Below are 96,323 nucleotides of genomic sequence, written 5' to 3' on the forward strand. Positions count from 1 at the left end.
GCCTGATTGCGGTGGGGGGGTTCGCTGCTGCGGTGGTGGTGTTTGCAGCCCTGAGCTGGTTGGCCGTCAAGGCACTGCGCTGGAGTGTGAACGAGGCTACCGCACCACGCTGGCTGGTGTTGGCCACGCGGCAGATGTCGGCACGGCCCGCCTACACCGTGGTGCAGGTCAGTGCGCTGGCCGTAGGCCTGCTGGCTCTGGTGCTGCTGGTGCTGCTGCGCACCGACCTGATCAGCAGTTGGCGTCGCGCTACGCCGCCCGATGCGCCAAATCGCTTTGTCATCAATGTCATGCCAGAGCAGTCAGACGCGTTTCAAAAAATGCTCAAAGGTGCCGGGGTGGAGCGCTTTGACTGGTATCCCATGATCCGCGGCCGACTGGTGGCGGTGAATGGTCGTACCGTTACTCCGGACGATTTTGTGGATGATCGCGCCAAGCGGCTGGTGGATCGCGAGTTCAACGTCTCTTTCAACGCTACGCTGCCGCAGAAGAATGAAGTGGTTGGCGGGCAATGGAAATCCGAAGAATTAGGTGCCATCAGCATGGAGGAGGGTATTGCCAAAACCCTGAACCTGCACGTGGGTGATACGCTGCGTTTTGACATGGGTGGTATGCAGACTGAATCCAAAATTACCTCGCTGCGCAAGGTGGATTGGGGCTCGATGCGGGCCAACTTCTTTGTCATGTACCCGGTGAGCCGCCTGGACAACGTACCCACCACCTACATGGGCGCCTTCAAGGCCCCGGCCAGCAAAGGGTTTGACAACGCCCTGGTGCATCAGTTTCCCAACGTGACCAATGTGGATATGACCACCACTATTGCCCAGGTGCAGCGTGTGCTGGAGCAAGTCATCAGCGCGGTGGAATTCCTGTTTGGCTTCACCCTGGCCGCCGGGCTGGTGGTGTTGTTCGCCGCCGTAACCGCCACGCGGGAGGAGCGCGCCCGCGAGTACGCCATCATGCGGGCGGTGGGTGCGCGCGGCAGCCTGTTGCGCCAAGTGCAGCGCGCCGAGCTGGCTGGCGTGGGTGTGTTGGCGGGCTTTCTGGCGTCTATTGTGGCGGCTGCCGTCGGTTGGGCGCTGGCGCGCTATGTGTTCGAGTTTGAGTGGACGGTATCCCTGTGGGTGCCGCTGCTGGGTGCTCTTGCTGGGGCGCTGCTGGCGCTGGCAGCCGGGTGGTGGGGCCTGCGCGAGGTGCTGCAGCGCCCGGTCATGGAAACGCTGCGCCAGGCGGCAAGCTGAATGCTGTAGCCGAATGTAAGAATATTTGCATTGCGTAGGCGCTCGTATTAAAAAGCCACTTTCCTTGTTTGGAACTTGGCAACGTGGAACCTTTCGACAAAGCACACACACTGGAACAGGATCTGGCGCACCTGGCAAGAGACGTTGAGCGCCTGCGGGATGCGCTGGTCCTTTTTTCGCTGGCCGTATCCGATCTGCAGTTTGAATCCGACTTTGCTTCCCGCGAACGCATCAGCCAGGTTACCGACACATTGCTGGAACGCATCAAGTCGGGTTGAGAGGCCGTGTTCGTCGCTGCGCGTATTGACGTAGCGCAAAGCAATAACATACCCATTGGGGTATATTGGAGGAACTTGAAGGCCTAACACGGACCTTCGCGCTTTAAAACGGAAAAGGACCCCTATGAGCACCTTTGACCATGTCGGTCTGATCAAGGACATCAATACCAATCTGGCCCCCTTGCGCAAGACCCAACCCGAGGCCCTGCAGGCCTTTGGCCAGCTGGCCACTGCCGCCATGAAGGAAGGTACGATCAGTGCCAAGAACAAGGAACTCATTGCATTGGCCATTGGCATCACCCAGCATTGCTCGGGATGCATTGGCTTTCATGTCAAAGCGCTGCACAAGCTGCAATGCTCCCGCACCGAACTGGATGAAATGCTGGCTGTGTGCGTTTACATGGGCGGTGGCCCGGCCCTGATGTACACCGCCGAGGCCATCAAGGCCTGGGACGAAATGGCACCACAATGAACAGCCCCCACCAATCGCCCACGCGCCGCTTGGTGTTGTTGGCCGCTTCCCTGTCACTGTGCGCTAGGGGGATGGCGCAAACTGCACCGGACGCCGACTCGGTGACTCTGGATGAAGCCCGTAAAGAAGTTGATAGCGGCAAAGCCACGCTCTTTGACGTGCGCGAACCCCAGGAAACAGCCGACGGCGTCGCTCCCGGTGCGAAGCTGTTGCCGCTACGCCAATTGGCGGCGCGCTTCTCGGAAATTCCGAACGACCCCAAGCGTCCAATACTGTTGATTTGCCGCACCCAGAACCGATCCTCTGCCACGTTCAAGTTTCTGCGCGAGAAGGGTTACACCAACGTGCGTTTCGTGCAGGGGGGCATGAGTGAATGGGTACGCCAAGGGTTGCAGCTGGTTAAGCCCTGACCATGCGCAGAGACGCTACTCAGTTGCAGTAGGCTAAGTGGGGCTGTACACACAGGTGGATGCCCTTACACTGGCGCGCACCGTGCCGACCGTGCACGCCCGCCGACAAGGAGCCATTCATGCATGCAACCGCCGCCCCTACTGCCGCCCTGGCTCCCGCGTGGGCCGTGTGGTTGCGCAAGGTCACCAGCTGGTTGTCGCAAGACTGTGGTGGTGGCCCTCGGCCCTGGAAGCTGGCCTGGGTCGTCAACTTCCAGAAGTGTGGCACCTTTGTATTTTTGGGTGCGCTCATGGCCTGGTACGGCAATACCTCGGTGGGGGCCTGGGTCTACCTGGCCCTGCATGGCACATACGGGTTGGTGTGGTTGCTCAAGGACATGGCATTTCCTGATCCTAACTGGCAGAAGCGTGTCACCGTGTTGGGGGGCATCAACGCCTTTGTGTTTGTGCTGGGACCGTACTGGGCGTTTGGTTGGCTGCTGATTTCTGGCACTGTGCATCCGGTGTACCCCTTGCCGGATGCGGCCTGGTACTGCCTGTGCATTTCGCTGTGCATGTTCGGCTCGGTACTGATGATTGCGGCCGATGCACAAAAATTCTTCACCCTGCGCATTCAGCGTGGCCTGATCACCGACGGTGTGCATGCCTATGTGCGCCACCCCAACTACGCCGGAGAAATGCTGATTTACGCCAGCCTGGCCCTGCTGGTGTGGCATTGGTTTCCAGTGCTGGTGCTGGCTTGGGTGTGGCTGTGCGTCTTTGCGCCCAACATGGCGCTAAAAGAAGCCAGTATGTCGCGTTACCCGCAGTGGGCGTCTTACCGCAAACGCAGTTGGTGGTTGATTCCGTTGGTGTTCTAGGATGAAGTCTCCGGTGATAAAGAGGGGATCCGCGGAACCTGCACCCGATTGAAATGCTTTAGAAAATCCAAAATTTTGCGGGTAACTTCCGGCAAATCATCAAACGACTCGTGTGACCCGTTGCACTCCAGCAAAGTGACATCAGCCTGCGCACGGTTTTGCCACAACCAGCGCGCGTCCTCAATCGGCACGGTGTGGTCTTGCAGCCCATGCACCATCAAAGAGGGACATTGGCAATGGGCCATAGTGTGGATGGGCGCAATGACGTTGAATCGGGCAGCAATTACACTTTCCACGTACCTGTTGACCAGCCACCCCAGCGGCCAGTAGGGCACGCGGCGGGCAGCCAACCAGCGGCGCATCACTTGATCGGGGTTGGCAAATGCGGACACACTGACAACCGTGTGTAGGTCGTGCCTGCCCGCCGCAGGAATGCGTACCGACTGCGCGGTCAAACCCAAATCGGCGGGCTGCAACCCTTCCAGGGTGGCTTGCGGAGCCAGGCCGTGGTGCAATATCGCGCATGCGACCAAGAGCAGCGCAAACAACACTCCGCCCAGGCCTAGCCAGAACCACGGGGTTGTAGAGTTCACTGGTCATGCGCAGTAGACAAGCTTTCTAAACAGTTATCGGTACTTGCGCAAATACACACCTTCAAAATAGCGCTTGGCCCAGTGAAATAGGCGCGACGATGGCAGGATGATCTGGCGTGTGGGACTGCGAAACACCAGCGTACCGTGGTCGATCGCGTCAATGATACAAATGAGCTCGACCTTGAAGGTGGCCGTAGGCGTCTGGCCGCGCAAGCCGGCCAACACGTTCTGCGCCGCAGCAGCGGCTTGCAGGTCGGCCATGTGGGCTTGCTTGGGCATCCAGTCGGGGCCGGGGAAGCTGCCCGAATCGCCCACCACATACACCTGCTGCGCGCCCTCAACACGGCACTGCGCATCGGCCTTGAGTAGCCCGCCGGGCGAGCGTGCCAGTTCGGTTTGGTCAAACCACAGGTTGCCAGTCATGCCGGGCATAAAAAGAATGAGGTTGGCGGTAAAAGCACCGCCTTCGGTTACCACTTGATCTGCTTCCAAGCGCACCATCTTGTGGCCCAGATGCGTGCGAATATTGCGCCGCGCCATGTCGGCCAGCAAATGCTTCACGGCTTTTGGCCCTAGTCGGTTACCTGGCTGGGTGGATGGGTTAAAAAACACCAGCTCGAATTTGTCGCGCCGCCCTTCCCGTTTAAGTTGTTCATCAATACCGAACAGAAACTCAAACATCGGTCCACCGCGCACCGCGCTGGGCTCGTTTGGGTTGCCGCCAAAACCCACGGCAATGGTCCCGCCTTGCATGTCGCGCAGCCGATCACGGATTTTTTCCGCCGCCGCAATGCCTTCGCAGGGCGTAATGGCATGCTCAATGCCCGGCAGCTTTTTGATGAATCGCCCGCCGCTGGCAATTACCAGGGCGTCGTTGCGCACATCACCTTCGGTGGTATTGACTACCCGGCCGCCATCGGCAAGACCAGTGACTTCGGCTGCCATGTGCTGCACGTTCATGCGGGTAAAAAAGTTGGTCAGTGGCACCACCAGTTGCTCACGCGTGCGCAGGCCGCTGGGTATCCAGATGATGCCAGGCAGGTAGTGCAACTCAGCGCGCGGCGAAATCAAAGTGATGCGGACGTGTGGATCGCGTTGACGGATTTCCCGCACGCTGGATAGCGCGCCAAAGCCGGCGCCAATGATGATGATGTGTGATGGATTGTTCATATGGATTAACGCAGTGCTAGGTGACGGCAACACAAAACCAAATTGCCCGGCGTGAGCGGGGCATTGCGCACCAAGGCGGTTGGTTCAAGAAAACGTCGGTTAATCATCATGGTCAACCGACTCGCTTACCTTAATTAAAAGACGGTAAAGGAGCCAATTGTCAGGGCTAGACGATAGCCTTGTCCTGGCGATGTCCGTCGGGCCGCGCTAAAGCTTAGCCCCGCGCGTCAGCATCGATCCAGACGCCACCGCAACCATTGCCCTTGGCCTGGTACATGGCGGCATCCGCTTGATTCAGACAGGCATCAGCGCTGGCCAGTGGGTCGCGCAAGATCACCACCCCAAGGCTGACGCCGCACGCGTATCGCTGCGCTGCGGCATCGCCACCGAGATCAAAGTCAATTGCCAGCGCCTGCATGACCTTGTCGGCCGCCGTGCGGGCGTGGCGCATGGCCAACTGGTCATCGGCGTCCACATCTTCCATGAGTATGGTGAACTCGTCACCACCCAAGCGCGCTACCGTGTCGACGCCGCGTACACATGCAGTCAAGCGCTGTGCGACCTGCTGCAACAGCAAGTCGCCCGCTGAGTGCCCTCGTTGGTCATTGAGCGCCTTAAAGCGGTCCAGATCCAGAAACATCAGTACGGCACACTGGCCGGTACGTGCCATGCCGAATAGGGCTTGTTGAAGGCGATCCATGAACAGACGGCGATTGGCCAGGCCGGTGAGTACATCCTGAAACGCCATTTGCCGGATCAACTCTTCGGACTCACGGCGTCGGGTCACGTCCCTGCCAACACCACGGTAGCCTGCAAAGCCACCCTCTGTGTTGAACACCGGTTCGCCACTGATCGCATGCCACAACAGGCGCTTGCTATCGAGTTGAATCGGCATCTCAAACTCATAAAACGCCTCATGCGCGTCCAATAATGCCTGGTAGGTGACCCACTGCGACGCGTTCAGCGCGATTTGCGGTAGTTGCTGGCGCGTTTTGCCAAGCACTTCTTGGCTAAGACCAAGGTTTACGCTCCGACTCCCGATGTCCAAGCGCACAAAGCGACCCACCACATCCAGCTCCCAATACCAGTCAGATGACAGATCTGTCATAGCCCGAAAGCGGTCTTCACTGGCGTGAAGATCCAGTTGGCGCTGGTATTCGTCAGTGATTTCCTGCACCGTGCCCTCAAAGTAGCGCAGCACACCCTGCGCATCACACACCTGATGGGCGTGCTCACGCACCCAAATGCGTTCGCGCGTCTTGTGACGGTAAACCTCGGAGACAAAATCTACTACCTGCCCCTGGTCACTGAGCAACTGGGTGAACTGCTTGCGGCGTTGTGGATCGCAGTACCACTCTGTGGCAATGTCACCAATGTTGGCCAGCATCTCAGCTTCAGCGCGGTAGCCGTTGAGTGCGACCAGTGCCGCATTGGCGCGCAACTGGTGCCCCGCGTAACTGGAACGGTAAGCACCAATGGGAAGCCGCTCAAACAGTGTCTGAAAAGTGTCTGTATCCAAAATGGCGGCTCCTGAGCTCCTTGCGCAGCATTTGGTTTTTCATCGCCAGCCGGGTCAAACCGCCCGCTCGTCCAAGCCTAGAGGGATCCAGCGTAGAAACTCAAGTATCTCACCAAAAAACAGACGGTTTGATGAATATCTTGGCGGTCAGGACGTGCTGGTCGCCAATCCTGTTGATGACCTCAAATGCGTGAACCATGGGAGCCCAAGTTCCCACGTCGCCATCGGTACAGCGTGTTGCGGCTGATACCCAACAGGCGGGCCGCTTCGGACAGGTTGCCATCGCATTGCTCCACGGTGCGTTCAATGGTCTGATGTGACAGGGTGCGCAGGTCGGGTGTGGTGCCTTCATCGACAGTACCCATTGGGACACCTGCCGTGTCCGCGCAGGGTTTGATAGTTTGCAAAAGGTCGTCGGGAAGGTGCGCCCAGCCAATGGTGTCGTCATCGTCGTCGAGCAAGGCACAGGCGGTGCGCAAAGCGTTGGACAATTGGCGCATATTTCCGGGCCAGCGGTAGTGGTGCAGGGCTTGTCGCACGTCGGGCGCAATGGCAATGCCGCGCCCTGGCGCCAGGGCCATCAGTTCCTGCTCCATCAAGGCACCAAGGTCGCTGCGCTCACGCAGGGGCGGCAGGCGCAGGGTCAGGCCGTTGAGCCGGTAGTACAGGTCTTCTCGGAAGCGCCCGGCCTGCATCTCGGTGGGTAGGTCGCGGTGGGTGGCGCATACCAGGCAGAAGTCCACCGGCACCGGCTTGCCACCACCCAGCGGCACCACTACGCGTTCTTGCAATACGCGCAGTAAGCGCGCCTGCAAGGGCAGGGGCATGTCGCCAATTTCGTCCAAAAACAAAGTGCCGCCATGGGCCTCGCGGATGCGTCCGGGGGCGCCTTCGCGCCGTGCGCCGGTGAAGGCGCCGCCCTGATAGCCAAAAAGTTCGGCTTCGATCAGGTTCTCGGGCAGGGCCGCACAGTTGACGGCCACAAAGGCTTGTTCACCTCGCGGGCCACTGCGGTGCGCCGCGCGCGCAAAAACTTCCTTCCCCACGCCGGACTCGCCTTGCAAGAGGATGGCAATGGGCTTGCCCATGAGCTTGCGCGCGCGGGTGATGGCTGAGCAGAAAACGCTGTCGCCCGTATCCAGTGCAGCCAGGGCGTCCTGCGGCTTCACGGTGGTTACGGTTTGTGTAGCCGGCTGCGCCTGCAGGGTCTGGGTCTGAAGCATCAGGCGGGCCGCCTCCACCCGCACCCACACAGCGTGACCCAGGCGGGTGTGCACGACGTGTGGAGAGTTGGAGGCACGCCGGCCCCAATCCAGTAACTGGGTCATTGTCTCGGCCAGTACTGCGCTTACCGACGTGTGGCTCAGGCTTTGCCAATCCAGGCCCAGCAGTTCCAGGGCGGTGGCGTTGGCACCGGCCAATTGACCAACTTCCGTAACGGCCAGCAGGCCTTCAGCCACGGTGCCGATGCCCTCGGGTTGTATGTGAAAGCGCAGGCGCAGTCCACACCACTGCCGTGGATCGTGGCGGGTGTCAAACAAGCGGTGTTCGATCATGCGGGCTGCCGAGCGCACCAGAGCCAGGGTGTGGCGGTGGTAGCCGCGGTGGTCGCCCGATACATCCAGCGCACCCAATATGTGACCCTTGGGGTCGTAGATGGGTACTGCCGCGCAGGTCAAAAAGCTGTTGCGTTCCAGGTAGTGCTCCTCGGCATGAACCACCACGGCCCGCGCATCAACCAGTGCTGTGCCGATGGCGTTGGTTCCACGAAATTGCTCCTGCCAGGTGGCACCTACGCGCAGTGCCACGCGCTCGGCGCGGCCCATGAATTGGGGGTCGCCCATTGTGTGCAGCAGCATGCCGTCGGCCCCGGCTAGGATGCTCATGCTGTCGCTGCCCAGGGTCTGTTCGTGCAAAAACTCCATCACCGGGCGGGCATGGGCCACAAGCTCGCGCTGGCGATCCAACTCGCGTGCCAACTGGGCACCCGAGGCGTTGGGCGCTCCCGGCATACGGCCCATGGGTTGCAGGCCGTGTTGCCAGCAGCGCAGCCAGGAGCGGGCCAGTTCGCTCTGAATCACGTTGACCGGAACGCGCCCATTGTTGACCAGTAGGCGGCGGGCTTCTCGCAGGCGGGTCGCGGGCGCACGCTCCTGCAGGGCTAGGGTGTACATCATGGCCTTTGTCTCCTGTTGAGGCTAGCGGGATGGGTGCGCCATCTCCAGTTCAGCGGCCCAGGCCGGGTCCGCATGAGACGCATTGTGCGGCAGTACAAAAGGCTGTTTGACCCGTAATGGTTGATCAGTTGTACCGTTTTGGCACATTCTGTGCCCCACGCTGTAGCAGTTGTGACAGTTTAGGGGTACCCCGAACCCTCTTTGAGGGGCGCCATGCGCCGTTTGAGGCTTTTTTTGGTTGAAGTGCCACTGTGGCACACACGGTGCAATCAGGACCGTCTGAAACCGTTGCGCCATGGGGTGGGCGGATTCGCATTTCACCATCAACTATCTGGAGACAACACCATGCTGTACACAGCCCCCGGCGCCGCTGGCGCCAAGATCGCCTACAAGGCGCAATATAACAACTTCATCGGCGGCAAGTTTGTCGCCCCGGTCAAAGGCCAGTACTTTGACGTGGTCAGCCCGATCAATGGCAAGGTCTACACCCAAGCTGCCCGCTCAACTGCCGAAGACATCGACCTGGCACTGGATGCTGCCCACGCCGCTGCCGACGCCTGGGGCAAGACCGATGCCGCCACGCGCAGCAACATCCTATTGAAAATTGCCGATCGCATTGAGCAAAACCTGGAGCTGCTGGCTTATGCTGAAACCGTGGACAACGGCAAGGCCATCCGCGAAACGCTCAACGCCGACATACCGCTTACCGTGGACCACTTTCGCTACTTTGCCGGTTGTGTACGGGCGCAAGAAGGCGCACTGTCCAACATCGACGAGAACACCGTCGCGTACCACATCCAGGAACCACTGGGCGTGGTCGGGCAGATCATTCCGTGGAACTTTCCTATTCTGATGGCAGCCTGGAAACTAGCCCCGGCCATTGGGGCAGGCAACTGTGTGGTGCTCAAGCCCGCTGAATCCACCCCCATCAGCATTTTGATTTTGGCCGAGCTGATTGCCGACATCCTGCCACCGGGCGTGCTGAACATCGTCAATGGTTTTGGCCGTGAAGCTGGCATGCCATTGGCTAGTAGCAAGCGCATCGCCAAGATTGCTTTCACGGGCTCTACATCGACAGGCCGCGTGATTGCACAGGCCGCTGCCAACAACCTGATTCCCGCCACGCTGGAACTCGGTGGCAAGAGCCCCAACGTGTTCTTTGCCGACATCATGGACAGGGACGATGCGTTCCTTGACAAAGCCATTGAAGGCTTGGTGTTGTTTGCCTTCAATCAAGGTGAGGTCTGCACCTGCCCATCGCGCGCGCTGATTCAGGAAAGCATCTACGACAAGTTCATGGAACGTGTGTTGAAGCGTGTTGCTGCCATTAAGCACCAGAACCCGCTGGACACCGACAGCATGATGGGTGCGCAGGCCAGTAAAGAGCAGTTGACCAAGATTTTGTCGTACCTGGACCTGGGTAAGCAAGAAGGTGCCGAAGTGCTCATCGGCGGTGGCCAGGCCCACCTGGGCGGCGATCTGGAAGGCGGCTACTACGTGCAGCCCACGCTGTTTAAGGGCCATAACAAGATGCGCATCTTCCAGGAAGAAATTTTCGGCCCCGTGTTGGCTGTGACCACTTTCAAGGACGAAGCGGAAGCACTGGCCATTGCCAATGACACGCTCTACGGCCTGGGCGCCGGTGTGTGGAGTCGCAACGGCAACGTGGCCTACCGCATGGGCCGCGCCATCAAAGCTGGCCGGGTGTGGACCAACTGCTACCACGCCTACCCCGCGCACGCCGCGTTTGGTGGCTACAAAGAGTCGGGCATTGGCCGTGAAACCCACAAGATGATGTTGGACCACTACCAGCAGACCAAGAACCTCTTGGTAAGCTACAGCGAAAACAAGCTGGGCTTCTTCTAACCCGCGCAATAGCCGGCTGGGCCTCCCCCCTCATACTGGGGTACCAGAAATCGGGGGGATGCCCAACCGACTACCGCGCTACGGTAACGTCACACCAACGCAGTAACCCAACGGGGCGGCCACCGATTTCTGGTACTCCAGCATGAGGTGGGCGCCCCGTTGGGTTGCTGCGTTGCGACCACCAACAGCGCAACACTAGACGGTCTGACAAACGAGGAGACAAGCATGGTTGAAAAAGTCATCGCCACCGACGCAGCGCTGTCCCTGGTCCGCGAACTGCAGGCCCAGCACGGCCCGGAGCTGATGTTCCACCAATCCGGTGGCTGCTGTGATAACAGCGCCGCCAACTGCTACCTGCCCGGCGAAATCACCATGGGGGCGGGCGATGTCTACCTGGGTCACATTGGCGGCTGCCCGTTCTATATCGGCAAAGCACAGTACCAATACTGGAAACACACCCAGCTAATCATTGACGTGATTGAAGGCCACGGCGGCACCTTCTCTCTGGAAGGTTCAACCGGCAAGGCTTTCCATACCCGTTCACGGGTCTTCACTCCACAGGAGCTGGCTGAACTTGAGCAGGAAGGCGTAGGCTAGCCCAACGGAAATCGTTAGGCTCCCCGCGCAGGCTGCAGCAGCACCACTAGCGCACCCGCACCACCCTGGGCTGGTGGCGCCTGCACAAAGGCCACCACCTCCGTGCGCTGCACCAGCCAGCGGTGCACCTTGTCCTTGAGTACCGGCGTCTTGCCGGGCGAGCCCAGGCCCTTTCCGGTGACTACACGCACACAGCGAATGCCCTGACGATGGGCCTCGCGCATAAAGGTGCCCAGTGCCTCACGCGCGTCGTCGGTGCGCAGGCCGTGCAGATCGATCTGGCGCTGAATGCTCCATTGACCACGGCGCAGTTTGTTGGCCACATCCGGCCCCACACCAGGGCGGCGAAAGCTCAGACGCTCGTCGGTGTCGAGCAGCGTAGTGATGTCCACCTCGTCGCTGATGGACTCTATAAAAGCAGCGGCTTCGTCCAGTTGGCGCTGTTTGGGGGTGGGTGAGGGCGGCGACGGTTGGAGGTTGGCGGTGCCATGTGCCGGTAGGCGCTGCACGGCGCCCACCGCCGCCTGGAACAGGCTGCGCTGCTCGCGGGTGCGTTTGGCTTCCAGTGCCCGTTGCGCGGCTGCCTGTGCTTCGTGCTCGGCCTGGGCCGCGATTTCCCTCTTGACCTGTTTGAGGTCGGCCAACGAGCCCACCTTGAAGGGCTGTGGCTTCACAGCAGTCCTTGTTCGGCCATGGATAGCGCCTGGCCCGGCCCGACAATGATGTGGTCCAGCACCCGCACATCCAGCAGGGCCAAGGCGGCCTTGAGCGTTTGGGTCAACGCCTCGTCGGCACGGCTGGGTTGTACCGTACCGCTGGGGTGATTGTGCGCCAGCACCATGGCGCTGGCCTGGTGGTGCAGCGCACGCAGCGCCACTTCACGCGGGTACACCGATGTTTGCGTCAACGTTCCCCTGAACATTTCCTCCATCGCCAGCAAACGGTTCTGGGCATCCAGAAAAATCACCGCAAACACTTCGTAGCTGCGCGCCGCCAGGTGCAGTTGCAGGTAGTGTTTGATGGTGCCGGGGTCGGCAAACACCGTGCGCTCTTTGAGTTGCTGGGCCATGGCGCGCCGGGCCAGCTCCAATACGGCAACAATCTCGGCCCGTTTGGCGGGGCCCAGGCCCTTGACCCGATTGAGATCGTCGGTACTGGCATGGAGCAGGCCTGAAATACCGTCAAAGCCCTCGTCGGTGTTGCCTGAGTCGCTATCTTTTTTGATGTGCAACAGCTCATCCGCCATTTGCAAAACGCCCTTGCCCTTGATGCCGGTGCGCAGCAAGATGGCTAGCAACTCGGTGTCGGACAGGGCTTGTGGGCCACGTGCCAGCAGCTTTTCACGTGGGCGTGCATCGGGTGGCAGGTGGTGCAGTGGCATGACTTGGTCGGACGCAGCCCAAGGGATTGGCTGGCTTTCTATATTGGAGGGCAGTGTATCGAGAGTTTTTTTGGCCCCGGGAATCCCGTGGGACATTGGTTCAATGGGGGGCATTGTCGAGCAAGCGGCGTACCAGTCATACCGGATTTTTGATTAAATTGACAACTGGTAGTCAATTTGACATAATTCGACAACACATTGTCAAACTATGTCAAACACCTTCCCTGATCTCGACTCCCTATCCCGCCTGAGCCTGCTCGTTTTTCGGGCGCAGCGCGCGCTGAACCTGGAGGGCGACCAGATTACCGCAACGTGGGGCCTGACCAGCGCCAAGTGGAAGGTGCTAGGCGCAGTGGATTTGGCCAGCAAGCCTTTGTCGGCGGCGGCTATCGGTCGTGCCATGGGCCTGACCCGGCAAGCAGCTTTGAAGCAAACAGACCAACTACTCGCCATGGGCTTGCTCAGTCAGCAGGTCAACCCCAACGACACGCGGGCACCGGTCTACAGCCTGAGTCCGACCGGGCAGCGTGCCTATGACGGCATCAGCGCCGCGTGGCGTGCGCGGAGCGCCATCTTGGCCAGCGTCATTGCGCCATCCGCGCTGGAAGTCACGAGCCAGGTCCTTTCCACTCTGCTGGCCCAAATGGAGTCTGGTACCCCGCAGCCAGTGTAAGAAAGCACCCATGAGAAAGCACCTATGAAAAAAATAGTCCACCCCATTGCCGCAACCGTTGCCATGTTGTGTATAGGCAGTTTTTGGCTGTCCAGTCTGGTCTCTGAGCTTTTTTTGTCGCGAGAAGCCATCGTGCTGGTCAAACACACCATTTTGCAAGCCATGTGGGTCATGATTCCGGCCATGGCAGCTACCGGTGGTAGCGGCTTTGCGCTATCGGGCTTGCGCAAAGGCAACTTGTTGGCAGGTAAGGGGAAGCGCATGCAGGTCATTGCAGCCAATGGCATCTTGATCCTTTTGCCCTGCGCCTTTTACCTCTATGGCAAGGCCGCTGCGGGTGAAATCGATGCGATTTTTTATACGCTGCAAATGGTGGAGTTGGTTGCAGGTGCCGCCAACTTCAGCTTGATGGCGCTGAATTTTCGTGACGGGCTGAAGCTCACAGGGCGCCTGCGGCGCAAGGGCTAGGCTGGCTTTCTACAATAGAGGGCAGTTTATAGGGACATTTATGACCGCCACGCCCACCCGGGTTCAACCCGGCTCCTTTCTCACCCTGCATTACCGCATGAGCGGCCCTGCCGGTGAGGTTATCAGCACATTCGACGGCAAGCCGTCCACCCTGACCCTGGGCAATGGCGAATTGGCGCCCGCCGTGGAGGCTTGCCTGGTGGGTCTGGAAGAAGGCACCCGCACCACCTTTGATCTGCCCGCCGGTGCGGCCTTTGGTGAGCGTAATCCGGCCATGCAGCAGTGGCTGGCCCGTAAAGAACTCACCGACATGGGTGACCCCAATGAGCAATACAACGTGGGCGACGTGGTGCAATTCCCCACTCCCGATGGCCAGGGCCAATTTGCCGGCGTGGTGGTGCAGGTGGCCGAGGGGCGCGGCGTGCTGTTCGACTTCAACCACCCGCTGGCTGGCCAGCCGGTGAGCTTTGAAGTGCAGGTGATTGGCATCTTATGACCAGCGAAATCCTTCTTGCGGAGCCACGCGGATTTTGTGCCGGTGTGGACCGCGCTATCGAGATTGTTGAAAAAGCCCTGGAAAAGTTTGGCCGCCCCATCTATGTGCGCCACGAAATCGTGCACAACACCTACGTGGTCGAGAACCTCAAAAGCCGTGGCGCCATCTTCATTGAAGAGCTCGACGACGTGCCACCCGGTGCCACGCTGGTGTTCTCGGCCCACGGCGTGAGCCAGGCCATTCAAAAAGAAGCGGCACGGCGGGGCTTTCGGATTTTTGATGCCACTTGCCCGCTGGTGAGCAAGGTCCATGTGGAAGTGGCCAAGCTCAATAAGGAAGGGTATGAGTTCATCATGATTGGCCACAAGGGCCACCCCGAGGTGGAGGGCACCATGGGCCAGCTCGACAGCGGTATCCATTTGGTGGAAGACGTGGCCGACGTGGCGCGCATCCAGCCCGGACAAACCGAGAAGCTGGCGCTGGTCACACAGACCACGCTCAGTGTGGACGACGCCGCCGAGATTACCGCCGCCGTGCGCGCACGCTTTCCCCATGTGCAGACACCCAAGCAACAGGACATTTGCTACGCCACGCAGAACCGCCAGGACGCGGTCAAGCTCATGAGCCCGCAGGTGGACATCATGATTGTGGTGGGCAGCCCCACCAGCTCCAACAGCAACCGCCTGGCCGAACTGGCCCGGAAGCTGGGCGTGAGCGCCTACATGGTGGACTCGGCCAGCGAATTGCAGACGCAGTGGTTTGAAGGCAAGAGCCGCGTTGGCCTGACCGCGGGTGCGTCTGCTCCCGAGGTGCTGGTCACTGCCGTGATCGACCGCATCAAGGCGCTGGGTGCGGTGTCGGTGCGCAAGATGGACGGCATTGAAGAAACCGTGAAGTTCCCGCTGCCCAAGGGCCTACGGCTGGACGCCTGACCGCGTACCACGGTACTATTACTTTGATAGCTGCTTACGTAATAAGCTAGAGGGCTAGAGGCCTATTTGTTACTGAAACTCGCGGGACAGACCGCAGCCGTGTAGCGGCAAGCTCTGTCCTCAACTGAATAGAGAAAACACCATGCTAGACATTACCCTGTTGCGCAAAGACCTGGCCCACGTCGTCGCCCGCCTGGAAACCCGCAAGAGCCCGCAGGCTTTCCTGAACGTGGAGACTTTCACCGCGCTGGAGTCCGAACGCAAAACCTTGCAAATGCGCACCGAAGAGCTGCAAAGCAAGCGCAACAGCGTGTCCAAGCAGATTGGTATGCTCAAGGGCAAAGGCCAGCACGCTGAGGCCGATGCGGCCATGGCCGAAGTGGCAGGTCTAAAGGCCGAGTTGGACGCCTCTGCCACCCGCCTAGACGCCATCCAGGCGGACATGCAAACCCTGTTGTTGGCGCTACCCAACCTGCCGCACGAGAGCGTGCCGGTGGGTGCGGACGAGCACGGCAATGTTGAAGTGCGCCGCTGGGGTACGCCCGCAGCCATGGCCTTTGAAATCAAAGACCATGTGGACGTTGGTATGCCACTGGGGCTGGACTTTGAGATGGGCGTAAAGCTCTCGGGCTCGCGCTTCACGGTCATGAAAGGCCCGGTGGCGCGTCTGCACCGTGCCTTGAGCCAATTCATGCTGGACGTGCAGACGCAAGAGCACGGCTACACGGAGTGCTATGTGCCCTACGCGGTCAACGGGGATTCGCTCAAAGGCACCGGTCAGTTGCCCAAGTTTGAAGGAGACCTGTTTGCGGCCAAGAAGGGCGGGCAAGAGGGCGAGGCCCAGCCGGACCACACGGCGTTGTACCTCATTCCCACCAGTGAAGTGCCGCTAACCAACTTTGTGCGCGACGTCGTGATGCCCGAAAGTGATTTGCCGATCAAGCTGACCGCGCATACGCCGTGCTTTCGCTCGGAAGCCGGCAGCGCGGGGCGCGACACCCGTGGCCTCATCCGACAGCACCAATTTGACAAGGTGGAGATGGTGCAAATCGTGCATCCCGACCACAGCTACGAAGCACTGGAGCAAATGACCGGCCATGCCGAAGCCATCCTGCAAAAGCTGGGCCTGCCGTACCGGGTGATGAGCCTGTGCACCGGCGATATGGGCTTTGGCGCCAGCAAGACCTACGACCTGGAGGTGTGGCTGCCCGCGCAAAACACGTTCCGCGAGATCAGCTCGGTCTCAAACTGCGAAGCCTTCCAGTCCCGTCGGCTGCAGGCACGTTACAAAAATACCCAGGGCAAGAACGAGTTGGTGCACACCCTGAACGGCTCCGGACTGGCCGTGGGCCGCACCCTGGTGGCCGTGCTGGAGAATTACCAGAATGCTGATGGTTCGGTGACGATCCCCGAAGCCCTGCGTCCGTACCTGGGCGGTTTGGAGACCCTGCGAGCCTGATAGAATTCAGGCCTTCGCCCAGCGATGCAACCAATTAGGAGCGGTGGCAGAGTGGTCGAATGTACTTGACTCGAAATCAAGCGTACCGCAAGGTACCGTGGGTTCGAATCCCACCCGCTCCGCCAGAACAAAGAAACCACCAAAGGGTGGTTTTTTTGTTTCAATCTGTGGTGTTAATCATACCGAGTCTTCCACTCTGAGTTCTACAACTGATCTGGTAGGATTGAAAAATGGCTCTTCATGAAATTGAGGTTGATTTGAGTCGAAATGAATCTTGTGTAACGCCCATAGCAGTAGTGGGTATGGCATTTCGATTCCCAGGTGATCTGGGGGACGAATTGAGTTTCTGGCAAGCCCTCACAGATAAGCGTGATCTCGTTACGCAAATTGACTCGCAGCGTTGGGATACAGAACGCCTTCAGCATCCGAAACGGTCAGAACCTGGAAGATCCAATACTTTTGCGGCGGGAGTTTTGTCGCACGTTGATCAGTTCGATGCCGGTTTTTTCGGCATTTCCCCGCGTGAAGCTGCTTCTCTTGACCCCCAGCAAAGACTTTTACTTGAGCTCGCCTGGGAGTCCATTGAGAACGCAGGAATACGCTCTTCCTCGATCGCGGGTTCGGATTGTGCTGTTTATGTAGGTATTTCAGGGGTCGACTATGGCATGCGTGCCATGGATGACCTCGCGGTCATGTCCTCGCATTCGATGACCGGCAACACGCTGAGCATTACCGCCAACCGAATTTCCTACTTTTTTGATCTGCGCGGACCTTCTGTTGCTGTCGATACCGCCTGCTCATCTTCACTGGTCGCCTTGCACCATGCGTGCAACAGCCTTCGTTCTGGTGAATCATCGATGGCCTTGGTTGGTGGGGTTAATTTACTCCTGCACCCTTCCGCGTTTGTTGGATTTACCAAAGCATCCATGTTGTCGGTCGATGGGCAATGCCGCGCGTTTGATGCATCGGGCAATGGCTATGTGCGTAGCGAGGGTGGGGCAGTCTTTGTACTGAAACCGCTTGAAAAGGCAGTCGCCGATGGTGACACCATTCAGGCCGTCATTCTGGCTTCTGGCGCAAACTCGGATGGCGGACGAAAGACCAGTCTCACGATTCCCAGTCGTGATGGCCAGACAGAACTTATGCGTGATGTTTTATCCCGTTCGGGCCTCAGCGCGAACGATGTTGACTATATCGAGGCGCATGGCACTGGAACCGTGGTAGGTGACCCCATCGAGGCGGCCGCAATTGGCGCTGTGTACGGCGGCTCACGTGCAAACGGTGCGCCATTACCGATTGGATCAGTGAAGACCAATTTGGGGCATTTGGAGCCGGCTTCGGGAATGGCAGGGCTTGCCAAAGCAATTCTGATGCTAAAGAACCGAACCATACCGCCCTCGCTGCACATGGTGACACTCAATCCGCACATCGATTTTGCGGGTCTGAACCTCAATGTAGTTACCCAATGTCAACCGTTGTCCACAGATCCAAAAAAGGCGACTGTCGTGGGAGTCAACTCCTTTGGTTTCGGTGGTACCAATGCCCATGTTTTGATTCAGGAGTACCGGCCCGCCAACAGCCAGCAAGAGTTACAACGGACTGTTAGTCCGCCTTTGTTTCTATCCGCCCGCACTGCGCAAGCCCTTCGAGACGTTGCAGGTCGTTATGCAATGCTTCTGCAAGAGCAGCCCCAAGCTCTGTACGACATTGCCTGTAGTGCCGCCCTGCGCCGCGACCCGATGCAAAAGCGGCTCGCAATTCAAGTGGAAAACCCGCTTGACATGGCGGCCGAGCTTGCTGCGTTTTCGCGTGGAGAGCCCGCGCCGCATGTGGTGCGGGAAGATGCCCCTATTCAGCCGGGCGGCATAGCATTCATTTATTCTGGAAACGGCTCGCAGTGGTTGGGTATGGGTCAACGGCTCATGGTGGATTCGCCCCGATTTTCCGAAATTCTGATCGAACTCGACGCTTCCATCCGTGAAGCCGCTGGCTTTTCCATCCTGGATGAACTGCTATGCGACGCAACAACTTCGCGGCTATCTGATACGGCCATTGCACAGCCGCTCCTATTCGCTTTGCAAGTCGCTTTGACCCGGATGTTGAGCGAACTGGGCATCAACCCGGTGGCGGTGGCTGGACACAGTGTTGGTGAAATAGCGGCAGCATGGGCGGCTGGCGCTTTGAGCCTGGATCAAGCGATTTTGGTCATTTGTGCGCGCAGCGCAGCACAAGCCCTGACGCGCGGCACGGGTCGGATGGCCGCTGTTTCCTTATCTGAGGTTGCGGCGCGTGAACTGATTGCTGTTGGTGAATTCAACAGCATCGAAATTGCTGGCATCAATAGCCCAAATTACTTAACTCTCTCGGGGCCCTTAGTAGTGTTGGAGCGGTTCGGACACATGTTGGAATCGCGCCGGATTTTCTTCCGTCTACTCGATCTCGACTACGCGTTCCATAGTCGGACGATGGACCCCATCAAGGTTGATCTCCTGGAACGCCTTGTTGCGTTGACTCCCAATCCATGCTCGGATGTTGCGTTCGTTTCAACCGTCACCGGTGATGTTTTGGCTGGGTTGGAGCTGGATGCTGAATATTGGTGGCGTAATATACGCCAGCCAGTTCGTTTCACGCAGGCCATTTCGACGCTTGCACAGCGTGGCTGCCGCGTATTTATTGAAATTGGCCCCCATGCCATATTGCAGCGCTATATCAAAGATTCTCTTACAGCGGACGACGTACCCGCAGCCGTAGTGCCTACGCTGCGAAGAGATGACGACGGTTTGGAGCGCCTTGAAGAGGCGGCCTTGCGCGCCCATATGTTGCTTGTTCCGCATCAGTTGGGTTCCTTCTTTCCGACGCGCAGGCAAAATGTGAGTTTGCCCAATTACCCTTGGCAGCGCGAACGACACTGGCACGCTGGTACCAATGAAGCCTACGGCGTACTCGAACAGCGCCGGGTACATCCTTTGCTAGGATGGCGACTGAAGGATGTGACGGCTGCGTGGGAAAACGTCATTGACCCCGATATTTGTGATTGGCTGGGCGACCATAAGGTGGCCAACGCAATTGTGCTGCCAGGTTCTGCGTACATAGAAATCGCCCTTGCCGCGGCCCGTGAATATTTTGGAGGCTACCAACAGGAGATGGAGGAGCTTGAAATCCTATCTCCCATGGTCTTTGATGGCGAACACGCACGCTGCCTGCGTTTCGAATTGTCAGTGCGTGATGGCGGATTCCAAATTCTGAGTCGCCAGCGTTTGAGCACGGATGATTGGAACTTGAACGCCGTTGGGCAACTTCTGGGTGCCCCCGTCGTAGGCGAGGGAACTGGTAGTGTTTCTTTCCTGGGTCAAAAGCCGGAGGATGCCATCTCCGTAGACCATGACACTCACTACCGCCTAACAAGTGCATTGGGTCTCGACTATGGACCTAGCTTCCAGGGGCTCGATTGCTGTTGGATACAGGGGCACACTTTGCAGGTCAAATTAGGCGTCCCTGCGGCAGTGCAAGAAGCGGTCGAACAGTATTTGATACATCCTGCGCTACTTGATGTGTGCTTTCAATCGCTGGTTGATTTTTTTCAGGAGGACATTGAGGCGGGGCAGGGCGTTCCATTCCTGCCCGTCAAAGTCGGGCGTCTGCGCTTGTACGGCAATACCCCCATTGCGCACTTCCGTGTCTATCTACGCCGCCGGGGATCCCGCTCCTTAGTGGCCGATTTTGAACTCTTGGATGCTGCCGGACGCATCATTGCTACGCTTGCCGCCTGTCGCTTTCGTGCCGCTCCTTTGCAGCGACGCAAACAAGCGCCACCAGCCTGCTGGACTACTGTTGCGCATTTGAAGCCGACTGTGGAAGACCAACTGTACAGCCCCATCCCATCCAGCCGCGATCTGACCAAACATTTGCAGGTCTGCTTTTCAGGAATGCGTTCAGCAACAGTGCGCACGGACTATTTTCAAGGGGCGTTGCCGCTCTTCGAAGCCTTGACAGTGTCCTTCGTTGGGGAGGTATTTCAGGAGTTGTCCACGCAGATTCATGCTTCACTGCAACACGCCTTGGCCCGACCCGAGACAGTGGATCCCGTAGTGCGTCCGTTCTTTCTTTGGATCATCAATGTATTGCAGCAAAACGATTTGCTTGTCATGGACTCTGGCGGGGAATGGACCCTGCGGCCAACTGACCTTCCGCCGGCTCAGAGCATTTGGCGAACGCTTCTACGGGACTACCCGGAGAATTTGCCTGAACTCGTTCTTTCTTCCCGAACCGGTAGGGAGTTGGCAGGGCTGATTCGATCCAGTCTGACGGGTGAGTCGCTAGCGCGCAAATTGCGCCACAACCACCAATATGAGTTGTTATTTAACGACTCGCCATCCTACGTTGGTACCCGGTTCGCCATACAAAACATATTGCAAACGCTTGCGGCGGACTGGCCGGTCCACCGCAGGTTGCGTGTGTTGGAAATCATAGCTGGATCCAATGCGTCAGTGGAGCACGTGGTAACGGAAGTCCCTGGCGTTCAGCTTGACTACGTTGTTGCTTCAGCCAATGCCGAGGTCCATTCCCATCTACAAGCGGAGTATGACGGGCATCCTTTTGTTGTAGTGGTCAAGGCAGAAGGTGATGCACTTGACTTGGTTGCAGTAGACGCGATTCCAGAACACTTTGATGTCATTATCCTTGAACATGTTCTGCACCGGTCAAATCACGCTCCAAGCGCCTTGACTGCATTGCGTCGCAGACTCGCCAAATCTGGCTTACTGATCCTCGCCGAACGACATCCTGACATGGTTGCGGACTTTATTTTTGGTCTTGATGCTGCTTGGTGGCGTACCAGTCAAAGTGGTGCAGTCATAGCACGGCTTGCCACCCCCAAATCGTGGGAACGCACTTTGAGTGATCAAGGCTTTGTCGATATAGAGATCTTTCAAGAACCCGCCAGCGAGGATTTGGCTGCAGGTGCTTACCTCGTGTTGTCCAAACGATCCGTTGAAGATGCCATTCTGATTGCACCTCCTGTTGTTCAGAGCTGGTTGTTGGTCGGCGATGTCACTGGTCCGGTGCGCCTGGTGGTGGACAGCCTGCGTAGCCATCTTGAATCCCGTGGGCAGAATGTTCGCCAAGCCGTACTTGGGAAGGTTGGCGATCTAGCCACTGATCTGCATTTCATTCCACAAAGTCCAGAATCGGCGGAAGAACTGCTGACTACAGGGCGTTCGATATTGTCTCGAATCGACAATATCGTTTACATGGCGGGGGTTGTTACCTCCGTGGATGCAGACGTTGCAGATCTGACCGATCGAAACGTAGTTGCTGCACTTCACCTGGTTCGGGCATTGGCGCGCACCACAGATCAGACACGCCTGTGGTTAGTCACAGCCGGTGGAGCATTGTTTGAAGGTGCTGTCCACAATCCCATCGAGGACGTACAGCAGGCCGCGTTGTGGGGTTTCGGACGCGTGGTCATGAACGAATACCCCGCACTGGCATGCACTCTGATTGACTTCGATATTCACCAAACATCCGTCTCCGACCTTTCCAGCCGCCTGGAGTATGAGTTGTTGTTTCCTGACGGCGAGCGGGAGATCGTTCTTACTTCTGCGGGTCGCTATGGTCTTCGCATGCAACGTGCTTCTCCTCTGTCCGCACACAAAGCAGCAGATCGCTATCGGTTGGATTTTGCAGTTCCGGGCCAACTACGCAACTTGGCATGGTTGCCCCAAGTCGAGCGGGCGTTGGCCGCCAACGAAATGGAAGTACGTGTCGCTGCAACCGGTCTCAATTTTCGGGACGTAATGTATGTCATGGGATTGTTGCCTGACGAGGCAGTTGAGAGCGGCTTTGCCGGTGCCAGTCTGGGTCTTGAATTCTCCGGTGTCGTCTCCCGTGTGGGTGGGGACTGTGACGGGTTCGTGGTTGGTGACGCGGTCATGGGCTTTGGCGCTGCTTGTTTTTCCAGCCATGTTGTCACCCAGACAAGTGCTGTTACCCACAAACCAACGGAGTGGTCTTTCGAGGCCGCCGCCACGGTGCCCACCGTGTTCTTCACTGTTTACTACGCACTCAAGCAACTTGCAGATTTGCAAAGCGGCGAACGGGTTCTCATTCATGGGGCCGCGGGCGGTGTCGGAATTGCAGCGATTCAACTGGCGCTCCATTTAGGGGCAGAGATTTTTGCCACTGTTGGCAGTGACGACAAGCGTGACTTTGTTGCCTTACTGGGTGCAGACCATGTGTATGACTCCAGAAGTCTCGACTTTGCTGACAACATATTGTCTCGCACCGGTGGCGAAGGGGTCGATGTTGTACTCAACTCACTTGCAGGGGAAGCCATTCGTCGCAATTTGAAGGTTCTTAAACCGTTCGGTCGGTTCCTGGAATTGGGCAAGCGCGATTTCTTTGAAAACACCCCAATTGGGTTGCGACCATTTAAAAACAATATCAGCTACTTTGGAATCGATGCGGACCAGTTACTTCTGGCGCGTCCGACTCTGGCCACACGGTTGTTCCGAGAGGTAATGGCTCTTTTCCGCCAAGGGGTTTTGTTTCCATTGCCCTATCGCACTTTTCCAGCCAGCCAAGTGGTTGATGCTTTTCGCGCCATGCAGCAATCGAGACATATTGGCAAGGTCGTTGTCAATATGAGTAACGTGCCTGCCGTGGAGAATCCAACGGAAATTGCGGCGCCTAGAATCCGGTTCTCCAGTGAATCGGTTTGGCTGGTGACCGGCGGTCTTTCCGGATTTGGGTTGGAATCGGCACGCTGGCTAGCGCAGCGTGGTGCAGGGCAACTAGTGCTCGTCGGTCGCCGGGGTCTGGACACCCCGGGTGCTGCGATAGCGGTAGCTGAATTCATCCAATTGGGCTCGCAGGTTCAAGTCGTTGCATGCGACGTCACCAACCGAGGCGATGTGCAAGCCTTGTTGGACGATTTGCAACACAATGGAACAACGTTGACCGGTATCTTGCATGCCGCCATGGTTCTGGATGACACCATGATCGGCAATATGGATGCTGATTGCATGCGTAAAGTGTTGGCTCCCAAAATGCGCGGCGCCTGGAACCTGCATTGCCTGACTTTGGACATGCGAATCGACCACTTTGTACTGTACTCGTCCATTACAAGTAGTATGGGCAATCCCGGCCAAGCAAACTACGTTGCAGCCAATGCAGCACTGGAAGGCCTTGCCACCATGCGGCGGGCCATGGGCCTGCCGGCAACCTGCATCGGATGGGGGCCCATTGGTGATGCGGGTTACCTCACGCGTAATCAGGCAGTCAAAGACAGTTTGGCCTCGCGCCTGGGCGCTGAGCCGCTCCATGCAAGTGCAGCGTTGGCCATGCTGGACGGTCTGCTGTCAGGCCCAGCCGTCACCACCACCGTGGCCGATTTTGATTGGCACACACTCGCGCGTCTTCTGCCATCGTCGCAGTCGGCTCGATTTGATATCCTGCGTAAACAGGCTGGTACCGCCAACGATGCAAACTCAGACAACGATGATCTTCAGACCCTGATTGCGGGCAAATCGGCTGACGAAGTGCGGGTCATTATTCAGACCCTGGTCACGCGAGAAATTTCGCAGGTTTTGTGTGTAAGGCCTGAACACATCGAACTCAACCAATCACTCCACGATCTGGGCATGGACTCACTGATGGGGGTGGAGTTGGCGCTGGGGCTTGAAAAGCGCTTTGGGATACAGTTGCCCCCCATGATGCTCAGCGAAGGGCCCTCGGTTGAGCGTGTCACAAGGCGCATTGTGGATCGCATCCTTGGGTCTTCCGACAAGCCTGAAACTGCTCAACCTGATTCGATGGATTCGGTGGTTTCAATGATGGCCACCCAGCATGGGGAAGAATTTACCCTGGAAGAAGTGAGCATTACCGTTGCGCATGTTCGAACCCGCACGCAGGCGCAAGGATGATGTCATGACCAAAGCCACCTTCGGTCTTATGGAAAAAGCGCGTGATGAATTGGCCAAGCGCTTCCTGAACCTCAAAGAGCGACGTGAACTGACGGACGATCATGCCAAACCCATGCACCACGATGCGCAATGGGCCCATATTCCAGAAAAGTTCTGTCGCTTTGATCGACACCCTGGCTACGAAAAGATGCTGGTTCCGCAGTCGGCTGCCGACCGGTTGGGCTTGGTCAACCCGTTCTTCAAATCGCACGATGGTGTGGCAGGCGCGACAACTCTGATTGATGGCCGCACCTATATCAACTTCTCCAGTTACAACTACCTGGGTTTTTCTGGCCACCCCAAGATCAACAAGGCAGCTAAAGATGCCATCGACCGCTATGGGACGTCGGCATCAGCCAGCCGTTTGGTGGCTGGCGAACGCCCGGTACAACGCGAATTGGAAGAGGCGCTTGCCGAGTTGCACGATGTTGAGGATTGCGTGGTTTTCGTTAGTGGGCATGCAACCAATGTCAGTACCATCGGGTACATCTTCGGCCCCAAAGACCTCGTCATCCACGATACCCTGATCCACAACAGTAGTCTGGAAGGCATCAAGCTCTCTGGCGCTGCACGACGATCGTTTCCCCATAACGACTGTGCGGCGCTGGATTCCATTTTGGGCGATATCCGTGGCCAATTCGAGCGAGTGCTAATTATTGTTGAAGGCCTCTACAGCATGGATGGAGACATCCCCGACTTGCCCAGGCTGATTGAAATCAAAACACGACACAAAGCCTTTTTGATGGTGGACGAGGCACATGCGCTTGGCGTGCTCGGCAAGACCGGCAAAGGAATCCGTGAACACTTTGGCGTGAGCGGCAAATCGGTCGATATCTGGATGGGTACGCTCAGCAAGACTCTGGCCAGCTGTGGTGGCTATATTGCTGGCGAGCGTGCACTTGTTCAAAACCTGAAGTACTTTGCGCCTGGCTTTGTCTACAGCGTTGGCATTGCTCCTCCATTGGCTGCGTGCGCGCTGGAGGCGATCAAAATCATGCTTGATGAGCCCGAACGCGTGGCACGCCTTCAAGAGCGGGGAGCCCAATTCTTGGTGCTTGCAAAGGAGCATGGCATTGACACCGGTCTATCGCAAGGCTTTGCGGTGACGCCCGCCATCCTCAAAAGCTCCCTGAGGGCCGTGAAGGTGTCCAGCCGCATGTTTGAAAGCGGGATCAATGTGCAACCCATCATTTACCCAGCTGTTGAAGAGCGGGCAGCGCGTTTGCGATTCTTTATTTGCCACGCACATACCGAGGCGCAGTTACGGATTGCGGTGCAAACATTGGCCAGCGCCCATTAGCAACCAGCTTGAACTTACCACCCGATGCTTACACCCACCATTCTCCGCGGCGGCTCTGGTTCACGACGTTGCCCCGTAACGCGCGAACTGCATCCCAAACCCTCCATTCGCCGGGCTGATGGGCAATGCCTGCTCGGGAAAGTATTTTTGCGTGGTGCACCGCCGCCAAGTGTGGCCGAAATCCTCACGATTACCAACCGTGAATTGTTTTTTGAAACTGATGACGATTTCCGTGAGCTCAACACCACCCGCCTTGCAACCACTTTTGTCCTAGAACCCTTTGGCCGCAACACTGCCGCCAACATTGCCACTGCGGCGTTCAGCGTTGCAAAGGCGCATGGTGAAGAAACCATTTTGCTCGTACTCGTAGCCGATCACCTCATTGCTGACGAAGCTGTGTTTTCTGCTCCGGCAGTCCATGTAACGGTACTGCCCCAACAGGGCAAACTTGTCGCATGTGGTATTCAGCCTACTAGCACTAAAGCGGGCTATGGTTATATCGAATTCAATGGCAACCAGGTACTGCGCTTTGTTGAGAAGCTCACGTTGGCCAAAGCACAAGAGTATTTCAATTCTGGCCACTTTTTTTGGAGCTCCGGCACGTTCTGCCCCAGTGCAGATCGCATCCGCAAGGCCATGGCACTGGACTGTCCTGATGTGCTTCAGGCCGTCCATGCTTTCCTGGAAAAATCCCGCAAAGCCAATGGCAAGGGCTTCAGCCAGATAGAACTGGACGCAGTAGCCTTCACCACCGTGCCGGACAACTCCATCGACTACGCCGCTATGGGAAAGACCCCGGGCGTTGCTGTAGTGCCCTGCAATATTGTTTGGAGCGACATTGATTCCGGGAATACACGGGGTGATCTGGTGGACCCAGATGCCATTTTGGTGGTCGACAAAGCCAGTGCCCAAGATGTCAAGCACATCTATGCCAAGCTCAAAGCGCTGGGGCATGCCGAGCACAATCTTCACCGCACCGTGCACCTACCGCTGGGTCATGTACACCTTGAAGGAGGAAGGCACGGGATTCTCAAAATCAAGCGTATCGAAGTCAAGCCAGGTACCCGTATGGGTCTGCAAATGCGCCACCACCGCCGCGAACACTGTATCGTTGTTTATGGCATGGCAAAGGTAACTTATGGCGAGGGTGAGTTCTATGTCAGCACCAATGAATCCACCTATATACAAGCAGATCACAAGGCACAGACTGGAGAATCCGAGCCTGTTGAGCCTTGCCATGATCGAAGTACAAAGTGGCCAGTATTTGGGTGTGGACGACATCGTCCATTTGCAAAATTACTACGGACGCGTCGTGTAGACCGCTAACTTCCGGTGAAATAATCGAAATATTGCATGCAATCAACAACACTCCCATCGCCTAGCACCAACGCGCTAAAGCGACTCAAGACTCGTGTATCCCGGATAGACCGTCTGTTCTGGCTCACGGTGGTCATACCCACCGCTATTTCCATTATGTACTTTGGTTTCGTGGCGACAGACGTCTACACCTCTGAGAGTAGCTTTGTGGTGCGCAGCCCAGAGCGTCCCATGACTTCGCCCCTGGGTGCGCTGCTCAAGGGCTCTGGATTTTCGCGTGCGCAAGACGACAGCTATACCGTGCATGAATATGTTCTGTCGCGCGATGCGTTGCGCGTGTTGGTGCAATCCATTGCGTTGGACAAAGCCTTTGCCAACCCGGATGTAGACCGATTCAGCCGCTTTGCCGGGCTGGACCCGGACAAAAGCTTTGAGGCTTTACACCGTTACTACCAAAAGAAAGTATCGGTGTTGACCGATTCGACGTCCTCCATCACATCCTTGTCGGTCAAGGCCTTTACTGCGCGAGATGCACTCAACGTCAACACTGAGCTGCTCAAACAAAGCGAGACCCTGGTCAACCGCATGAACGAACGCGGCCGCAGAGACCTGATCCATTACTCGCAGGCAGAGGTAGACCTAGCACAACAAAAAGCCAAGGTCACAGGTTTGGCTTTGGCCGATTACCGTAACCGCCAGGGTGTTGTAGACCCCGAGCGTCAGGCCACTGCGAAGCTGTTGCAAGTGGCCAAGGTGCAAGACGATTTGATTGCCACCACCACCCAATTAGTACTATTGAAGGCGTCCACGCCAAAGAACCCCCAAATTCCGATATTGCAGTTGCGCGCCACCACTCTTGAGCAAGAAATAAAAAGAGAAACCGCAAATGTGACCGGCGGTCAAACATCGTTGGCCAACAAAGCATCGGACTATCAGCGTCTGGCCATTGATGCCGAATTTGCCAACAAGCAGTTGGTCAGTGCGCTGACCAGCCTGGAAATGGCCCGCAGCGAGGCACTGCGTCAACAGGTCTACCTGGAGCGTGTCACGCAGCCCAGTTTGCCAGATGTGGCCCAAGACCCTAAGCGCGTGCGCAGCATTCTGGCAACTTTTCTGATGGGCTTGGTGGTCTGGGGCGTGCTGAGCATGCTGATTGCGGGCGTTAAAGAACATCAAAGTTGATATGCAAAAGTCAACCGTGCCAGAGCCACAAACCACAGTACCGATGATGGGTCAAAACAGCCTGTGGCAGTCTTTTCGCATTCAGCAGCGCGTGATCGGTGCCTTGCTGATGCGCGAAGTGCTCACGCGATTTGGCCGCCATAACATTGGTTTTTTGTGGGTCTTTGTGGAACCCATGATTTTCACCATCGGTGTTGTTACGCTTTGGACAGTGGTGGACGTGGGCCACGGTTCCTCCATTCCCATTGTTGCGTTTGGCATTACCGGCTATTCGTCGGTATTGCTGTGGCGCAATATGCCGGGGCATTGCATAGGGGCCATTGAACCAAACCGTACCCTGATGTTTCATCGTCATGTCAAGGTAATTGATGTGTATATGGCCAGGCTGCTGCTGGAGGCCGTTGGTGCCACTATTTCATTTATGGTGCTGGCGTCTGTGGCAACGGTTTTTAACTGGATGCAACCGCCGCAGGACATTCTTCTGGTCATGGGGGGGTGGCTTATGACGGCTTGGTTTGGTATTTCCGTGTCTTTGTTGATTGCACCGTTGTCTGAAAAATCCGAAGTGGTGCACAAGTTGTGGGGGCCTTTTACCTACATTTTGTTCCCTTTGTCTGGCGCTGGTTTCTTGGTGGATATCTTGCCGCAGAGTTTCCAAGACTTCGTTCTCTGGCTTCCCATGGTGCATGGGATCGAGATGTTGCGTGATGGCTACTTTGGTGCATCTTTTCACGCGCATTACAGCATTGCTTACATGGCTACCTTTTGCGCCCTACTGACTTTGCTAGGGCTGGCTCAGGTGCGCGACATCAGCCGCAAAGGGGTGCTGGATTGATCGCGCTGCACAACGTAAGCCGCCACTTCGCCACCCGGCACGGCCCCGTAACGGTGCTTGATCAAGTGGACCTGAAACTGCATCCCGGCGAGAAGTTGGGAATTTTGGGACGCAATGGCGCTGGCAAATCCACTTTGATCCGCATCATCTCGGGTGCGGACCAACCCAGCAGTGGCCATATTGCTCGCAGTATGAGTGTATCTTGGCCATTGGCTTTCTCAGTAGGGTACGCAGGGTCGCTCACGGGATACGACTATCTGCGCTTTGTTTGCCGGGTTTATGGTGTGTCCATCGAAGACCGTATCGATTTCGTTAAAGATTTTGCCGAACTGGGGCGTTACTTTATTGAGCCGGTCAAGAACTATTCATCCGGGATGGCTGCGCGCCTAGCGTTTGCGGTGTCGATGGCCATTGATTTTGATTGTTTCTTGATCGACGAAATTGTCGCCGTGGGCGATAGTCGATTTAACGACAAATGCAATGAGGAGTTGTTTGTAAAACGCAAGCACAAAGCCATGGTTATTGTGTCGCACATGCCCACCTATATTGAAATGCATTGTGACCGAGCTGCCGTGCTAGACGCCGGCAAGCTCCATGCCTTTGACAGTACTGACGAAGCATTTGATTTCTACAATCAACCAGCCTCCGCAGTATGAAGATCCTGGTTGACCTAAAACCTGCGTTGGACGGTTACGCCGGCATTCCGCAAGAGTCGCGCCTGCTGTTAAAAGGTTTGAACCAGATTGATGCGTTTGATGTGGAAGGTCTTATCCAGCATGGGGAGCGTCGTCTTCGTCCGGCATTGCTTGTCAATACAGTTTTGTCTCCTGACAAACGCATAGACCGTTTGTCCAAATTTGTAGTTTCGTTGTACGAAAAGCCTTACGACAACCTGTACCAGGCTGCTATGGGGCGAATTCAAACAAGCTTTGCCCGCCAGATTTTGCGGCTCCGCGCAAACCTGGGCCTGAGCCTACCCTTGAGCCGCTTTGAGTCTGACTTATTTGAAGACTTTATATGGCGAACTTTTTTCAGCAAAACACTCAATGCTGCCGCCAAGCCTGCGCTTCAGGGTAGCCGTCATAGGGTGCTTACCGTGCCCAGGATACAAATGCACGAAGCTGGGCTGGATGGCCTGACGTATTCCAGTTCCCCCAGCTATGCCCGAATAGACACCACCGGGTTTGACTGCTTTGTAACGCAGACGCCGTTCCCCGGGGACGTGAGCAGTGCCACGCAAATGGTAGGGCGGTATCATGATGCGGTGCCGGTGCCGATGCCGATGCCGCACACCATTTCAGACAAGGCCTTTCACCAAGCGTCACATTTCCATGCGATCAAAGACAATGTACGCAGCGAGGCTTGGTTTTCTTGTATATCACACGCTACGCGGGCAGACTTTCTGCAGCTGTTCCCGCAAGCGGCACTGCGCAGTGCGGTCATTCACAATATTGTGTCGGACGAGTATTTTGTGGAAGACACCCCCGCCCATTTGGTGCACCAAATCATCCGCAACCGAATGGCCGTGTCAGACATTGTCAAAGCACCAAAAGCAGGAATGATTAGCACTGATATTGCAGGTGAAGCTGCCCCCGTGGTCTACCTGCTAATTGTCAGCACGATAGAGCCGCGCAATAACCACCAGATGTTCGTGCAAATATGGGAATCGTTGAAATACCAAAGCCACCCCAGCCTGAAACTTGTAGCGGTGGGCAATGTTGGATGGGACTATTCCACGGTATTTGATAGCTTTAGACCATGGGCTGCGCGCGGAGAAGTGTTTTGGCTGAACAATGTACCATCTGCTGAGCTGCACACCCTCTACCATCATGCCGCTGTCACTGTGTGCCCGGGGTTGGCAGAGGGGTTTGATTATTCTGGTGTGGAGGCCATCAAGTGTGGCTGTGTGGTGGCTGCTTCGGAAATACCGGTGCACCGGAAAATCTATGGCGATGCGGCGGTGTATTTTGATCCTTATGACGCAGCAAACGCCACCGCGCAACTCGCGAAACTAGTCAACCCGGACGCAGCCCCGTTGCGTGAGGACTTGAAATCACGAGGCCAGTCAATTAGCCAACGTTATACCGAAGCAGCCATCATTCCCCAATGGATTGATTTTTTTGGCCATGTGCGTGGCAATGTGTACTTCAAATGATTCGACATTGCGCAACCATGAATATTTTTCTTGTAGCCGGTCCAGACCCGCATGCCGTGCAATCTGTTTGGCAGACTTTGCAAGGGTTGGGGGTGTACGAGGTTAGCCCATCCCACAGAGACGGGCTGCTACCACAGGATATCCATCAAATGATGGGGGAATCTCTAGTTGAAATTACAACTGCAGTTGACGTTGAAATCACCTCCGATACTCCGAAGCCAATGCGTGCGGCTTGGCGCGAATTGGCCGCCGATTTGTGGTTGGCCAATCTTCAGCACCCCATGTGGGGTTGGCACATGTCAAATACTACCCATCTGCTTGACTACTGGCTGGATTTCGACCCTCATATCTTGTTGGTACTAGCGTACAACACGCCTGCCGAGTACTTGCAGCAGCAACTTCTGGGCATTTCGGAAATTTCCCCTCAATTGGTTGAAAAGCACCTTGAGCAGTGGTCTTTCACAACAGAAACTCTGTTGGCTCAGTATTACGCAGCCAGCCCCCGCTGCGTGTTGGTGCACTCTGGTACGGTTGTGTACCAACCTGGTCTATTGTCGGAATCCATGAGTCAACAGTGGGGAATTCAACTGACCCCTGCTGCTACTGACCAAAGTCTCTTAGCAGCAACGCCACCGTGCGGCGTTGATCAATATTTAATGACGCAGATCATCAGCAGTTTCCCTGCAACTGGCGAGCTGCTGCAAGAGCTGGAAGCGACTGCGCACGTACCATCATATTCTGGCAGCCACCCAGAGGCCTCGGTATTCCAGCTATGGACACAGCATATTGCCGCCCAACAGCAAGCCCAATTGCAGGCCACACAAGCATCTGAGAAAATCACCCAATTTCGGACTCAGCTGAACCAGGCACGGACCGAAGGCGACCAAAAGCTTGTAGCGCTGACCGACGCATACGAGTCTTTGCTCTTGCAGCTGGATGAAGCGCAGCAAGAGACAGAACATTACTTTTTGCTTAATCAGAACGCCACAGAGCAACTCCAGGTGGCGCAACAGGTTTCCAATTTTTGGCAACGCAATGCACCGGGTGTCATCACAGTCAACCTTTGTAACGATATTGACGGCAGTAACTGGTACCACGCGGAAGATGACGGCCGCTGGGCAGGGCCAGGGGTGGTATCAACGCTGCAAATGCCGCCCGTGCTGGCTGGGTACTACGTCGTTGAATTGATGATTCAGGATGCTATGCAGCCCGAGATCGTCGTAGGTATGCAGTTGGGTGTTGTGTCTGGTGTTGGAAGTGTGCAATCGATAGATTTGGTTCATGATTTTTCACAAGATAGTAGCCTGTACCCAATGGTCAGTTCAGGCGCATTTGATCTTGCGACACAACATCATTCCTGGGTGCTGCAGATGAGTTTGCCCGGCAATCACTGCCCTGCTGAGGCCGGTGGCAACGACACCCGTCGCTTGGGCCTCAAATTAAAGACATTACGATTGAGTCGCCAATGATACCTAAGCTAAGTGCGGTAATCACGCTCGATCCGTGGCTGACGTTTTTAGCGCAATGGTTGTCACCTAGGCAAGTTACGCATGTTGGAGCCAACCTACTGTCCATCGATCAATCGATCCTGAATGGTGTGGAGTTGTTGGTTATTGATGCAGACCCAGCAAAAAAAGACCAGGTTCAACGGCAGTTGCCAGGGAGGCACTTTCAATTTTTTCCCCATATTGTTGCCGAACGAACTGGCCCAATTGTTTGGTATCAGGCTAGCAACTCGGCGGAAAGCGGATTACTGGCCATCGACCAACTGCAACGTTATTGGCAAAATATTAAGACTGTTGAGGTGCAGCCCAAACACGCATTTGCACTGGACGATGTGTATGCCACACTGGCGACGCAGCCCTGTTGGCTGTGGGTGGACTGTTTCCCGGCACTGTTCATTTTGCAAGGTGCTCGCAACGCACTGGCGCAAGCCAATGTTGTGTTGGCCCGCGTGGACATTGCTCAGGCAGGCGCACCTGCGGAGTGTTCCCTGGCAGCTGTACAGGCATTCATGCAAACTCAGGGTTATGTTCTGGCTGGCGTGCAACCTGAGCGCCATCCATCCATTGGCACTGCGCTATTTTTTCGAAACTTTGCGCAATTAGTCGAGGAAGCGCAAACTGCACTCACTGCGGCTAATCTGGCCAAAGACGCAATGGAAAAACACGCTGAAGCCCTCGCAAAGCAAGCGCATGACGCTCTTGGAAAGATAGCAAAACTGGAGGAGGAACATACCCGACTCTTGGCAGAGCACGATGCGGAGGCCCACGCCAAGGCCACGGTATTGGCTGCAAAAAACGTGGAAATCGAGTCTCAGCAACAATTGCTCCAGCAAGAGTTATACCGTGCAGAAGTTCAAATTGAGCTGATTAAAGATTTGTTGTTGCGAGAGCCCGGGTTATGAGTCGACGAAAAAAATTTCGTGCGTTGGCTCCACAGAAAAAGCAATCGCCCTATCCCAGTACTGCCGTTGTGTATGACGAGTCCCATCATGCTCAAATTGAGTCGTCGTCAACCGCCAGCTTTAGCATGGTGCCGTATGACGAAAGCTTATTGGAGCGTAGCCGCGACCAATGGCAATCGGGTGATTGGCCAAGCCTGACAAAGCTGAACCGCGAAACCTTGCAGCAACACCCTGATCGCGCCAAACTGGCGTTATTAGCAGCGGCTGGTCACCTAGAATTAGACAATCCTCAATCGGGTGAGCAGTTCGTACGCTTGGCGCAGGACTGGGGTTGCAGTAGAAAGCTAATTAGCCAAATACTGGTCTCTAGCGTGTATCACAGGCTGGGTCGCGCTGCTTTGAATCTCGGCCAAATTCAAAGGGCATTGGACCACTTCAAGACTGCTATTGCCATGACGAATCAGCGTGTTGATGGGGCTATTTGGGGTGAGGCGATTGCGCTGCGCGAAAATCTGCGCTTGGGACGGCAGCCCCAGGGCGTGTTTTTTTTGGAAGGCTTGGCCCCCTCAATTGGAGAAGACGCGCCTCCAGAATCACCCGATGTTGGCATCACTTCGTACGCGCAAAACTTTGAAGACGTCATGCTCTGGCGGGCATTGGGGCGGGTGAAAAGCGGAATTTATGTCGATGTCGGAGCGCAAGACCCTATCGTCGATTCAGTCAGTAAAGCATTTTACGAACGTGGTTGGCGCGGTGTGCATGTCGAGCCGATTTCGGCCTATGCCGAGGCGTTACGTCACGACAGACCGGATGAACGCGTTATTGAAGCTGTTTTGGCAGCGGAGTCTGGAACGCAGATTTTTTTTATGATACCTCAAACCGGTCTATCCACCGGCTCAAGAGTATTTGCAGAACGACACATGCAGCGAGGATTCGAGGTACAAGAGCTTACCGTGCGGACAAGCACCTTATCCGCAGTGTTCGATGAAGTCGGTAAACTCGAAATCCAATGGCTGAAGATCGATGTGGAAGGGATGGAAGAAGTCGTGTTGTCCGGATGGGGCTGTCACACCGCTAGACCTTGGGTCGTGATTGTTGAAGCAACTGAACCCAATTCCCAAGTCCCCACCCACCATAAATGGGAACAGCAACTTCAAATACGTGGTTATATTTTCGCCTATTTTGATGGATTGAATCGTTTCTATATACATTCTACTCACGGTGAATTAATGCATTTTTTTAAAACACCACCAAACGTGTTTGATAGTTACAAAATAAACGGAATGTAGCAAAAAGGCAGGGATTTTTTTTGTGGATATTGAATCAATTAGAAAAATACATAAATGTCGTTTGGTAGACAGTGTATTTAGGTGTAAGCATTTTAGGAAACCCAATGAAGTGGAGTTAAATGCCTGGATTAATTTTCTATTGCTGGATCATTCCTTAATAGAGATGTTGAAGCTATTCAACAGCGCGACTTATAAGTATGTTAATGTGCTTCCAACGAGGGAAGGTATATGTTTTATTCCAGAACATGAAGAGAAAAACAAACTCGCACCCCACGAAAATTACATTTATTTTCAACTTAAGAATGCTGTGCGTATTCATACTGAAAATACGACTTTATGCGTATAGTAATTGATTTGCAGGGTGCTCAAACAGTATATTTTTTACGCGATATCAGCCGAACTGCGCTGGAGCTGTCGCAAGCAATTGTTCGCAATCAGGGTGATCATGAAGTTCACATCGCGTTGAACGGTTCATTTCAGGACACGATCGAGCCAATAAGAGCGGCCTTCTCAGGCTTGATTGAGCAAAAAAATATTCATATATGGACTGCTCCGGGACCGGTTCGTGAATGTGACCCACGGAATACGCTCAGAAGAGAAGTCGCGGAGCTCATCCGGGAGGCATATTTGGCTTCCCTGAAGCCTGATATTATTTATCTTTCAAGTCTTTTTGATGGCTTCGTTGACGAAGCTGTCACGAGTATTGGCGAGCACACGATTGGAATTCCTACGATAGTGATGCTCGACGACCTGATTCCTTTACTGAATCGAGAAGCCTATTTGCTACCGAACCCTTCCTTTGAGCAGCACTATTTGAGAAAAGTAAGTCATCTCCAGAGAGTTGATGCTTATCTTATTAGCTTAGCGCCTACCGAAGTTCAAGGCACTGTAGCATTGGACTTGGAGCATTCTGTGGTAACAAACCCCTCAGAGGCCTGTTCGCAAATTTTTCAAAAAATCAAGGTGGAGAGAGTCAACGAGTTAACTGTTCGACAGCAGTTTGGGTTGACTAAGCCTTTTGCGATGTACTTCGGAGGTTATGAAATCCTGAAGAACCTTTCTAGTCTTATTCATGCATATGCTCGTCTACCGATAGTAATTCGATCAGATCACCAGCTCGCCATAGTCGGACAGCTGTCAGCTGATCATCGCGATAAGTTGCGGACATTGGCAGGTGAATGCGATTTACATAAAGCTGACGTTATTTTCACAGGTTATGTCACCGACCACGACTTAGTCACGCTATACAACTTAGCTAAGCTAGTTATTCTCCCGTCACTACATGAAATTTTTGACCTTCCCGTGCTGGAGATCACGCAGTCAGGGAAACCAGTAATCGTCACTAGTACATCAAGCTTGCCAGAGGCAGTTGCTGTAAGCGAAGCAATATTCGATCCGGTAGATATAACTGCGTTAGAAAATAAAATCAGGCGAGCGATTGAGGAACAGGCCGCCGAAATTTGTTTTGTGCAACACGATCAGGAAGAAGCGAAAGAATTGGTCTGGAATAAAAACGCAACCGTTGCAATCTCTTTGTTTGAAAATATTCAAAAGAATAGAAGAGTGCACGAAAGAGGCTGCGTCAGGCGTTTGAAACTTGCAGTCGTCTCTCCGTTGCCGCCGGAGCGAACAGGTATCGCTCGATACACCGCCGAACTACTTCCCGCACTTGCTCACTATTACGATATTACTGTAGTTGTTGAACAAAAGGAGGTTGTCGATCCTTGGATCCAAGCAAACTGTGACATTCGTGACGTTAATTGGTTCTGTTGCAATCATAATGCCGTAGATCGAATTCTGTATCATTTTGGTAACTCGCATTTTCACGCATATATGGTCGATTTGTTAAAAATTGCACCTGGCGTAGTTGTATTGCATGATTTTTTCCTAAGTGGATTGCAATTTCATCGCGAAATTCATGGAATGACGCCGCACGCGTGGATTCGTGAACTGTATTTCGCTCACGGATATAAGGCAGTGAGGGAGCGACTTAATTGTAGCAAGAGTGGCCCACTCATAAGCAATGTCATTATGGAGTACCCAGCTAACTTCAGTGTGCTTCAGCAGGCATCAGGGGTAATTGTTCATTCTGAATTTTCACGTGCTCTTGCTTGTCACTGGTACAACAAAGAACTATCGAAGTATTGGAAAGTTATTCCCCATCTTCGTGATGTTGCGTCAGAACGTATGAGGGAGCAGACACGGGAAAAACTGGGCCTAGTTGCAGAAAGATTCGTAGTTTGTAGTTTTGGTTTACTTGGTCCGACAAAGCAGAATCATCGACTATTGAAAGCATGGTTGAAATCAAACCTGGCTAAAGATGAGCAATGCATGTTAATTTTCGTTGGTGAAAACCAAAGTGATAACTATGGTCGGGATCTCATGGATATGATTCGTGAGAGTAATATGCAAGATCGCATACAAATTACGGGCTGGGCCGATGACGATATGTTTCAAGAGTATTTGGCGGCAGCGGACGTGGGCGTTCAATTGCGTACGCTTTCGAGGGGTGAAACGTCAGGCACGGTGCTAGACTGCCTGAATAATGGATTGCCAACTATCGTCAATGCCAATGGGTCCATCGCTGAAATATCGTCAGATGCGGTTTGGATGCTATCCGATGAATTCGGAGAATCCGAACTTGTTGAAGCCATGGAGAGATTGTATAGAGATGAGAATTTGCGCGCGGAGCTTAGCGCGCGCGCGCGCCAGTATGTTCGGCAGCACCATTCACCGCGTGCATGCGCTATTCAGTACCGCAATGCAATAGAGGATATTCATTTAGATGCAGCGAATGGTCTGCAGGGGCTCCTAACCAGCATATCGAAGCGCTCTCAGCAACAGTTTTGCGATTCTGAATACATCGAGATCGCTGCTGCTATAGCCCAGAATATGCCCGCTGTTGTACCGAAACGTCGCCTTTTCCTTGATATGTCTGCAACGTGCCGGACGGATCTGAAGAGTGGAATTGAACGTGTCGCTCGTTCGGTCGCTGGTTGTTTACTGAACTCGGTGCTGGAGGACTATCGAGTTGAGCCAGTATACCTTTGTGATATGGGCGGGACGTGGCACTATCGATACGCACGTCGATACACTACTTTGAACCTATTGGGATTTCCCGCGAACGAGGTAACTGAAGGGTTAATAAACAACTTTGACCATGTCGTAGAGCCCCAAAGTGGCGATGTGTTACTTGGCTTAGACCTATATGGCCTGTCTGTAGTCCAGGCAGAAAGGTCGGGTCTGTATAGACGGTGGCGTGACGCAGGGGTTAGTGTTTATTTCGTTGTGTTTGATCTGTTACCCGTGACAATTCCAGAGGCGTTTCCTCTTGGAGCAGATGTTGAGCATGACGCATGGCTAAGGGCGGTAACCAAAACAGACGGAGCGATATGTATCTCACGTACCGTTGCCGAAGAATTGGAAGCATGGCTAATAGTGAACGGCGCTTCGCGACTTCGTCCGTACCATATTGGATGGTTTCACTTAGGGGCTGACGTCGAAAGTTCGCTTCCAAGTATGGGTATGCGGGACGACGCCCCGAATGTATTTAAGCAACTTGGTTCGCGGCTCACGTTTCTTATGGTCGGAACCGTAGAGCCCCGAAAGAGGTATATGCAGGCCTTGAAAGCCTTCACCCTGCTGTGGGAAAAGGGTGTTGATGTCAATCTTGTGATCGTGGGTAACGAAGGTTGGAAAGGAGTTCCTGAACACATGAGGCGGACAATTCCTGAGACTGTTGCATGTATACAAGAACATGCGGAACTGGGGAATCGATTGCATTGGCTGAAAGACATAAGTGATGAATACCTGAAACAGGTATATGAAAATTCGACCTGCTTAATCGCGGCATCGGAGGACGAGGGTTTTTGTCTGCCGCTGATCGAAGCTGCGCTGCATAATATTTGTATACTTGCTCGTGACATTCCAATATTTCGAGAAGTTGCAGGTGTGCACGCCCATTATTTTTCCGGAATGACACCAGAATCATTGGCAGATGGTGTGGAGGAATGGCAGAAGCTGAAGAAGGCGGGGCTAACACCACAGTCGGATATGTTCCATTGGTTTACCTGGAAACAAAGTACCGAAAAATTGCTCCAAGTGGTGCTTGCTGGTAATTGGCATAGCCAGTGGATGCCACGGGCATAAACTTCAATGAGAAAGCCTTATGCCGTATTTTCGAATTCAGGTGCGCAAATCGTCCATAGTAGGACTTCATAAGTACTTTTTGCAAAATGGTACTTGACCGCCGTAAGAAGCTCACACTCGAAAACCCCGCAGCGCTATAAGGCGCACAGCATGAAACAAGCGACCCTCGATCCTGACCACAGTGCAATTTTCACGCAGCTTGAACTGTTCGATCTTTGAGTAGTGCGGGGTAAACAGTTGGAACTCTGGTATTGAAGTGCGTCAAAGCACAGGGCAAGTTCCTTTCAAATCCGGGGACCCCTAGTCAGCCCTGAAAACTATACGTATTCAGGATGTACCCGAATGAAATCTCAGATTATGCGGCCGCGCTACTCGACTTAACGGTGAATTATTCAAACCACCCGAAAAAACGAATAAATGGAGAATTTATATGATTTACACAAAATCACTTGCTGACTATTGCGAATTGGGGTTTAACCAAGTAGATGGATGGTGCTCAAATGAGGTATTCAAAACAATCGATCTACTTAATAATCTGGAGATAAATAAAACCGGTGGATGTTTGGAGATTGGTGTTCACCATGGCAAACTATATATTCTTCTAAATAGTGTGATCGATTCGAAATTCTCTAGTTACGCCGTTGACATTTTTAACAATCAAGATCTGAACATCGACGGATCTGGCAATGGTTCATTAGAAATTTTCAAGAAAAATCTTATGTTATTTGATATACATAAAGGTGCAAATACTGTAATTATAGCAGGAGATTCGACTGATGATGGACTTATGCTGAGGAAGAGGATCGGCGTAGGTTCGATGAGATTTATATCAATTGATGGTGGTCATACAGCTGAACATACCATAAATGATCTCAAGATTTCTAGTGAGCTCATTTCAAATGAAGGTGTAGTTATATTAGATGACATACTCAATCATCATTGGCTTGGAGTAATAGAGGGAGTGGTTAAATTTCTAGATTCTAAGCCAACGCTTATCCCGTTTGCGATAGGTCACAATAAGTTGTATCTTTCAAAACTTAGTTTTAACCATCGCTATCAAAGTTTGTTTGAAAATTCTAAACTGGCAACGAAAGTTGTAAATTTTTTCGGCCATCAACTAGTGGCTCTTTAAATAGGGGTAGCATAAATTTGAACAATTTTTTTGCATAGAAGCCCTGGCCATAAACTCGGATCGGGTTCGGCTGGGTATGAAGGGTTCGTCGATATTCAAGAAGTCAGCACACAGCATCCGATGAGCTCATGCGACCGAATCCGTAGTTGGGTCGCCACCGGTTTCCTAGACTGACCTGAGCCTCAGCAGATATTGCTTCTCGTACTCTACAGGAGGCAGGTTATTTGCATGGGCGTCCCTGCAAATGGGGTTGTAAAGTATTTCGATGTAATCAAACGTCCTGGTGTGCCTCCTCTCGGGTTGGATGAATCTTTCGTCTAATGTGCTCACACCTGAGTTACTGGAGGAAGCTCTCTGACAGAGCGTTGTCATGGCAGTTCCGCCGGCGGCTCGTGTTGCCTAGCAGGTTGTTGGCCTTCAGGAAGTCCTGCCAGTCATAGCTAGTGAATTGGCTGCCCTGTTCTGAATGCACCATAACTTTTGTTTTGTGTTTGCGCCGCCATACCGCCATCAACAAAGCGTTGAGCGCCAAGTCGCTTGTCATGCTTTCACATATTGGCCAGCCAATGACCTGGTGGGAGAACAAGGCGATGACTACGGACAGGAACAACCGGGAACAAACAGCCCTCGTCGGTGCGCAGGGAGGTGGTATCGGTAACCCATAACTTGTTGGGTTCCAGAACATCGAACTGGCGTTGCAGATGGTTGGACGAAACATCTTGAGGCTTGCCAGCGCGTACTCCTCAGCGGGGGCCATAACCTGTTTTGGAGCATAGCCCCTCGGGCTTCATCAAGCGCGCCACACGGTGCTTGCCGCAGGACTCACCTAGGTCACAGTTGATCGTGCGGTAGCCCCACACGGCGCCACTCTTCCGCCAAGATTGCTTGTTCACGCCTAGAATGTGCTGGTCGTCCCTTGCGCGCTCTGATATCGGCGCCTGCTGCCAGGCTAAAAGCCACTGGGATGGAACTGCAAAACTTTGCACTTGCGCCGCACCGGTCACATCGCGCTTCACAGTTACATGCTTGAACTCGGCCTTGAGCCGGCGCAGTTCATCTGACTGGGTATCTTGTGCGGCCCGAGCCTCGGGGGCCTTGCTGTAGCGCTTGATTTACGAATACAGGCTGTGTTGACTGACACCAAGTCTGGCGGCAACTTCTGCTATCCGGTGGCCATGGTCAGTTACCAGTTTTTCAGCTTTAATCTTGAATTCTTCGGGGAATTTTGTCTACTTATTCATGTAAACCTCCTCTATCTCTTGAAATTGAGGTCATCAGGTTTCTACAAAATCCCGGGTGATTGACCGGGGCGATTCAGGAAATGGCAAATGCTTGCAGAATTCAGGGAGAAAGAGTACTCTTGCGATTTGCAAAAATGGCGTAAGGATCTTAAAAATGATTTCGAAAAGAAAAAATTCGATCGAGACCCGCTGCGGGTGGGGGCGGGAGTTCGCAGGCGGTGTTGCTCGTATTGCCTCATACACAGCCGGTTTGGCATGTTTTTTTGCCACTTCTATAGCGCAAGCTGGACCTGCCAGTCCGTATCCGGTTCAAATTCAACAACCGAATGGAGTAACCTTCCAAGCGTACGCACGTGGTGACGAGTTCCAGAATTGGACGGAGACCGCAGCAGGCTATACAGTGGTCAAAAATCCGACCACTGGCGCTTACGAATATGCGGTTGGTGATGCTCTGGGTAATCCGGTTCCTTCAGGCGTGGAAGTGGTTTCAGACGGCGCCGCGGTCAACGTACCGCAATCGCAATGGCCACCAAAGCACTTACGCCCGCCAAGGAATGATGCGCTGGAACAATACCAAGCTGATTTCTTAAACAGTATCCGAGCAACAAGAGCAAGTGGCGGAGCTACATTTTCGTCACCCGTGACCGGTACATGGGCCCCAACTCCAGTGACGGGATCTAAAAAGATACTGATGGTTTTGGTCAATTTCCAGAACGTCAGTTTACAACCGGGAGCACTCACATACTGGGGAAATATAGTACATAGCACGTCAGCCCCTTCAGTAGCCAAATATTATCAAGATAATTCGTTTAGCGCTATTTCAGTTGTGCCGGTCGCTTCTACTCAACCTGGTAGCCCGAATGGTGTTGTATCCGTTTCATTGCCGCAGAATCACCCCAATTGTGGTAGTAGCTGCTCATATTCAACTGAGTCTGCCTGGATCAATAGTGCTCTTGCTTTAGCAGCACCCTATGTTAATTTTGCCGGTTTGGATACGAATGCGAATGGAACCATCGAGGTTGACGAAGCACTAATCTATTTTGTTTTGGCCGGCGGTGAAGCGTCTTCGTCAGGCCCAACCCCGTCCATATGGGCACATGCTTGGGGTGGAGGTGGCGTCACTGTTGCTGGAAAATCTGTTAACCACTGGGCGCTCAATGGTGAGATGTATAGCAGCTCGAATCGTATGACGATGGGTGTGGTAACCCATGAGATGGGTCACGCAATGGGTGGCCTTCCGGATTTGTATGACATTGCTGGAAAAAACGGCGGTTTGGGAATTTTCAGCCTGATGGCAAGTGGATCTTGGGGGGGGAAGAGTGGCGAAATCGGTGGGTCCACACCCGTGGGGTTGGATGGTTGGAGTCGTCAATACTTGGGTTGGTCTACCCCCCAGACGCCGGGCAATGGCGCTGTCGTTTCCTTTTCGAGTCCCTTGTCTAGCCCAAGCGCATCGGTAATGCTTATGAACAGCGGTGTTAGTACGAGTGAGTATTGGCTAGTTGAAAATCGTCCGCCCGTTGGCTGGGATGCTGGAATGGCTGCCGTTTTTGGCACGTGGTCCGGTGGGTTGTTGGTTCAGCATATTGATACAAATATTGGCTCAAAATCTGCCAACAGTTTTAATAAATATGTAGCGGGTAGTCACCAAGGGAATATGGCGGTAGAAGCCTCAAACGCGAATTGCACTTTAGTGACGCCCCCGGGCTCATGGGGTGGTTGTCTATCGCTCATGTACTATGCAGGAAACAATACGACTTTTAATGCTGCATCAGTGCCGAGTTCCAAATATTACAATGGAGCTCTGAGTAGTTTGGGTATGACCAATGTGTCTGCCGCATCCAGCACGATGACTGCTACGATGCAGACAACGCTACCCTCGACGTTTACTCTTTCTGTTAGTCGTAGTGGTGCGGGAACTGTTACTTCCAGTCCTGGTGGAATCAATTGTGGGGCTGCATGCAGCGCAAGTTTCACTTCGGGCGCATCGGTTACGCTGACCGCGACACCAGATTCCACGACAATATTTACAGGCTGGGGCGGCGCTTGCAGTGGCACGGCGACTACTTGTAACCTGACGATGAGTGCCGCCCGCAGTGTGGTGGCCAATTTTACAGCTACCTGTACTTCCACGGTTGATACGGATGGTGATGGTATTCCCGATTGTGTCGAGATCAGTTTGGGTACAAACCCAAATGTTAAAGATAACGATGTTTTTACCAATTCGTTGCTTTTTGTAATGCAGCAATACCGTGACTTCTTGATGCGCGAAGGCGATTCTGCTGGAATAACAGGTTGGAATAATGCCCTCAGTAGTGGAGCAGTAACACGCGCGCAAGTTGTTGATAGCTTTTTCAATTCGACTGAATTTCAATCGAACTTGGCACCAATTGTCCGATTGTATTTTGCATATTTTTTGCGTATTCCAGATTATGGCGGATTGAAATATTGGTTAATGAGTGCAAGGGCTGGTTACGGCTTACAATCAATCTCTCAAGACTTTGCAGGATCAGCTGAGTTTACAACCCGATATGGCGGCCTTACGAATGACCAATTTATAACATTAATCTATAACAATATATTGTCTAGAGCACCTGAACCAATTGGAAAGGCATATTGGCTAGGCAAATTAAATGATGGAAGTTTGACTCGAGGTCAAGTCATGATTGGATTCTCTGAGTCCACCGAGTACATAACAAAGATGACTAACTCTGTCAAAGTAACAATGGGGTACGTGGCTATGTTACAACGCAGTCCCGACCAGACACATTTTGATGCAGATGTGGCCGCGTTGGATGGAGGTGGCTCATTTCTCAGCTTTGTCGGCAACATTTTGGGATCAACTGAATACAGTCAGCGGTTTCTGCCGTGATTTTGACAGGGCTAGGTTCAACTCGAGTTGAACTAGCCCTTTCCTTCAATTGCTCATAGCGGTTATCCGAAAATTGGCTGCATGGTTTGAGGACTTCTTCTGTCGTTAAATTGCGCTACGGTCAATTCGCCTTATTCAGGAAGTTCTGTAAATCATCGTCAATTTGGCGCTTTGAACTTGTTTCCGTTTGAAACATTGCAGGCCATGAAACAAGCAGGATTGAGACACTACTACACTGTCAAAAAAATATGTATCGACTAACCCTTTGAGTAAGAAGAACAAGCGGTGTTGTGGGGCACCTTGCTAGACAATGAGTCACTTTGGGTATCGAGGAGTTACCTTGGGTCAAGTTTTATCGGGATCGCCGTCTGGCTGGTTAATTGCCGATAGTAATTTCCGTCAGCTTCGGCAAAGGGAATGTATCCGATAGGCTCAAGTAGCCGGTGATGGTTAAACCATGGTAACTATTGCAACGTTGGAATCTGTAGTTATCCAATGGGCGTCTACGGCGCATCGCGGTGAATCAATTCAGCCCTGTAAGGGGATTGATTGTTTCTGCCAATGCGTTGTTGTAACAGTCGCACTTTCTGCGATCTAGGGGTTCAATGCCTTCCTCGGCCAGCAGCTCGTTGTATCAAATGAATGGACATCGCAACCCACGATCGCAGTGGTTGATGAGTTCGTCACGTTACCGCTGCCGGCCAACCAAGGCGTGCTTCAAGGCGTCCAGAACACAGTCTGTTCACATGGGACTGGTTTAATACTAACCCACAATGCGGTGCGTAGACAACAATGATAGCGGCCACAAAATGATAGCTCTGCCAGGTCAATACGTATGTTAATTCTGACACCCACGACGGGGCAATCTACTTAATCGTGCAGATTGGCACGACCCCGTAGGTGTTGCGATGCTAGTTGATGAAGTCCTTCAGGACTTGAGTTCGCGGTCGAGTTTCGCATGGGCGAAAAAAACTCTGACCAGTTTAAAGATTTCATGGGAGCGGCGCCACTACTTGTTCTCTGCTTCCAGGGCTTTCACCTGTCTACATTGGTCCGTGGTGATTCCGCCGAGGGTACCGGTGTCAACCTCATGCTTGTGAACCCATGTTTTTAGGATCTTCTATACATAGCTGATCTTGGCTGAGATCGATTCAATGTTCGCCTACAGGAATGGATATCGTCCACGGCGTTCTTGCGCCATGTGAGCGTCGCGTTCACGGACTTTGGGTGAAAATTTGTTTGAGCTTTTGCTTGTACCCCATCTTCTCAAAGGTTGGAGCCTCCTCAATACCAAGGGCGATTCACACGGCCTGAAGTGAGTATGGCGTCGGTGCTTCTGGCTCTGGTGTAAGGCATGGCCGTTGTCAGATAATATGCGGTCGATATTTGATGGCGTGGCGTAAGAAAATATTTCTGTTTCATTAAGAGTGATACGATTGTATGGGGGCGAGTTTTGAAATTTTCTGACCCGGATGTGGCGCTGCAACACCAATTGCGGGGGCTGGACAATTCTGCCTACGTGCAACAACTCTATTTGCGTGTATTGGGGCGCGTGGCAGACCCCGATGGCTGGAAGTCTTACGTGGAAAAATTGGAGGCCAGTCTGCCCAGAGAGGAGGTTTACCTCGCCTTGGCCAATAGTGAAGAGGGTGTGCGATACGCCAACCGCCGTGCTGCCCTGCGGCAACAGCAGTGTGTGGTACTGACCCCAATGCCTACCGCAGTGTCGATTGCATCGACATTAGTGGTCGAGCATGTGAGTGAATTGGTGGCCTTGAATGGTGCTGCATTCGTTGCCACGGTGTACAGGGTGTTGTTGAACCGCGAAGTTGACCCCGATGGTGCACGCACCTACCTTGGTTTGTTGCGGGCTGGTTGGTCTAAGACGCATGTTCTTACAGTATTGGCCAAGTCAGCAGAGGCGCGCAGTGTAGGGTGTGTGCTGCCAGGTTTGAAGCAAGTTACACACAACTATGCCAAGGCAGAGCGCCGGTCATGGGGTGGCTGGTATTGCCGCAATATTCTGGGCATGGAGTCTGACTTGCCCGCAGACCGCGAGCGCCGCGCACTGTTTTTTCACATAGTCCTGAGTGACGGGGTGTGATGGCCTTGCACACACTGGCGGACGACCCTCAACCGGCGCCCAACCCACCCGTGCAGATTAATGTTGAGGATCTTATGGGACAGCTCAGCGATGTCGATTTGCTGCAAGCTGCCGACGCCTATTTTGCACGGCTGAATGTGGGTTCTGAGCAGTGCCGCAATCCTTTGTCTAACGTGGCGGATGCCATTCACATTACGCGCAACGTGAGTCTGTTGCTTCAAGCAGTCGATGTGTTCCCCGGTGCGGATGTACTGGACTTTGGCTGCGCAACCGGTTGGCTTAACCTTGCCCAGGCCAGTTTGGGCTGCAATGCCATGGGGTGGATATTTCCTCATCCGCACCTCGTTTGGCGCAAGCGTGGTGTGACCAACGTGGTGTGCGTCCAAGCGGCACGGTACAGCTTAAGGTTTACGATGGGCACCGCCTGCCGCTGCAAGACAGGAGTGTGGACCGAGTGGCGTGCCTTGCTGTGTTTCACCATGTCAAAGTTCAGCTTGCCACTTTGCGTGATCTTGCCAGAGTGCTTCGCCCGTGGGGCCGTATTGCAATGGTGGAGCCTGGCCCCCATCACTCGCAAACGGCCCAATCGCTGGCCGAGATGGCGCAGTTCAAGGTGATAGAGAACGACATCGTGATGGCAGATATCGCCGCTGCTGCGCAGCAAGGGGGGTTGATAGTGCCGCAGATATTGGTACAACTGCAAATACCTTGGGTGGTGCCATTTAACCGATACCAGCAGTGGGCGGACTCCCCCGCTTTGCCCGAGAGTGATGCTGCACGCTTGGTGGCGAAACTGCATCGCCAATTGACCGACCAACAGTGTTTCTATTTGCAGAAACCGGGTCATGCAAGCAGCGTGGATAGCCGCCGCTCCCATGCATTGGCGGCCAAGCTGCAATTGCAGTCAGCGTCACCTGCAGCGGGTGCCACGGGTTTGGCAGACTTTCGTTTTCGAATTTGCAATACAGGAGAGGCCACCTGGCTCTGCCGTGCCGGCATTCCGGGTCAGGTCAACTTGGGCTGTCAGTTGCTTGGGCCTGACGATAGCGTGGTTCAATTAGACTTTGCACGTTTCCCGCTTGAAAGTCCTTACGTGGCGCCAGGGTCTGCCGTGAAAATAGCGGTGCGCGTGAAACGCCCAGAAGTTGCAGGTGAATACTACTGGTTCGACTTAGTCGCAGAGCAAATTGCCACGTTCCAGCAGAGTGGGCATTGCCAGCCAGTGGATTGGCATCCGGGTGCATAAAGCCGCTTTGAATTTGTTGTCTCCATTTCGAACAGTAAGTATGAACATCGCATTACCAATCATTACCTTTTATCCTCGCGTAGCCGTTGTGGGGTTGACCATTTTTTTTGCTGTGACCTTGGTGGGGTGTGCATCACCGCCCAACTGGATACCAACATCTGGGCCCAGTCGCACCCAGTTGGAGGACTCGATGGCATCCCCGCCCACAAATGATATTCAAATCGTGGAGGTAAACGAAGCCGTAGCGCGCCGACTGTTGGCGGCAAAAAAGCAGCTGCAGTTCTCTGAAACGTTGGGTAATGCCGGGCAGGCACCCTATTTGGTGGGTCTGGGTGACGTTATTGAAGTTACCCTTTGGGAGGCACCGCCTGCAGCCCTGTTTGGTGGAGCAGTATTGGACCCTAGGGTAGGCCCGGCTACTACCCGCGCTACCACACTCCCTGAACAGATGGTGAGCGCGAACGGGACTATTAACGTACCGTTTGCCGGCCAAATTCAGGCGGCTGGACTCAGTTTGCAGCAGATTGAGGCGGACGTTACAAAACGACTGAAGGACAAGGCCAATCAGCCGCAAGTATTGGTGCGGACCATCCGCAACAATTCAGCCAACGTTACGGTAGTTGGCGAGGTTGCCAACAGCACTCGCATGCCGCTCACCGCCAAAGGTGAGAGGCTGCTGGACGCATTGGCCGCGGCTGGAGGGGTGCGGCAACCGGTTAATAAAATGACATTGCAGGTGTCGCGTTCGGGGCAGGTTCAAGCCATGGCACTGGATGCGATTATTCGTGACCCCAAACAAAACATCGTGCTGCAGCCGGGCGATGTAATTACTTCGTTTTTTCAGCCGCTGAGTTTTACGGTCCTGGGCGCCACTGGCAAAAACGAAGAAATCAATTTTGAAGCGCAAGGCATTTCAATTGCGCAGGCTCTGGCCCGTGCGGGTGGATTGCAGGATGTTCGTGCAGATGCCAGAGGCGTATTTTTGTTTCGGTTTGAGTCCCCTGACGTACTGGACCTTCCCGTCAAACCAGTTTTGACTCCCGAGGGCAAGGTACCGGTTGTCTATCGACTCAATTTGAAGGATCCAGCTAGCTTTTTTGTAGCGCAAAGTTTTCCAGTGCAAAACCGTGATGTGCTGTATGTGTCGAATGCGTCGGGTGCGGAGTTGCAAAAGTTTCTGAACATTCTGACATCGTCCATCTACACCATCAGCACAGTTGTGAACAGCACGCGCTGACACACCCGCATTCGCGTATGGATGAGATGGCGATAGACATCACGAGGTTGCTGGTTCGCGGCCTGAAAGGGCGGCTGCCGACCGGAGTAGATCGGGTGAGTCTTGAACACGTCCGCTATTTCCGAAGCCGGGCCAGTGCCATGGTGCGATTTGCAGGCCGCTGGTTAATGTTGCCAGAAGGCGAATCCCGCCGGCTGTTCGATGAATTGCTCGATCCTGGGCAAAATTTCAAATGGACTGTGCGGTGGCTCCTCGTCAAAGTGTATGTGCTGGGTTCGCAACCCAAGCGGGGCATGGTATTACTGAACACGGGGCACAGTGGTTTGGAACACCCCAGCTATGCCGAAAATGTTCGACGTTTTGGTTTGCGTCCAGTGTATTTTTTGCACGATTTAATCCCGCTGACACACCCGGAATATTGCCGCGATGGCGAGGCCATGAAGCATCGCCAACGGATGGCAGGCATGCTCTCGGGTGGGTGCGGAATCATTGCCAACTCCAATGCGACACGCTTGTCTTTGGAGCATTACGCGCAAAGTACCGGTGACACGGTGCCGCTCTGTGTAGTGGCACCGTTAGCCCCTGCTTGTTTACCAGTACCAGCCAGGAACCGGCCCATGATTGAGCATTATTTCGTGGTACTTGGAACGATAGAACCACGCAAAAACCACCTGCTATTGCTGCAAGTGTGGCGCCAGTTGATTGAAGAGTTGGGTCTGGCTGCGCCGCGCCTTGTCATTATTGGACAGAGGGGGTGGGAGTGCGAGCAGGTGGTTGATCTACTGGACCGTTGCGAAGTCCTGCGGGGCGTGGTGCTGGAAAAAAACCGATGTAGTGATGCTGAAATGGCGACGTGGTTGTTCCATGCACAGGCGTTGCTATTTCCATCCTTCATTGAAGGCTATGGCATGCCTTTGGTGGAAGCGCTACAAATGGGTGTGCCCGTATTGGCAAGTGACTTGCCGGTTTTTCGGGAAATTGCGGGGGATATTCCCGAATACCTGCACCCGATTGATGGCGTTGGTTGGAGGCGACTGATTCTAGAGTATGCAAAGTGTGGCGGTGCTGCGCGACGGGCCCAATGTGTGCGTCTGTGTGGTTTTCTGTCTCCAACCTGGGAACAGCATTTTGTTGTGGTGGAGACACTGTTGGCGCAAGTTAGTGAGCGCCATCTCCTGTGATGCAGCATCCGATGGTTCGCTTTCCTGACATGGTGATGGACGTCGTTGTTTATGCCTTCCCTCGCTGGAAATGGTCAGTGGTTCGTCAGTGTTTTCCGAAAGCGAATGTTACTTTCGTAAAACCTGGGGCGGTCATTCCAGATGGTGTTTGGTTGCTGTTATGGGGAAAGTCAAATCTACCTCAAGGGCTTGCCTCTGATATTCGGGTGCTCCGAATGGAGGACGGATTTCTGCGTTCGGTGGGGCTCGGAGCGGAATTGGTCAGGCCGCTGTCTTGGGTAATTGATGGGCGGGGAATGTATTACGACGCAACAACACCGTCGGACTTGGAATGCATCCTTGCGACCCACCCGTTTGATGAAGCCCTTTGCGCCAGAGCTGCCGAGTTGCGGGAGTGCATTGTTGCCTCGCGCCTGACAAAATACAACGTGGGGGGCGGCTTTTGGACCAGGCCCTCGCATGCCACGCGGGTCATACTGGTTCCGGGTCAGGTGGAGAGTGATGCTTCACTGGCGTATGGTGCACCGGGCGAACGTAGCAATATGGGCTTGCTTCGCACGGTGCGTGCAATGCATCCGCGGGCGTATATCGTTTATAAGCCACATCCGGATGTTGTGGCGCGCTTGCGCAAACAAGGTGTCTGCGAGCAAGATGCTATTGCGTGGTGTGATGAAGTGTTGACGGATGTTTCCATGGGAGACTTATTGTTGTTGGTCGACGAGGTTCATGTCCTGACATCACTTACCGGGTTTGAGGCCTTGCTGCAGGGCAAGCGCGTTGTATGCCATGGCCAGCCGTTCTATTCGGGATGGGGCCTCACACACGACTGCGTGCCCAACCCGCGGCGCCAGCGTCGGTTGTCGCTCGATGCTTTGGTGGCTGGTGTGCTGATTGAGTATCCGCTGTACATGAGTCGGGATGGAAAAGTGCTGATCAGCGCCGAACAGGCGTTGGACACACTTGTGCAGTGGCGTCAGAGGCGTGGAATGAAGGTGCACTGGTGGCAACGAATTACCCGGACTATCCTGCGCATATTTATAGGTGTCAGGTAACGACGCTGCCCCCGTGTTCTTGCACGACAGCAGCCATGATTTGTCTTGCTCCAGAATGCTATTATTTCTCGTTGCATTTAGTGATCTGCGTGGTGACTGGCTTGAATACTTGGCGATTTCTGGGCAAGTTGGGGTGGTTGAGCACTGCATATCCAAGAGACAGAAATGGACTAATGATTTTTAACGGGGACCGGATCGCAATCTTGATGGGTGTGACCTGTGCACCAAGATCCTGCTTGATTGAGTAAGTGGTCAAGCCCATTTCAACTACTTTGGCTTCCAATTGAATGGCGGTATCAATGACGGCTTGGGCTACATAAAAGTAGAGGCTGTCGTTCACGGCTTCATTCCGACCGAAATAGAGCCAACGCAGAATGGGGCCATCGTGTAGCAGCAGGGCATGGCCGATCAAAGCGTTGTCTTTAAAGAATAGCAACGCCTTCGAATGCGCGCCCATGTTGCGGGAGTAATCTCGATAAAAAGTAGGGGTCAGCACTTCGCGCTGAAATTCATCCGCTTGATCGTGGACCACCATCCATTGTGCGCAGAGTACGTCCGCCAAATGGTCAAAATCATTCACCAATTCGTGACGTACGTGTTGATCACGGTTGCGGCGTAACTGCTTTAGCAACTTGCTGCGGTAATAGCTTTTCATGGATGCGTGATAGGCTGCAGCGCTTCTCCATTGGATGTCTAGGTAAGTGTTGGGAAGGCTGTCGACCAATTTGTAGCCAAGTTGGTTGAACTTTTTCTGCAGAATGTCTGAGCCACTTTCAAAATCACGCACGATGATGAGAAACTGTCTTTCGGTTTTTGCAGTTGCCATTAACAACTGGTGCATGTGTTCAATGACGGCTTGTTGTGAAACGCCTGGTGCAGTAATGAAGGGGGGGCTACTGACGGTAATAGGTGTCCCCCACTCAATCATCCGAAACTTTAAAAAGTTCGGAAAAAATCGCCTGACTTTGGCTAAAAAATTGCGCAAAGGCCGTGGCGCAAAAATGGCAATGTCGGTTGTGATGGAGTAAAAACTGGTCAGAGCAACAGGAGTGTCGTTATCATCCGTCAAGATCACGTGGCGATAGCTAAAGTCGTTCATTCCGGAGCGCTCTATCACTTCCCAGAATTCATGTGAAAAGGCCTTGGAGTTCTCTGAAAGTAGGCTATTCCAAACCGTTTTCGGGATGTGGTCAATGCGGCTGAATATTTGGGATTTCACGTTGAAAGGCGGCCTGTTGTTTCTTCAAAGACCATGGTTGGGTGACCCTCAATGACTAATGGGGCGTCTGATCGCCACGCGCTGGTAACTGGCGCTACAGGTTTTGTTGGAGGGCACTTGGTCCGGCGTCTTTTGCGGGATGGTTGGACGGTTCGCTTACTGGTTCGATCACCAAGTGCACTACCGGAAGAAATATACCAGCAGTGTGAGGTAGTGCACGGTGATCTCGCATGTATGGATGCGCTGGTAGCGGCGGTTTCGGGGGTCGCTGTGATTTTTCATTGCGCCGCCAATGTGAATACATGGGATCGCTGGGATGCGTACTGTGAAGCGAATATTGCTGGGGTTCGTAATTTGCTTTATGCCATCGTTCAAAGTAACCCCCGCTTATTCCGCTTGGTCCATGTGTCCACCGTAGACGTCTATGGTTTTCATGAATCGCCTTGCAATGAATTGTCGGACGCGTCTGGCGGTGAATTCGGATACGGCCGAAGCAAACTCATTGGTGAGGACTTGGTCAGACAATGGGGGAAGGAACACAGCATGCCCTTCACCATTGTCCGTCCGTGCAATGTGATCGGGCCAGGAAGCCAGTTCATCCAGCGAATCGGACAGAGCCTCCAATCGGGTGTAATGCTCAAAATCAATCATGGTAGTGCCAATGCAGGCTTACTCTACGTCGACAACCTGATCGACTATATGATTTGGGCAGCCAGCGCCAACAATGCCCTGGGACAGTGTTACAACGTGCGAGACCTTGGCGATACAACTTGGGCTGAGTTCCTGCTTGCCTTTCGCCGTGCAATCAATGGCAGGGTGTTGTCATCAATCTGCCATTTGAAATGGCCATGCTGGTAGCCCGCTGTGTTGAATGGGGTTGTCGTATGGCCCGTTTTCGCGGGGAACCTTTTCTGCACCCATTATTCGTTTGTATTTTTGGCAGAACGTGCGGTCACGATGCAAGCAAAATCAGAGTCGATAGCGGATTTTCGAGTGCAGTGGGGTTTGACGCCGCGCTAAGGCGTTCTGCGCAATGGTTCATTGAGCGTCCAGCAGAGGAATGATGGCGAATTTGCATTTTGTTTTTATCCAGGGAATGCCGTCACCTTTTTTTTGTCAAATAGGCGCTTTGCTTCGTGATCGCGGCTGCAGGGTTACGCGGATTAACCTGTGCGTTGGTGACTGGTTGTACTGGTCCGGAGAATGCTCACTAAGCTACCGGGGGCGTTATGCGGACTGGTCAACCTTCATCAGTGAATATTTTGATCAGAATGCAGTGACTGATTTGGTTTTGCTGGGGGAGCAGCGTCGCTATCACAAGGAAGCGGTGGCAGTTGCGCAGACGCGTGGAATCCGCGTCACGGTCAACGATTTCGGATACCTTCGGCCCGACTGGATCACACTCGAAGAAGATGGAATGGGCGGCAACTCACATTTTCCTCGTGATCCTGCAGACATTTTGAAGCAGAGTGCCAATATCGGGTCCGTTAATTTGGCGCAACGCTACCGAGACAGTGCTTTCAACATGATGCGGGCGGACCTTTTGTATAACTTCAGTAATCTGCTCTTCGGGTGGCTGTATCCCCACTATCGACGGACCGACTACCGCCCTCATACGCTGATCTATACGGTTTCCAGTGCGAAGCAGCATGCGCTGACACGGCTAAGGCGTGACAAAAATCGACGAAGAGTTGAGAGACTTATCAAGTCTGGGCAACGATATTTCATATTGCCCCTGCAGTTAGATCACGATTTCCAAATTGTTACTTACTCGCCGTTCAGTGGAATGAAAGAAGTCATTCGTCTGACCATTGATTCGTTCGCGCGGCTTTCAGAAATTGATCAGCGCTTGATTGTGAAGGTTCATCCTTGGGACACGGGTTTAGTCAATTGGTCAAAAGTCGTTCGATTGACGGCTGATGAGTTTGGCGTGCGTGATCGAGTGGAATATATTGATGGCGGCAATCTGGACGATTTGGCGCGCCATGCGACGGGCATGGTCACGGTCAATAGTACCTCTGGGCTGCATGCGTTACAGGTGGGTTGTCCTGTCAAAGTATTGGGACAGGCTGTCTATGATGTGCCTGGTTTGACTTTTCAGGGCGCTTTGGATGCATTTTGGCAATTGAACGAGGCACCTGATGTTGATCTGTTAATGGCGTTTATCAATCTTATGGCTGAGACAATTCAAATTAGGGGTGTATTCTTTAATGAACCCGGTTGTGCCGATGCAGCTAATGCAGCAGCCAATAAATTGGCTCGTGGTCTGGCGTTTACATAATCGTTTGTAGCATTTGCTTGCAAAAAAAACGGTGCGTAGCTAATATTCAACTTAGCAGTTTTCCAATTTAAATCAGTGTGAACTGTTCGCAGCCAGCGAGGCGGCTTTTAGGAGCAAATCTGGCAGGGGCAAACTTGACGAAAGTCAAGGACGCAAAGCTTCCGGGCTACATGACGCGAGTCATTTGCCAGCGGGGTTGCCGTCGAAGGAATCCATTCGGTACTTCGATGTTGCGTCGCCCTTTATTTGTTGACTCAATTTAAAGGCGACTGTATGACCAAACAATCCAACCGCAACATTCCAGTCGAGCAGTGGCCCGAATCACTGGAGATTTTGCGTCACCTGGCTGCACAGAGCGTGCCGCGTCCCATCAAGGAGGTCGCGCGTGATGTTAGTGCCCCAGAGATTTCAACCCGCAACCGGCTGGCCAAGCTGGAGGCCCAAGGCACAGTCCGTGCACTGCGCGCGATTGCCACACTGGGACCAGGCAAAGAAGTAACCTGCACCCACTACGAGATCACGCAGTATGGCAAGGATTGCGCTGGCTTGCGCACACAGGGCCAAGGTCTCAAGGTGCGAGTCAACAGCGTTTTCTCATGGGCTGCTGCTTTGGAAGCAAGCCAATAGCGAGATGGTTGATGTGATGACGTGAGTAGGGCGAACAGAGGTGTTCGCCGTGGCTGGCTTACTTTTCTATCGCCAGCAGCTCTACTTCAAACGTTAGCGTGGCATTAGGGGGCACGGCGCCACCGGCGCCACGCTCACCGTAGGCGGTGGCTGGCGGGCAGGTCAGGGTGGCCTTACCGCCCACCTTCATTTTCTGCAATGCTTGGGTCCAGCAGGGCACCACGCGGTTCAGTGGAAACACAGCGGGTTCATTGCGTTTGTACGAGCTGTCAAATTCCTTACCATCAGCCAGCGTGCCACGGTAGTGCACCTTGACGCGGTCCACTGCGTTGGGGCTACCGCCAGTGCCAACCACGGTGTGCACGATTTGCACGCCTGAAGGCAAGGTTTCGGTATCGGCCGCGAAGGCAGTGCTGCACAGGCCGGTGCTTGCGAGGGCGAGGGAGAGCAAAAGTGTGCGTTGGTTCATGGAGCAAATAGGTGTTGGTTGGTATGAAGTTGCAATGAAAAATTGCGGGTGTACGACTCGGTAGTGGTTGATTAGTTCCCGGCTGCCAGCAGCGCCAGTGCGGCAACTACCTGGCGGGCGTCGCCCACCGTTGGCTGCAGATGGCTCGCGTGGACCGTCAGCGCGGATTCTCCTTCGCGTTGCAATTGGGCAATGGTTTGTGCCGCTTCTTTGGGCGAAGCAAACCCCAGGCTTTGCAATAGCAGGTTGCCCTGCGCATCCACCAGCTTGAAGTAGAACCGTCCATCGGCTTCGCGGTACTGCTTGAAGTTGGGTAGGGCGGTCTTGACCGTTTTTTTCTTGTCTGCTTTGGTCTGTTCGCCCAATCGGCGCAGGCCCACCGCGTGGCGAAGTTCTGCCATAAATGGTGTGGCGCGCTGGCGCGCCTTGGCGGCACCGGCCAACAAAATGGTTTCGATTTTGGCGGGGTTATTGATCAAGTCTTCATAGGCTGCGCGCATGGGGGCAATTTCGCGGTCGATGCGTTCAAACAAAACCTGTTTGGCCTCACCCCAGGCAATGCCGTCGGCATAGGCCTTGCGTATCGCCTGGGCTTCTTCTTCGCTGGCAAAAGCCTGGTAAATCTGGAACAGTGCCGAGCCTTCTGGTTCCTTTGGTTCGCCCGGTGCGCGTGAGTCAGTGACGATCCCGGCAATCAGTTTTTTGAGCTGTTCACGCGGCGCAAACAGCGGGATGGTGTTGTCGTAGCTCTTGCTCATCTTGCGCCCATCTAGCCCGGGCAGGGTGGCGACAGACTCTTCAATCTCAGCCTGGGGCGGCACAAAGTGCTCGCCATAGCGGTGGTTGAAGCTGTTGGCCATGTCGCGCGCCATTTCGATGTGCTGGATCTGGTCCCGCCCCACTGGTACCTTGTGGGCGTTGAACATCAGAATGTCGGCCCCCATCAACACCGGGTACATGAACAGGCCGGCTGTCACGTCCATGTCGGGGTCCAGATTGGAGGCGGTGTTCTTGTCCACGGCCGCCTTGTAGGCATGCGCCCGGTTGAGTACGCCCTTGCCGGTGACGCAGGTCAGCAGCCAGGTGAGCTCGGGGATTTCGGGCACGTCGGATTGGCGATAAAAGGTGACGCGTTCAGGGTCCAGGCCCGCTGCCAGCCAGCTGGCGGCAATCTCCAGAGTAGAGCGCTGGATGCGGGCCGGTTCGTCGATTTTGATCAGGGCGTGGTAGTCGGCCAGAAAGTAGTAGCTCTCGACATTGGCCGCCAAGCTGGCGCGCACGGAGGGGCGAATGGAGCCTACGTAATTGCCCAGATGCGGCGTACCGGACGTTGTGATGCCGGTGAGAAAACGGACAGTGGTCATGAACGGATCAAGATAGGGAGTGGTTTAGCGGATCAAAGCAGCCAAGGGGGAGAGCAGGAAGTTGAGTACGGTGTAAGTGAGTGCCATCAGGGGCTGCATCCACAGGGTGTTGACGAAGCCGGTGAAGACCAGGGCGATCACGATGAAAAAACCAAACGGCTCCACGCGCGAGACCAGCATTGCCTGTTTGATGGGCAACAGGCCCACTAAAATTCTCCCCCCGTCAAGGGGCGGCAGCGGAAACAGGTTGAAGGCAAACAGCACCACGTTGACCAGCACACCACCCTGGCACATCTTCAGAAAAAACGGCTCAGTAACGCCGAGGCCCTCTAGCAAGTAGAGACCCACCCCCCAGGCCAATGCCATGACGATGTTGGCCGCCGGGCCGGCCAGGGCCACCCAAATCATGTCGCGCTTGGGGTTGCGCAAATTTCCAAAGCGCACCGGCACCGGTTTGGCCGCGCCCAGAATGATGGGGCTACCGATGAGGACCAGTATCAAAGGCAGCAAGATGGTGCCGAACGGATCGATATGCTTAAGCGGGTTGAGTGTGACGCGGCCCATCATCCAGGCCGTGTTGTCGCCAAAGTGCCGCGCGGCATAACCGTGGGCGGCTTCGTGGAGGGTGATAGCAAAGATCACGGGTAGCGCGTAGAGCGCGACCGTCTGTATCATGTTGTCAAAGTTCACGGGTCAGTGGTTTCGTTGGTGGATTACAGCCCCAGGCGGGCCAGTTCGCCACGTCCCTGGCGAATCAGTTGGGGTTCCGGCCCAGTCAGGTCAATGACCGTGGTGGGCTCAAGCGGGCAGGCACCGGCGTCAATAACGCCGGCAATCACTTTTTCAAAGCGGTTGCGGATTTCACTGGCGTCATTCATGGGGTCAGTCTCCCCCGGCGCTATCAAAGTCGTAGCTAACAATGCAGATCCGTGGAGGGCTAGAAGCTCCTGAAGCGTAGTGTGTTCGGGAACCCGCAGGCCAATGGTCTTGCGCGAGGGGTGGCTCACGCGCCGAGGCACTTCCTTGCTGGCTTCCAGGATGAAGGTGTAAGGGCCGGGCGTGGCGGACTTGAGCAAACGGTACTGGGCGTTATCCACCCGCGCGTAGCTGGCCAGTTCACTCAGGTCCCGGCACAGCAGGGTCAGGTGGTGTTTGTCATCCACACCCCGGATGCGGCGCATGGCGTCCACGGCAGTCTTGTCGTCCAGGTGGCAGACCAGTGCGTAGCTGGAATCGGTGGGCACGGCCAGCACGCCGCCCTGTTGTAGCAAGGCCACCGCTTGCTTGAGCAGGCGGGGTTGAGGGTTATGCGGGTGAACTTCGAAATATTGGGCCATGTGCCGTCTACTGGATGCGGGATGCCAGCAACTCCCAGACGGGCGTCAGATTGGCAGGAAGAAAGGGCAAGGTGCCCAGCTCGGTGTGGCTTTCAGTGGGGCTGTGGAAGTCGCTGCCGCGTGAGGCGGCCAGCCCGAATTCGCGGGCCATTTCGGCATAAATGCCATATTCGGCGGTCGTGTGGCTACCTGTTACCACTTCGACACCTTTGCCGCCGTGGGCCTTGAATTCACTGAACAGGGCGAACTCTTGTGTGGGTGTGAACTTGTAGCGCGCCGGGTGCGCAATCACGGCCATGCCGCCGGCGCCGTTGACCCAGCCCACCGCATCCTTGAGCGAGGCCCAACGGTGTGGCACAAAGCCGGGTTTACCGTCGGTGAGGTATTTGCGAAATACCTCATTGGTTTCCTTGCAGACGCCACTTTCCACCAGAAAGCGCGCAAAGTGGGTGCGCGAGATCAGTTCGGGGTTGCTGACAAAGGTCAGGGCACCTTCAAACGCGCCCTTGATGCCTACCTTGGCTAACCCGGCCGCCATTTCCTTGGCGCGCTCTTCACGGCCTCCCCGTGTTTTGCGCAGGCCTTCGATCAGGTTGCTGTCATCCGGATCAAAGCCCAGACCCACAATGTGCACGGTCTGGTTCACAAAAGTGACCGAAATTTCCGTACCCGTCAGGTAGCGCATACCGCAGGCTTTGGCTGCCACTGCAGCCCGATGCTGCCCACTGATCTCGTCATGGTCGGTCAGCGCCCACAGCTCCACGCCATTGGCGCTGGCGCGCGCGGCCAAATCCTCGGGAGCGAGCGTGCCGTCGGAAACGGTGGAGTGGCAATGCAGGTCAGCGTTTTGTATAGGGTTCACCCACGCATTTTAGGCGCTGGCAACTGAATTGCAGGGTCTGCCCGGTCACCGGGTGGGCAAAGCACAGCTTGCTGGCGTGCAGTAGCAGACGCGGTGATAGTGCCAGTACCTCGGGCGGTCCGTACAAGGCGTCCCCCAGAATAGGGTGACCAATGGCCTGCAGATGAACCCGCAACTGGTGGGTGCGCCCGGTCAATGGCTCCAGCAGCACATGGGTCACGTCGTGCTGTGCATCGTAGTGCACCACCTGCAGTCGGGTTACGCTGGACTTGCCGTTCTCTGGGTTGATCACACGGCGGGGGCGGTTGGGCCAGTCCACTGCGATGGGCAGGTCAATGGTTCGCCAGTCGTCGGTGCCGGCGTCCACTGCACCGCTAACTACGGCCTCGTAGCATTTGGCCACCATGCGGTTGGCAAACGCCTCGGCGAGCGTGCGTTGCACCTGCGCCCCGCGCGCCATGACAATGAGGCCGGACGTGGCCATGTCCAGCCGGTGCACCACAAGGGCATCGGAAAATTGGGCTTGCACCCGGGCGCTCAGGCAGTCCTGCTTGTCGGGGCCGCGCCCGGGCACCGACAGCAGGGCGGATGGTTTGTCCAGCACCACGATAGCGTCGTCGGCAAACACCACCTGAATGCCAGCGTCGTCTATCGGGCGCTGCACGGTTTCACAGAACTCGTTCACGTCATTCGCAGTGCCTCTCCTTGCAGGTCAAGCCTTTGGGCGGCGCATAGTTGGCAGCTTGCAAAGGGCTGTGGGCAACGATGTAGGCACGCAGCACTTCCGCATCCACAAAGCCGGTGTCCACATAGCTGGCGTGGGCAGTCATCTTTGGGTAGCCATCTCCGCCAACCGCCATGAACTTGTTGATCACCATCTGGTAGGTTTGATCCGGGTTCACGAAAGCGCCTTTGATGCGGGCCTGCAACACCTGGCCGCTGGCCACAAGGGCTCCACGCCCACAATATGAGCAAAGCCGCCGGCGCCTGGGCTCATGGCCACTGCACTCTGCAGGTATTCCAGCACTTCGCGTCCTGTGAGCTTGAGTGTGACCAGTGTGACGCCAAATGGTTGGACTTTGAGCACGTCCTTGTAGGTGATAGGGCCGGCTGGGAGGGATTCACGAATGCCACCAGAGTTGATTACGGCAAAGTCGGAGCGTGTGCGTTCCACCATGGCCTGGCAAATCAGCACACCCAGGTTGGTGATCTGCTTGCGCACCAAGAAGCGGTCACCCTCCAGTCGGGCATCACTGCTGCCCACAGCCACCAACAGCTTCTTTTGACCAAAGTCTTGGTAGGGCTGGAGCAGGGCCAGCATCTCGGGATTTTCTGCAATGGGCGTGGTGTAGGTGGTGCGGGCTGCGCCGTTGGCAACGGCGGGCTTTTTGAGGTTGATGGGAATCAGGGCGTACTTCACCAACGTGAAACTGCCATTGCGGTACTGAAAATCGGCTCGGCCTACGTATTTGCCCCATTCATGGGCCTGCACAATCCATGTGCCGTTCTGGCGGTCGGGCTGGCAGGGACTGCCGGGAACGTAGGCGGTGTCAAGCACGTTCTCGGCCTGCATGCAGGCGGGGTTTTGTGTGTGGCCGCCCACCACAAGGTCCAGCCCTTTGACGGCGCGCGCCATCTCCACATCGCCCGGTGCCAGAGTGCCGTGCTGGCCGTTGGCGTAGTGGCCCATGTGGGTGGCGGCAATCACCACGTCGGCCTGCTGGCGTAACTCGGGTACGAGCTTGGCAGCTTCAGCGATGGGGCTGCGGAATTCCAGGCCCTGCATGTTGTCGGGGTTGCCCAACTTGGGCGTGTCGTTGGTGGTCAGGCCCAGCACGGCCACGCGCACGCCGCCCAGGTTGAATAGCTTGTAGGCGTCAAAAGCGCGCTCACCCTGGCGGTAGATGTTGGCCGACAGCATAGGGAATACTGCCAGCTTGCGTTGCATGGCCAGCATGGTCGGGCTCCTATCAAACTCGTGGTTGCCCACGGTCATGGCGTCGTAACCCAGCAGGTTCATGCCCTTGAAGTCTGGCACGGCATCTTGCAGGTCGGATTCCGGTACGCCGGTGTTGACGTCACCGCCGTCCAACAGCAGGCTGTAGCCACCTGCGGCGGCTACTTCGGCGCGGATGGCGTCCACCACGGTCTTGCGCGCGGCCATGCCGTATTCGCCGTCGCTGTTCTGCCAGAAACGGCCATGGTGGTCGTTGGTGTGGAGGATGGTGATGGCGTAGGTTGTGTCCGCAGCCGGCTGCGTGGGCGCCAGGCTGCTACAAGCCGCCAGCGTGGCGGCTATCAGGCTGCAGACGAATAGGGTGTGGAAGATGCGCATCGGCTCACATTATCCGACCAGTGCCAGTAGACCATGGTTGCGCCAACATTACATAAAAAATATGGCGCTAGCCCTCGTGAAATATACGTAATCCACTATCGAATTAATAGTATGTGCTAAACCGCGCTCCACACCACTGGTTGGCGCTGGGCCAGCCACGCCTCGTACTGGCCGCCATAGGCCTCTTCGATGCGTGCGCGCTTGACCTTGAGCGTGGGTGTCACAAAGCCGTTCTCTGGCGTCCAGGTGGTGGAAATGACGGCCAGGCAATCCAGGCGTTCGTGCGGCTCCAGTTGGGCGTTGACGTTGGTCAGATGCTCCGCCAGCGATTGGGTCAGCGCCGCCTTCTCGTGTGCCGAGCCGCTGCGGGCAATGCCGTCGGGCGACAGCATCACCAAGCCGATGGGCTGGGTCAGGTGCGCGCTGCCGGCCACAGCGCAGGCTTCAATGTCAGGATGCTGCACCAGCCGGTCCTCAATGGGGGCGGGCGCCACGTACTTGCCCTTGCTGGTTTTGAAAATGTCTTTGACCCGGCCAGTGATGCGCAGAAAACCCTGTTCGTCGATTTGACCTTTGTCGCCGGTGCGCAGCCAGCCGTCGGCTGTCATGCTTTGGGCGGTTGCCTCGGCCTCGCGGTAGTAGCCCTGCATCAGTGCGGGGCTGCGCATCTGGATCTCGCCGTTGTCCGGGTCAATGCGGCTCTGCACCTGGTCGTATGGCAGACCAACCGAGCCAACCTGGGTTGAGCCGGGCAGAGTGGAATGCGACACGCCGCAGTTTTCGGTCATGCCATAGACCTCAATCAGGTCCAGTCCCAGCTTGCGGTACCACTGCAGCACATCGGCAGGCATGGGCGCAGCGCCACCGGCGGCGACGCGACACTGGTCCAGTCCCAGGCCCTTGAGGATTTTGCGGCGCACCAAGCCCCCGACCAGTGGCAGGCTGAGCAGCCGAGCCAGCTTTTTGGCTGGCATTTTGCTGTGCACCCCGTGCTGGAACTTGACCCACAAGCGCGGTACCGAGAAAAAGATGGTGGGCCGCGCCCGCTGCAAGTCTTGCACAAAGGTATCCAGCGCTTCGGCAAAAAAGATGTGGCCGCCATAGCGCAGCGAGGCCTGTTCGATCAGCATGCGCTCGGCCACGTGCGCCAGTGGCAGGTAGGAGATGTATCGTTCATTGGTGCCCATTTGCACGCGCCGCGTGGCGCTGGTTACGCCCCAGGCCATGGAACCGTAGGTGTGGACTACGCCCTTGGGTTTGCCGGTGGTGCCTGAGGTGTAGATGATGGTGCAGACTGCGTCCAATTCGGCTGCTGGATCACCCTGCAACGGCGCACTGGTGGACAGCACGTCATTCCACGTTAGTGTCTTGAGCTTGGGCGCCAGGGGCAATGCAATAACCGGCAAGCCTTTGGGCAGGCCAGTCTGCAGGTTGGTGGTGTCGTCCATCTTGCCGATGAAACAGGCGCGTGCCTCGCTGTGGGCCAGGATGTAGGCCAACGCCTCGCCATTGAAGGTGGGGTAGATGGGGATGGAGACGTGGCCGGCCAGCTGAATGGCCAGGTCTGCCAATATCCAGTGCGCGCTGTTCTTGCCAATGATGGCCACCCGACTGCCTGCCGGCCAGCCCTGCACGGTGAGCCAGGTGGCCATGCGGCGCACCTGGTCGGCGGCTTCTTTCCAGCTGATGTCCTGCACATCGCCACCACCCATTGGCTGGGTGAGATAAATAGCGTCACCGCGCTCAAGTGCCCAGCGCATCAGACCCTGCAGGGGCAGGTCGCTGGCAGAAACTGTGATGGGTGCGGACGAGTGCGTTGCAGTGGCGGTCATGCGCAATTCTGGGTTGTAAGGGGTGCCTGGGGCAATGGTGCTGACCCTAGGTGACGTGAAAACTGAACTCCCGCTGGGTGGGGCATTTGCAGCGACAATCGAGCCCTTACTTATTCTTGCTTCGAGATTGCGTTCAGACATGTCTACCACGACTACTTTTACGGTACGCCCCGCTACCCTGCGCGATGCCAAGAGCATTGCCGAACTCCACAACGCCACCGTGTGCGAAGCATTCAAGTCCGCCGTGCCCAATGCCCCGGTCCCCGTGGCGGCCCTGGAAAAAACTCCGGCCTACTGGCGCGAAGCCATTGAATACGCAGAGCCCCAGGTGCACGTGGCCGTGGACGGCGAAAAAATCGTCGGATTTGTGGGCTTTGACCGCTCTCGCGACAAAGGAACGCCCCAGACCATGGGTGAGCTCTGGGCCATCTACGTGGCGCCCGACCACTGGGGTCAGGGCGTGGGTCTGGCGCTTTGGGACGCAGCCCGCGAAGGCCTGCAAGAAGAAGGTTGCACCCACGTCACCATTTGGATTGCCCTGTCTAACGACCGTGCTTTGCGCTTCCATGAACTGGCCGGCTTCAAACGTGAACCTAACAGCGCCAAGACGGTGCCCGTGGGCACCGTGCGGGTCGAAGAGATTCGTTTGAAGCGAATCCTGAGCTAAGCAGCCAGTTTTTGCACGATGGCGCTGCCAATCGAATAGCCCGCGCCAAACGAGCAAATCACACCGACCTCGCCCGACTGAAAGTCGGCCTTGTGGCGGTGGAAGGCAATGATCGAGCCGGCCGATGCGGTGTTGGCAAACTCATCCAGAATCACGGGCGCTTCTTCGGTGGTGGCGTCGCGGCCCAGCAGCTTGCGGGCGATGAGCTGGTTCATGGACAGATTGGCCTGGTGCAGCCAGAAGCGGCGCACCTGCGTGGGCTGCAAGTCGTGCGCGGCCAGGTGGCCGGATATGTGCTCGGCGGCCATGGGGCAAACCTCTTTGAACACTTTGCGGCCTTCCTGGCGAAACAGCAGGTCGCGATCGTCGGGGTTGCGGTCTTCGGCGCGTGACATGAAGCCTGCGTTGTTGCGAATGGCGTTTGAAAACGAGGTCAGCAGCTTGGTGCCCAGAATTTCGAAGGCGCCGGCTGGCGCCAGATCGAGGCGCTCCACCAAAATGGCGGTGCATACATCGCCAAAGATGAAGTGGCAGTCGCGGTCTTGCCAGGCCAGGTGGCAGGAGGTGATTTCGGGGTTGACCACCAAAATGGCGCGGGCTGATCCAGTGCGTACCGCGTTCACCGCCATCTCCAGGCCAAAGGTGGCCGAGGAACACGCCACGTTCATGTCGAATGCCCAACCCTTGATGCCCAGCGCGGTCTGAATTTCCACGCCCATGGCGGGGTAGGCGCGCTGCATGTTGGCCGCCGCGCAAATGACGCCGTCCACATCGGCGGCGGTCTTGCCGGCTGCAGCCAGTGCGTCTTGCCCGGCCTTGACTGCAATTTCGGCCATCAACGAGAGTTCGGTATCGGGACGGGTGGCGAACTTGGGGTGCATGCGCCGCGGATCGAGCACACCGCTCTTGTTCATCACATAGCGGCGTTTGATACCCGAGGCTTTTTCGATGAACTCCACACTGGAGTTTGTGATAGGTGTGTGGGTGCCGGCGGCGATCTCGGCGGCGTACTTTTCGTTCTCGATGGCGGCGTAGGCGTTGAATGCGGCAACCAGCTCTTCGTTGGTAATGACTTCGGGCGGAGTGAACAGGCCTGTGCTGCTGATGGCGACGCGGTGCATAGTAAAAAGCTCTTGTTGTTGGAAAAAAACGGGCAAATACAGTGCCGCGCCGATTATGCGCCGCCTTTCGCCCGCCATCGGTCAGTCGCAGGTGTTACAGACTCCTGCAACGTGGTGGCATGAAAACCGCTACGCTGTGCCAATTTTAAGGAGATACGCGATGGCAATGTTTCGTGCCTGGGCTGCCACACAGGCTGGCGGCCCGCTGCAACGGATGGATTTTGACCCCGGAACGCTGCACCCCGAGGATGTGGAAATTGCAGTGGAACATTGCGGTGTCTGCCACTCTGATCTGGCCATGGTTGATAGCGAATGGTTTCCCGCCAGCTACCCGCTGGTGCCGGGGCATGAGGTTGTTGGCACCATCGTCGCAGTGGGTGATCAGGCCAAGGGCCGCAGCGTGGGCCAGCGCGTGGGCCTGGGCTGGCACAGCCACAGCTGCTGCCATTGCAACTTCTGCCTGGGGGGCGATCAAAACCTGTGCGCCAAACGCCAGCCGACCATTGTTGGGCGCCATGGCGGCTTTGCCGACCGGGTACGCGCGCACTGGAGCTGGAGCCTGCCCATTCCGGCTGGCCTGGACCCGTCCAGTGCTGGCCCGCTGATGTGCGGTGGCGGGACGGCCTTTTTGCCCTTTGTGATTAACGACATCAAGCCAACCGACAAAGTCGGCGTGGTCGGCATTGGTGGTCTGGGCCACCTGGCCGTCAAGTTTGCACATGCCTGGGGCTGCGAGGTAACGGCGTTCACGTCCACACCATCCAAACGCGACGAGGCACTGTTGCTGGGCGCGCACCATACGGTCAGCAGCGTGGACGTGAAGGAACTCAAGGCGATTGCCGGCACGTTGGACTTTTTGCTGGTTACGGTGGGCGCCTCGCTGGAATGGGATGCGCTGATTGGCACCCTGGCCCCCAAGGGCCGTCTGCACATGGTCGGCGTGGTGACCGAGGCGATGAAGATCAAAACCGGCGGCCTGCTGTCATGGCAGCGCAGCATCTCGGCTTCGCCCACGCCATCCCCCACCACGTTGACCAAAATGATGGAGTTCTCGGCCCGCCACGGCATTGCGCCGCAGGTAGAGCACTTTCCCATGAGCCGCATGAACGAGGCGCTGGACCATCTGCGCTCGGGCAAAGCGCGTTACCGGGTGGTGCTGGACGCAGACTTTTAACTCTGAAGGATAGTTGCAAATGAAACTGGGTGGCCAGCGAAAAATTGGGTGGTGAACTAAAGGGTTGAACGTGGGGATGTCTGTGGCCGCTTGTGGCAGTCAGTGGGTGTTCCCAGTTAGGCTGGCTATGCCCGCTGCCCGGACTCGCGAGTGTCGGCTGTCGGGGCGCCCGGGGCGAGAAGCGCGATTCAGCGCAGCTGACATCCTCTAATTGGCGGCGTGCGGACGGCTGCAAAGTTTCTCCACAGCCGTCGTACGGTCTGTGAAAGTAAATCCAATGGCGACGTCGTTCCACCGGCTAAAACCTTGAGAACGTGGGTGTAGATCATGGTTGTGCTGACATCGCTGTGGCCTAACGATTAACGTTTATCTGCCGAAAAGGGTAGTCGTGATTTCTTCAGCTTTGCCTCTCCGGCAGATAAAGCGCTAATCGTTAAGCATTAAGTGCGTGGCTGAAGAAACTCAATCGAAAGAAGTTGACTCTCCCGCAGGACCAGCGTTCAGCGCAATCGCGTTTGGCGCATATTTATTGGGTGGCTCGTATTACGGCTTTGCTCACGCAAAGTGGCCCTTTTTCATGCCACCACAGCTTGATATATTTGGGTTCCTGTTCGGCCTTCTTGGGTTGGCTTTGGTGATACTGGGCGTCACTATGCTGGTGAAGAGTAATGTTTAACAGGTTCGTGGAGTGGACCCACAACGGCGGCGAAAACGTGGTCGCCATTCTTCAATGCTGGGTGCCGTTGCGGTCCACTCACAGCCGACGTTAGATGCTCAAGTCGGCTAGCGGTTTGATGCCAATTGAGGTATAGTTTCTATACTATGAATTTCTTCGAATTTGACGCATCCAAGAGCGAATCCAATCGAACGAAACACGGCATAGATTTTGTTGAGGCGCAGGTACTCTGGAACGACCCGATGCTTTTGGAGATCCCTGCAAAAACGGACGATGAGCCGCGTTACCTTGTTATTGGCCTTATTGATGACAAGCATTGGTCTGCGGTGATTACCTATCGCGGGGTAAATATTCGATTGATATCCGTGCGTCGCGCACGCATAGAAGAGGTGGCACTTTATGAAAGCTAAAAAGTTCGAGCAACAGTTTGACGAGGATGTCGACATCACGGCTTCTTTGGACTTGTCCAAGGCCAAGCGCGTGCTGCAAGAGCAGAAGCGGGTGAATGTCGATTTTCCAACCTGGATGATTGACTCGCTTGATCGCGAAGCCAGCAAGCTGGGAGTTACACGGCAGTCTGTCATTAAAGTGTGGCTTGCCGAGCGACTTGAAGCGAGCACTTCTAACTTGCCGTTCCAACGGAAGCGCACAAGTGCAGCGCACCGCTGAAATCAGCGTTGAACCATATCCTCAAGCTGCGAACTCAGCGGCTGCGTTCTGAGTTGAGCTAAGACAGCTTTCGCAGCACTGTTGTCGCTCGCAGTCTAATCATGTGCAGGGGGCTTTGGTCTGTCGCGCTACTCGGTGCCGAAATACCTTTCACTGCAACGCTGCAAAGACAGGAAATGCCACAAACCTATCGCGCATTGGCTCAGCGCGCTATCCTTACATGGCCCAACGACTCTTAGCCCTCGTCAAAACTACGTGAACAGCTATCAAATAAATAGCATCTAATCAACTTCACCGCCAAAGCGCTCGATCAAGTTGGCAATGTACTGTTCGGTCAGGCGCTCAAATTCGGCCCCCACCACCGGCGCCACCACCAACTTCATCAGGGCCGGCAGGGCGATGGTCAGTTCACCTTGCACGGCCAGCACGATCAGGGTGGAGGTACGGCGGTCGGTCATGTGCCAGCTACCCGACACGCGGGCGTTGCCTTCACCCTCTACCGGCGTCCATACCACTGTGCCCTTGGCCTTGTTGGACACGTATTTGGAGGCGTACACCGTCTGCAGGTTAACCTGAGGCAGGCCAATTTTGGCCATCTCCCAGCGGTAGGCGCCACCGCCCAGGTCCACCAACTGGTCCACATGCGGGTAGAAGCCGGCCGAGGTGGGCACGTCAGCCAGCACCTCAAAAACCTCCTTGAACGGCGCCTTGACTTCAAACTCGTAGCCCAGTTCGACGGGAATGGTGATGGACATGATCTTTCCTTGCGGGTAGGTGAGGGAGTTTGGCACATTATTACTGCACGAAGTCGGTTTTCGCACGGGCACAATATGCGCTTTCGCCTGCCAACTTCCCACCACCATGTCCAGCAGCCTGCTCGCCCTGATCGACGATATTGCCACCATCCTTGACGACGTGGCCGTCTTGTCCAAGGTGGCTGCGCAAAAGGCGGCGGGTGTGTTGGGTGACGATCTGGCGCTCAACGCCCAGCAGGTGGTGGGTGTCACCGCTGATCGCGAACTGCCTGTGGTGTGGGCCGTGTGCAAAGGCTCGCTGGTCAACAAACTAATTTTGGTGCCAGCTGCGTTTCTCATTAGTCTGTTCATTCCCTGGGCGGTCACGCCGCTGCTGATGGTAGGCGGCGCCTACCTGTGCCTGGAAGGGTTCGAGAAGCTGGCACACAAGTTGGCGCACAGCACACGGGACGACCAAACCCATCAGCAAGTTTTGCTGGCCGCATTGGAAAACCCGGCGGTGGACCTGGTGAAGCTGGAGCGTGACAAGGTGAAAGGCGCCATCCGCACGGACTTTGTGCTGTCGGCTGAAATCATTGCCATCACGTTGGGCACGGTGCAAAACAGCCCCTGGTTGACCCAGCTGACCGTGCTGGGTGGTATTGCTGTGTTGATGACTTTTGGTGTTTACGGCATTGTTGCCGGTATCGTGAAGCTTGACGATGCCGGTCTGTACCTCAGCCGCGGCAGTGGTACCGGTACGGTGATGCGGGTGCAGCAGTCGGTGGGGCGCGGCCTGCTGTGGGCGGCGCCGGCCTTGATGAAGACCCTGACTGTGGTGGGAACAGCGGCTATGTTCCTCGTGGGTGGCAGTATCCTGGAGCATGGGCTGGGGCCACTGCACCTTGCGGTGCAGACTTTGCTGATTGCGTTCGGAGGAACTGGGCTGGCAGCCAGTGTGGCCCATGCGGTAATGCCGCTGCTGCTGGACGCCGCCATCGGTGTGGTGGCGGGTGGACTGGTTCTGTTGGGTGTTAAGGCCTGGCAGGCTGCGGGCCGCACGCTGCAAGGCTAAAGTCCGCACTGCGGCTTAGGCTATAGCGGGTGGCTCCATGCGGCGGCGCTTGATTCTGGGCGGAGCCTGCGGTTCGATGACAACGGCCCCGCCACCGGGCAGTGCAACTGCCAGCACCTCCCGGCCTGAAACATTGAGGCGGTACACCGTGGTGCGGCCTACGGCCCGGGATTCATCCAGCACCGCTTCTTTGAGCAGTTGAGCCAGTTCTCCCTGGCCAATGGAGTGCCAAGCCAGCTTTGTCATGTTTGCCCGCTCTGCTGTTCGTGCAGCTGTGTGGTGAAGGCGCGCTCTGGCATGGGCCGCGCAAAGTAGTTGCCCTGTACCTGATTGCAGCCCATGGCAACCAGCAGATCGGCTTGTTCCTTCGTCTCGACCCCTTCGGCCACCACCGACAGGCCCAGGCTGCGCGCCATGGCAACGATGGCGCCAGCAATGGCAGCGTCATCCGGACTGGTGTGGATGTCGGTAATGAAAGAGCGGTCAATCTTGAGTTCATCAATTGGGAAGCGGCGCAGATAGGACAGGCTGGAATAGCCCGTGCCAAAGTCATCCAGCGACAGGGACACGCCCAGTTGCTTGAGCGCGCGCAGAGCCACCAGGTTGCTGTCTACATCGTGCATCACCATGCTTTCGGTCAACTCCAGAATGAATTGCGTTGGGTCGGCCTGTGTGCTGGCAAACACAGCAGCAATGCGCTCGGCCAGATCCTCCTGGCGGAACTGGCGTGCTGACATATTGATGCCAATTTTCATGGGCGCCAGGCCCTGCTCGCGCCAGCGCACCTGCTGTAGGCATACCTCTTTCACCACCCACTCGCCCAGGGGAATAATCAGGCCAGTCTCTTCGGCCAGGTGGATGAACTCGATGGGGTGTACCAAGCCGATCTGGGGGTGCTGCCAACGGATCAATGCCTCTGCGCCGATGATGCGGTGGCTGGAGAGATCGATCTTGGGCTGGTAGTGCAGCAAAAACTCGCCCCGCTCCAGGCCGCGCCGCATGGCGGCTTCCATGTCCAGTCGGCTGATGGCGGCGGAGCCCATCTCCGGCACGAACTGGCGTACGCTGTTGCGCCCGTGTTCCTTGACGCGGTACATGGCCATGTCGGCATAACGCAGCAGAATTTCACCGTGGTCGCCGTCGCGCGGGTAGAACGAAGCGCCAATGCTGGCCGTGACGAACACGTCGCGACCGGCCACTTCAATCGGCCGCGCCAGTGCGGTCAGCAGCTTCTGGGCAATCTGGTCTATGTCGTCGGGCTGGGGCAGATCGGTGAGGATGATGACGAACTCATCGCCCCCCAAGCGGGCCACGGTATCGGTCTCGCGGACGCAGTCGCGCAGCCGGTTAGCTACCTCTTTAAGCAGGGCGTCACCAGCGAGGTGGCCCGAGGCGTCATTGATGAGCTTGAAATGGTCCAGGTCCAGCAGCATGACGCCCAAAATGCTTTTGTGCCGTTTGGCCAAGGCAATGCCTTGCTCGATGCGGTCGGTCAGCAGGTTGCGATTGGCCAGGCCGGTCAGGCTGTCATGGTTGGCCTGGTACTCCAGGGCCTGCTGGTAGCTCACACGTTCGCTGATGTCGTTGATGACGCTGACAAAGTGCGTGGTGGCCGCGCCGGTGAGGTCGCGCACCGGGGCAATGTGCAGTTCGTTCCAGAACAGTGAGCCGTCTTTGCGGTAGTTGCGCAGGGTAGCCTGGCCTTCGTGTTTGTCGCGCAGTGCGGTCCGGATGTTTTCCAGGTCGGGCTGGGCCAGATCGTCGCGCACCAGAAAACGCCCTTCCAGGCCAATCACTTCTTCCGCGCGGTAGCCAGTGATGCGTTCGAACGCCGGGTTCACATAGACGATGGAGTGGTCATCCGCATCACTGCGCGTGATCATGATGCCGTTGCTGCTGGACGCCAGCGCCTGCTCCTGCAGGTGCCTGGTTTGTTCGTAATTTTTGCTTCTGAGCTTGCGCTCGCTGATGTCTTCTTTCACCGCGATCAGGTGAGTGGGTTTGCCGTCGGTATTGCGCAGGGTGGACACCATCTGGCGCTCCCAGTAGGTGCTGCCATCCTTGCGGCGGGCCTCCACGTCACCACGCCATGGTTCACCAATGGACTGGGATGTCAGCAGACTGTCATAGATGCTGTCGCTGGTTCCTTCTGGGTTCCACGGATGGGCAGTGTGGCCCGCGATCTCGTTGAGGGCGTACCCGGTCATGCTGGTGAAGGCGGGGTTGCAATACTCCACTTCGCCTTTCAGGTTCATCACCACAACACCAAAGGGACTTTGTTCTACCGCCAGCGCCAGCAAATCCAGCCGCCGACTGAGTCGTTGCAGTTCGCTGTCCAGGCAGGTTCCGGTGTCGGGGTTCATGGCGGTTGTCGGGTGTCTGCGGTGCACGCAAGCGTTTGTGTTGCGAATTTTAGGCCCTGTAGCGACACAGCGGGAGCCCGTCCTGTACAGTGGTCGTGACCCGCAGTCAGATCGATTTCGATTGCCCTGCACCACAAATTGTTTCAGCAAATCCGGCGCTAGCCCTCGTGAAATATACGCAACGCGCTTCCAAATAAATAGCAATCGGTTTGATGCTGGTGAATGCTGGCATCTTTGTCTGCAGCCAAAAGGCAGCGGTGGGTTTTTCTGATACGCCAGCCGCCGGCTCAGAACAGCTGGGTGATGTGGACGGAGTCGCTGTCTTTTTCCATCTGCACCGTGGCAGGACCGTTGCGTGCCAGGCTCAGCATGCGCGTATTGCCGGGCAGGACATCGGCCACAAAACCGCGTAGTCCGCGCTTCTTGGCGTGTTGCACCATGCAGTCTTGCAGCGCCGTGCCCAGGCCGCTGCCCTGCCAGTCGGGGTGCACCATAAAGGCCGTGTCGGCCAGGTTGGTGGTGGGGTTGATGAAGTAGCACGACTGGGCCACGATCTGCGAATCCTCGCGTGGGCCTGCGGTGGCCACAAAGGCCACTTCGTTTTCGTAGTTCAGGTTGCACAGGCGCTGCACTTCGGCGTTGGACAAGCCGCGCACGTGGCGAAAAAACCGGGTGTAGACGTCGGCCTCGCTCAGGTGGTGGAACAGGTCGCGAATGCCCTGGGCGTCGCTGGAGAGGGCCGGACGCAGCAGCACCGTGCGCTGGTCCTTGAGCGTAATGGTGAGTTCGTCTTCCACCGGATACGCCCGCAGGTTTTGCAGCGTTTGGTCTGCACTCAAATACCCCAGCGCCTGGGCTTGGGCAAACAGCTCGGGGCGAAATTGCGGGTGTGCTAGTTCGATCAGGGCGGTCGCGCGCTGGCGGATGGATTTGCCAAACAGGTAAGCAATGCCGTATTCGGTCACTACATAGTGCACGTCGGTGCGGGCAATGGTGGCCGCCTCGCCTGCCAACAGCGAGGGGCGTATGCGCGACTGCAAGCCATCTTCGGTGGTGGAGGTCATGCACACAATGGGCTTGCCGCCCGGTGAACGCGAGGCGCCACGCAGAAACTCCCCCTGGCTGCCAATGCCGCTGTAGAACTCTCCACCAAACTGGTCAATGCAGACTTGGCCCGTCAGGTCAATGGAATAGGCCTGCGCAATGGCCACCATCTTGTGCTGTGCGGCGATGGTCGTGGGGTTGCACACCGCGTCCATGGGTTCCATCGAAAACAAGGGGTTGCCGTCCATCAGGTCGTACAGTTCGCGCGAACCCATGGCAAGACTTGCGACGATCTTGAACGGCTTGCTGGTCTTGCGGGCACCGGTCAAGTTGCCGTTGGCCAACAAGGGCAGGATGGCGTCAGATATCAGGTCCGAGTGCACGCCCAGGTCTTTGCGGTCGGTTAGATACTGCAGGGCCTCGTGGGCTACCTGGCCCAGGCCGATTTGTAGCGTAGAGCCATCGTCGATGATGCCGGCGATGTAGCGCGCAATGCGCTGCACGTTGTCCTCTTGCACCGGGGTGCGCTCAAACTCGGTCACGGGTGTGTTCACCAGCACCAGGTGGTCGATGCGGCTGATGTGGACGGTGGAGTCGCCCATGGAGCGCGGCATGGCGGGGTTGACCTCGGCAATCACCAGCCGCGCCCGCGCAATGGCTGCGGGAATGATGTCCACCGATACCCCCAGGCTCACATAACCAAAGGCATCAGGCAGCGAGACCTGGATCAACGCCACGTTCACCGGAATGCGGCCCAGCGCCATCATCTCTGGCACGCGTGCCACCGAAATGGGCACGTAGTCCACCAGCCCCTGTTTGACTGCGGCACGCATGTCGTTGCTCACGAAAAAACTGCGGTGGCGAAAGCGCGTGGTGCTGCGGCCTGCGTCGTCATGGGCGAAGGCCTTGACGGTAAAAAAGTGCACCAACTCCACGTCGGCTGGTGGACTGGGCATGGACTCCAGTGCCTGGATCAATGCGCTGGGAGCAGCGCAGCCGGTGCCCACAAACACATGCTCACCATTGCGGATCTGGGCCACGGCGTGCGCGGCATCGCAGACCTTGCTGGCGTAGGGTTTGAGGTGGGGGTTCTTGGATGTGGAGCGAAATTTCATAGCCTGCGTAATATAGCCCCCACGGTCGCCCATTGCATGTGGTTCCCTGCCCCCCCGAGGGGGCCGCGTTTTACCTTGGGGCGGGCCGGCGGTAAAACCGGTAGGCTATGGGGCACTTTATTGTTGGAGAATTGGCATGGATCTGGGAATTGCAGGCAAGTGGGCCTTGGTATGTGGGGCCAGCAAAGGCCTGGGTTGGGGCTGTGCGCAAGCTCTGGTGCAAGAGGGCGTGAACGTGCTCATGGTGGCGCGCGGTGCCGAGCAGCTGGAGGCCTCTGCTTCCAAATTAATAGCTGAGTACGTAGATTCTACGAGGGCTAGCGTGTTATTTTGTGCACAAGATATCACCACACAGGCCGGTCGTGCTGCGGTCTTTGCTATGCGCCGTGACTTCGACATTGTGGTCACCAACGCGGGCGGTCCACCAACCGGCGATTTTCGCGACTGGGACCGTGGGGCCTGGATCAAAGCGGTGGACGCCAACATGCTCACGCCCATCGAACTTATCAAGGCCACGGTGGACGGCATGGCCAGTCGCGGGTTTGGGCGCATCGTCAACATCACGTCCAGCTCGGTTAAGGCCCCGATCGACGTGCTGGGTCTCTCAATGGTGCGCGCAGCGGTTTGACTGGTTTTGTGGCCGGCGTGGCGCGCAGCCCGCTCGCAGCCCAGGGCGTCACCATCAACAACCTGCTGCCCGGCGTGTTTGATACGGATCGCATCAAGACCATGCTGGAAGCCAACTCCCAAAAGACCGGCCAAAGCGTAGAGGCGCTGGCCAATGCCCGCCGTCAGGGTATCCCGGCCAAGCGCTTTGGCACCCCACAAGAGTTTGGCGCCATTTGCGCCTTCTTGTGCAGCGTCCATGCGGGCTACATCACCGGGCAGAACGTGCTGGCCGATGGCGGGGCGTATCCAGGTACTTTTTAGACCGCCGGTACCTGGTCTGTCGGGTACTTCCAGAAGTCCCGTAACAGGTAGTTCATTGGCAGGTTCAGCGACGTGTTGCGTGGCGCAATGGGTTGCATAAACCATTGGTCGTAGATGGCATTGGCCTCGCGTGTGACGATCAGACGCTTCATCTCGTGGTCCAGGATCGACTTGAACTCGGGGTCGTTCTTGGGCAGCATGATGGCCAATGGCTCGACTGTGAGGAACTTGCCCACCACCTTGAGCTTTTCCGGGTGTGGGTTGCTGGCGATCAATCCATAGAGCAGCACATCGTCCATGACAAAGCCATCGGACTCATTTTTCTCGACCATTTCCATGGCGCGTGCGTGGTCGGGTGCCTCTTGCAGGACCATGTTCAGGCCGCGCTCCCTGTTGGCGCGCGCCACGGCTTTCAGCGGGGTAGTGCCTTTTGTGGAGACCATGCGTTTGTTCTCAAAACCCACGATGTCGGTGATGCGGCTATCCGAGCGCACCATGTAGCGTGCTCCGGTGATGTAGTGCGGTACGGTGAATGCCACTGTTTCGCGTCGCTCGGCATTGTTGGTGGTGGAGCCGCACTCCAGGTCGATCTTGCCTTCCGCGACCATGGTGATGCGGTTGCTTGGCGTTACCATGACGTACTCTGGCGTCAGGGATTTAAGGTCCAGTTGCTTGCGCACAGCTTCGGCCAGCTTCAGGCACAGGTCCAGGGCGTAGCCCACGGGGCGCTTGTTGCCATCCATATACGAAAATGGCACCGATGATTCCCGATGCCCCAGCACGATCTTGCCACTTTGCCGGATCTTGTCCAGCGTGGGACCGGCGTTGGCCAGTGGTGTCAGCCCTACCAGCAACGTGCCAACGCAGATCAGAGGCAATAGCCGCCATTTGGCACGGGCTCTCGGTTTTTTCAACATGGTTTGTTCTTTGTGAATTGGTTTATGGTTGACGTATTGCAACACGCAGGCGCAGCGGGTGAGAGTATGTGGACGCCAATGTCCGCGCGTCCAATTCATTCCCGACATGGATCGATGCCAAAAGTGTATGTTCACGATATTTCTTCCAAAAATGGGATAAGGCCCCGGTAATGCTGAAAAGAACAGAATTCCTGATGCACCGATTGTTCCGACTCGCCGCCCTGTGCTGCAGTTTGTGGGTCGTTGCCGCCAGCGCGCAGACTCCGCTGGCGCCTGCGCCTTACAAGCTGCGTGTGGTGGGCGGGTTGGCCGGGGTGAGCCAGTTCACGCGTTGGGAAGAGCCGTTCTGGAGCCGAGAGCTATTGCGACTCAGTGGCGGTCGCTTCAGCGCAGACATTGTTCCCTTTGACCGTGCCGGTGTGCCGGGCGTGGAAATGCTGAGCCTGCTGCAACTGGGTGTGGTGCCATTTGGTACCACGTTGATGAGTGCTTTGTCGGCCCAGTACCCGCAATACACAGCGCCTGATCTTGCTGGCCTCAATCCGGATATTGCCAGCCTGCGCCAAAGCCTTTCGGTTTTTCGCCCTTATCTGGAGAAGGCTCTGCGGGATCAGCACGGGGTGGAAATGCTGGCCGTTTACACCTACCCAGCGCAGGTGCTGTTTTGCAAGAAGCCTCTGGCCGGGCTGGCGGATCTGGCCGGGCGGCGCATCCGTGTGTCCTCCGTTGGGCAGGCTGACTTCATCGGGGCGCTGGGCGCAGTGCCGGTGAATACGGCATTTGGCGAGCTGGTGTCGAATCTGCAAAGCGGCAATGTCGAATGCGCCATCACTGGCACCATGTCTGGGAATTCCCTGGGCCTGCCGGCCATGACCAACTACGTGTATGCCATGCCGCTGACCTGGGGCCTGGCCGTTTTTGGTGCCAACCGCGCGGCCTGGGAGGCGCTGCCGCCGGAACTACGTGCCTTGCTGCGCAAAGAGTTGCCCAAGTTGGAGGCATCCATTTGGGAAGAAGCCGCACGCGACACTGCTGAAGGCTTTGCTTGCAACAGTGGCGCATCGGACTGCAAGGTGGGGCAAAAAGGACGCATGGTCGTGGTGCCGGTGTCGGCACAGGACGAACGCCGCCGCCAGGAAGTCTTCAAAACCACGGTTTTGCCCCGTTGGCTCAAACGCTGCGGTGGTCGCTGTGACGACATCTGGAACCAGACAATCGGGCTGGCGCGCCACATCGCCACCCCGGGCAAGCCATGATGTTCGATTCGCTGCCGCGTATCAAACTGGCGGTATGGGGTCTGGTGGGGGCGTTTCTGCTGATTCTGGCCACAGCAGCCAGCTACCAGATATGGAATGCCCGCAAGAACGTGCTGGCCGAAAGCCACGAGCAGGCGGCGCGCTTCATGGCGGGCGCTGAGGCGTCCCTGAACCGTTCGCTACTGGGCGTTGACGTGTTGCTGGCCGGTACCGATGAACTGCTCAAGCTATCGGATATGGTGCCTGAATGGGTCAACACCAAAACTGCCAGCCAGTTGCTGCGCAGTACTGCGCGCCAGAACCTGATGGTGCGCTTTGTCGCACTGCTGGACAGTTCGGGGCGGGTATTTGCGTCGTCCGAATTTGTGGGTGATGGCCTACAACTTGAACTGCCAAAAGGCTTTGTTGAGGACGTGCTGGCCCAACCGATGTCGACCCTGGTGATCAGTGCACCAACCGTAAGCTTTTCCACGTCGGAGCAAGTGCTGTACTTCGGGCGCTATATCCGCATGGCTGATGGTTCGCGCGTGCTGGCCGTGGCCGAGGTGCCTACTGCCATGCTGGCTTCGGTGTTGATGCAGGGCACTGACATTGCAAATCTGGAAGTAACTCTGGAACGCGGCAACGGACTATTGCTGTTCGGATTTCCGTCGCAAGAAGTCCGCACCGAGCAGATGCTGACGCCGGCTTTGGGTGACGCTGCGCCAGCCGCTGAAACCAAGGAGTTATCCGCACGCCTGAGCCAGGTTCCGGCATTGGTAGTGACGCGTCCCATCATTTACCAAAATCTCTGGATCAGTGCCAGCATTCCCATCGAATCGGCTCTGGTTGATTGGCGCGTTGAGCGCAATGCAGTGGCTGGTGCGGCGATGGTATTGGGTGTGCTGCTCCTGTTGGCGAGTGGTTTTTTCATGGTGTACCTGGATCGCATTACAACGGCGCGGCAGGCTATAGGGCAGGCCAAGGCTACGCTGGACCAAGCCCTGGAGTCCATGGAGAGTGGATTTTTGGTGCTGGATGCGAAAAGGCGCGTGGTGAAGTGGAACAGGCGCCTGGAAGAAATCCACCCCTGTCTGCAGGGTGCAATCACGCCCCTGATGCCGTTTCGTTTGATGCTGGAGCGCTCAGCCAGCCATCAATTGGAAGGCCGCAGTGCTGCCGAACAGGCGCGGTGGGTGGAACAGCGTATGGAATTGGATGTGGCGGAACCGCATGAGCAAATACTGCCGACCGGTGACCATATCCAGATCACAGAACGTTCTACTCCCGATGGCGGCGTGGTGATCATCTACCACGACGTGACTGAACTGCGCCGTGCCAGTGCCGAGATTGAGACCCTGGCTTTTTACGACACCCTCACCGGGCTGCCCAATCGGCGCCTGCTGCTGGACCGCCTGACCCAGGCAACGGTTGTGTCCGCACGCACCAACCTCATTGGAGCTTTGCTGTTTCTGGACCTGGACCATTTCAAGGTGGTGAATGACACCCTGGGACACGAGGTGGGGGACCGGCTATTGCGGCAAGTGGCACAGCGCTTGAAGGCTTGCGTGCGAGACGCTGACACTGTTGCCCGCCTGGGGGGCGATGAATTCGTGGTCATGCTGTTGGACCTGTCCGAACACAAGGAGCACGCTGCCCAACTGGCACAGCATATTGGTGACAAGATTTTGCAAGCCCTGAACCAGCCCTACGCGCTGGATGAAAAGCCCTACCGCGCCACCTGCAGTCTGGGCGCCACCCTTTTTGGCCAGCAAACCCAGAGTGCAGCCGAATTGCTCAAACAGGCCGACATCGCCATGTACCAGGTTAAGGCCCGCCATGGCAATGCTTTGTGCTTCTTTGACCCCCAGATGCAGACCGCCATCAATGAGCGGGCACAGCTCGAAGTGGATTTGCGTGCGGCACTGGAACGCAGCGAATTCCAACTGCACTACCAGCCCCAATTCACGCTGGATGGGCGCATGGTAGGCGCCGAGGCCCTGTTGCGCTGGAACCAGCCCCAGCGCGGCATGGTGTCGCCCGCCGTTTTCATCGCCGTGGCTGAAGAAAGTGAACTCATTGTGCCGCTGGGGCAGTGGGTGCTGCAGACGGCCTGCCGACAACTGGCCGCCTGGCGCAGCGACCCACGCCTGGCGGAGCTGGATCTGGCCGTCAACGTTAGCGCACGCCAGTTTCGTCAGAACGATTTTGTGCAGCAGGTGCACAACGCGTTGTTGGAGTCCGGCGCACCGTCGCATCGTCTCAAGCTGGAGTTGACCGAAACCCTGATGCTGGATAACGTGGACGAATGCATTACCAAGATGAGCCTGCTCAAGACCAGTGGGGTGCGTTTCTCGGTGGACGATTTTGGTACCGGGTATTCATCCCTGGCCTACCTCACACGCCTGCCCCTGGATCAGCTCAAGATTGACCAGTCCTTTGTGCGCAATCTGGGTGTGCGCCATAGCGATGGTCTGATCGTGCAAACCATAGTGGGCATGGCACGCAACCTGGGTTTGGAGGTGATCGCCGAGGGCGTGGAAACTATCGAGCAGAGAGACCTGCTGGCCCAGCACGGTTGCACACTGTACCAGGGCTATTTGTTGGCTCGCCCGGCACCAGTGGCGGCGCTGGGGCATGCTGGAGGCCGGCGGCGAGAGTGGCCGCCGCGGGCCGCCGGGGGCGCCCTGGGGCAGCGACCCACGCCTAGCGGGGGAGCGTGGGGGCCACATCTAGCGGCGCGACGAGAGCAAGATGCCCGAAACGATGAGCACAAAAGCCAGCGCGTGGAACAGGTGCGGCGGCTCACCCAGAAAGGCTAACGACAGCAGTGCCGTAAACAGGGGCGTGAGGTTGTAGAAGAAACCAGCCACGGCCGCACCGGCACGGGTTACGCCCGCACCCCAGGAGCGGTAGGCAATCACGGCGGGCCCAACGGCGATGAACGCCAGGGCAGCGGCCAGCGACCAGCTCCATTGCAGCCGGGCATCGGTCAGCGTCCATTCCATGCCGGCAAATAGCAGCGACCATGCCACGCCAAACACCACCTGGCCCATCAAAAATGCAGCCCAATCGGCGCGCAGGGTTGCTGACTCTGGCGTCGGGTGGGCCAACATCCAGCTGTAGTAGGCCCAACCCATGCTGGCCAGCAGTACATACAGGTCTCCCGCCACCAGGTGCAGCCCCAGCAGCAATTCCCATTGGCCCCGGCACAGCACCAACACCACCCCGACAATGGACAGGGCCGCACCCACGACCTGCCGGCCGGTGATGGACTGACGAAAGAAGAAGCGCCCGAATAGCAACATCCAAACTGGCGTGCTGGCGCCTACCAGCGTGACATTAATAGGCGTGGAGGTGGTCAGTGCCAGGTACAGCAAGGCGTTGTATCCGCTGGTACTGAGCAGGGCCATAAATCCAAAGTACCGCCATTGTTGCCAGATGGGACTGCCGCGGCGTAGCACCCCGCCGGCCATCGGCAGCAGCACCACAAAGGCCAAAACCCAGCGCAGCAAATTCAGCGTCATGGGTGAAATCACGGGACTGACGACGCGACCCAGCACTGCATTACCTGCCCATAGCATGGGCGGAATGATGAGCAGCGTGGCGGCGGTGGACGTCAGTTTTTGGGTCATGCTGCAACTGTACAAGGCCAATAGCCACTGGGGCGCGTCTGGGGGCATTTCGTGGCAACATGGCACACGTCATCCACTACAACCAACCCAACGGAGAGCACCGTGCATTCCATTCAGTCCCGCGCCATTCGCATCGATCAACATGGCGGCCCCGAGCAGCTCAAGCTGGTAACGGTCAGCGTGGGCGACCCCGGTCCCGGAGAAATCCGTATTCGCCACAAGGCAGTGGGCCTGAATTTCATTGATGTGTACCAGCGCAGCGGCCTTTACCCCAGCCCGATGCCGCTGCAACTGGGTATGGAGGCGTCGGGCGTCGTCGAAGCGGTGGGAGAGGGCGTTAGCCACCTGCAACCTGGCGATCGCGCCGCCTACGCCAGCCAGCCGCCTGGCAGCTATTGCGACGTGCGGGTTATGCCGGCCAAAACTGTCTGCAAGCTGCCCGAGGCAATCGATTTCGACACCGGCGCGGCCATGATGCTCAAAGGCCTCACGGCCCAGTACCTGCTGAAGAAAACCCTGCCCCAGGGCGGCCTGCAACCGGGCGACTTTGTGCTGTTTCACGCCGCTGCCGGGGGTGTTGGCCTGATTGCCTGCCAGTGGGCCAAGGCCATGGGTTTGCGCTTGATTGGCACCGCCGGTTCACAAGAAAAATGTGCTCTAGCCCTCGCCAATGGTGCGTATGCTGCTATCAATTACGCAGTGGAAGATTTTGCTGCGCGGGTCAGGGAACTAACAAACGGCCAGGGCGTGAAGGTGGTGTACGACTCGGTGGGCAAGGACACCTGGGATCAGTCACTGGACTGCCTGGCCCCATTCGGGCTGATGGCCAGCTTTGGTAATGCATCCGGGCCGGTGGCGCCGTTTTCGCCGGGCATATTGGGCACCAAGGGTTCGATTTATGTGACCCGCCAAACGTTGTTCACCCACATTGCCACGCGTGAGAGTACGCAGGCCATGGCCGACGATCTGTTTGCGGTGGTGGCCAGTGGCCAGGTCAAGATTCACATTGCGCAGCGTTTTGCGCTCGAAGACGTACAAAAGGCGCACATCGCACTTGAGGCACGTCAAACAACTGGCTGTACGATCCTCACGCTGTGAGGTTGCGTTTCGGGGTGGCAGGTAAAATTGCCCACTTATGATCACCATTGCCGTTTCCACCCTGCGTTCTGTAGCGCTGTGCGCCGCCAGCCTGTTTTTGATACCCAACGGCTTTGCCCAGTCTGCCGGAGGCGCGCCGGCGACTGCTTCCGCCAGTGAAAAGGTGGATCGCGCCCTGCGTGAAGATGGCAACTGGTATGCATCGTGGGGCTACAGCCGCCAAGCCTACGCGCCGTCCGATATTCATGTGTCGCAGCCCGGTCTGGGCAACGACTTTACGGTGAAGCAGGTCACCGCTAGTGATTTTCCCTCCAGCGTATCCGATTCGTTGCGCTCGGTGTTCCAGCTGGATTTCACCAACCCCCAGGAAAACGTGCGAGTGGGCAAGTACCTGAACCCGCAGAAGACTTTTGCGGTTGAATTCTCTCTGGACCACAGCAAGTACAACACCAACATCAACCAAACTGCTGCGGTGAGCGGAACCATCAACAACCAGCCCTCCAACGGCAACATGGTGCTGGACCCGCAGAATTTCAATTACGCGCTGCACAACGGCTTGAACCACATCATGGTCAATGCCGTGTGGCTGCACCACCTGGCAGGCCCCGAGCAGCAGGCGGGTGATCTGCAGTTGATCAGCCGCGCCGGCGCCGGAATTTTGCTGCCGCATGCCGAAAACACCATTCTGGGGCGGACCGTGGAGGTAGGCCCCAAGAACGACAACGTGTGCTGCTTTGCCAGCAACGACTGGTGGCAAGTCAACGGCTGGACGGCTGGTGTCGAGGTCGGCGTGCGCTATCGGTTCTACAAAACCCTTTACCTTGAACTGACGCAAAAAGTGGCCTACGGCGCGCTGCGCGGTGTGCCGGTATACCAGGGTTCAGCAGACCAGTCGATCTGGATGTCCGAGCAAGTGCTGTCCATGGGCTTTCATTTCTAAGCCCACGGACGGTTGCGCCTCAGTGGCGTGATTGCTGTATCAGCGCCAGCAGGCGTGCAATCTTCATCCAGACCACGGTCGCGACGGCCAGTTCAGCCAGTGCCAAACCGATCAATGTCCAGCCGACACCGAGCTGTGGCAAGGCCACACGCAAGGCGGTGATTGCCAGCGCCAGACCCAGGCCCACTGCGCTCAGCAAGACATAGCTGCCCAGCATGCGCCAGAAGTGTTGGCGCAGCGTCTTGAGGCCGTTCCACCAGGCCTTGATAGCCGAGGTGCGGTTGCGGAACAGTGCAAATTGGGCCCGGCCCGCATCCACCGTCAGGTGCGCCAGCAGCAGCAGCACGATCATGACGGCCAGTGCAATACGCCCGACCATCTGCACGTCCGATTCCAGAATCGACTTTTCGCCGAAATCCTTCGCCCAGTGCATGCCCAAGGCGCCCAGACCCGCGGCCACACCGAGGGGCAGGGCAGACCAGAGCAGCATACGCAGCAGGCGACCGTACTCCCGTACGCCACCCTGTATCAGTTCGGCAAAACCGGGTCGGGTGCTGGCACGGGCGGCTGTGATCACGGTGCCGCTCAGAAACGGCGACAGCAGCAGGGTCAGCAGCAGAGCCGTGACGCCGGCCTGTCCAATTGCAAACCCGCTGTCGCCCAGGCTATTGAGTACATCGGCTATGACGATGGCGTCGAGTTGGTGTGCCCATTGCGATGCATAGAGGCTGTGGTCCAGCGCGGCAGCCAGACCGCGCCACAGTGGAATGATCAGCATCAAAGTAGGCAGCAGCAGGGCGACCATCCAAAGAACCATCAGGCGCCACTGCAGGGCCTGGCGCGTTACAGGCAGGCGTGCGGCGTGGGTGTTTGCAGTCATAGTCATAGTGTCACCACCAGGGAGAGAATCAGTTGGGCCAAAGCGGCAATCTGGGTACTCCAGCGCGTGGAGGCACTGCGGTCTGCCTCGATGGTGCTGCTGTCATCAATCTTGCTGAAATCCAGAAAATTCTGGCGCTTGCCGTCGAGTTCGGCCGAGATGGCCTTGACTGGCTTGACCCAGCTGAATCGTTCCCAGCGGCTGGTGTTGTCCCATGGCACGGCTTCAGTAGAGCCGTCGGCAAATTTCACCACCAGTTCTTGCGGCATGGGTGCGCCACGGCGGCGCAGGTTAACCGTGGTGCGGTAGGCGAAGGGACCACTGTCCTTGGCGGCATCCGGGTGGGCCTTTTTGAATTCCTTGCGCAAGGCGCTGATGCGTTTTTTGACCTGCTTTTCGGTCTCTTCGACCCAACTGCCGTTCACATTGGCGGTACCGGCTTGGGGCAATTCTTCGATGCTGGTGAATTTTTCGATACGGTCGTCCACGCGTGTGGCGTTGTAAACCTGTTGTGCAAACACGGTCTCCACCACATCACGCTTGCCGGAAACCTCAATCAACACGTCGCGCAAATCGGCAATGCTGGGGTGGCGGAACTTCCAGCGCTTGTAGTAGGCCTTGAATGCTTTTTCGGTCACGTCCTTGCCCAGGCGCTCTTCGAGGTCGTGCATGGTCGTGGCGGTGCGCGAATACACCGAGCTGTAGCCGCGGGATGAGTAACGGTCCCACGAGTTGTTGCCCACAGCGTCGGACGGTTCGCGGATATCGGCACCGGCACGTTCAATGGAAAACACATCCAGCTTGAGATCCATGCCCAGCTTGCGCAAGGCCAACGGGATGGGGTGGATCGCCTGGCCCCGTTCGCGCAGCATGCGCAGATCCCAGTACTGGTTCAGGCCTTCGTCCAGCATGGGCTCTTCAAACTCGTTGGATGCAAGAATGCCGTAAAAATAGCCATGACCGAATTCATGGATGGTCACGAAATCCAGGAGGTAGCTGCCTGTGGTATCGGGCTTCAAATCCTTAACGCTGTCCGCCGTGATGAAGGTTGGGTACTCCATGCCACCGGCCTCACCCGCATTGAAGGGCGGAATGACCACGGTCAGGGTTTTGTAGGGGTAGGGGCCGAGCGTTTGCGAGAAGTAGGCCAGGCTGTCGATGGCGGCCTTGAGAGCGGGTTGGGCGTTATCAGCATATTCGGGTGGGAACAACACCTTGACGGTGACGACTGGGCTGCCCGCGCCGTTGTAGGTGCCTTCGACAACGGGCGCAGTGCGGTTGTCGGCGGTCCAGGCGAAGTCGTGCACATCGTTCTGCACAAAACGGTGGGTGATTTGGCCATCCTTCTCGGTGGCCGGGCTGGTTTCTTCGCCAGTGGCTCCCACGGTGTAACCCTTGGGTACCGTGATTTTGACGTCGTAGCTACCAAAGTCGGCATAAAACTCGCTGTGCAGGTGCATTTCGTGCGCGTTCCAGCGTGGCTGTGTCGCGCCACGCTCGCCCGGCAGTTCCAAAACCGCAATCTTGGGGAACCATTGACCGACAAGGTGGAATGTGCCGAAATAGCCAGTGCGCGCGACGACACGGGGCAACTGGTTAAAAAAACCAATGTCCAGTGTGGTGCTTTTGCCAGGTGCCACGGCGGTGGGCAGGTCCATGCGCACTACGGTGTGGTCGGTGTCGGGGCCTTCGTCCGGGTGCACAAAGTACCAGGGCACTGCAGCGCCACCCTGGCTCACGGAATTCAGCTCAATGTGGCCCCAGTCACCGTCTTCGGTTTCCACATCCGAACGAAAGGTAAAGCCACGCGTCTTGCGCTCGGTGTAGAACGTGCTGCCCGAGCCCTCAAAGGCATTGAGGTACAGGTGCACATAGATTGATCGGACGGGCACGTTGCTGCGATTGCGCCAGGTCAGCTTTTCATTGCCAGCGATGGTGTGCTTGATTGGGTCCAGCGTGGCTGCAATGTCGTACTGCACCACGCGGTCAGACAAAGTGGCCTGCGCGTCGGTTCGTTCACCGCCCCAGGCCGTTGGGGCACTGGAAACAGCCACAGCACGCGCGTTGGGCGGGGCCAGGGCAATGCCATCCAGGCTGGGAGGGGCGGGGGTGTTGACGCTGGCAGCCAGCGGTGATGGGGCGACTGCGTCGGTGATTTTTTTGTCGCTGCTACAGCCCGTCAGCAAGGCGCTGACACACGCGACCGCAAGCACAGCCCGCTGCAGGCCGCGCGGAAATAGGAAATGCATGGTGATTTGTCTCCACTTTTTAGTGGCGACATACTAACCGGATCGGCGCACCCGTATCAGTTCATCAATTATCAGCAAGGTTGCGCCGACGGTAATGGCGCTGTCGGCGACGTTGAACGCAGGAAAGTGGCCACCCGCAAACACCGGCGCCAGCCAGCTCCAGTGGAAGTCCAGAAAATCCACTACGTAGCCATACAGCACCCGGTCCAGCACGTTGCCAATGGCACCACCCAAAATGCTGGCCATGGCAAATCCAAACAGCTTCTGCCCCGGGTGGGCGCGCAGCATCCAGATGATGATGCCCGCCGCAATCACGCCAACCGCAGTGAAGAACCAGCGCTGCCAGCCCGATGCACTGGCCAGAAACGAGAAGGCTGCACCGCTGTTGTGAATCCGCACTACATTGAAAAAGCTGGTTACAGAGGTGCTGTCACCCAGGTGGTAGTAGCCGATGATCAGCACCTTGGTGAACTGGTCCACCAGCAAAATGATGAACGCCAGGCCCAGCCACTGCAACAGGCCGGTGTTGGTGCCGCCCTTCGTGCCGAATGTACCCTTGCCGCCACGCGCGGCCATTATGCAAACGCCCTGGTTTCACCGACACCGTACAGGTTGCTGGTGCAACGTCCACACAGGGTGGGGTGGGCGGCATCGTGGCCGACATCGTCGCGGTAGTGCCAACAACGTTCACATTTCACGGCATTTGAGGCGCTAACCCTTGCAGAAAATACGTCACCAGCTATCAACTCAATAGCGGATGTAATGAACACATACTTCAGGTCATCGCCCAGGCTGGACAGGTTGGCGTAGTCTTCGGGCGCGACCGTGAGTTGCACCGTGGCTTGCAGGCTTGATCCCACCTTGCCTTCAGCGCGCACGGTTTCGATGTCCTTGTTGACCGCTTCTCGGATCTCGCGGATGCGGCTCCATTTGGCCAACAGATCCACGTCCGGCTCGGCCAGGTTCAGGTAGCTATCCAGGAAGATGGACTCGCGGGTGGCGGTGGGTGTTTTACCCGCAGCGCCCAGCACGACCCACGCTTCTTCGGCGGTAAAGCTCAAAAACGGCGCCATCCAGCGCAGCATGGCCTGGGTGATTTGCCAAAGCGCCGTTTGGGCCGAGCGCCGCGCCAAACTGCTGGCGGCCGTGGTGTAGAGGCGGTCTTTGAGGATGTCCAGGTAGAACGCGCCCAGGTCTTCGCTGCAATACACCTGCAGCTTGGAGACCACCGGGTGAAACTCGTACACCTTGTAGTGCGCCAGGATATCGGTCTGTAACTGCGCCAGGCGTGACAGGGCGTAGCGGTCGATCTCCAGCATCTGATCCATCGGCACTGCATCTTTGGCCGGGTCAAAGTCGCTGACATTGGCCAGCAAGAATTTGAGCGTGTTGCGCACGCGGCGGTAGGTATCCACCACGCGGGCCAGGATTTTTTCGTCGATATTGAGGTCACCCGAATAGTCGGTGGAGGCCACCCACAGCCGCACGATTTCTGCGCCCATTTTGCTGGTCACGGTTTGTGGGTCAACCGTGTTGCCCAGGCTCTTGCTCATCTTGCGGCCCTGGCCGTCGGTAGCAAAACCGTGCGTCAACAGGCCCTTGTAGGGCGCGCGGTCATACAGGGCGCAGCCCAGCAAGAGTGAGCTGTGGAACCAGCCCCGGTGCTGGTCGTGGCCTTCGAGGTAAAGGTCAGCTTCGGGCCCTTCGGTATGGAACGGTGGGCGGTTATAGGCATCTTTGTGGCTGCCGCGCAGCACGTGCTGGAAGGTAGAGCCGGAGTCAAACCACACCTCCAGAATGTCGGTGCTCTTGGTGTAGTGCTCTGCGTCTGCTGCACCGAGGATGTCTTGCGTTGTTACACGACTCCAGGCCTCGATGCCGCCCTTCTCCACAATGTCAGCCGCCTGATCCAGGATGGCCATGGTGTTGGGGTGCAACACGCCACTGTCTTTGTGCAGAAAGAAGGGCACAGGAACGCCCCAGCTGCGCTGGCGGCTGATGCACCAGTCGGGCCGGTTGGCGATCATGTCGCGCAGGCGGGTTTTGCCGTTTTCTGGGTAGAAATTGGTTTCCTCAATCGCGTCCAGTGCCAGCGCGCGCAGAGTCTTGGGCGCCTTGTCCTTGGTGAAAACACCCTCACCGGCATCCATGCGGATGAACCACTGGGCGGCGGCGCGGTAGATTACCGGCGTCTTGTGGCGCCAGCAGTGTGGGTAGCTGTGCTGGATGGGTTGCGTGGCCATCAGGCGGCCAGCCTCGCGCAGGGCCTCGATCACCACAGGGCAGGCTTTCCAGATGTTCAGGCCGCCAAACAGGGGCAGCTCTTCGGTATAGCTGCCGTTGCCTTGGACGGGGTTCAGGATGTCGGTATAGGCCAAGCCGTGGGCTACGCAAGAGTTAAAGTCATCCACGCCGTAAGCCGGTGATGAGTGCACGATGCCGGTACCGTCGCTGTCGCTCACATAGTCGGCCAGGTACAGGGGCGCGAGGCGCTTGTAGCCGAATTCGTTCTGCGTTGCATCCACGTCATAGAGCGGGTGGCGAAACACCAGGCCACGCAAGGCCTCACCCTTGGCGGTGGCAATGACCGTGCCTTCGAGCTGAAAGCGCTCCAGGCATTTGTCGACAAGACTCGCACCCAGCAGCAGCACGCCGCGCGGGGTATCCACCAGAGCGTAGTCCAGTTCGGGGTGGGCGTTCAAAGCCTGGTTGGCGGGGATGGTCCAGGCAGTGGTGGTCCAGATCACCACAAAGGCCTTTTTGGCGGACGCTGCGCCACCGGGTAGTTCTTTCAGGCCAAAAGCTGTGGCCAGCGCGGCGGGGTCGTTGGCCTCAAACGCCACGTCCAGCGTGTCGCTCTTCTTGTCGGCGTATTCGATCTCGAATTCGGCCAGGGAAGAGCCGCAATCAAAGCACCAATACACCGGCTTCAAGCCGCGGTAGACAAACCCCCGTTCGATCACGCGTTTGAAGGCTCGCAGTTGGCCGGCCTCGTTGGCCGGGTCCATGGTGCGGTAGGGGCGTTCCCAGTCACCCAAAACGCCCAGGCGCTTGAAGTCTTCGCGCTGCTGGTCAATTTGCTCGGTGGCATAAGCGCGGCTCTTGGCCTGCATGTCGTCACGGGAGAGGTTGCGGCCATGCAATTTTTCGATGGCGTTCTCGATGGGCAAGCCGTGGCAGTCCCACCCGGGGATGTATTGCGCATCGAACCCAGCGAGTTGCTTGCTTTTGACGATCATGTCCTTCAGGACTTTGTTCAGCGCGTGGCCGATGTGCAGCTTGCCGTTGGCGTAGGGCGGGCCATCGTGCAGCACAAACAGCGGCGCGCCTTGGCGGGCATCCCGCAGGCGGCGGTACAAACCTTCTTCGTTCCATTCCTTGACCCAGGCCGGCTCGCGCTTGGGCAGGTCGCCTCGCATGGGGAATGGGGTGTCGGGCAAATTCAGGGTGCTGCGGTAATCAACGGTATCGGTCATGGCGGTTCCATCCAGGAAATCTTGGGGGCCGTGCCGGTGCTTGTGGGTGCACCAGCTTTGGCAGAGCGGTATTTGGGCTAGCAGACAGAACGCGGGGCAAGGTGCGTCAGCGACCGGATGGTCGGCCCTGTCAAATTCGGGCGGTAAACCAGGCGCGCGCCTCGATGCAGTCCTGTTGAATACCCTTTGTCAGGGCGTCCAGGCCGTCGTACTTCAGCTCATCATGTAGTTTGTGCAGGAGTTCCACACGGATGATTTTACCGTAGGCACCCTCTGGTCCTAGTTCGGCCGGCCAGTCCAGGCAATGGGTCTCCAGCAGAACCCGCCCGCCATTCACGTCATGCGGGTCCAGCGAAGGACGCACGCCCAGGTTGGCCACACCCTGGATCGGTTGGGCAGACAGACCGTGCACCAGCACCGCAAAAATGCCACTGGCAGCGGGCTTCCAGTGGGCAAAACGCAGGTTCAGGGTTTTAAAGCCCAGGGTGCGGCCCAGTTTGCGCCCATGCACCACATGGCCGGATATGCAATAAGGTCGCCCCAACAGGCGCGCCGCATCCTGCATGCGGCCCTGGCCCAGGGCCTCGCGGACGGCGGAACTGGAGACGCGCAGGCCGTGCACTTCGTAGCTGTTCATGCGGGCTACGTCAAACCCCTGGGTGACGCCGGCGGCATCCAGAAAGGCGTAGTCTCCGGCTCTCTGGGCACCAAAGCGGAAATCGTCGCCTACCAGTACATAGCGGGCGCCCAGGCCGTGCACCAGCACGGTGTCAACAAAGGTCTGCGGAGATTGTGATGCCAGGCGCGCGTCAAACGGCAGCACCACGGCCTGGCCCACACCGCAGTTGGCCAGGTCGTCGAGCTTGTCGCGCAGCGTGCCGACCCGCGCGGGTGCCAGGTCGGGTTTCTGGAATTTTTTTGCAAAGTAGTCCCGCGGATGGGGCTCAAAAGTTAGCACACAGCTGGGCACGCCCCGTTGTTGGGCCTCGCCGCGCAGCAGTGACAGCATGGCTTGGTGACCACGGTGCACGCCGTCGAAATTGCCAATCGTCAGGGCGCAGGCCGGGGCTATGCCCGGATGGTGGAAGCCGCGAAAAACCTTCATGAGTGTGTTATCTTTTTGATAGCAGGCTGCGCAAGGGAGGAAGGCGCCCAGGGTCAATTGGACACGGAAAGAGGGTATATTGTGACGCAGCAGCGTGGGCAGCTTTACCTTCCACGCTGCTACAGCCTGTTTTGCAGACTTGAAGTGTTGGGGACAGAGCTGGTTCGCTTCGCGTAACTGCGGTCTGTCCCGCAATGTTTCAGGAGGGCGTGTTTTGAAAGTCTTGAAGCTGTCGGCCCAAGGGCTGCCGCAATCGTGGATCTCGCTGGAGCAGGCGGTGATTCACTACGCGTCGGACGAGGTCCGCTGGGAATCCGGTGGCGAGGTAGCCGTGTTTCACGGGGGGCACAACGCGGTCACAGGATTGCAGTCCATCATCCGTGTCAACAGCATCATTGGCACCCGCGGTGTCCCCAAGATTAACCCTTTCAGACTGCGCCCCGGCCTGACCAACGGAAAACTGTTTGAACGGGACCGTTATGTGTGCGCCTACTGCGGCGACCGCTTTCATGAGCATGACCTCACGCGTGAGCACATCATCCCGTTTGCGCAAAAAGGCGTGGACACCTGGATGAATGTGGTGACGGCGTGCAGGCCCTGCAACCACCGCAAAAGCCACCGCACACCGGAGCAGGCCAACATGCCCTTGATTTACACCCCCTACGTGCCCAGCCTGTGGGAAGACTTTATTCTGCGCAACCGCCGAATTCTGGCGGACCAGATGGAGTTTTTGATTGCACACGTACCCAAGCCCTCACGCCTGCTGACCTAAGTTCCAGGATGCGTTTTGATGGGGTAAGCCCTGTGTTTACATTTCATTACATTTCTTGGAGTCTTTTTGCCTTGATTCAACGCTTGCCGTCATTGCAGGTAGTGGACCATCGAGGTAAATCCACCACAATCGTAGGCAGGTAGACTACTTCCTTTTGCACCTTTTTCATGCGCTTCCCCGAGGCGTGATTCGAATCCTGACTGGCTCCACTGTGATAACCGCGCATTCCCATTCCAGCGGTCAATCTGCGACCCATGGGCATCCCAACCAGACTGTGGGGCTTGCCCGCACGCTGATCGCGCAAACGCTTGCCTACTTTGGCAAGAACGATGCGCGCCTGCTGGACATGGTGCGCGCCCACCTGATGGAGTTGATTGACGCCAAGCCGGGCCTGGGTGTGGGTCAGAACCTGCGCTCGGCACACGCCTTGTTGGGGCGTTATGGCACGCGATTCAACAGTGCCTTGCAAAAGTCTCTGGCCAACGAGATGGCCGACGAACTGTCCACCATCTTGCCGCAATTGGTGCGCCCTGTGAGTCCCTCGGTCGCCGACGAGGCCCTGCGTGGCCTGAGTCTGAGCCTGATTGACGTGGGCGAGGTGGAGCGTGTGCTGTTGTTGGACCGTATTGCCCAGCGCTTTGGTGCCCGTTATGAAGCTGTGCTGGAGCCCCTGAACCAGCGCCTGAGCGTGTTGTTCGGTCGGGAAAGCTGCTCGATTCACGACAACCCCTTCCAGCCTGTGGTGTTGCTACGCGCGTTTGTATCGGCTTGGGAACTGTGCGAACTGGACGCGCAAGCCACGCAGGACCTGGTGGAGTCGTTGGATCCTGCGTCCTGGCTGGATCTGGAGCCTCTTTACGCCGAACTGAACGCCACCCTGGTCAAGGCCGGTGTTCCGGCTGAGCGCGCACTGCGTATCAAGCCCAGTACCAGCAGCCACATGCCTCTGAGCGGTGCGCCGCAAGCCAGTGGCAGCCAGGCGCCTTCCACGGCGTCGCAGCCCGCAGCATTGGACGCAGGCAGTGCCGCCCCAAGTGGGCGTTCGGGTTTTGCGCCCATGGGCGAGGCCGCGCGCTCGGCTTGGAGCGCCCTGGCACCTGTGGGCCGCACCGTGGCAGCCCAGGCCCGCCAGTTTCTGCAGCGCCTGGGCCTGAGCTCGGATCGCCGGGTATCGTTGGGTGCAGATGCCGATGCGGATTCGGGCGACAGTGAAATCCACACCCGCCCCGTGTTTGAGGCCGCCAGCCCGGCGCTCATGGGCTACCTGGGCAATTTGCAGGCTGGTGCCAGCGCGCAGGCATCGCCCCAGTGGGTCGAAGGCCAGGACTTGGGCGAACACAACGTGCTGCGCCAGATGCGCGAGCGTGACGAGATCCGCCATGCCCCCGAGCTGGACCGTGGCACGGTGGACGCGCTGGCCGAAGTATTTGACTTTGTGTTCGCCGATCAGGCCATTCCGATGCAGATGAAAGTCATCATCGGCCGGTTGCAAATTCCGGTGCTCAAGGCGGCCATGATCGACCGCGACTTTTTCCTCTCTGACCAACACCCGGCGCGCCGCCTGGTGGACACGCTGGCTGGTGCTTCGGTGGCATGGGCGCCTGAGAAGGGCGAGAACGATCCGCTTTACCAGCGCATTGAGCACACGGTGCAGCGCGTGCTGACCGAGTTTGAAGACGACCTCTCGCTGTTTGTCAATCTGCTGCGCGAGTTCACCGAGTTTTTGTTCGAAACCGAACAGCAAGCCCAGTCCCGTGTGGAGCCCGTGGCCCAGGAAGAGCACAAGGGCGAAACCTGGGAGCACGCGCTGTCGCTGGCGGACGAGCTGATCCACGAGCGCATGGAGGCGCTGTCACAGGAGCAGCCGCTGGCAGCTTTTCTGCTGCCGTTTTTGACCGACCAGTGGCGCGAGGTATTGGCCCGTGCCTGGATGGATGAAGCCCATCGGGCAGAAAGCCATCCCCAGGCCGTGACCACCATGGAGCGCTTGATCTGGTCGGTGCAGCCCAAGACCACATCGGAGGAGCGCCGGGAGCTGGTGGCCATCCTGCCGGACATGGTGCGCCAGCTCAACGTGGGGCTTGACAGCATCGATTGGAACGGCAGGCCGCGCGCCCTCTTTACCCGCCGGCTCATTTCCACGCACACCATGGCTATCCGGTTGACCCAGGGCGGATCCCAATCGGTGCCTCTGGATACCGGTTCAGCGGCGCTGGAAGAGCGTGATGGCAAGGTCGCCTTGCAGCAGCTCGACGAGCGCCGGGCCGCCCGTCAGTTTTCCGCCATTGACACTTTCGATGCCCAGGCGCAGGCGTTTGAGCGCGGTATGTGGTTTGAGGCCACCCTGGAGGTCGGTGCGCAGGTGCGCTGCCGCCTGAGCTGGGTCAGCCCCATGCGTACGCGGCTCTTGTTTACCAACCGGGACGGCTTTGATGCGTTTGTGCGCTCCGAGCGCGAGGTGGCCGCCATGCTGCGCCTTGGGCGCATGCGCGTGCTCGATTCCGACGCCATTGTGGGTCGCGCCCTCGACAAGATCATGGTGGACAACGACCTGCAACTGACTGCTTAGCAATCTCAGGTTACTATTAATTTAATAGCAAGCTACGTAGATTTTACGAGGGCTAGAGTCAGATTTGTTCAACAATGGTTATTCCGGACGCAGCACCTTGGTCACCGGGTTGGTGCGCAGGCGAAAGGCGTCGGGCATGCCCGAGCCCAGCAGGGGGCGCAGGTATAGGCGAAAGGCGTCGGTTACGTCTGTGCCGCTAGGGGTGATGAAGGCGTCTTCCATCACCCGAGTTTTGCCGGCTACCGCGTCTAGCGGCAGCAGTTCGTAGTCCACCGAGTAAAAACCCGTGCGCTTGATGGCCACCGAGCCATCGCGCTGGCCCCACATCGCAAATTGCACGGCTTTTTCGCCCACTTCACGCGCCTCGCGCTGGTCCACATCGGAGACGCAACCAATGAACGAACGTTGGATGTAACCCAGCGTGTCACCGCGCACCCGCTTGATGCCCAGCTTGCTCTTGATCTCCTCACACAGCAAGTCGGCCAGTGCGCCGCTGCCACTGAGTTGCAAGTTGCCGTGTGCGTCTTGCTCCAGGTCTTTGGCCAGTTGGGCGGCAATGGGCGTACCCGAGGCGTCGTGGATGCCTTCGGACACGGCGATGACGCAGCGCCCCAGGCGGGCATAGGTGGCCTTCACGTCGGCCAGGAACTGCGCCAGATCGAAGGTGCGCTCGGGTACGTAGATCAGGTGCGGGCCGTCGTCGGGAAACTTCTTGCCCAGCGCCGAGGCGGCAGTGAGAAATCCGGCGTGACGCCCCATGACCACCGCTAGGTACACGCCGGGCAGGGCGGCATTGTCCAGATTAACGCCGGCAAATGCCTGCGCTACATACCGTGCGGCTGATGGAAAGCCCGGCGTGTGGTCGTTGCCCACCAGATCGTTGTCGATGGTCTTGGGAATGTGGATGCAGCACAGTGGGTAGTTGGCCTTTTTTGCCTCGGCGCTGACAATGCGAACGGTGTCGCTGGAGTCATTGCCGCCGATGTAGAAGAAGTGCTCGATCTCATGCGCCTGCAGCACCTTGAAGATCTCAAGGCAGTATGCTGCATCGGGTTTGTCCCGGGTGGAGCCCAGTGCGCTGGACGGCGTACGGGCCACCAGTTCCAGGTTGTGGCTGGTCTCCTGGGTGAGGTGCACAAAGTCTTCATTGACGATACCGCGCACGCCGTGGCGGGCGCCGTACACATGCTCAATGCCCTTAAATCGCCGCGCCTCCAGCGCCACACCCACCAGGGATTGGTTGATGACGGCGGTGGGGCCGCCGCCCTGGGCTACCAAAATTTTGCCGGATGCCATGGTGCCTGCTTTCTGTTGAGAGTGGCCGATACGCGAAGATTTATCGTAGCAAGGTTTCTGCGATGTCCGCAAAACCCATCTGCTGGGCAATTTGCAGTGCCGTCAACCCCTCGTGGTTGCGCAATCCGGTATCGGCGCCCAAGTCCAACAGTTTGCGTACGGTGGTGGCATGCCGGTAGCGCACGGCGAGCATCAGCGCGGTGTTGCCGTTGTCGTCTCGGGCGTTAATAGGTGCGCCTTGTGCCAGCAGTTCCTGCAGGGCTGTTGTGTTCCCGGTACGCGCGGCATCCAAAAGCGGTATTGCGGTGGGGGCTACATCCTTTGCCGTCGCAGGTGCTGGCGAAGGTGCTGGCGCAGGCGCTGAATATGCAGGCGGTGCCGCCATCACAGGGGGTGTGGCAGGTGTCAACGCGGTGGACCGATTCGATTGGGCCATGCGCCCCGAAGATTCGGCTCTGACTTCTCGCTTGGCGTCCACCCGGGCGCTGGCGTCAGCGAATTGCTCTGTTGCCTTGCTGGCGCCCGTTTGCGTCGCGACCTTCGGGGGTGGGACTACCGGGTTGGCCGACTTTTCCTGGTGGGTGGCAACTGCCGTAGCTGGGTTGGTGGGGCTAGGGGCAGCAGCGCCCATGGCAATTTCGCGGTCTTGCTGCGTGCTGCGGTCGATTTGCAAATACATCAAACCTGCCAGGCCCACTACGGCCAGGCTGGCGACCAGCGATAACGTCCATTGCGGTTGGTTGGCAGCAGGCCTGGCAGCAGCGCCATTCTTTGCTGGCAGCATGGCCGCAGTTTGATCGTGCAACAGCTGGGCATGCGCACACGCAGCGTTGCGCACCCGCTCGGATGGGCGGCGCGGGTCTTGCGCCACGGCGTCTGCGTAGCGCTCCAGTAGCTCATCACGCGGCTGGTTCATGCGTACTCCTGTAGCAGTTCGCGCAAGCGGCTGCGTGCGTAGCGCAGCCGGCTCTTGGCGGTCTCAAAACTCACGCCGGTGGTGTTGGC

General features: G+C 56.7%; 75 protein-coding genes, 1 tRNA gene, 4 pseudogenes, 1 riboswitch and 1 other annotated feature (1 of these 82 running past the window's edge). Of the genes and pseudogenes, 49 read left to right on the forward strand and 31 right to left on the reverse strand.

Features of this window, described 5'->3' with window-relative positions:
- From IPI80_RS21010 to IPI80_RS21030, 5 genes are all read left to right on the forward strand, one after another.
- Positions 1-1,241, forward strand: the end of a protein-coding gene (locus IPI80_RS21010; RefSeq protein WP_413863342.1) for an ABC transporter permease. 1,288 nt of this gene lie to the left of the window's left edge; the window shows 1,241 of its 2,529 coding nt (coding positions 1,289-2,529); its start codon lies off the left edge, out of view; its stop codon occupies positions 1,239-1,241.
- Positions 1,242-1,324: 83 nt separating this feature from the next.
- On the forward strand, positions 1,325-1,519 hold the full coding sequence (locus IPI80_RS21015) for a hypothetical protein (RefSeq protein ID WP_413863345.1): 195 nt from the start codon (positions 1,325-1,327) through the stop codon (positions 1,517-1,519).
- A gap of 124 nt (positions 1,520-1,643) precedes the next feature.
- A complete protein-coding gene (locus IPI80_RS21020) occupies positions 1,644-1,991 on the forward strand; it encodes a carboxymuconolactone decarboxylase family protein (RefSeq protein WP_413863348.1) in 348 nt (115 codons plus the stop codon).
- Positions 1,988-2,401 carry a rhodanese-like domain-containing protein gene (locus tag IPI80_RS21025; protein ID WP_413863351.1) on the forward strand — a complete coding sequence of 138 codons (414 nt, stop codon included), beginning with the start codon at positions 1,988-1,990 and terminating at the stop codon, positions 2,399-2,401. Before IPI80_RS21020 ends, IPI80_RS21025 begins: the two co-directional genes overlap by 4 nt.
- Positions 2,402-2,520: 119 nt before the next feature.
- Positions 2,521-3,261 (forward strand): methyltransferase family protein, encoded by a 741-nt coding sequence (locus IPI80_RS21030; protein ID WP_413863353.1) that lies wholly within the window; start codon positions 2,521-2,523, stop codon positions 3,259-3,261.
- Here the strand turns inward: IPI80_RS21030 and IPI80_RS21035 are convergent.
- The 4 genes from IPI80_RS21035 to IPI80_RS21050 form a co-directional block, all read right to left on the reverse strand.
- Positions 3,258-3,854, reverse strand: coding sequence for an alpha/beta hydrolase family protein (locus IPI80_RS21035; RefSeq protein WP_413863356.1), 597 nt, complete (start codon positions 3,852-3,854; stop codon positions 3,258-3,260). The genes IPI80_RS21030 and IPI80_RS21035 overlap by 4 nt on opposite strands.
- A 33-nt stretch (positions 3,855-3,887) precedes the next feature.
- Positions 3,888-5,024, reverse strand: a complete 1,137-nt coding sequence (locus tag IPI80_RS21040; RefSeq protein WP_413863359.1) for an NAD(P)/FAD-dependent oxidoreductase — start codon at positions 5,022-5,024, stop codon at positions 3,888-3,890.
- A gap of 214 nt (positions 5,025-5,238) precedes the next feature.
- On the reverse strand, positions 5,239-6,543 hold the full coding sequence (locus tag IPI80_RS21045; RefSeq protein ID WP_413863362.1) for a diguanylate cyclase domain-containing protein: 1,305 nt from the start codon (positions 6,541-6,543) through the stop codon (positions 5,239-5,241).
- 182 nt (positions 6,544-6,725) lie between these two features.
- Positions 6,726-8,720 carry a sigma-54-dependent Fis family transcriptional regulator gene (locus IPI80_RS21050; RefSeq protein WP_413863366.1) on the reverse strand — a complete coding sequence of 665 codons (1,995 nt, stop codon included), beginning with the start codon at positions 8,718-8,720 and terminating at the stop codon, positions 6,726-6,728.
- A gap of 345 nt (positions 8,721-9,065) precedes the next feature.
- Here IPI80_RS21050 and IPI80_RS21055 point away from each other — a divergent pair, with 345 nt between their 5' ends.
- Positions 9,066-10,586, forward strand: coding sequence for an aldehyde dehydrogenase family protein (locus tag IPI80_RS21055; protein ID WP_413863369.1), 1,521 nt, complete (start codon positions 9,066-9,068; stop codon positions 10,584-10,586).
- Positions 10,587-10,811: 225 nt separating this feature from the next.
- The gene (locus IPI80_RS21060) at positions 10,812-11,183 is read left to right on the forward strand and encodes a DUF779 domain-containing protein (RefSeq protein WP_413863372.1); all 372 of its coding nucleotides are present in this window, start codon (positions 10,812-10,814) and stop codon (positions 11,181-11,183) included.
- 14 nt (positions 11,184-11,197) lie between these two features.
- Here IPI80_RS21060 and IPI80_RS21065 read toward each other — a convergent pair whose 3' ends face one another.
- Both IPI80_RS21065 and radC read right to left on the reverse strand, forming a co-directional pair.
- The gene (locus IPI80_RS21065; protein WP_413863375.1) at positions 11,198-11,857 is read right to left on the reverse strand and encodes a Smr/MutS family protein; all 660 of its coding nucleotides are present in this window, start codon (positions 11,855-11,857) and stop codon (positions 11,198-11,200) included.
- Entirely contained in the window at positions 11,854-12,564 is a 711-nt protein-coding gene (radC, locus tag IPI80_RS21070; RefSeq protein WP_413863378.1) for a RadC family protein, read from the reverse strand. Before radC ends, IPI80_RS21065 begins: the two co-directional genes overlap by 4 nt.
- A 208-nt stretch (positions 12,565-12,772) precedes the next feature.
- Between radC and IPI80_RS21075 the strand changes: the two genes are divergently transcribed.
- The 19 genes and pseudogenes from IPI80_RS21075 to IPI80_RS21165 all read left to right on the forward strand — a co-directional run bounded on the left by IPI80_RS21075 (position 12,773) and on the right by IPI80_RS21165 (position 40,319).
- Positions 12,773-13,237 (forward strand): MarR family winged helix-turn-helix transcriptional regulator, encoded by a 465-nt coding sequence (locus IPI80_RS21075; protein ID WP_413863381.1) that lies wholly within the window; start codon positions 12,773-12,775, stop codon positions 13,235-13,237.
- Between the two features lie 24 nt (positions 13,238-13,261).
- The gene (locus IPI80_RS21080; protein ID WP_413863384.1) at positions 13,262-13,705 is read left to right on the forward strand and encodes a hypothetical protein; all 444 of its coding nucleotides are present in this window, start codon (positions 13,262-13,264) and stop codon (positions 13,703-13,705) included.
- A gap of 40 nt (positions 13,706-13,745) precedes the next feature.
- Positions 13,746-14,201 (forward strand): FKBP-type peptidyl-prolyl cis-trans isomerase, encoded by a 456-nt coding sequence (locus tag IPI80_RS21085; RefSeq protein ID WP_413863387.1) that lies wholly within the window; start codon positions 13,746-13,748, stop codon positions 14,199-14,201.
- A complete protein-coding gene (ispH, locus tag IPI80_RS21090) occupies positions 14,198-15,133 on the forward strand; it encodes a 4-hydroxy-3-methylbut-2-enyl diphosphate reductase (protein ID WP_413863390.1) in 936 nt (311 codons plus the stop codon). The genes IPI80_RS21085 and ispH overlap by 4 nt, the downstream gene beginning before the upstream one ends.
- A gap of 142 nt (positions 15,134-15,275) precedes the next feature.
- On the forward strand, positions 15,276-16,592 hold the full coding sequence (gene serS, locus IPI80_RS21095; RefSeq protein ID WP_413863393.1) for a serine--tRNA ligase: 1,317 nt from the start codon (positions 15,276-15,278) through the stop codon (positions 16,590-16,592).
- Between the two features lie 37 nt (positions 16,593-16,629).
- A tRNA-Ser gene (locus IPI80_RS21100) sits at positions 16,630-16,717 on the forward strand.
- 105 nt (positions 16,718-16,822) lie between these two features.
- Entirely contained in the window at positions 16,823-24,514 is a 7,692-nt protein-coding gene (locus IPI80_RS21105; protein WP_413863396.1) for an SDR family NAD(P)-dependent oxidoreductase, read from the forward strand.
- A gap of 4 nt (positions 24,515-24,518) precedes the next feature.
- Complete coding sequence (locus IPI80_RS21110) at positions 24,519-25,853, forward strand: aminotransferase class I/II-fold pyridoxal phosphate-dependent enzyme (protein ID WP_413863399.1); 1,335 nt, start codon at positions 24,519-24,521, stop codon at positions 25,851-25,853.
- Positions 25,854-25,877: 24 nt separating this feature from the next.
- Positions 25,878-26,984 (forward strand): annotated as a pseudogene (locus IPI80_RS21115) (sugar phosphate nucleotidyltransferase); the annotation flags it as partial.
- A 106-nt stretch (positions 26,985-27,090) separates the two neighbouring features.
- Entirely contained in the window at positions 27,091-27,171 is an 81-nt protein-coding gene (locus IPI80_RS21120; RefSeq protein WP_413863579.1) for a hypothetical protein, read from the forward strand.
- 35 nt (positions 27,172-27,206) lie between these two features.
- Positions 27,207-28,352: a hypothetical protein gene (locus IPI80_RS21125; RefSeq protein WP_413863402.1), complete on the forward strand. Its 1,146-nt coding sequence runs from the start codon at positions 27,207-27,209 to the stop codon at positions 28,350-28,352.
- Between the two features lie 43 nt (positions 28,353-28,395).
- Positions 28,396-29,187: an ABC transporter permease gene (locus IPI80_RS21130; protein WP_413863581.1), complete on the forward strand. Its 792-nt coding sequence runs from the start codon at positions 28,396-28,398 to the stop codon at positions 29,185-29,187.
- Complete coding sequence (locus IPI80_RS21135; protein ID WP_413863405.1) at positions 29,184-29,843, forward strand: ABC transporter ATP-binding protein; 660 nt, start codon at positions 29,184-29,186, stop codon at positions 29,841-29,843. Before IPI80_RS21130 ends, IPI80_RS21135 begins: the two co-directional genes overlap by 4 nt.
- Before the next feature lie 566 nt (positions 29,844-30,409).
- Positions 30,410-31,342 (forward strand): glycosyltransferase family 4 protein, encoded by a 933-nt coding sequence (locus IPI80_RS21140; RefSeq protein WP_413863408.1) that lies wholly within the window; start codon positions 30,410-30,412, stop codon positions 31,340-31,342.
- A 17-nt stretch (positions 31,343-31,359) separates the two neighbouring features.
- Entirely contained in the window at positions 31,360-32,811 is a 1,452-nt protein-coding gene (locus IPI80_RS21145; RefSeq protein ID WP_413863411.1) for a hypothetical protein, read from the forward strand.
- Positions 32,808-33,749, forward strand: a complete 942-nt coding sequence (locus tag IPI80_RS21150) for a hypothetical protein (protein ID WP_413863414.1) — start codon at positions 32,808-32,810, stop codon at positions 33,747-33,749. The genes IPI80_RS21145 and IPI80_RS21150 overlap by 4 nt, the downstream gene beginning before the upstream one ends.
- Positions 33,746-35,038, forward strand: coding sequence for an FkbM family methyltransferase (locus IPI80_RS21155; protein ID WP_413863417.1), 1,293 nt, complete (start codon positions 33,746-33,748; stop codon positions 35,036-35,038). The genes IPI80_RS21150 and IPI80_RS21155 overlap by 4 nt, the downstream gene beginning before the upstream one ends.
- 336 nt (positions 35,039-35,374) lie before the next feature.
- Entirely contained in the window at positions 35,375-39,187 is a 3,813-nt protein-coding gene (locus tag IPI80_RS21160) for a glycosyltransferase (RefSeq protein WP_413863420.1), read from the forward strand.
- Positions 39,188-39,617: 430 nt separating this feature from the next.
- Entirely contained in the window at positions 39,618-40,319 is a 702-nt protein-coding gene (locus IPI80_RS21165; RefSeq protein ID WP_413863423.1) for a class I SAM-dependent methyltransferase, read from the forward strand.
- Between the two features lie 165 nt (positions 40,320-40,484).
- On the opposite strand, the pseudogene IPI80_RS21170 reads toward IPI80_RS21165, so the two are convergent.
- A pseudogene (locus tag IPI80_RS21170) lies at positions 40,485-41,524 on the reverse strand (IS3 family transposase).
- A 190-nt stretch (positions 41,525-41,714) separates the two neighbouring features.
- Here IPI80_RS21170 and IPI80_RS21175 point away from each other — a divergent pair.
- The 7 genes and pseudogenes from IPI80_RS21175 to IPI80_RS21205 all read left to right on the forward strand — a co-directional run bounded on the left by IPI80_RS21175 (position 41,715) and on the right by IPI80_RS21205 (position 51,252).
- Complete coding sequence (locus IPI80_RS21175; RefSeq protein WP_413863426.1) at positions 41,715-44,432, forward strand: M6 family metalloprotease domain-containing protein; 2,718 nt, start codon at positions 41,715-41,717, stop codon at positions 44,430-44,432.
- An 857-nt stretch (positions 44,433-45,289) separates the two neighbouring features.
- Positions 45,290-45,406: a sequence feature (AL1L pseudoknot), on the reverse strand.
- Positions 45,407-45,885: 479 nt separating this feature from the next.
- Positions 45,886-46,536 carry a DUF4214 domain-containing protein gene (locus IPI80_RS21180; protein ID WP_413863429.1) on the forward strand — a complete coding sequence of 217 codons (651 nt, stop codon included), beginning with the start codon at positions 45,886-45,888 and terminating at the stop codon, positions 46,534-46,536.
- A gap of 319 nt (positions 46,537-46,855) precedes the next feature.
- Positions 46,856-47,062: pseudogene (locus IPI80_RS21185) on the forward strand (class I SAM-dependent methyltransferase); the annotation flags it as partial.
- A 24-nt stretch (positions 47,063-47,086) separates the two neighbouring features.
- Positions 47,087-47,782, forward strand: coding sequence for a hypothetical protein (locus IPI80_RS21190; RefSeq protein ID WP_413863585.1), 696 nt, complete (start codon positions 47,087-47,089; stop codon positions 47,780-47,782).
- 223 nt (positions 47,783-48,005) lie between these two features.
- Complete coding sequence (locus IPI80_RS21195) at positions 48,006-49,019, forward strand: polysaccharide biosynthesis/export family protein (RefSeq protein WP_413863432.1); 1,014 nt, start codon at positions 48,006-48,008, stop codon at positions 49,017-49,019.
- Between the two features lie 26 nt (positions 49,020-49,045).
- Entirely contained in the window at positions 49,046-50,200 is a 1,155-nt protein-coding gene (locus IPI80_RS21200) for a glycosyltransferase family 4 protein (RefSeq protein WP_413863435.1), read from the forward strand.
- Between the two features lie 11 nt (positions 50,201-50,211).
- Positions 50,212-51,252, forward strand: a complete 1,041-nt coding sequence (locus IPI80_RS21205; protein WP_413863438.1) for a beta-3-deoxy-D-manno-oct-2-ulosonic acid transferase — start codon at positions 50,212-50,214, stop codon at positions 51,250-51,252.
- Between the two features lie 61 nt (positions 51,253-51,313).
- Here the strand turns inward: IPI80_RS21205 and IPI80_RS21210 are convergent, their stop codons facing one another.
- Positions 51,314-52,471: a peptidogalycan biosysnthesis protein gene (locus IPI80_RS21210; RefSeq protein WP_413863441.1), complete on the reverse strand. Its 1,158-nt coding sequence runs from the start codon at positions 52,469-52,471 to the stop codon at positions 51,314-51,316.
- A gap of 51 nt (positions 52,472-52,522) precedes the next feature.
- Between IPI80_RS21210 and IPI80_RS21215 the strand changes: the two genes are divergently transcribed.
- The 3 genes from IPI80_RS21215 to IPI80_RS21225 all read left to right on the forward strand — a co-directional run bounded on the left by IPI80_RS21215 (position 52,523) and on the right by IPI80_RS21225 (position 55,379).
- A complete protein-coding gene (locus IPI80_RS21215; protein WP_413863444.1) occupies positions 52,523-53,329 on the forward strand; it encodes an NAD-dependent epimerase/dehydratase family protein in 807 nt (268 codons plus the stop codon).
- Positions 53,330-53,534: 205 nt separating this feature from the next.
- Positions 53,535-54,752, forward strand: a complete 1,218-nt coding sequence (locus tag IPI80_RS21220; RefSeq protein WP_413863447.1) for a capsule biosynthesis protein — start codon at positions 53,535-53,537, stop codon at positions 54,750-54,752.
- Between the two features lie 117 nt (positions 54,753-54,869).
- Positions 54,870-54,956: riboswitch (cyclic di-GMP riboswitch) on the forward strand.
- A 69-nt stretch (positions 54,957-55,025) separates the two neighbouring features.
- Positions 55,026-55,379, forward strand: a complete 354-nt coding sequence (locus IPI80_RS21225; RefSeq protein WP_413863450.1) for a hypothetical protein — start codon at positions 55,026-55,028, stop codon at positions 55,377-55,379.
- A 58-nt stretch (positions 55,380-55,437) separates the two neighbouring features.
- Here IPI80_RS21225 and IPI80_RS21230 read toward each other — a convergent pair whose 3' ends face one another.
- The 9 genes from IPI80_RS21230 to IPI80_RS21270 all read right to left on the reverse strand — a co-directional run bounded on the left by IPI80_RS21230 (position 55,438) and on the right by IPI80_RS21270 (position 63,578).
- Positions 55,438-55,848 (reverse strand): FKBP-type peptidyl-prolyl cis-trans isomerase, encoded by a 411-nt coding sequence (locus IPI80_RS21230; protein WP_413863453.1) that lies wholly within the window; start codon positions 55,846-55,848, stop codon positions 55,438-55,440.
- A gap of 71 nt (positions 55,849-55,919) precedes the next feature.
- Positions 55,920-57,212, reverse strand: coding sequence for a tryptophan--tRNA ligase (locus IPI80_RS21235; RefSeq protein ID WP_413863456.1), 1,293 nt, complete (start codon positions 57,210-57,212; stop codon positions 55,920-55,922).
- Positions 57,213-57,236: 24 nt separating this feature from the next.
- On the reverse strand, positions 57,237-57,887 hold the full coding sequence (locus tag IPI80_RS21240) for a site-2 protease family protein (protein ID WP_413863583.1): 651 nt from the start codon (positions 57,885-57,887) through the stop codon (positions 57,237-57,239).
- Positions 57,888-57,925: 38 nt separating this feature from the next.
- The gene (locus IPI80_RS21245) at positions 57,926-58,549 is read right to left on the reverse strand and encodes an L-threonylcarbamoyladenylate synthase (RefSeq protein WP_413863458.1); all 624 of its coding nucleotides are present in this window, start codon (positions 58,547-58,549) and stop codon (positions 57,926-57,928) included.
- 7 nt (positions 58,550-58,556) lie between these two features.
- Positions 58,557-59,411: a 3',5'-nucleoside bisphosphate phosphatase gene (locus IPI80_RS21250; protein WP_413863461.1), complete on the reverse strand. Its 855-nt coding sequence runs from the start codon at positions 59,409-59,411 to the stop codon at positions 58,557-58,559.
- A complete protein-coding gene (locus tag IPI80_RS21255; RefSeq protein ID WP_413863464.1) occupies positions 59,389-60,096 on the reverse strand; it encodes an RluA family pseudouridine synthase in 708 nt (235 codons plus the stop codon). The genes IPI80_RS21250 and IPI80_RS21255 overlap by 23 nt, the downstream gene beginning before the upstream one ends.
- A 1-nt stretch (position 60,097) precedes the next feature.
- Entirely contained in the window at positions 60,098-60,313 is a 216-nt protein-coding gene (locus tag IPI80_RS21260; protein WP_413863467.1) for a 5'-nucleotidase, read from the reverse strand.
- Positions 60,310-61,746 carry a bifunctional UDP-sugar hydrolase/5'-nucleotidase UshA gene (ushA, locus tag IPI80_RS21265; protein ID WP_413863470.1) on the reverse strand — a complete coding sequence of 479 codons (1,437 nt, stop codon included), beginning with the start codon at positions 61,744-61,746 and terminating at the stop codon, positions 60,310-60,312. Before ushA ends, IPI80_RS21260 begins: the two co-directional genes overlap by 4 nt.
- A gap of 116 nt (positions 61,747-61,862) precedes the next feature.
- Entirely contained in the window at positions 61,863-63,578 is a 1,716-nt protein-coding gene (locus IPI80_RS21270) for an AMP-binding protein (protein ID WP_413863472.1), read from the reverse strand.
- A 139-nt stretch (positions 63,579-63,717) separates the two neighbouring features.
- On the opposite strand from IPI80_RS21270, the gene IPI80_RS21275 reads away from it, so the two are divergent.
- On the forward strand, positions 63,718-64,245 hold the full coding sequence (locus IPI80_RS21275; protein ID WP_413863475.1) for an N-acetyltransferase family protein: 528 nt from the start codon (positions 63,718-63,720) through the stop codon (positions 64,243-64,245).
- Here IPI80_RS21275 and IPI80_RS21280 read toward each other — a convergent pair.
- Positions 64,242-65,366: a beta-ketoacyl-ACP synthase III gene (locus tag IPI80_RS21280; protein WP_413863478.1), complete on the reverse strand. Its 1,125-nt coding sequence runs from the start codon at positions 65,364-65,366 to the stop codon at positions 64,242-64,244. The genes IPI80_RS21275 and IPI80_RS21280 overlap by 4 nt on opposite strands.
- 160 nt (positions 65,367-65,526) lie before the next feature.
- Between IPI80_RS21280 and ahr the strand changes: the two genes are divergently transcribed.
- The 4 genes from ahr (at position 65,527) to brnA (ending at position 67,885) form a co-directional block, all read left to right on the forward strand.
- Positions 65,527-66,540 carry an NADPH-dependent aldehyde reductase Ahr gene (gene ahr / locus IPI80_RS21285; RefSeq protein ID WP_413863481.1) on the forward strand — a complete coding sequence of 338 codons (1,014 nt, stop codon included), beginning with the start codon at positions 65,527-65,529 and terminating at the stop codon, positions 66,538-66,540.
- 448 nt (positions 66,541-66,988) lie between these two features.
- Positions 66,989-67,216, forward strand: coding sequence for a hypothetical protein (locus IPI80_RS21290; protein WP_413863484.1), 228 nt, complete (start codon positions 66,989-66,991; stop codon positions 67,214-67,216).
- Positions 67,217-67,362: 146 nt separating this feature from the next.
- Positions 67,363-67,626, forward strand: a complete 264-nt coding sequence (locus IPI80_RS21295) for a BrnT family toxin (RefSeq protein WP_413863487.1) — start codon at positions 67,363-67,365, stop codon at positions 67,624-67,626.
- Entirely contained in the window at positions 67,616-67,885 is a 270-nt protein-coding gene (gene brnA / locus IPI80_RS21300; RefSeq protein WP_413863490.1) for a type II toxin-antitoxin system BrnA family antitoxin, read from the forward strand. The genes IPI80_RS21295 and brnA overlap by 11 nt, the downstream gene beginning before the upstream one ends.
- 281 nt (positions 67,886-68,166) lie before the next feature.
- Here brnA and IPI80_RS21305 read toward each other — a convergent pair whose 3' ends face one another.
- Positions 68,167-68,640, reverse strand: a complete 474-nt coding sequence (locus tag IPI80_RS21305; protein ID WP_413863493.1) for a hypothetical protein — start codon at positions 68,638-68,640, stop codon at positions 68,167-68,169.
- 106 nt (positions 68,641-68,746) lie between these two features.
- On the opposite strand from IPI80_RS21305, the gene IPI80_RS21310 reads away from it, so the two are divergent.
- Positions 68,747-69,694, forward strand: a complete 948-nt coding sequence (locus IPI80_RS21310; protein WP_413863496.1) for a DUF808 domain-containing protein — start codon at positions 68,747-68,749, stop codon at positions 69,692-69,694.
- Positions 69,695-69,709: 15 nt separating this feature from the next.
- Here IPI80_RS21310 and IPI80_RS21315 read toward each other — a convergent pair whose 3' ends face one another.
- The 3 genes from IPI80_RS21315 to IPI80_RS21325 form a co-directional block, all read right to left on the reverse strand.
- Positions 69,710-69,940 (reverse strand): hypothetical protein, encoded by a 231-nt coding sequence (locus IPI80_RS21315; RefSeq protein WP_413863499.1) that lies wholly within the window; start codon positions 69,938-69,940, stop codon positions 69,710-69,712.
- Positions 69,937-72,057 carry an EAL domain-containing protein gene (locus IPI80_RS21320; protein ID WP_413863501.1) on the reverse strand — a complete coding sequence of 707 codons (2,121 nt, stop codon included), beginning with the start codon at positions 72,055-72,057 and terminating at the stop codon, positions 69,937-69,939. Before IPI80_RS21320 ends, IPI80_RS21315 begins: the two co-directional genes overlap by 4 nt.
- Before the next feature lie 287 nt (positions 72,058-72,344).
- Complete coding sequence (locus IPI80_RS21325; protein WP_413863504.1) at positions 72,345-74,216, reverse strand: GNAT family N-acetyltransferase; 1,872 nt, start codon at positions 74,214-74,216, stop codon at positions 72,345-72,347.
- 136 nt (positions 74,217-74,352) lie between these two features.
- Here IPI80_RS21325 and IPI80_RS21330 point away from each other — a divergent pair.
- Positions 74,353-75,146: pseudogene (locus tag IPI80_RS21330) on the forward strand (SDR family oxidoreductase).
- Here the strand turns inward: IPI80_RS21330 and IPI80_RS21335 are convergent.
- Positions 75,143-76,063, reverse strand: a complete 921-nt coding sequence (locus IPI80_RS21335; protein WP_413863507.1) for an amino acid ABC transporter substrate-binding protein — start codon at positions 76,061-76,063, stop codon at positions 75,143-75,145. The pseudogene IPI80_RS21330 and the gene IPI80_RS21335 sit on opposite strands and share 4 nt — an antisense overlap.
- A gap of 170 nt (positions 76,064-76,233) precedes the next feature.
- On the opposite strand from IPI80_RS21335, the gene IPI80_RS21340 reads away from it, so the two are divergent.
- Complete coding sequence (locus IPI80_RS21340) at positions 76,234-77,319, forward strand: TRAP transporter substrate-binding protein (RefSeq protein ID WP_413863510.1); 1,086 nt, start codon at positions 76,234-76,236, stop codon at positions 77,317-77,319.
- On the forward strand, positions 77,316-80,120 hold the full coding sequence (locus tag IPI80_RS21345) for an EAL domain-containing protein (RefSeq protein WP_413863513.1): 2,805 nt from the start codon (positions 77,316-77,318) through the stop codon (positions 80,118-80,120). The genes IPI80_RS21340 and IPI80_RS21345 overlap by 4 nt, the downstream gene beginning before the upstream one ends.
- On the opposite strand, the gene IPI80_RS21350 is transcribed toward IPI80_RS21345, so the two are convergent.
- Entirely contained in the window at positions 80,031-80,933 is a 903-nt protein-coding gene (locus tag IPI80_RS21350; RefSeq protein WP_413863516.1) for a DMT family transporter, read from the reverse strand. The genes IPI80_RS21345 and IPI80_RS21350 overlap by 90 nt on opposite strands.
- Before the next feature lie 102 nt (positions 80,934-81,035).
- Here IPI80_RS21350 and IPI80_RS21355 point away from each other — a divergent pair, with 102 nt between their 5' ends.
- Both IPI80_RS21355 and IPI80_RS21360 read left to right on the forward strand, forming a co-directional pair.
- Positions 81,036-82,031: a quinone oxidoreductase family protein gene (locus IPI80_RS21355; protein ID WP_413863519.1), complete on the forward strand. Its 996-nt coding sequence runs from the start codon at positions 81,036-81,038 to the stop codon at positions 82,029-82,031.
- A 37-nt stretch (positions 82,032-82,068) separates the two neighbouring features.
- A complete protein-coding gene (locus tag IPI80_RS21360; protein WP_413863522.1) occupies positions 82,069-82,971 on the forward strand; it encodes a hypothetical protein in 903 nt (300 codons plus the stop codon).
- A 19-nt stretch (positions 82,972-82,990) separates the two neighbouring features.
- On the opposite strand, the gene IPI80_RS21365 is transcribed toward IPI80_RS21360, so the two are convergent.
- The 5 genes from IPI80_RS21365 to IPI80_RS21385 all read right to left on the reverse strand — a co-directional run bounded on the left by IPI80_RS21365 (position 82,991) and on the right by IPI80_RS21385 (position 90,681).
- Complete coding sequence (locus tag IPI80_RS21365) at positions 82,991-83,857, reverse strand: hypothetical protein (protein WP_413863525.1); 867 nt, start codon at positions 83,855-83,857, stop codon at positions 82,991-82,993.
- Positions 83,854-86,100, reverse strand: a complete 2,247-nt coding sequence (locus IPI80_RS21370; protein ID WP_413863527.1) for a M1 family metallopeptidase — start codon at positions 86,098-86,100, stop codon at positions 83,854-83,856. The genes IPI80_RS21365 and IPI80_RS21370 overlap by 4 nt, the downstream gene beginning before the upstream one ends.
- A gap of 33 nt (positions 86,101-86,133) precedes the next feature.
- Entirely contained in the window at positions 86,134-86,676 is a 543-nt protein-coding gene (gene lspA, locus IPI80_RS21375; RefSeq protein WP_413863530.1) for a signal peptidase II, read from the reverse strand.
- On the reverse strand, positions 86,676-89,576 hold the full coding sequence (gene ileS / locus IPI80_RS21380; RefSeq protein ID WP_413863533.1) for an isoleucine--tRNA ligase: 2,901 nt from the start codon (positions 89,574-89,576) through the stop codon (positions 86,676-86,678). Before ileS ends, lspA begins: the two co-directional genes overlap by 1 nt.
- 130 nt (positions 89,577-89,706) lie before the next feature.
- Entirely contained in the window at positions 89,707-90,681 is a 975-nt protein-coding gene (locus tag IPI80_RS21385) for a bifunctional riboflavin kinase/FAD synthetase (RefSeq protein ID WP_413863535.1), read from the reverse strand.
- Between the two features lie 214 nt (positions 90,682-90,895).
- Here IPI80_RS21385 and IPI80_RS21390 point away from each other — a divergent pair, with 214 nt between their 5' ends.
- Entirely contained in the window at positions 90,896-91,453 is a 558-nt protein-coding gene (locus IPI80_RS21390; protein ID WP_413863538.1) for an HNH endonuclease, read from the forward strand.
- 211 nt (positions 91,454-91,664) lie between these two features.
- Positions 91,665-94,022: a DUF1631 family protein gene (locus tag IPI80_RS21395; RefSeq protein ID WP_413863541.1), complete on the forward strand. Its 2,358-nt coding sequence runs from the start codon at positions 91,665-91,667 to the stop codon at positions 94,020-94,022.
- A gap of 78 nt (positions 94,023-94,100) precedes the next feature.
- Here IPI80_RS21395 and IPI80_RS21400 read toward each other — a convergent pair whose 3' ends face one another.
- Together IPI80_RS21400 and IPI80_RS21405 are read right to left on the reverse strand one after the other, a co-directional pair.
- Positions 94,101-95,318: a 6-phosphofructokinase gene (locus IPI80_RS21400; protein ID WP_413863543.1), complete on the reverse strand. Its 1,218-nt coding sequence runs from the start codon at positions 95,316-95,318 to the stop codon at positions 94,101-94,103.
- A 40-nt stretch (positions 95,319-95,358) separates the two neighbouring features.
- Entirely contained in the window at positions 95,359-96,234 is an 876-nt protein-coding gene (locus IPI80_RS21405; RefSeq protein ID WP_413863545.1) for an ankyrin repeat domain-containing protein, read from the reverse strand.
- Positions 96,235-96,323: the final 89 nt, after the last annotated feature.

Origin of the sequence: Candidatus Aalborgicola defluviihabitans (assembly GCF_016705985.1) — a bacterium.
Lineage (GTDB): Bacteria > Pseudomonadota > Gammaproteobacteria > Burkholderiales > Burkholderiaceae_C > Allorhodoferax > Allorhodoferax defluviihabitans.

Excerpts from the sequence above, each read along its gene's own strand:
- IPI80_RS21240 (WP_413863583.1), bottom strand. The coding sequence starts at position 57,887 with ATGATACAGACGGTCGCGCTCTACGCGCTACCCGTGATCTTTGCTATC.
- IPI80_RS21370 (WP_413863527.1), bottom strand. The coding sequence starts at position 86,100 with ATGCATTTCCTATTTCCGCGCGGCCTGCAGCGGGCTGTGCTTGCGGTC.
- IPI80_RS21320 (WP_413863501.1), bottom strand. The coding sequence starts at position 72,057 with ATGAACCCCGACACCGGAACCTGCCTGGACAGCGAACTGCAACGACTC.
- IPI80_RS21220 (WP_413863447.1), top strand. The coding sequence starts at position 53,535 with ATGGCGAATTTGCATTTTGTTTTTATCCAGGGAATGCCGTCACCTTTT.
- IPI80_RS21310 (WP_413863496.1), top strand. The coding sequence starts at position 68,747 with ATGTCCAGCAGCCTGCTCGCCCTGATCGACGATATTGCCACCATCCTT.
- IPI80_RS21325 (WP_413863504.1), bottom strand. The coding sequence starts at position 74,216 with ATGAAATTTCGCTCCACATCCAAGAACCCCCACCTCAAACCCTACGCC.
- IPI80_RS21270 (WP_413863472.1), bottom strand. The coding sequence starts at position 63,578 with ATGACCGCCACTGCAACGCACTCGTCCGCACCCATCACAGTTTCTGCC.
- IPI80_RS21020 (WP_413863348.1), top strand. The coding sequence starts at position 1,644 with ATGAGCACCTTTGACCATGTCGGTCTGATCAAGGACATCAATACCAAT.
- IPI80_RS21345 (WP_413863513.1), top strand. The coding sequence starts at position 77,316 with ATGATGTTCGATTCGCTGCCGCGTATCAAACTGGCGGTATGGGGTCTG.
- IPI80_RS21315 (WP_413863499.1), bottom strand. The coding sequence starts at position 69,940 with ATGACAAAGCTGGCTTGGCACTCCATTGGCCAGGGAGAACTGGCTCAA.
- IPI80_RS21040 (WP_413863359.1), bottom strand. The coding sequence starts at position 5,024 with ATGAACAATCCATCACACATCATCATCATTGGCGCCGGCTTTGGCGCG.
- IPI80_RS21105 (WP_413863396.1), top strand. The coding sequence starts at position 16,823 with ATGGCTCTTCATGAAATTGAGGTTGATTTGAGTCGAAATGAATCTTGT.
- IPI80_RS21120 (WP_413863579.1), top strand. The coding sequence starts at position 27,091 with ATGATCGAAGTACAAAGTGGCCAGTATTTGGGTGTGGACGACATCGTC.
- IPI80_RS21030 (WP_413863353.1), top strand. The coding sequence starts at position 2,521 with ATGCATGCAACCGCCGCCCCTACTGCCGCCCTGGCTCCCGCGTGGGCC.
- IPI80_RS21280 (WP_413863478.1), bottom strand. The coding sequence starts at position 65,366 with ATGCACCGCGTCGCCATCAGCAGCACAGGCCTGTTCACTCCGCCCGAA.
- IPI80_RS21385 (WP_413863535.1), bottom strand. The coding sequence starts at position 90,681 with ATGAAGGTTTTTCGCGGCTTCCACCATCCGGGCATAGCCCCGGCCTGC.
- IPI80_RS21340 (WP_413863510.1), top strand. The coding sequence starts at position 76,234 with ATGCTGAAAAGAACAGAATTCCTGATGCACCGATTGTTCCGACTCGCC.
- IPI80_RS21110 (WP_413863399.1), top strand. The coding sequence starts at position 24,519 with ATGACCAAAGCCACCTTCGGTCTTATGGAAAAAGCGCGTGATGAATTG.
- IPI80_RS21025 (WP_413863351.1), top strand. The coding sequence starts at position 1,988 with ATGAACAGCCCCCACCAATCGCCCACGCGCCGCTTGGTGTTGTTGGCC.
- IPI80_RS21305 (WP_413863493.1), bottom strand. The coding sequence starts at position 68,640 with ATGTCCATCACCATTCCCGTCGAACTGGGCTACGAGTTTGAAGTCAAG.
- IPI80_RS21365 (WP_413863525.1), bottom strand. The coding sequence starts at position 83,857 with ATGACTATGACTGCAAACACCCACGCCGCACGCCTGCCTGTAACGCGC.
- IPI80_RS21050 (WP_413863366.1), bottom strand. The coding sequence starts at position 8,720 with ATGATGTACACCCTAGCCCTGCAGGAGCGTGCGCCCGCGACCCGCCTG.
- IPI80_RS21155 (WP_413863417.1), top strand. The coding sequence starts at position 33,746 with ATGAGTCGACGAAAAAAATTTCGTGCGTTGGCTCCACAGAAAAAGCAA.
- ahr (WP_413863481.1), top strand. The coding sequence starts at position 65,527 with ATGGCAATGTTTCGTGCCTGGGCTGCCACACAGGCTGGCGGCCCGCTG.
- IPI80_RS21230 (WP_413863453.1), bottom strand. The coding sequence starts at position 55,848 with ATGAACCAACGCACACTTTTGCTCTCCCTCGCCCTCGCAAGCACCGGC.
- IPI80_RS21275 (WP_413863475.1), top strand. The coding sequence starts at position 63,718 with ATGTCTACCACGACTACTTTTACGGTACGCCCCGCTACCCTGCGCGAT.
- IPI80_RS21125 (WP_413863402.1), top strand. The coding sequence starts at position 27,207 with ATGCAATCAACAACACTCCCATCGCCTAGCACCAACGCGCTAAAGCGA.
- IPI80_RS21145 (WP_413863411.1), top strand. The coding sequence starts at position 31,360 with ATGAATATTTTTCTTGTAGCCGGTCCAGACCCGCATGCCGTGCAATCT.
- IPI80_RS21165 (WP_413863423.1), top strand. The coding sequence starts at position 39,618 with ATGATTTACACAAAATCACTTGCTGACTATTGCGAATTGGGGTTTAAC.
- IPI80_RS21085 (WP_413863387.1), top strand. The coding sequence starts at position 13,746 with ATGACCGCCACGCCCACCCGGGTTCAACCCGGCTCCTTTCTCACCCTG.
- IPI80_RS21215 (WP_413863444.1), top strand. The coding sequence starts at position 52,523 with ATGACTAATGGGGCGTCTGATCGCCACGCGCTGGTAACTGGCGCTACA.
- IPI80_RS21130 (WP_413863581.1), top strand. The coding sequence starts at position 28,396 with ATGATGGGTCAAAACAGCCTGTGGCAGTCTTTTCGCATTCAGCAGCGC.
- IPI80_RS21335 (WP_413863507.1), bottom strand. The coding sequence starts at position 76,063 with ATGTTGAAAAAACCGAGAGCCCGTGCCAAATGGCGGCTATTGCCTCTG.
- IPI80_RS21295 (WP_413863487.1), top strand. The coding sequence starts at position 67,363 with ATGAATTTCTTCGAATTTGACGCATCCAAGAGCGAATCCAATCGAACG.
- IPI80_RS21055 (WP_413863369.1), top strand. The coding sequence starts at position 9,066 with ATGCTGTACACAGCCCCCGGCGCCGCTGGCGCCAAGATCGCCTACAAG.
- IPI80_RS21350 (WP_413863516.1), bottom strand. The coding sequence starts at position 80,933 with ATGACCCAAAAACTGACGTCCACCGCCGCCACGCTGCTCATCATTCCG.
- IPI80_RS21080 (WP_413863384.1), top strand. The coding sequence starts at position 13,262 with ATGAAAAAAATAGTCCACCCCATTGCCGCAACCGTTGCCATGTTGTGT.
- IPI80_RS21205 (WP_413863438.1), top strand. The coding sequence starts at position 50,212 with ATGGTTCGCTTTCCTGACATGGTGATGGACGTCGTTGTTTATGCCTTC.
- lspA (WP_413863530.1), bottom strand. The coding sequence starts at position 86,676 with ATGGCCGCGCGTGGCGGCAAGGGTACATTCGGCACGAAGGGCGGCACC.
- serS (WP_413863393.1), top strand. The coding sequence starts at position 15,276 with ATGCTAGACATTACCCTGTTGCGCAAAGACCTGGCCCACGTCGTCGCC.
- brnA (WP_413863490.1), top strand. The coding sequence starts at position 67,616 with ATGAAAGCTAAAAAGTTCGAGCAACAGTTTGACGAGGATGTCGACATC.
- ileS (WP_413863533.1), bottom strand. The coding sequence starts at position 89,576 with ATGACCGATACCGTTGATTACCGCAGCACCCTGAATTTGCCCGACACC.
- radC (WP_413863378.1), bottom strand. The coding sequence starts at position 12,564 with ATGCCACTGCACCACCTGCCACCCGATGCACGCCCACGTGAAAAGCTG.
- ushA (WP_413863470.1), bottom strand. The coding sequence starts at position 61,746 with ATGCGCATCTTCCACACCCTATTCGTCTGCAGCCTGATAGCCGCCACG.
- ispH (WP_413863390.1), top strand. The coding sequence starts at position 14,198 with ATGACCAGCGAAATCCTTCTTGCGGAGCCACGCGGATTTTGTGCCGGT.
- IPI80_RS21200 (WP_413863435.1), top strand. The coding sequence starts at position 49,046 with ATGGCGATAGACATCACGAGGTTGCTGGTTCGCGGCCTGAAAGGGCGG.
- IPI80_RS21400 (WP_413863543.1), bottom strand. The coding sequence starts at position 95,318 with ATGGCATCCGGCAAAATTTTGGTAGCCCAGGGCGGCGGCCCCACCGCC.
- IPI80_RS21060 (WP_413863372.1), top strand. The coding sequence starts at position 10,812 with ATGGTTGAAAAAGTCATCGCCACCGACGCAGCGCTGTCCCTGGTCCGC.
- IPI80_RS21245 (WP_413863458.1), bottom strand. The coding sequence starts at position 58,549 with ATGGCCCAATATTTCGAAGTTCACCCGCATAACCCTCAACCCCGCCTG.
- IPI80_RS21360 (WP_413863522.1), top strand. The coding sequence starts at position 82,069 with ATGATCACCATTGCCGTTTCCACCCTGCGTTCTGTAGCGCTGTGCGCC.
- IPI80_RS21150 (WP_413863414.1), top strand. The coding sequence starts at position 32,808 with ATGATACCTAAGCTAAGTGCGGTAATCACGCTCGATCCGTGGCTGACG.
- IPI80_RS21075 (WP_413863381.1), top strand. The coding sequence starts at position 12,773 with ATGTCAAACACCTTCCCTGATCTCGACTCCCTATCCCGCCTGAGCCTG.
- IPI80_RS21175 (WP_413863426.1), top strand. The coding sequence starts at position 41,715 with ATGATTTCGAAAAGAAAAAATTCGATCGAGACCCGCTGCGGGTGGGGG.
- IPI80_RS21225 (WP_413863450.1), top strand. The coding sequence starts at position 55,026 with ATGACCAAACAATCCAACCGCAACATTCCAGTCGAGCAGTGGCCCGAA.
- IPI80_RS21405 (WP_413863545.1), bottom strand. The coding sequence starts at position 96,234 with ATGAACCAGCCGCGTGATGAGCTACTGGAGCGCTACGCAGACGCCGTG.
- IPI80_RS21160 (WP_413863420.1), top strand. The coding sequence starts at position 35,375 with ATGCGTATAGTAATTGATTTGCAGGGTGCTCAAACAGTATATTTTTTA.
- IPI80_RS21235 (WP_413863456.1), bottom strand. The coding sequence starts at position 57,212 with ATGACCACTGTCCGTTTTCTCACCGGCATCACAACGTCCGGTACGCCG.